Source organism: Pseudomonas sp. GW456-L13 (genome assembly GCF_017350115.1).
Lineage (GTDB): Bacteria > Pseudomonadota > Gammaproteobacteria > Pseudomonadales > Pseudomonadaceae > Aquipseudomonas > Aquipseudomonas jessenii.
Window position 1 is genome coordinate 2,532,501 of sequence record NZ_JACNAS010000001.1, and the last position, 115,343, is coordinate 2,647,843.

The window sequence follows — 115,343 nt, forward strand, 5'->3', positions numbered from 1 at the left end:
CCCAATGGGTCGGCCTTCTGCGCCCTTCTACTTACAAGCTAGGGAACGCGAATTGCGAAGCCTCGTGGCTCGCACGCTGTGGCCAGCGCTGGGTGATGGCCTTGCGACGGGTGTAGAAACGCACACCATCCGGGCCGTAGGCATGCAGGTCGCCGAACAGCGAACGCTTCCAGCCGCCAAAGCTGTGATAAGCCACCGGCACCGGCAGCGGTACGTTGACACCGACCATGCCGACTTCGATTTCGTCGCAGAACAACCGCGCGGCTTCGCCGTCACGGGTGAAGATGCAGGTGCCGTTGCCATATTCGTGATCGTTGATCAGTTGCATGGCTTCTTCCAGGCTGTTGACCCGAACAACGCACAGCACCGGCCCGAAGATCTCTTCTTTATAGATGCGCATTTCTGGCGTGACATTGTCGAACAGGCAACCACCCAGGAAGAAGCCTTCCTCGTGACCAGCGACGGTCAGGCCTCGGCCGTCCACCACCAGTGTCGCGCCGGCAGCTACGCCGTCTTCTACATAACCGCTGACCTTGTCGCGCGCCTGGCCAGTCACCAGTGGGCCCATGTCCAGGCCGCAGTTGGTACCGGCACCGATTTTCAGCGCCTTGATTTGCGGAACCAGTTTGGCCACCAGTGCATCGGCCACCTGCTCACCCACGCACACCGCTACCGAGATTGCCATGCAACGCTCGCCGCAAGAACCGTAAGCCGCGCCCATCAGTGCGCTGACGGCGTTGTCGAGGTCTGCATCCGGCATCAGCACCGCGTGGTTCTTCGCACCGCCCAGGGCCTGGACGCGTTTGCCACGCTTGGTGCCTTCGGAATAGATGTATTCGGCAATCGGCGTCGAACCCACGAAGCTCAGCGCTTTGACTTCCGGCGCTTCGATCAATGCGTCCACCGCAGTCTTGTCACCGTGGACCACGCTCAGCACGCCTTTGGGCAGGCCAGCCTCCAGCAGAAGCTGTGCAATCAGCAGCGTCGAGCTCGGGTCACGCTCGGAAGGCTTGAGGATAAAGCAGTTACCGCAGACGATCGCCAGCGGGTACATCCACAACGGCACCATGGCCGGGAAGTTGAACGGAGTGATACCGGCCACCACGCCCAGCGGCTGGAAGTCAGACCAGGCATCGATGTTCGGTCCGACGTTACGGCTGTACTCGCCCTTGAGGATTTCCGGAGCCGCGCAAGCGAACTCGACGTTCTCGATGCCGCGCTTCAATTCACCGGCAGCATCTTCCAGGGTCTTGCCGTGCTCTTCGCTGATCAGTTGGGCGATACGCGCTTCGTTCTGCTCCAGCAGTTGCTTGAAGCGGAACATCACTTGGGCACGCTTGGCCGGCGGCGTGTTGCGCCAGGCCGGGAATGCAGCCTTGGCCGCGTCGATGGCGCTCTGGATGGTTTCGCGGGTCGCCAGTGGCAACTTGTGAATAGCCTGGCCGGTAGACGGGTTGAACACATCAACCGCGCGACCGTTCTCGGTCACCAGTTCGCCATTGATCAAATGCGGAATAACGCTCATGGAAGCTCCTGAAAAGTTGTCCACAGGCGTCCGTTAAAGAGCGCCTGCTATATAGATGTTTTTTGTCGGAGCGAGCTTGCTCGCGAAGATGGTGAGGGCACTGCGTTCATCCAGGCAGCCCCCACTATCGTTTACGTCCATCGCGAGCAAGCTCGCTCCTACAGGTGTGTTGTCAAATCAGTCGATCTTGCTCAGCACTTCGCCGACCGCGTCGAACAGACGATCCAGGTCCTGCGGCTTGCTGTTGAAGGTTGGGCCGAACTGCAGGGTGTCGCCGCCGAAGCGTACGTAGAACCCGGCTTTCCACAGCGCCATGCCGGCTTCGAACGGACGCACGATCGCGTCGCCGTCACGTGGAGCGATCTGGATCGCGCCGGCCAGGCCGTAGTTGCGGATGTCGATGATGTTCTTGGTGCCTTTGAGGCCGTGCAGCGCATTTTCGAAATGCGGTGCGACTTCGGCCACGCTCTGTACCAGGTTTTCCTTTTGCAGCAGGTCGAGTGCTGCCAGGCCAGCGGCGCAAGCCACCGGGTGCGCGGAATAGGTGTAGCCATGGGGGAATTCAACCGCGTATTCAGGCGTCGGCTGATTCATGAAAGTCTGGTAGATCTCGGAGCTGGCAATCACCGCGCCCATCGGGATCGCACCGTTGGTGACTTGCTTGGCGATGCACATCAGGTCCGGTGTCACACCGAAGGTGGTAGCACCGAACATGGTGCCGGTACGGCCGAAACCGGTGATTACTTCATCAAACACCAGCAGGATGTTGTGCTGGTCGCAGATTTCACGCAGACGCTTGAGGTAACCCTGTGGCGGCACCAGCACGCCAGCGGAACCGGCCAATGGCTCGACGAATACCGCCGCGATGTTCGACGCATCGTGCAGTTCGATCAGCTTCAACAGCTCGTCAGCCAGGGCGATACCGCCCTGCTCCGGCATGCCACGGGAGTAAGCGTTGCTTGCCAGCAAAGTGTGCGGCAGGTGATCGACGTCCATCATCGCCTGACCGAACAGCTTGCGGTTGCCGTTCACGCCACCGAGGCTGGTGCCGGCGATGTTCACACCGTGGTAGCCACGGGCACGGCCGATCATTTTGGTCTTGGTCGACTGGCCCTTCAGGCGCCAGTAAGCACGGACCATTTTTACAGCGGTGTCAGCGCACTCGGAACCCGAGTCGGTGAAGAACACGTGGTTGAGGTTGCCCGGGGTCAGGTCGGTGATTTTTTCAGCCAGCTGGAAGGACAGCGGATGGCCGTACTGGAAGCCTGGCGAGTAATCGAGGGTACCCAGTTGCTTGGCGACCGCTTCCTGGATTTCCTTACGAGTGTGCCCGGCGCCACAGGTCCACAGACCGGACAGCGAGTCATATACCTTGCGGCCTTTGTCGTCGATCAGCCAACTGCCTTCGGCGCCAACGATCAGCCGTGGATCGCGCTGGAAGTTGCGGTTGGCGGTGTAAGGCATCCAGTGAGCATCGAGCTTGAGCTGGCTGGCCAGGGAAGTCGGTGCGTTTTCAGGCTGGTTCATGGGCGTAACCTCGCAAGGCAATAAGCGGCGTAAGGATTGAAAACCGTTGTTGCAGCTAAATTGCCACGGGGATAAAGTCGGTGAAATCCAACTTTTCTAATGTTCAGTCAGCCAACTACTAAACTTTGAGTAACCCGCATGAGTACTCGCCGTCCCGATCCGCTGGCCCAGGTCAGCGACTTTGATATTCGCCTGCTGAGGATTTTCCGCAGCGTGGTGGAATGCGGCGGCTTCTCCGCGGCGGAGACCGTGCTGGGCATCGGTCGCTCGGCGATCAGCCAACAGATGAGCGATCTGGAGCAACGCCTCGGCCTGCGCCTGTGCCAACGGGGACGTGCCGGGTTTTCCCTGACCGAAGAGGGCCGCGAGGTCTATCAATCGGCATTGCAGCTGTTAAGTGCGCTGGAAAGCTTCCGCACCGAGGTCAATGGCCTGCACCAGCACTTGCGCGGCGAATTGATCATCGGTTTGACGGACAACCTGGTCACCCTGCCCCACATGCGCATCACCCATGCCCTCGCGCAATTGAAAGAACGCGGCCCGGACGTGCAGATCCAGATCCGCATGATCGCGCCCAATGAAGTCGAACAAGGCGTGCTCGACGGTCGCCTGCACGTCGGCGTGGTACCGCAGGCCAGCGCATTGTCGGGGCTGGAGTATCAACCGCTGTATAGCGAGCGATCGCTGTTGTACTGCGCGGTCGGTCACCCGCTGTTTTATGTCGACGACAAACAACTGGACGACACGCGTCTGAATAGCCAGGACGCCATCGCCCCGACCTTTCGTTTGCCGGCGGAAATCCAGGCCCATTATCAGGCGCTCAATTGCACCGCCAGCGCCTCGGACCGCGAAGGCATGGCCTTCCTGATCCTGACCGGACGCTATATCGGTTACCTGCCAGATCACTACGCGAGTCTTTGGGTGCAGCAAGGCCGGTTGCGAGCGTTGAAAGCAAAAACACGCTTCTATGACCTCAGCCTGGCGTCGGTCACACGCAAGGGGCGCCGACCGCATCTGGTGCTGGAGAGTTTTCTCGAGAGCCTGGCCGCGACGCGTTGAACATTGTGGGAGCGGAGTAAGGTTTTATTGTGTGAGGTCTTGTCTGAAGCCGGTGGGTACGTTATCAACGCACTGGCCGTCCCACCCACCCGTTCGGAAGTGCTTATGACCTTTGAAGTCCCAGCCCACGGCGCAAAATCTGTCAGCCGCATTCGTCAAAAAAACGAAGAGACCATCATCAAGGCCGCCGAAGACGAGTTCGCCCGTCACGGGTACAAAGGCACGAGCATGAACACCATCGCCCAGAACGCCGGGTTGCCCAAGGCAAACCTGCATTACTACTTCACCAACAAGCTCGGTTTGTACGTGGCGGTGCTGAGCAACATCATCGAACTGTGGGACAGCACGTTCAACACCCTCACCGCCGAGGACGATCCGAGCGAAGCCTTGACCCGCTACATCCGCGCCAAAATGGAGTTCTCCCGGCGCCAGCCGCAAGCCTCGCGGATTTTCGCCATGGAAGTCATCAGCGGCGGCGAGTGCCTGACCGAGTATTTCAACCAGGACTATCGCGCCTGGTTCCAGGGTCGTGCGGGCGTGTTCCAGGCCTGGATCGACGCCGGTAAAATGGACCCGGTCGATCCGGTGCACCTGATCTTCCTGTTGTGGGGCAGCACCCAGCACTACGCCGACTTCGCCACGCAGATCTGCCGCGTCACCGGGCGCACCAAGTTGACCAAACAGGACATGGAAGACGCCGGGGATAACCTGATCCGCATCATTCTCAAGGGCTGCGGCCTGAAACCTGCCATCTAAGCACTTATGCCATTTACCCTCAGCGGTTTTTGCGAATACCGCGAAGAGATTCGCAAGAGCCGCTTCATTACCTTCGCCGCGCCGATCTCCAGCCCGGCCGAGGCCCAGGCGTTCATTGAACAGCACAGCGACTTGAATGCCTCGCACAACTGCTGGGCCTGGAAGCTCGGTGATCAGTACCGCAGCACCGATGATGGCGAGCCCGGCGGTACGGCCGGCCGGCCGATTCTGGCGGCGATCGAGGCACAGGATTGCGATCAGGTCGCGGTGCTGGTGATTCGCTGGTATGGCGGCATCCAACTGGGTACCGGCGGACTCGCCCGGGCCTATGGCGGTGGTGCGAACAAATGCCTGCAAGCGGCACCAAAGATTGAGCTGATCAGCCGAGTGCCGCTGAGTTGCGCTTGCGGATTTGCCGAGTTGGCCCTGGTCAAGCTGCGGGTGGCGGAGGCAGGTGGATTGGTTGTGGATGAAAGCTTCACCGCCAATGGTGTCGAGTTGCAGTTGGCCGTAGGCGATGCGCAAATCGACACCTTGCAGTCACAACTGGCCGATTTGAGTCGCGGGCGAATTTTGTTACGGCGCTAAAAGGCTTCAGCACCGGCTGCAATTTTTTGGGGCACGCCGTTTTTTCACTTATTCCATATTTGCCCACATCTGCTGTGCACCCGCCTGTGGATAACCTGAGCACATACCGCTGTAACCCTTTTGTCATGCGGCTTTGCGGACTTTGCTCAATTTTCGTCCAATCTGCCATCAAGCACGTCAAATTCAAATAAAAACAAATAGTTACAGCGGTTTATCGCCTTTAGAAGTAGCCACTCAGTGCTTATGCCCGTGCTGTGAGCTTGCACACAAATACTGTGGAGCAATCTGTGGATAACCCGTTCATGGCCGTCTCGGCGCCGTGTACGGTATGGCTTGTGGTCGATTGCTCATTTTTTGAACAAAACCGCACGAGCAAAATCGGGGCTTGATTTGCGCCATTGCCCCCATGTGGTGCCGGGCTGTGCGTGGCACATTTGAAAGCTGCGTACTGAACGCCTCTGGTCGCAGGACTTCGAGATTTTCCTGACCTAGTGGCCAGAAAATTGCTTTATCCACAGGCACAAGTCCAACAGCACTGAGCCTGTCATGCCCAATCACGCTCCAATCCCTGATCCAGTTCCGCGCCTGCAACTGCGTAGAATCACAAAACGCTACCCCGGCTGCCTGGCCAACGATGCCATCGACCTGACCATTGCCCCTGGCGAGATCCATGCCCTGCTCGGCGAAAACGGTGCGGGCAAAAGCACGCTGATGAAGATCATCTACGGCGTTACCCACGCCGATTCCGGCGAGGTGATCTGGCAAGGTCAGCGGGTGAGCCTGCGCAACCCGGCCCAGGCCCGGGGTTTGGGAATCGGCATGGTATTCCAGCATTTTTCGCTGTTCGAAACCCTGAGCGTGGCACAGAACATCGCCCTGGCCATGGGCGCGGCGGCAGGCACACCCAAACAGCTTGAGCCGAAAATTCGCGAAGTGTCCCGGCGCTACGGCATGACGCTGGAACCGGAGCGACTTGTCCACAGCCTGTCGATCGGTGAACGGCAGCGGGTGGAAATCATTCGCTGCCTGATGCAGGACATCCGCCTGTTGATTCTCGATGAACCGACTTCGGTGCTGACGCCGCAAGAGGCCGATGACTTGTTCGTTACCCTGCGCCGACTCGCCGCCGAAGGCTGCAGCATTTTGTTCATCAGCCACAAGCTCGGGGAAGTGCGTGCGTTGTGCCACAGCGCAACGGTTTTACGAGGCGGTCGGGTGGCCGGGCATTGCGTGCCGGCCGAGTGTTCGGACCAGCAACTGGCGCGCTTGATGGTCGGTGAAGCGGCGGAGTTGATCGCTGACTATCCGAAGGTTACCGGAGGTGATGCGTGCCTTGATGTCCGTGGATTGTCCTGGCACAACCCGGACCCATTCGGCTGCTCGCTTGCCAACATCGACCTTGAAGTGCGCCGCGGTGAAATTGTCGGCATCGCCGGTGTCGCCGGCAATGGCCAGGATGAGTTACTGGCCTTGCTCAGCGGCGAAGCACTGCTGCCCCGCAACGCCAGCGCGACGATCCGTTTTGGCAAGGAGCCAGTCGCCCATTTGCGTCCCGATGCTCGCCGCCAACTCGGCCTGGCGTTCGTCCCCGCCGAACGCCTGGGTCATGGTGCGGTACCGGAACTGAGCCTGGCGGACAACGCGCTGCTGACTGCTTTCCAGCACGGCTTGGTGAGTAACGGCCTGATCCAGCGCGGCAAAGTCGAAGCACTGGCCGAGGAAATCATCCGCCGTTTCGGAGTCAAGACACCCGATAGCCAGGCGCCTGCCCGCAGCCTGTCCGGCGGCAACTTGCAGAAATTCATCCTCGGTCGGGAAATCCTTCAGCAACCCAGACTGCTGGTCGCCGCACACCCGACCTGGGGCGTGGACGTCGGTGCCGCCGCCACCATTCACCGCGCCTTGATTGCCTTGCGCGATGCCGGCGCGGCGATCCTGGTGATCTCCGAAGACCTGGACGAACTGTTCCAGATCAGCGACCGGCTCGGCGCCTTGTGCGGCGGTCGGCTGTCGGCGCTTCACGCCACCGTCGACACCCGCCTGAGCGATGTCGGCGGCTGGATGGCCGGCCAGTTCGGCGCCCCCCAATCACTCGCATCCGCCACGCGTTAACGGAGTGTCACATGCTGCTTTCTCTTGAACCTCGCGGCCAGCAATCGCGCCTGATGCTGTGGTGCTCGCCGTTGCTGGCGGCTGCACTGACCCTGGGCTGTGGATCGTTGTTGTTTATCGCGCTCGGGCATGACCCGTTGCTGACCTTGCACACCTTGCTGATCGCACCGGTCAGCGACCTGTACGGCGTCTCCGAATTGCTGGTCAAAGCCCTGCCGATTCTGCTCTGCGCATTGGGCCTGGCCGTCGCCTATCAGGCGCGCATCTGGAACATCGGTGCCGAAGGTCAACTGCTGCTCGGTGCGCTGGCCGGCAGTGCGCTGGCGGTGAACATCATCGATATGCAAAGCCGCTGGGCGCTGGTGTTGATCCTGCTTACCGGCACCCTGGCGGGCGCTGCGTGGGCCGGGCTGACGGCGTGGTTGCGCACGCGCTTCAACGCCAATGAGATCCTGACCAGCATCATGCTCAACTACATCGCACTGAACCTGCTGCTGTTCTGCGTTCACGGCCCTTTGAAAGATCCCGCCGGGTTCAACTTCCCCGAGTCAGCGATGTTCGGTGACGCCAGCCGCCTGCCGCTGCTGATGGACGATGGTCGGGTCCACGCCGGGGTTTACTTCGCCCTGCTCGCGTTGGTGGCGGTGTGGGTGCTGTTGCAGAAAAGCTTTGTCGGGTTCCAGATCAAAGTGCTGGGGCTGGACAAGCGTGCCGCCGGCTTCGTCGGCTTTCGCGAGAAGCGCCTGATCTGGCTCGCGCTGTTGATCAGCGGCGGCCTGGCGGGGCTTGCCGGTGTGTGCGAAGTCACCGGTCCCATCGGCCAGCTGGTGCCACAGGTCTCGCCGGGCTACGGCTATGCGGCGATCACCGTGGCATTTCTCGGTCGTCTGAATCCTCTCGGCATCCTGTTTTCCAGCCTGTTGATGGCGCTGCTGTACATCGGTGGCGAAAGCGCACAAATGAGCCTGAACCTGCCGCAAGCGATCACCCAATTGTTCCAGGGCATGATGCTGTTTTTCCTGCTGGCCAGTGATGTGCTGATCCTCTACCGACCGCGTTTGAACCTGCGCTGGGCCCGCCGCGCGCAATCCACCGTCGTACAAACAGGAGCGATGTGATGGATATCGATCTGCTGAGCAATATTTTCTATGCCATGGTCCGCTGCGGTACGCCGTTGTTGCTGGTGGCGCTGGGGGAACTGATCTGCGAGAAAAGCGGCGTCCTCAACCTGGGCCAGGAAGGCATGATGCTGTTTGGTGCGGTGATCGGTTTCATCGTCGCGTTCAATACCGGTCACCTGTGGCTCGGCGTGTTGCTGGCAATGCTCGCCGGGATGCTGTTGTCGTCGCTGTTTGCCCTGGTGGCACTGGTGTTCAACGCCAATCAGGTGGCCACAGGTCTTGCCCTGACGATTTTCGGCGTGGGCCTGTCGACCTTCGTCGGTGCGGCGTGGGTCGGCAAGCCGCTGGCGGGATTCGAGCCGGTGGCGATTCCCTATCTGAGTGAAATCCCACTGATCGGGCGGATGCTGTTTGCCCAGGATCTGCTGGTGTATCTGTCGTTCGCGTTGTTTGCATTAGTGGCCTGGGTGATTCTGAAAAGCCGCGTCGGGCTGATCATTCAGGCGGTCGGGGAAAACCCGGATGCGGCCAGCGCCATGGGCTTGCCGGTGTTGGCCGTGCGGACCTTGGCGGTGTTGTTCGGCGGTGCGATGGCCGGATTGGCCGGGGCTTACCTGTCCCTGGCTTACACGCCGATGTGGGCGGAGAACATGAGCGCCGGGCGCGGCTGGATTGCCCTGGCGCTGGTGGTGTTCGCCAGTTGGCGGGTGTGGCGCCTGCTGCTCGGTGCGTACCTGTTCGGGCTCGCCAGCATCCTGCACCTGGTGGCGCAGGGACTGGGGCTGGCGATTCCGTCGAGTCTGCTGGCGATGTTGCCGTATGTCGCGACCATTGGGGTGCTGGTGCTGCTGTCCCGGGATGCGGTGCGCACACGGTTGTATGCGCCGGTGTCGCTGGGGCAGCCGTGGCAGGCCGGGCATTAGTGGTTGTCTGGTCTGGCCTCATCGCGAGCAAGCTCGCTCCCACATAACCGCATCTTGCGTAATTAATGTGTCTGGCGCAGACCCTGTGGGAGCGAGCTTGCTCGCGATGGCTGCCGAACAGGCAACACTTGAGCAATGCCCCACGCCAATTCAAACACCAGAAAAACCACCAGCAGCGAACTCGCGCCATGGATCAGGGCATAAGCCTGCCAGGCCGAGAACAGGAATCTGCCCACGGCGTCATACCGCCCATAAACCTGCTGCGGATCACGAATCCGCAACACCGCCCATACGCACACAATCGAGCCCAACAAATTCGCCATCAACATGTGCACCGGCTCGAACGGTGGCAGCTCACCGGGCAAACTCAACGCCTGACTCACCCACGTCAAAATCCCATGCAACGCCGCAAAACTCCACGGCGTGACAAACGCGACCATCACGATCAGGTCATACCAGGCACTACCTTGCACCAACCGGCGATATTGCGTTGTAGTCCACATCGACATTGCTCCATCAATTCAGGGAGCAACAAGGCTAAAGCCTGGAGTATGCTCCAGGGTCAAGCCCCCCTCGAGACGTCATGATGCGCATCGGTGAATTAGCCCAGGCCAGCGCCGTCAGCCGCGACACGCTGCGCTTTTACGAGCAGCGCGGATTGATTGCGGCGCAACGCAGCGCCAACGGGTATCGCGACTATCCGCCAGACATGGTGCAACTGGTGCAGTACATCAAGACCGCGCAACGGCTGGGCTTTACCCTCGGCGAGATCGGCAACAGCGTCGCTACAATCTGGCAATCGCCCGATCCGGACAGCGCCGTCACGCAACTGCTGCAAGACAAACTCAAACTGATCGAAGCCCGCATGGCCGAACTCGGCGCACTGCGCGAAGAGTTGCAACAACGGCTCGGGCAACAGTGTCCATTGAATCCACGACTCTGAATTTTCAAGGAAGCCACTCATGTCCAAGGCAAAAACCGCGCTCATCATCGGCGCCTCCCGGGGGCTTGGCCTCGGGCTGGTGAAAACCCTGTTGGCCGATGGCTGGCAAGTCACCGCCACCGTGCGCGATCCGCAAAAAGCCGAAGCCTTGCAGGCCCTGGGCAAGGTGCGGATCGAAACGCTCGACATGGACGATCAACACGCTGTGTCCGCCCTGAGCCAACAACTCAAGGGCGACGTGTTTGACCTGTTGTTCGTCAATGCCGGGGTCAAGGGGCCGGATGTCCAGACGCCGAACGGTGGCGCGACAATGGCCGAAGTCGGTCAGCTGTTTTTCACCAACGCCGTGGCGCCGATCAACCTGGCCCAGAGTTTTGTCGAGCAACTGCGACCGGACACCGGCGTGCTGGCGTTCATGAGTTCGGTGCTGGGCAGCGTGACCATGCCCGATGCGCCGGAACTGGCACTGTACAAGGCCAGCAAGGCGGCGCTGAACTCCATGACCAACAGCTTCGTCACTCAGTTGGGCGAAACCAGGCTCACCGTGCTGTCGCTGCACCCGGGCTGGGTGAAAACCGACATGGGTGGCGAAGGCGCGGACATCGACGTGGAAACCAGCACCCGTGGCCTGGTCGATCAGGTGAATGCGTATTTCGGCAAGGGTGGTCATCACTTCATCAATTACCGGGGCGAAACCATTCCCTGGTAATACCGCCGGGTTGCATCTGCCTGTCGGGTCGGGCTTGCCCGCCGGGCCGTTTTGATCGACACTTCGCACCTCGCCTCCCCGGCGAACCTGGATCAGCAGACAGGGCAACACTGAGCTGGCAACCCTGAACCCAACTTTCAGAGGAGCCGGCCAACATGCCTGCGACCCGTACCTGGTTAAAGAATCCCCTCGCCATTTTCACGTCCAATGGTCTCGATGCCCGTGGCGGTCTGGTGCTGCAAGACGGTTTGATCGTCGAAGTACTCGGCGCCGGTCAACAACCGTCCGCACCGTGCAATGAAGTGTTCGATGCCCGCGAGCATGTGATCCTGCCGGGCCTGATCAACACCCATCACCACTTCTATCAAACCCTGACCCGCGCCTGGGCGCCGGTGGTCAATCAGCCGCTGTTCCCGTGGCTGAAAACCCTGTACCCGGTCTGGGCACGACTGACCCCGGAAAAACTCGCCCTCGCCACCAAAGTCGCGTTGGCTGAATTGCTGCTGTCCGGTTGCACCACCGCCGCCGACCATCACTACCTGTTCCCGGAAGGTCTGGAAAACGCGATCGACGTGCAGGTCGAGAGCGTTCGTGAACTGGGCATGCGCGCCATGCTCACCCGTGGATCCATGAGCCTCGGTGAAAAGGACGGTGGCCTGCCGCCGCAACAGACCGTGCAGGAAGGCGAAGTGATCCTCGCCGACAGTCAGCGGTTGATCGCCGAGTACCATGAACGCGGTGACGGCGCGCAAATCCAGATCGCCCTGGCACCGTGCTCGCCGTTCTCGGTGACCCCGCAAATCATGTCGGCCAGCGCCGAACTGGCGAACAAACTCGACGTGCGCCTGCACACCCACCTGGCAGAAACCCTCGATGAAGAAGATTTCTGCCTGCAACGCTTCGGCCTGCGCACCGTGGACTATCTGGACAGTGTCGGCTGGCTCGGCCCCCGCACCTGGCTGGCCCATGGCATCCACTTCAACCCGGATGAAATCGCCCGCCTCGGCGCCGCCGGCACCGGTATTTGCCATTGCCCGAGTTCGAACATGCGCCTGGCCTCGGGCATCTGCCCGAGCATCGAGTTGACCGATGCTGGTGCCTTGCTTGGTTTGGGCGTGGACGGTTCGGCATCCAACGATGCCTCGAACATGATGCTCGAAGCGCGTCAGGCCCTGTACATCCAGCGCCTGCGCTACGGCGCCGAGAAGATCACCCCGGAGCGCGTGTTGGGCTGGGCGACCAAGGGTTCGGCGAGCCTGCTGGGTCGTACCGATATCGGCGAGTTGGCGGTGGGCAAACAGGCTGACCTGGCGATGTTCAAGCTCGATGAACTGCGTTTCTCCGGCAGTCATGATCCGGTGTCGGCGTTGCTGCTGTGTGGTGCTGATCGCGCGGATCGAGTGATGGTCGGCGGCAAGTGGCGGGTGATCGACGGGCAGGTCGAGGGGCTGGATCTGAAGGGGTTGATTGCTGATCACAGCCAGGCGGCACGGCAACTGATCGCCGGGACCTGATACAACACCGATTAAAACTGTGGGAGCGAGCCTGCTTGCGATGGCGGTATTTCAGTCACTGACGATGTCGACTGACACACCGCCTTCGCGAGCAAGCCCGCTCCCACATTGGTTTTGTGGATTGGCGCACCAGTGGGTGGCAGCTGTGCAAGGACACGCACTGTAATCGGACTTAAAGGACCTGTCGCGATCCTGCTCGCGATGGCATCACCGTGGATTCCAATTTTGTTGTCTTGTTGGTCAGCAACTTGCATTGCCCTGTGCAAGCCCGAGAGCCCAGCCAACCTCACAACAAAATGGAGTTTCAATTCATGCACAAACGCCCGTTGAAGAAGCTGCTTTGCGCCGTTGCGGCGGCCATTGGTTTGAGCGCCAGCCTGACCGCCGTAGCCGCCGATCCGCTGAAAGTCGGCTTCGTCTATATCGGTCCGATCGGTGACCACGGCTGGACGTATCAGCATGAACAGGGGCGCAAGGAACTCGCGGAAAAATTCGGCTCGCAGATCACCACCAACTACGTGGAAAACGTCGCCGAAGGCGCCGACGCCGAGCGGGTGATCCGCAACATGGCCAAGGACAAATACGACCTGATCTTCACCACCTCCTTCGGCTACATGAACCCGACGGTGAAAGTTGCCAAACAGTTTCCCAAGGTGACCTTCGAACACGCCACCGGCTACAAGCAGGACAAGAACCTCGGCACTTACCTGGCGCGCACTTACGAGGGCCGCTACGTCGGCGGCTTCCTCGCGGCGAAGATGACCAAGACCAAGAAGGTCGGCTACGTCGCCTCCTTCCCGATCCCGGAAGTGATCCGCGACATCAACGCCATCCAGTTGGCCCTGAACAAATACAATCCCGGCACCGAGATCAAGGTGGTGTGGGTCAACTCATGGTTCGATCCGGGCAAGGAAGCGGACGCCGCCAACGCGTTGATCGATCAGGGCGTGGACGTGGTGTTCCAGCATACCGACAGCCCCGCGCCGATCCAGGCCGCCGAACGTCGCGGCGTGTATGCCGTGGGCTACGCTTCGGACATGGCGCACTTCGGGCCGAAAGCGGTGCTGACCTCCATCGTCAATGACTGGGGGCCGCACTACGTTCAAGCAACCCAAAGCGTGCTCGACCATGACTGGAAATCCCGGGACTACTGGGGCGGTTTGAAGGAGGGCACCGTTGAGCTGCCGATCAGTGACCTGGTACCGGCGACGGTGAAGAGCGAAGCCGAGCAGCTCATCGCCGACATCAAGAGCGGTGCGCTGCAACTGTTCACCGGGCCGATCAAGGATCAGGCCGGGGTCGAGAAAATCCCGGCGGGCGAGAGTGCGACCACGGCGGAACTGGCGTCGATGAATTACTACGTGGAAGGCATGAAGGCCGAGATTCCGAAGTAATTCTCCAATGCTGAAACACCGTCCCTGTGGGAGCGAGCTTGCTCGCAATGGCGGACTTTCAGTCAGCAAAGATGTTTGTTGTGCTGGCCTCATCGCGAGCAAGCTCGCTCCCACAGGGTTCTTCAGTGTTTTCCAGTCTGCGTTTTTTCAGGACAATCCATGAACAGCCTCCCCATCATCGACATCACCCCGCTCTACAGCGACGATCCATCCGCCTGGCCAGCGGTGGCCGAACAAATCGACCTCGCCTGCCGCGAGTGGGGTTTCTTCTACATCAAGGGCCATCCGATCAGCACTGAGCGGATCGACGAACTACTCGACAGCGCCAAACGCTTCTTCGGCCAACCTACCGCCGAAAAGCTCAAGATCGACATCACCCAGACCCGTCACCATCGCGGTTACGGCGCCATTGCCACCGAGCAATTGGACCCGAGCAAACCCAGCGACCTCAAAGAAACCTTCGACATGGGCCTGCACCTACCGGCCGAGCACCCTGACGTACTGGCGGAAAAGCCCCTGCGCGGCCCCAATCGCCATCCGTCCATACCCGGCTGGGAAGCGCTGATGGAGCAGCACTACGTCGACATGCAAGACCTCGCGCAAACGCTGTTGCGGGCAATGACCATCGCGCTGGGGATTGAGCGTGATTTCTTCGACGCGCGCTTCAATGAGCCGGTCAGCGTGCTGCGGATGATCCATTACCCGCCGCGCCACACCGCCAGTTCCGAAGAGCAACAAGGTGCCGGCGCGCACACCGACTACGGCTGCATCACCCTGCTCTATCAGGACGCCGCCGGTGGCTTGCAAGTACGCAACGTCAAAGGCGAATGGATCGACGCGCCGCCGATCGAAGGTACGTTCGTGGTCAACCTCGGCGACATGATGGCGCGCTGGAGCAACGACCGTTACCTGTCGACGCCGCACCGGGTGATCAGCCCCCTGGGCGTGGATCGTTATTCGATGCCGTTCTTCGCCGAGCCGCACCCGGATACCCGCATCGAATGCCTGCCCGGATGTCAGGACACATTGCACCCGGCGAAATACCCGGCCACCACCTGCGCCGAGTTCCTGCTCTCGCGCTTCGCCGATACCTACGCTTATCGACGGGAACCGGAAGCGGTGTGATCAACCGCCTGGTCAGGTTTTACCAATTGTTGCGGCAACCCTCTGTAGAATGGCGACCATTGCACCTGATGAGAAAAGAATTATGTACGACTGGCTGAACGCCCTGCCCAAGGCAGAATTGCACCTGCACCTGGAAGGCTCGCTGGAGCCGGAGCTGTTGTTCGCCCTGGCCGAGCGCAACAAGATTGCCTTGCCATGGAACGACGTCGAAACCTTGCGCAAGGCGTATGCCTTCAACAACCTGCAGGAGTTCCTCGATCTGTATTACCGGGGTGCCGATGTGCTGCGCACGTCCCAGGACTTCTATGACCTGACCTGGGCGTACCTGCTGCGCTGCAAAGAGCAGAACGTGATTCACACCGAACCGTTCTTCGACCCGCAAACCCACACCGACCGTGGCATCCCGTTCGAAGTGGTGCTCAACGGCATCGCCGCCGCGCTCAAGGATGGTGAACAGCAACTGGGCATCACCAGTGGTTTGATCCTGAGCTTCCTGCGCCATCTGAGCGAAGACGAAGCCCAGAAAACCCTCGATCAGGCGCTGCCGTTCCGCGATGCGTTCGTCGCCGTGGGCCTGGACAGCTCCGAGATGGGCCACCCGCCGAGCAAGTTCCAGCGCGTGTTCGACCGTGCCCGCCACGAAGGCTTCCTGACCGTCGCCCACGCCGGTGAAGAAGGCCCGCCCGAGTACATCTGGGAAGCCATCGACCTGCTGAAAATCCAGCGCATCGACCATGGCGTGCGCGCCATCGAAGACGAGCGCCTGATGCAGCGAATCATCGACGAGCAGATCCCGCTGACCGTGTGCCCGTTGTCGAACACCAAGCTTTGCGTGTTCGATCACATGTCGCAGCACAACATTCTCGACATGCTGGAACGCGGCGTGAAAGTGACCGTGAACTCCGATGACCCGGCGTATTTCGGCGGTTATGTCACCGAGAACTTCCATGCGTTGCACACCCATCTGGGCATGACCCAGGATCAGGCCAAGCGCCTGGCGCAGAACAGTCTCGATGCGCGGTTGGTAAAACCCTAAAGGCAAACGCAAACCTTGCAGGAGCTGGCTTGCCAGCGATAAGGCCATCACCTCCAGTATTGATGCTGGATGAGAGGCCGCCATCGCCGGCAAGCCGGCTCCTACAACGCCATTTCCAGTTCGGACTCACTGGCAAAGCGATGAATTTCCCGTTGCCCGGAGGCCGTCACCTGCAAGGTTCGGGAATCGTTGGGCAGGCTCAACCACCCCGACTGCATGAACAGCTGCAACAATGCCGCGCCCAGCGAGCCGCCCATGTGCGGGCGCCTTTCGCTCCAGTCGGGGCAGGCGCAGGCAACCCTGCCGTTGTGATGGGCCAGCGCCTGGATGAACACTCCCCGTGCCGCCAACTCTGTCGCGCCCTTGAGCGTGACCGTGACCCGCTGATCAAAGTGTTCGATCCAGCCCGCCTCCAGCAGCCGCTGATACAGATCGGCCGACAGGGTGCCCCCCAAATGATCGTCGCACAGTCGGGCACTCAACAATGGTGACCGCACCACCCGGGGTTTGACCAGAGGTGCATTGCGCTTGAATACGTCCGGAATATCCTGGGGTGCGCTGGCGAAGGTCGCGCTGGCCAGTGCTTCGATTGCCGCTCCGACCTCGGGAGCGGCCAGGCGGAAGAAGCGTTTGCGGCCGCGGTTTTCAACCTTCAGCAGACCTCCGGCGGACAAACGGCCCAAGTGTGCACTGGCCGACGACGATGACAGGCCGGCCAGCAATGCCAACTCTTCGGTTGCTCGCGCCGAACCATCCATCAAGGCCCACATCATTGCGCTGCGCTTTGGGTCAGCCAGCAACGTGGCGATCTGGCTGATGCAAGGTGCATGTTCCATGTATTCACTCCCTGTTGAATCGTTTCGTCTACTGCCCAGAGAAATCTTGACCAGTAATATGTCGTCGGCCAATCCGTGGAAACTGCCATAAGCCCGGCAACGCCTTGCTCAACCATTTGCGCTGCCCGGCCGATGCTGCGAAGGCCAGAAGGATGACCGTGCAGCCGGGCCGACTCGAACGTGGACCCACCATTGGGGATCGACGCTACTTACATGATGAGGGCGCTAGTATATGCGGGTTGGTCGGCGGATCCTTTCCTCCACCCGGCGTAGGTGGTGATCGTTCCTGAGGGAAATTTCTCTTTTTTCGTGCGACTAATGATCGATTTCCGAAAAGCCTGGAAATTGACTGCTCAAAAGGGCGCATCGTCTGGCAAGCATTTCACGCAACAGGTTCACCGGCTTACTCAATTGTGCGCGATGGGCGCACAACAGATTCAACGGTGCGCGCTCACACAGCAGCTCCGGCATCAGCACCTTCAAGCGGCCGGCCAGTACATCGGCGGCCACATCGAGCCAGGATTTGTAAGCGATCCCGGCACCTGCCACGGCCCATAGGCGCACGACATCGGCATCGTCGCTGAAACGATCGCCGCTGACGGTCAGGCTGACTTCGCGTTTGCCGTCGTGAAAACTCCAGTGATCGTGGACCCGGCTGCCGAGCATGTACAACAGGCAATTGTGCTGTGCCAGTTGCTCCAGCTGCCGCGGCTCGCCATGCCGGGCCAGATAGCCGGGAGCGGCGCACAACACCCGTCGGTTCTGCGGGGCGATGGGCAGCGCCACCAGGCTGGAGTCCTCCGGTTCACCGTAGCGCAGGGCAATGTCTACCGGTTGGCGAAACAGGTCGGCAATGCGGTCCCCCAGCAGCAGGCGCACGGTGAGTTTCGGATGCTCGCGTTGAAACTCGTCGAGCCAGGGCAGCAGCAGGTTGCGGCCAAAGTCCGATGGCGCCGACAGTTGCAGCACCCCGCTGACCTGGTCCTGACCACTGGCCAGCAATCGCCGGCCCTCGTCGAGATTGCTCAGGGCCGCGCGGGCATATTCAAGAAAGCCCTCGCCTTCGGCGGTCAGGCGCAAGCTGCGGGTAGAACGGGCCAGTAAACGGGCGCCGAGTTGCTGTTCGATGCGCTTGAGCGCCGCACTGGCCACCGCCGCCGACATGTCCATGCCCCGCGCGGCGGCGGACAGGCTGCCCAGGTCCGCCGCCCGGACAAACAACTGCAAGTCATCGAAACGCAGCATCAAGAACACCGATTATCAAAAAAAAAATGAAAGAGACTGCTCTTTTAGCCGGTTTTATCTTCAGGAGAAATAGCCAATCATCTGTCCCATCGAATCCCTTCTTTATTAGTGTTCAGGAGTCGCCCATGAAAGCCATTGCCTACTACGCCTCGTTGCCGATCAGCGACAACAAGGCTCTGCAAGACATAGAGCTGCCAGAGCCGGTTGCCGGCCCCCGCGACTTGCTCGTGGAAGTCAAAGCCATCTCGGTCAACCCGGTGGACACCAAGGTGCGCCAGAACGTCCAGCCCGAAGGCGGCGCGGCCAAAGTGCTGGGTTGGGACGTGGCCGGTGTGGTCAAGGCCGTGGGCAGTGAGGTGACGCTGTTCTCGGTCGGCGACCAGGTGTTTTACGCCGGCTCCATCGCGCGGGCGGGCGGCAACAGCGAGTTGCATGTGGTGGACGAGCGCATCGTCGGCCACATGCCCAAGACCCTCGGATTCGCCGAAGCCGCTGCCCTGCCCCTCACCGCGATCACGGCATGGGAACTGTTGTTCGAGCGCCTGCAAGTGCGCGAAGGCAAAACCGATGAAGGCCAGAGCCTGTTGATCGTCGGCGCGGCAGGTGGCGTGGGCTCGATTCTTACGCAGCTCGCTCACCAACTGACGGCCCTGAAAGTCATCGGCACCGCTTCGCGTGCGCAAACCCAAAGCTGGGTGAAGGAGTTGGGCGCTGACCTGGTGATCGACCATGGCCAGCCACTGAGCGAAGCACTCAAGCGTGCCGGTGTGGACCAGGTTACTCACGTCGCCAGCCTGACCCAGACCGACCAGCATCTGGACCAATTGGTGGAGGCATTGGCGCCCCAAGGCAAACTGGCGCTGATCGATGACCCCAAGTCGCTGGACGTGACCAAGCTCAAGCGCAAGAGCCTGTCACTGCACTGGGAGTTCATGTACACCCGTTCACTGTTTGAAACCGCGGACATGATCGAACAGCACAACCTGCTCAATCGCGTCGCCTGGCTGATCGATGCCGGGACACTGAAAACCACGATGGGCGAACACTTCGGCACGATCAACGCGGCCAATCTGCGCCGTGCCCATGCCCTACTGGAAAGCGGCAAAGCCAAGGGCAAGATTGTATTGGAAGGGTTCTGAAGCGCTGAAAAAACCGCCACTGATTTCATCGCTTTCTGCTGTTTTCCGTCTGCGACCGGGACGCTCCGGTCGCGGACAACCTCTGTGGGCGCCCTCGAAAAGCCGTGTTTTTTTTAGTTACAAACCGTCAGTCAGACAGTTGATCCTTGTCACAATGGTGACCGTGTACGGGACTACAATCGAATCTCCTGCGAGGCATTCTTTTGCGTAACGTCTTTTACGAGAGGTGATCAGCTGTGAAGATCCTGATAAAAGAACTGGCAAAATCCCAGTGGCAAGTCCGTCTTGACCAACATGCTGTGACGTTCCGCAGCGAAGCAGAAGCTCGCGCTTTCACGCGTACCCTTGAAGCCCGCATCCAGGCCCCTCACCCGATTCCCGTCCTCCTCACGCAGCGCGCAGCCGGCTGACTCCGGCCTCAAACCCGGGCTTGCGCCAGCGCCCGGGCATTTTGCAAACGCCGGGTGAGCACCGCCGCGCTCACCACCAGAATTCCACACAGGCTGATGACCATGGCCATCGGCACGGCGCTGCCGTCGTGCAACACGCCCACCAGCGCAGAGGCGCCGGCAGCCACGCTGAATTGCAGGCAACCGAGCAGCGCCGACGCGCTGCCGGCCCGTGCGCCCTGCCCGCTCATCGCACAAGCCGCCGCGTTGGGGCTGATGCAACCGAGGCTGGCGATACAGATGAACAATGGAATCAGCAGCGGCCACAATTGTGCCGTGTGCAGAGAGCTGACAGCGAGCAGGGTCAAACCGGCCGCCAGATAAACCCACACCGCGCGCGCCAGCAAAAACATCGGGCCACGTTTGGCCAGTAACCGCGCGTTGACCTGCGCCACCAGAATGAAGCCTGCCGCATTGATGCCGAACAGCCAGCCGAAATGCTCGGCCGCAACGCCGTAGAGCTTGATGAAGATGAAGGGCGAACCGGCGATGTAGGCAAACATCCCGGCGATGGCGATGCCCCCGGTCAAGGCATGGCCAAGAAATATGGGGTCGGCCAGCAACCGACCGTACTGACGCAGCGCACCCGACAGCGGTTGACGCGGTATGTGGGCCGGCAAGCTTTCCGGCAAGCCCGTCGCAACCGCCAGCCCCGCCAGCGCACTGAAACCGGTCAAGGCCAGAAAAATCGACTGCCAGCCTGTCGTGTTGACCAACAACCCACCCAGCAATGGCGCAAGGATGGGAGCAAGTCCCATCACCAGCATCAGTTGCGAAAAGACTTTCGCCGACCCCACCGCATCACACTTGTCGCTGACCACCGCCCGGGAAATCACCATCCCCGCGCAACCGCCCAACGCCTGGATGAAACGCGCGCCGATCAGCCATTCCAGGTTCGGTGCATAGGCGCACGCCACGGAAGCAACGGTGAACAAACCGACACCGATGAGCAACGGAATGCGTCGCCCGAAACGATCCGCCACCGGACCATAGGCCAACTGACCGATGGACAAGCCGAGGAAGTAGGCCGCCAACGTCATCTGGACATGATTTTCGTCCGTGCCGAAAGCCAGGGCCATGGCCGGGAAGGCCGGCAGGTAGAAATCGATCGCCAGCGGACCGAAAGCGCTCAAGGCGCCGAGAATCAGAATGGTACGGAAGTTCATCAGGCATCCAGTGGGGCAGAAGTCGGCAGCCCGACAGTCTAGCCGCGCACGGACGCCTTGAACATTCCGGTAGCTCGCTAACTATCAAATTCAGGCCAGTTTGACGCCGTAACCCTCTTCGCTGATCGCCTCGATCACCTGCTCGGCGGTCAGCGCGCTTTCGACACCGACCTCCCTGGCAGCCAGATCGACTCGCACACTGGCTGCCGGATCTTTGGCCTGGAGCGCCTGGGTGATGGCTTTGACACAGTGACCACAAGACATGCCTTCGACGTTGAACACTTGCATGGGATGACTCCTTTTTCCGAGGGTTGAACCCAGTTTCGAGCTTGCCACCATGGCAAGGTCAAGTTCTGAAGTGATCTGCCGGGCTGGCAATCGGCGCGACGCTCGGCCAAGCTGCGTCCATCAATGACTCGAACTCAGGAGATTCAGCCATGCGCTGGTCAGTTTTCAGCCTGTTTGGCTTTCTCAGCCTTTTCGCCGCCGTGCCTTCGGCCAATGCTGCCAGTCAGGATTATGGCGTGCTGATCATTTCCCGCGAGCGCCTGGAGGTCGCGACCAGTTGCGAAATCGGCGTGTACATCCAGGATCAACTGGCAGCGCGGCTGTTTCAGGAACAGAGCACCTCGTTCAACCTGCCGCCGGGCATCGTCTCGCTACGCCTGAAACTGCTGCCGGGCCAGATGCCGGGTTGCAATCCGGGCATGCTCGCGCCGGGTTCGCAGGATATCCAGCTCAAGGCTGGCGATGTGCTCAAGTACCGGATCGCGATGACGCAGGAAGGGATGTACCTCAAGCGCGCCGGTCTCGGCTACTGACATCTATACCCCCTGTGGGAGCGAGCTTGCTCGCGATTAGGCCGTTACATTCAACAACTCTGTTGACCGGTACTCCGCCATCGCGAGCAAGCTCGCTCCCACAGGGGATCAGCGGCACGTTTAAGATTGGCGCTTGACCTTGCCAGCATGGCAAGGTTGATCCTGTGGTCATCTACTACAGGGAGTGCGACCGATGTCCGAATCCACCACGTTCGACCTGCCGATTGCCGGCATGACCTGCGCCAGTTGCGCCGGGCGGGTCGAGCGCGCCTTGAGCAAAGTCATTGGCGCCAGTGCCGTCAGCGTCAACCTCGCCACTGAGCAGGCGCGGGTTCAGGCACCCGGCAACAGCTTGCCGGCCTTGATAGATGCCGTGGCCAAGGCCGGCTACAGCGTGCCGCAACAGAGCCTGGAATTGAGCATCGACGGCATGACCTGCGCATCCTGCATCGGTCGCGTCGAGCGTGCGCTGGGCAAGGTGGCTGGAGTGAAAAGCGTCAGCGTCAACCTGGCCAACGAACGCGCCCACCTTGAACTGCTTGGCCAGATCGATCCGCAGACCTTGATCGCCGCTGTGACAAAGGCTGGCTACAGCGCCAGCGTCTGGGAAGCCGAACACCCGCCAACCGACAATCAGCAACAGCGCCTGCACCGCGAACGCCTGGCCTTGATCATCGCCATTGCCCTCGCCTTGCCGCTGGTATTGCCGATGCTGCTACAGCCATTCGGCGTGCACTGGATGCTCCCGGCCTGGGCGCAATTCGCCTTGGCCACGCCCGTGCAATTCATCTTCGGCGCACGGTTTTACGTCGCCGCCTGGAAAGCCGTGCGCGCGGGGGCCGGCAACATGGATTTGCTGGTCGCCCTGGGCACCAGCGCCGGGTATGGCTTGAGCCTGTACGAATGGGCCACCGCCGCCGGGCGCATGCCACATCTGTATTTCGAAGCCTCGGCGGTGGTGATCGCCCTGGTGCTGCTGGGCAAGTACCTGGAAAGCCGCGCCAAGCGCCAGACTGCCAGCGCCATTCGAGCCCTCGAAGCCTTGCGTCCGGAACGGGCGATTCGGGTGACCGATGGTCACGAGCAAGACGTCGCCATCAGCGCCCTGCGCCTCAATGACCTGGTGATGGTCAAACCCGGCGAACGCTTCCCGGTGGATGGCGAAGTGGTTGAAGGCCAGAGCCACGCCGACGAAGCCCTGATCAGCGGCGAGAGCCTGCCGGTGCCCAAGCAGCCCGGCGACAAAGTCACCGGCGGCGCGATCAACGGTGAAGGCCGGTTGCTGGTGCGTACCCAGGCCCTCGGTGCGGAAACCGTGCTGGCGCGGATCATCCGGCTGGTGGAAGACGCCCAGGCCGCAAAAGCGCCGATCCAGAAACTGGTGGATAAAGTCAGCCAGGTGTTCGTGCCCACCGTACTGCTGATTGCCCTGGCCACCCTGATCGGCTGGTGGCTGTATGGCGCGCCGATGGAAACCGCACTGATCAATGCCGTGGCGGTGCTGGTGATCGCCTGCCCATGCGCCTTGGGCCTGGCCACACCGACGGCGATCATGGCCGGCACCGGCGTGGCGGCACGTTACGGAATTCTGATCAAGGACGCCGAAGCACTGGAGCGAGCCCATGAGGTCAGCGCGGTGGTGTTCGACAAGACCGGCACCCTGACCTCCGGCGCCCCGCGCATTGCTCATCTGAGTGCCATCGACGGTAATGAGGCGAGCCTGCTGCAATTGGCCGGCGCCCTGCAACGCGGCAGTGAGCATCCGTTGGCCAAGGCTGTTCTGGATGCCTGTGCCGAGCGTGGACTGAAGGTGGCCGATGTCAGCGACAGCCAGTCCCTGACTGGTCGCGGCATCGCCGGCAACCTCGAAGGGCGTCGCCTGGCGCTGGGCAATCGGCGTCTGCTGGAAGACAGCGGCTTGAGTGCCGGGCCGTTGGCCGACTCGGCGATCGCGTGGGAAAAAGAAGGCCGGACCTTGTCCTGGCTGATCGAACAATCCCCCGAAACCCACGTGCTGGGCCTGTTCGCCTTTGGTGACACCCTCAAGCCCGGCGCACTGCAAGCGGTGCAACAACTGAGCGCACGAAACATCAGCAGCCATCTGCTGACCGGCGACAATCGTGGCAGCGCCAACGTGGTGGCCCAGGCCTTGGGCATCCACGATGTGCATGCCGAAGTGCTGCCGGCGGACAAAGCCGCCACGGTCGCCGCACTGAAACAGACCGGGGTGGTGGCGATGGTCGGTGACGGCATCAACGACGCCCCGGCACTGGCCGCCGCCGACATCGGCATCGCCATGGGTGGCGGCACCGACGTCGCCATGCACGCGGCCGGCATCACCCTGATGCGCGGCGATCCACGACTGGTGCCGGCCGCATTGGAGATCAGCCGCAAGACCTACGCCAAGATTCGGCAGAACCTGTTCTGGGCCTTCGTCTATAACCTGATCGGCATTCCGCTGGCCGTGTTTGGCGTGCTCAACCCGGTGTTGGCCGGTGCGGCCATGGCGTTGTCGAGCGTCAGCGTGGTGAGCAATGCGCTACTGTTGAAAACCTGGAAACCCAAGGACCTGGAGGACAACCGATGAACATCGGCCAAGCGGCCCGCCACAGCGGCCTGAGCGCAAAGATGATCCGTTATTACGAGTCCATCGGCCTGCTCAAGGCAGCCCATCGCACCGACAGCGGCTACCGGGTATACGGCGAAGACGACCTGCACACGCTGGCGTTCATCAAGCGCTCGCGGGACCTGGGGTTTTCCCTGGAAGAAGTCGGCAAATTGCTGACCCTCTGGCAAGACCGCCAGCGCGCCAGCGCCGATGTGAAAGCGTTGGCCCGCCAGCACATCGATGAGTTGAACCAGAAGATCCGTGAACTCGGCCAGTTGCGCGACACCTTGCAGGACCTGGTTGAGCACTGTCAGGGCGATCATCGGCCGGATTGCCCGATTCTCAAGAGTCTGGAGTCGGGGTGTTGTGTCACCCCGGCCCCATCGTGATTGCAGGTCACCGTAAAAACCTGTGGGAGCGAGCTTGCTCGCGATAGCGGTGTATCTGACACATCAATGTTGGATGTGCCGACGTCATCGCGAGCAGGCTCGCTCCTACAGGGGATTTGGGTGGCGCACAAAAAACCCGGCCGAAGCCGGGTTTTTCTTTAACCGATCACTGCATCCACGGTGGAGGCGGTTCTTCGGTCTTGCCCGGCGGCGCATCGTCCGCCGCGCGTACGGCTTGCCTGCGCTCTTCATCCAGGCGCGCGGCCTCGATCTCGCGCATGATTCCGCCCACGTCGGCCAGCTCTTCCGTGTCGGCGAACTCGCCGGTCAGGACACTGGTCGGGTGCAAGGTGCCAGCCTCGTACAAGGCCCACATTTCCTTGGCGTATTTGGTCTTCTTCAACTCCGGCGCAAACCGCCCGAAATAGGACGCCATGTTGCCCACGTCCCGCTCCAGCATGCTGAACGCGTGGTTGTTGCCAGCCGCATCCACCGCTTGCGGCAGGTCGATAATCACCGGGCCGGTCGGCGTCAGCAGCACGTTGAACTCCGACAGGTCGCCGTGCACCAGACCGGTACACAACATCAGCACGATCTGCGAAATCAGGAACGCGTGATACTCGCGCGCCTGGTCCGGTTCCAGCACCACATCGTTCAGGCGCGGCGCGGCATCGCCGTACTCGTCGGCCACCAGCTCCATGAGCAGCACGCCTTCGAGGAAGTCGAACGGCTTGGGCACCCGCACACCGGCACTGGCCAGACGGAACAGCGCCGCCACTTCGGCGTTCTGCCAGGCGTCCTCGGTTTCCTTGCGGCCAAACTTGGAGCCCTTGGCCATCGCACGGGCCTGACGGCTGTTGCGCACCTTGCGGCCTTCCTGGTACTCGGCCGCCTGACGGAAACTGCGTTTATTCGCCTCCTTGTAAACCTTCGCGCAACGCAACTCGTTGCCGCAGCGCACCACATAAACAGCTGCTTCTTTACCACTCATGAGTGGGCGCAGCACCTCGTCGACCAGACCGTCCTCGATCAGGGGTTCAATGCGTTTTGGAGTCTTCATCAGCTTTTATTGTGGGTCCTTTATTACCAAACACGCGAAAGTCATTCGTTATACGGCAATCCACTCACGGGGGGGAGGGGTTGCCGACTTATGAACATTGCAGATGCACACAATGTACCGTTCTCATCAGGTAAAACCGACGACCGCCATGGTCGTTCCAGATCATAGCCGAGCCTGCCTCACTTGTTGTGCAGAGGCATTGAGGGCAATTGCGACAGAAGCTGACACCACAGTTCATACCTTCCGTAGGATTTTTCCCAACAGGCCTCAATTTCCTCCGATAACAGCCGAAGTCCTAAGTGACAAAGTGATTTGTCCGACAATCGCTCCCCCCAATAATAGCGATGCCGCACTCAAGGACCCGGGTTGACCAAGAACGTTTACGGCTGCCAATAAAACCGCGAGTCATCTGCACTGCGTGGGCCTACAAGAAAATCTGGAGCGCGGATGAACATCAAACAGAAGTTGACCTGGGCGTTTGCAATCATCGCCTGCCTGCCCGTGGTGCTGGTCGCCACCCTCGTTGTGCTGAACCTGCGCAGTGATGCCAGGGACGAATTCGTCGACGGCAGTGCCCGCGAGATTCGTCAGGTCAGCAACGCCATGCAATTGTTCTTTGACGGCATCAGCCAGAACGTCGATTACCTGGCCAAGCAACCGCTGATCCGAAACTCCGACGACAGCCTCAAGACTTACATGGCCGCCAACGCCGAAAGCGTCCCTCAGGGGGAGGCTGACAAAAAAGTCTTCGCCCTGCTCCAGGATCTGGGCAACAGCCACCCGGCCTACGCCTATGCCATCCTCGGCACGGCGGCGGGCGGCTATGTGTCGTGGCCGGATGATCCTAAGCTGAATAACTACGACCCGCGCCAGCGCCCCTGGTACAAGGCCGCCCAAGCCAAACCGGGCAAGCCGTTTCGCACCGAGGCCTACTACTGGGCCCAGGATGACGCGACCTATGTCAGCACCGTGCGCACCATCGACAACAAGCTGGGCACCAACGGCGGCGTGGTCAGCATCGACGTGACGCTCAAGCAGCTCACCGAAATCGTCAAACAGATCAAGCTCGGTGAAACCGGCTACCTGATGCTGCTGGAAAACACCGGCATGGTCCTGGTGGACCCGAAACAACCGGAACACAACTTCAAACCGCTGAACAGTCTTGGCGACGGCTACGCGCAACTGGCCAAAGCCGGCAAGGGCCTGGTGGAAGTGGAGCTGAACGGCGAGCACTACATGGCCAACGTCTGGCCGTCCGAACAACTGGGCTGGACCTTCATCGGCCTGATCAAACAGGACGACGTGATGAGCTCCGCGACCCAGTTGACCTGGTTGATCGCCATCATCGCCGCCGTCCTGGCCGTCATCTTCGCCATCGTCGGCGCCAGTTTTGCCAGCCTCATCGTGCGCCCGATCCGCAGCGTGGCCAGCGGCCTGGAAGGTATCGCCCAGGGCGAAGGCGACCTGACCCAGAACCTGCAAATCCGTGGCAACGATGAAACCGCGCAACTGGCCAACTGGTTCAACCAGTTCCTGACGGCGATTCGCAACCTGATCCAGAACATCGGCGGCGCGGCGGGCAAAATCCTCGCCACGTCCAAGAGTTCGACTCAGGTCTCCAGCGACATGGCCGAAGCCGCCGGACGCCAGCGTGAAGCGGTGGACATGGTCTCCACGGCGTTCCACGAAATGGTCGCCACCGCCAACGAAGTCGCGCGCTCTTGCAGCCAGGCGGCGGAGTCTGCCGACAGTGGCCAGCGCCAGGCGCACGAAGGTCAGCAGCAGATCGATGCGGCGGTGAACAGCGTGGATCGCCTGAGCCAGGAAATCGAACAGTCGGCCCAGTCGATGCAACAGCTCGAACGCGACAGCAACGACATCCAGTCGATCCTGGGGACCATCCGCTCGATCGCAGAACAGACCAACCTGCTGGCGTTGAACGCCGCGATCGAAGCGGCCCGGGCCGGTGAACAGGGACGCGGCTTTGCCGTGGTGGCTGACGAAGTGCGGGCCCTGGCCAAGCGCACGGCCGACTCCACGGCGGAAATCGACGGGCTGCTGGGCAACCTGGCCAAACGCACCAGCCAGGTGACCCAACAGATGCACGCCAGCCTGGAAGTGTCCCAGCAATCGGTGACGCGCATCGGCGAGGCCCGCAACAGCTTCGGGCAGATCCGCGAATCGGTGGACGTGATCCGCGACATGAACACCCAGATCGCCACGGCGGCGGAACAACAGCATCAGGTGGCTGAAGACATCAACCGGCACATCAGCCAGATCCATGGCGATGCGCAGTTGGTGGCGGAACTGGCCAACTCGGCCCGCCTGGACTCCCAGAGCCTGGCCGGGTTGTCCAATGAACTGGACGGGTTGGTGCGCAGGTTCCGTACCTGATCAACCGGCACACCCCATTACCCTGCGGGAGCGAGCTTGCTCGCGAAAGCGGTATGGCAGTCAACATTGATGTTGAAGCTGATGGCCCCATCGCGAGCAAGCTCGCTCCCACAAGGTTTCAGTGTCGCTCACATAATCTGAGCCAGGCACAAAACCTGTGGGAGCGGGCTTGCTGGCGAAAGCGGTATGGCAGTCAACATTGATGTTGAAGCTGATGGCCCCATCGCGAGCAAGCTCGCTCCCACAAGGTTTCAGTGTCGCTCACATAATCTGAGCCAGGCACAAAACCTGTGGGAGCGAGCTTGCTCGCGATGGCGGTAGATCGGTCAACATGGATGTTGAAGCTGATGACCCCATCGCGAGCAGGCTCGCTCCTACAGTTGCGACTGTTCAACGCTCGATAATGGCGGTCACGCCCTGCCCGCCCGCCGCGCAAATCGAAATCAGCCCCCGCCCCTTGCCCGCCGCATCCAGCAACTTCGCCAGGTTGGCGACGATGCGCCCGCCCGTGGCGGCAAACGGATGCCCCGCCGCCAGTGAGCTGCCCTTGACGTTGAGCTTGCTGCGGTCGATCGAGCCCAGCGCCGTATCGAGCCCGAGACGGGTTTTGCAGTACTCCGGATCCTCCCAGGCCTTCAAGGTGCACAGCACTTGCGCGGCGAAGGCTTCGTGGATTTCGTAGTAGTCGAAGTCCTGCAAGGTCAGGCCATTGCGCGCGAGCAAGCGCGGTACGGCGTAGACCGGCGCCATCAACAACCCTTCGGCACCGTTGACGAAATCCACCGCCGCCGCCTCACCGTCACGCCAGTAGGCCAGAATCGGTAACCCGCGTGCCTTGGCCCATTCCTCGCTGCCCAGCAGCACCAGTGACGCGCCATCGGTCAGTGGCGTGGAGTTGCCGGCGGTCAGGGTGCCCTTGGCGCTTTTCTCATAGGCAGGCTTGAGCGCGGCGAGCTTTTCCAGCGTGGAGTCCGGGCGCAGGTTGTTGTCGCGGGTCAGGCCCAGGAACGGTGTCATCAGGTCGTTGTGCCAGCCCTCGGCGTAGGACGCCGCCAGTTTCTGATGGCTCTCAAGCGCCAATTGATCCTGTGCCTGTCGAGGGATGTTCCAGGTCTGGGCCATCAGCTCGCAATGCTGGCCCATGGACAACCCGGTACGCGGCTCGCCGTTGCGCGGGAATTCGGGGATCAGATGTTTGGGACGCAATTGCAGGAAGGTTTTCAGTTTGTCGCCGGTGGTTTTCGCGCGGTTGGCTTGCAGGAGGATTTTGCGCAGGCCCTCGCTGACACTGATCGGCGCATCCGAGGTGGTGTCCACGCCACCGGCGATGCCGCAATCGATCTGGCCCAGGGCAATCTTGTTCGCCACCAGCAGTGCCGCTTCCAGCCCGGTGCCGCACGCCTGCTGGATGTCATAGGCCGCAGTGGCGGGCGACAGTCGCGAACCCAGTACGCACTCGCGCGTGAGGTTCATGTCTCGCGACAACTTGAGCACCGCCCCGGCGACCACTTCACCAATGCGCTGGCCGTGCAGGTTGTAACGTTCGATCAGGCCTTCGAGGGCGGCGGTGAGCATCACCTGGTTACTGGCCGTGGCATAGGGGCCGTTGGAGCGGGCGAAGGGAATCCGGTTACCGCCGATGATCGCGACGCGGTGCAGTTGGGTCATGAAAAGCTCCTGATGAATGATCTGAACCGAACACAGCCCCCTGTGGGAGCGGGCTTGCTCGCGAAGGGGCCGGCACACTCAACATCGTTGTTGGCTGATACACCGCCATCGCGAGCAGGCTCGCTCCTACACTGTAACCAAGCGTAGGCCTTATCTCGTGGATCGAACGACTGATCGCCATTCATGGTCCACACTTTGATCCCCAGCTTTCGGAGCGTGTTCCATGTCTGACCGCTATATCGACTTCGCCAATTCGTCCATCGGCCATCGCCTGGTCGGCGCCCTGGGGTTGCCGACACCGACCAGACTGGAGCGCTGGCAAGCGGGCCGGTTGCGACCTGTAGAAGGCGCCCTGCTGATTGGAGGCGGGCCGTTGGCCGAACACGTCAGCGCTTTCGCCAACCGTCTGACCGACGCGATCTACAGCTACAGCACCGAGCCTTCGATGGCCACGGCCTGGATTCCCGGCCTTGGACCGAAACTCAAGGCCGTGGTGTTCGACGCCAGTGACCTGCTGCACACCGATCAGCTCAAGCAACTTCGCGAGTTTTTCCAGCCGCTGATGAAAAACCTCGACCACTGTGCGCACCTGGTGATTCTCGGGCGCGATCCGCAAACCTTGCGCGACCCGTTCGCCGCCAGTGCCCAGCGTGCCCTGGAAGGTTTCAGCCGTTCACTGGCCAAGGAGTTACGCAGCGGTGGCACCCTGCAATTGATCTACGTCGGTGAAGGTGCCGAGGGGCAACTGGAAGGCCCACTGCGGTTTTTCCTCTCACCGAAAAGCGCCTTCGTGTCCGGGCAGGTCATTCGCTTGAGTCCGTGTTTGACGCCCGTCACCGACTGGACACGCCCGCTCGCCGGGCGCAAGGCACTGGTCACCGGTGCGGCGCGCGGTATCGGTGCCGCCATTGCAGAAACCCTGGCCCGCGATGGTGCCGACGTCATCCTGCTCGACGTGCCGCCGACCAAAACCGATCTCGAAGCCCTCGCCGCACGCCTCGGCGGGCGCACCATCACCCTCGACATCTGCGCCGAAGACGCCGCCGCGCAGTTGATTGAACAACTGCCCGACGGTCTCGACATCGTGGTGCACAACGCCGGCATCACCCGGGATAAAACCCTGGCCAACATGACCCCGGAATACTGGGACGCGGTGCTGGCGGTCAACCTCAATGCGCCACAAATACTGACCAAAGCCCTGCTCGACAGCGGCGCCCTGCACGACAACGGCCGGGTGATCCTGCTGGCGTCCATCAGCGGCATCGCCGGCAATCGCGGGCAAACCAATTACGCGGCGAGCAAGGCCGGGTTGATCGGATTGGCGCAAGCCTGGGCGCCGCTACTCCACGAACGCAGCATCAGCATCAACGCCGTGGCACCGGGCTTCATCGAAACGCAGATGACCGCGCACATTCCCTTCGGCCTGCGCGAAGCCGGACGCCGCATGAGTTCGCTTGGCCAGGGCGGCCTGCCGCAGGACGTCGCCGAGGCCGTGGCCTGGCTCGCGCAACCGGGCACCGGCGCGTTTACCGGGCAAGCGTTGCGCGTATGCGGGCAAAGCGTTCTGGGGGCTTAAGGATGATCACCGACTGGCACACACTCAACCGCGAACCCGGCCTGCCGGGATTGTACGCACGAGCGGCGACACGGCGAAAAATCACGGGCACCACCCTACCCGATTCGGGTTTGCGTTGCTGGGTCGAAGCCGATCCCAAGCGCCTGGCGGCTTATCGCAAGGTCTGTGGTTTCGCCGACAACGGCCTGCTGCCACCGACCTACCCGCACATCCTCGGGTTTGCCTTGCAGATGCAACTGCTCACGACCAGGGACTTCCCGTTCCCGCTACTGGGTCTGATTCACCTGAGCAATCGCGTTCGTGTACTGCGTCCCATGGGTGGAGTGAATCGGGTGCACGTCAGCGTGCAAGTGCAGAACCTGCAACCCCACGCCAAAGGCGCAACATTCGATCTGCTGACCACCCTCGACGATCAATTGGGGCCGTTGTGGGAAGCAGAAAGCCGGATGCTCTGTCGCGGCGTCAAACTCGAGGGTGAACCGCTCGAAGAGAGCCTGGTATCCAGCCTGGCCCTGAGCGAAGTCGAGCACTGGAAAGCGCCTTCGGACATCGGCCGGCAATACGCCAAGGTGTCCGGCGACTACAACCCGATCCACCTCAGCGCGGCCAGCGCCCGACTCTTCGGCTTCCCGACCGCCATCGCCCATGGCCTGTGGAACAAGGCACGCACGTTGGCTGCGCTGGCCGGGCATCTGCCTGTAGCGAATGTCGAGATCGCGGTGCAGTTCAAGAAACCGGTACGGTTGCCCAGTGAGGTGACGTTACTGGCCAGTGCGCCAGGGCCGAGCGGGGATTTTCAGTTGGTGGGTGTCGGGGAGCTGGAGCATATGGTCGGGCATTGGCGGCCGGTTGCCTGAGAAAGCTGATACCTCGACGTGGCGAGGGCGCTGGCTCCTCGCCACAAAAGCTCCGCGGTTAGTTTTGCGGATCGAGATTATCCAACGCCCGGTTCACCGCCAGCTCACCCAGCATGATCACCTGCGCAATCCCCAGCAGGGTGTTGCGCTGCGAGCCCTCCAGAAAACCTGCGAAATCACTCGCCATCACACTCGCCGACGCCAGCGACTCACAGGCGTGGGCCAGCAGGGTCTCGGTATCGATGTCCGGGGCGATGACGAACAGAGTGCTGGGTTTGTGAACGGCAGGTGGCTTGGGCGGATTGAGGTAGTGATCGAGGGCGCGGTCGGCGGCTTCGTGGAATTTATTTGAGTGAGGGGATTGGTAGGGGGAAACGTCGTCGGTTTCGGGGGGATTCGGGGTGGGTTTGAACATGGTGAAGCTCCAAGTATGGGATGGAACTGCCACTGATTGCCGCGACAGCAATCAAGGGTGGCAGCTGTACGCGGGGTCGCGGACCGAGCTACTTGGAAACCCGGCATACCCGAAGGTATCCCGCGCACAGCCACCATTACATCAAACGACAAGCACCGAAGCGCTCCGGTTTAAGCCGGTGGATTATGCACCAAGTAGACTGAAAGGCCGCGACAGCCCGGTCACTGAATTTGCAGCGACCGACAAAGGCTAGAGATCGCACTTCCGACGGACAACCTGAAAAACGTGTCGGAGGTTTCCTCGGGACTTGAGGAAAACTACACAGGAATGTGTTGGCTGAAAGGGCGTCATCGCGAGCAAGCTCGCTCCCACAGTGGATTGGGTACACCTGCAAGATTTCGGTCGGCTGGCAGGCCGCCATCGCGAGCAAGCTCGCTCCCACAGCCAAAAGTGACCCGCTAAGAGCGGAACCATAAGTGGCCGTTGCCGAAGAAATGGATATGTACACAACCCAAACCTCCGTTTTGGCGGAATGATTCTATGCTGACATTACTCAGTGATGGTCAAGGTAGACGCACTCATGAAAGCCAGCCTCCCCCACAAACAAAAAAGTGCCGCCGCGAATGAGTTTGCCCTGGGATTGCTGACCGCCGCCATTCATCTGAACCTGCCGGGCATCGGACAGGTACCGAATCTGCCGGCGACCCTCACGACCAGTGCGAGCCTGCAATTTTGAGTGCCGGGGACAAACTCTTCGGGCGCCTGCTCCATCGCCATCCGCCGCCCCCGCCGGAACCGCAAGAGGCACCGCGGGTGCACAGTTTCGGGTTGCAGATGCAGCTCAATGCCGAGGGGCGTGTCGTTCAACTGAGCGGTCCGCTGCGGCACTTGCTGGCCCAGCACCCCCCCAGCGAGCAGGCACCGCATCTGTTCGACTTCCTGTTGCCCCACAGCAGCCTCGTCATCGAAGGCTCGCCGGCGGACTGGCAGGGGCAAACCCTGGACCTGGACTTCTACAGCCTCAACGGCCCCCCGCTGCATTTGCGCGGCTGGGTGCAGCCCTTGGCCGATACCTGGTTGTTGCAGATGCTGGACATCGGCGACCTGCTGCTTGAGCGCCTGCAATCGCGCAACCGCGAACAATGCCAGGTGCTGGCGCAGCAAATCGCCGAACAGTTGCGCCTGTGCAGCCTGACGCGCCTGCCCGAGGTGCTGACCGAGCAACTGCAAAGCCTGGCCCAGCGTTTTCAGATCCCCTGCATTGCCCTCGCCTTGCTCGATGAGCAGGAACATGGTTGGCAGATTCAACAGCACTACGCGGCCCCGGATGCACCGCAACTGTGGCAAAACGGTCAACGCCTGGGCACGGGGCTGGACAGTTTGAGCGGCTCGGCTCCGCAGCACCTGACCCCGCGCGAACACCCGCGCCTGCAAGGTACGTTCGGCAATACCGATGGCTTCGTCGTGCCCTATCATGATGCGCAAGGGGTGGTCGCCTGGTTGCTGTGCGGTTTCTTCACAGCGCAAAAACGCGCCCCCGATGTCACGGAACGCGACTGGCTACAAATCACCGCCGCGCTCGCCAGTCCCTTGCTCGGGCGCCTGCGCGAGCACCGTCATCACCTGCAACTGGAACGCCTGGAATCGCTGCAAGCCTTGCTGGGAACAGGCTGGTGGGAAGTTTTCAGCGACAGCGACGAGGTTCAGTTGGCACCTTCGCTGGCCACTACCCTGAACCTTGGAATGTCGCGTTTATCCATGCAGGACTGGCTCGATCAGGTGTATCCCGCCGACCGCGAAGAGCTGCGCATCTGCCTGCAAGACTTGCAGGAGACTGGCACTCCCCTGCTGCTGTGCGTGCGCCTGTATCGCCCCTACGGTGCGCCCGCACCCGCCTGGTATCGCCTGCAAGGCCAGGCTCTGGGCGCGGGAAAAAACCGTCGTCTGGTGGGGTTCATGCTCGACATCAGCGACATCAAGAACCAGGAACAGAGCGCCATCGCCGCCCATGCACGCCTGGACAATCTGATCGCCAGCTCTCCGGCGGTGATTTACGTACAGCGCTATGTCGACGGTACGTTGCACCCGGTGTTTTTCAGCGACAGCCTGTTGCCACTGCTCGGCTGGACCCTCGCCGACTGCGCACCCGGGGCGCTGGGGGAGCGGGTGCATCCCGACGACCGACTGCAGTATTTCGAGCGCACGCGGCTGTTGCTGCGTGAAGGCTCGGTGCGCGCCCGCTATCGGTTGCGTGACAGTCACGGCGACTATCACTGGCTGCTGGATGAAGCGAAGTTGTTGCGCAACGACCTCGGCCTGCCGGTGGAAGCCGTGGGTCTGTGGCTGGACATCACCGAAGCGACCCTGGCCACCGAACAGGTCAGGCAGAGTGAAGAACGCTACCGGATGTTGGTGGAAGACTCGCCGGCGATGATCTGCCGCTACCAGCCGGACTTGACCCTGACCTTCGGCAACCGCCCGCTGGCCACCTGTCTGGAGTTGGCGCCCGAACAATTGCCGGGGGTGAATCTGGGCGACTGGATGTCCGGGGAACAGCGCACTGCATTCATCCAGCGGCTGAACCGACTGAGCCCCGAGTTTCCGGTCAGCACCGCCGAGATCAACCTACAACTGCCCGGCCGCGAACACGCCTGGTGGATCTGGTCCGATCGTGGGGTGTTCGATGAACAGGGCCGGTTGCTCGAGGTCCAGGCCGTGGGGCGCGACAACACCGAGGTGCGGCGCGCGCAGCAGCAGCTCACACAAAGCGCGAAAATGGCCACCCTCGGAGAAATGGCCACCGGCCTGGCCCATGAGATCAACCAGCCGCTGAACGTGATGCGCATGGCTATCGTCAACGTACTCAAGCGCCTGAACAACGGCGACGTACAGGTCGATTACCTGATCGACAAGCTCACGCGCATCGACACGCAAGTGCAGCGCGCCGCACGGGTGGTGGACCACATGCGGGTGTTCGGCCGCCGCTCGGAAACCGAGCAGCAACCGTTCAACCCGGTCCAGGCCATCGAAGGCACGCTGTCACTGTTGTCCGAGGACCTACGCGACAAAGGCGTCGACCTGCGCATCAGCGAGACCGGTTTTGAAGTGCAGGTACGCGGCTACGTCGATCAGCTTGAACAGGTACTGATCAACCTGATGGTCAACGCTCGGGACGCGTTGCTCGGCAAGCGCGAAACCCTGCCCGGGTTCAAGCCGTGGATTTCGCTGTACACCGAACGGGATACACACTCGGTACGCCTGTGGGTCGAGGACAACGGCGGCGGTATCGACCCGCGTTTGCTGGAGCGGATCTTCGAGCCGTTCTTCACCACCAAACCGGTGGGCTTCGGCACCGGTCTGGGGCTTTCGGTGAGCTATGACATTGTCGAGAACATGGGCGGCAAGCTGAGCGTCAGGAACTCCACCGAGGGTGCGCGTTTCTGCATAGAACTGCCGATTGTGCTGCCGGATCAGATCACCAGGGATGGGCGTCCCGAGTGACAACCGAGGTTGGCACCCACCTCGACTTTGTTCAGGTCGATCCCCAGGCTTGCCAGTGCCAGGCATAAAAACCCCTGTAGGGCACAGGGGTTGAGAGACTGGCTGACTCTAGGATGCGTGCGGTGGGTAGTTGGCCAATATCCGCGTGACCGTTTCCCAGATGGCATCGCGACGATCCGTCGGGTTCGGCGTGCGGCTGAGTATCTGTTCGTCACTGCCACGCCACACCAGTTTGCCGTCCTTGCCATCGAGCAGGTCGATCTGGATGGTCGCCACTTTGTAGCTGACGTTGCGGGTTTCGTTATACATAGGGGCGCCGTAGTAGCCATACCACGGGTTACCCCAGCCGCCACCGTAATTGGTGGTCACCTGTTGTTGCCGCTCTTCGACAATCAGGTAGGTCTGCACATTCAAATCGCCCTTGGCGCCTGCGGCGGCCGGGCGCAGACCGCGCTGATCCAGTTGATCGGCAACCGCCTGACGGATGCGCTGCTCGGTCAGGTCGCTCTTGATCCGTGGATCGTCGGGACGGTATTGCAGGGCGGGTTCTTTCCAGGTCCAGCTGCGATAGGCAGCAAAGTCGCGGCTGGCGTCGAAGTCATGATTGACCTGGTTGGCGGCGCAGGCACTGAGCAGCGCGGCCACTGCCAGTAAAACAAAACGGCGGAACATGATGAGTCTCCGGTTGAAGGCATGATCCTGCGGAATGCTTCTTATCTACAAGAAGCTAACTAGGAGGATACGCCGACATTGCCTTTTTCACAGCCTCCCGTATGGCATCGGCCCGCTCGCTTTCGCTGCCCCGGTTGCCGGTTTCAGCGCTGGAGCTCCACACCGGCTGGCCGCTCCTGGCGTCAAACATATCCACCTGAACCACCACGACTTGCTCCTGATAGGTACGAACGACAGGTACGGTGGCGTACCCGCCATACCCAGGGCCGTAGCCGTTGTAGCCACCATAACCGCCGCCGTAATAGTCGTCCTGTACCTGGCGCAAACGGGTTTCCAGGCGCAGGTCGGCGCTGACAAACAGGTCGGCCGGGCGATTGTCGTGCAACGGGCGCAAGCCGCGTTGATCCAGCGCATTGCTGACCGCTTCGGCGATCTGTGCCGAGTCGGCCCAGGCGGTGCCCGGCGGCAGATGCCCGTCGAGCCAGGCCCAACTGCGGTAGCGCCCATAGTCACGGGGGGCTGCCGGGTAAGCGCTGCGGTCAAAGGTGTTGGCGGCCTGGGGCGGCGCCGGTGGCAATGGGTTGGACGTGGCGACATAGGGGTTGCTGCCCTGACAGGCAGCCAGCCCCAGGCAGAACACCAGTACACCTGAATGACTTTTCATTGCGTGCTCCGATCAGACAGGCCGACAGATCCAGTGCAAGTAACGTCCAAGCCCGGCAAAGCTCGGATGACGACGGTGGGCCAGTTCCATTTCCAGCAGGTCCGCCAGCTCGGCGCGGGCCTGGAATTCCACCGGCATGTAATCGTGGAAAACCCGCACGCCACTCATGGTTTCGACCTGCCACAGACCTTCAAGTTGCGCCGCCAGCTCACGCGGATCAAGGGGCTGTTGCGGGGTCAGGCTCTGCTTTTCGCCGGCCATGTCGTTCTTGCGCATCTTGCGGAAATGCCCCTTGAGCAAGTTGCGATATATCAGCGCGTCACGGTTGTAGAACGCCAGGGACAGCCAGCCGTCAGCCTTGGTCAGCTGATGCAGCACCGGCAGGATGGCGTGGGGTTCGGCCAGCCATTCCAGCACGGCGTGGCACAACACCAGGTCGTAGGGTTCGGTGAGTTGCCCGAGCAGCTCCTGCCAGGGTGCCTGAATGAACGTGGCGCTCTGCCCTGCTTCGGCAAAACGCTGGCGGGCGCCTTCGAGCATCGGCTCGGCAGGCTCGGCGAGGGTCACCTGATGGCCGCGCTGTGCCAGCCACAACGACATGTGGCCAAGCCCGGCGCCGATGTCCAGCACGCGCAGCGGCCGGTCGGGCAAGACTTCGGCCAGATCGGCCTGCAACACCGCCAGACGGATCGCGCCTTTGGCACCGCCGTAGATTTTTTCGGCGAAACGGGTCGCCAGTTGATCGAAATGACGGTCGCTCATCAGTTGAACCTCCGTTCGCTGTCCGCCAGTTTGTTGCGCACCACGGCGTCCATGTCCAGGCCCAGTTCGCTGCACAGCAGCAATAGATAAAGCACGATGTCACCGACTTCCTGCCCGGCGTGGGCGAGTTTGTCCGCCGGCAACTGGCGTGACTGGTCTTCGGTCAGCCACTGGAAAATTTCCACCAGCTCGGACATTTCCACGCTCGCGGCCATGGCCAGGTTTTTCGGGCTGTGAAATTGCCGCCAGTCATTGCGGTCACGGATGGCGTGCAGGCGTTCGGTCAGTTCAACAAGGTTCATCGGGCTCTCCTGAAGACGTATAGCTTCAGGGGGATCACAGGTGAAGGCAAGGGCAGAAGATGCATGTTCTCTGTGCAACCCTCTATGCTTGTGGGAACTCGGCAGCCTGATCGACAGCCCAAGACTCAATTCTCTTTAAACAGGACGTTCACTTCATGCAGGTAGAAGGTTTTTCCGAATGGCTCGGCCAGGTACTCGGCTCGATCATCCGCTTCATCGTTGATGGCCTCAGTGGTCTGTTCAATCTGTTGAGCAACGCCAGCAGCAATTTCATCGAAGGCCTGTCCCAGGCGCTGGGCATGGATACCTCGGTCATCAGCATCGTGACCTTGATCCTCGGCCTGATCCTGCTGTGGTCAGCGATCCGCGCCTTTCTCAATGCGTCGTTCATCATGGGTTTCATCTGGTTGGTGCTGGGGCTGTGGTTGCTCAGCTGGATCATCCATTGACCCCACCGAACACCTGTGGGAGCGAGCTTGCTCGCGATGGCGTCGGCACATCAAAAATTGATTCAACTGAAAGAGCGCTATCGCGAGCAAGCTCGCTCCCACATTGGATCTCTGGTCTTTTATGAATTGAGCTCACTTAGCTAATCCGTTTTCACCGCTACAATGCCCGCTCCTCCAAGGAGCCTGCATGTCCAACCTGACCGCCGACTGGCGCGACCGCCCTACCCATCGCCGGGTCTGGGCACTCGCCGCGCCGATGATTCTCTCGAACATTTCCGTACCGCTGGTGGCATTGGTCGACAGCACCGTCATCGGTCACCTGCCCCACGCCCATCAACTCGGCGCCGTCGCGGTTGGGGCCAGTCTGTACACCTTCCTTGCCTGGGCCATGGGCTTTCTGCGTATGGGCTCCACCGGGTTCGCCGCCCAGGCAGCGGGGCGTGGGGATGGTGCCGCCTTGCGGCAGATTCTGTTGCAGGGCCTGCTGCTCGCCATCGGCCTGGCCGTGGTCTTGGGTGCGGTGGGCGTGCCTTTGAGCGGGGTCGCGTTGCATTTCATGCAACCGTCGGCTGAGCTCGATCAGCTGACCCGCGAGTTCTTCCATACCCGCCTGTTCGGCCTGCCGGCGGCGCTCGCCAGTTATGCACTGGTCGGCTGGTTCCTCGGCACCCAGAATGCCCGGGCACCCCTGGCGATTTTGCTGAGTACCAACCTGGTCAACATTGCCCTGAACCTGTGGTTCGTCCTCGGCCTGGAATGGGGTGTGGTCGGTGCTGCCCGGGCCTCGGTGATTGCCGAATGGACCGGCGCACTGATCGGCTTGCTGATGACCCGCAAAGCCCTGCGCGCCTACCCCGGGCATATCGTCTGGGCGGCATTGGCGCTGTGGCAGAGTTGGCGGCCATTGCTGGCGGTCAACCGCGATATCTTCATCCGCAGCCTGGCACTGCAATCGGTGTTCTTCCTGATCACGGTGCAAGGCGCACGGCTGGGCGACGCCACGGTCGCGGCCAACGCTCTTTTGCTCAATGGCCTGCTGCTGACCGCCCACGCCCTCGATGGCCTGGCCCACGCTGTCGAAGCCCTGTGCGGACATGCTCTTGGCGCCCGTAACCGCGATGCCCTGCGCCGTTCATTGGTGGTGGCCGGTGGCTGGTCGTTGTTCGCAAGTCTGGGCTTTGCCGCGCTGTTTCTGTTCGCCGGGCATCTGTTCATCGAGATGCAGACCGACATTCAAAGTGTGCGCGACACCGCGTTCATCTACCTGCCCTACCTCGCCGTACTGCCGCTGATTGCCGTCTGGAGTTACCTGCTCGACGGCCTGTTCATCGGCGCCACCCGCGCCCGGGAGATGCGCAACGGCATGCTGTTGACCGTGGCGCTGGTGCTGCCTTTCGGCTGGGCACTGCAAGGCGGGGGCAACCATGGCCTGTGGATAACCTTTCTGTTGTTCATGCTGCTGCGCAGCCTGACCCTCGGCATGATCGCCTGGCGCCTGCGCCGTAACGATGGCTGGTTCGCCGGCGGTATTCACTGATCGGGCGTGGCCCCGACAATCAATTTCGACCTCATGGCCAGGGTGGATCGTTCTGCCACAGGTTTCGCAGGTGATCGAGGCGTTCCTGTTGAGTTCCGCCCGGCAACGGCTGCACGGGCGCCGCGTCGGGATACTGCAGGCGTAGCCATATCCAGCCATCGAGCACCGGGCGCTCGCTGAACCCCAGCGCGATCCCCTCCTGCACATGAGCCCACAGGCGGGGAAAATCGACACCGGTGGATCGGTTCCAGCGCCAGGCATGCTGCTCGAGCAGGCAGGTTTGCAATTTTCCCTGCTGTCCAACGCTGAGGCTTTCCTCGACTGCCAACGGGCTGACCGACAACCCCGGGCTGGACAAGCGCTGCCAGCCCTCACACCCCATCGCGCGGTCGGCCCAACTACCGCCGAACCAGCGTAACTGGTGGATAGGTCCTAGCCAGCGACTCAGTTCAACCGCATCGCAGGCATCGAAAAAATAACTGGCCGTGGTTGGGTTGTAGTAACTCAGAAGGGCCCGGTGCAGGCCAAGCGTGACCGTGAGCATGCGCCGCAAATGCGCCAGCAACGACGAAGCGCCCGCCTCGCTGACCACCAGCAATCCGGGCCAGCGTTTTCCGTCGACGATGCATAAATCGGCCAGTGCCGGGCAGGTGCGCAGATCGACCAGGACCGGCCCCTGTTCATGTAGCGCATGCCACTCTGTGCCTTCGAACAACCCGAACCATCGGGCCTGGGCAAACATTTGCCGAAGTGTGACACCCGCCTGCGGCGTGCCCGGCACATCCAGCAACAACCACTGCGGGGGTGCCTCGGGCGTACGTGTGGCAATCATGCTCCAGAGCTCTGGCCAAGCTGCGTCGCCAGACGACAGGTGCACAAAGCCTGTGCGCAATGGTTGAAGCTGCCGCCACCGGGTAGCAGGCACAACATCAGCAATGGCTCCCCCGAGCGCAACCATTGCTCCAGGCCCTCATCATGGGTGCAGCCGGGCTGGGGGGTGTCGGCGTCCGTCACCTCGACCGTTGCCGGCGCATGCAGCACCCCGGTTATCTGCGGTTGATCGGGATCGCCCTCGACAAAACCCACGACCACCTCGGTCCCTTCCCGTATCGGCGTGAACGTCGAACCCTGCAACTGCCTGGCCAGGGGCAGCCAGCAATGACTGGGTGTCGCCCCTTCGCCCTGATAAAGCCAGTCGAATTGCACCGGTACCGGCCTTTGCGGGTCAGGGCTTGGCTCATCGACCTCGACGACCCACGCCCGTTGCGGGCCATGCATCCTTGGTTCGATCGTCGCACAGGGCGGTTTGATGGGTGCCGGCCAGTGCAGGGCACGGGCCTGGTTGTGGTAAGGCGTCGTCGTATCCTGGCTGCCCCAATGCTCAACGCAGGTCAGCAGCCAGAGCCGATTGCAATCGGCAACCGGATGACCGGACAGCGGCATCAGTCGACCGCTGCGCAAGGTCGCCAGGTCCGTCCGGCATTCGACGCACTGCACAGCCGTCCCACCGCTACGCCGACGTTCGAACTGCCGCACCGCCGGTCGATCGCCCTCGCTGCGCAATACCACAGGTTCGCCGGTTGGAAAATGCTGCCGGTCATCACCAAACACCACACAGTGCCCGCGGGCCCGGTGTTCGAAGTGGTAGTGAAGCCCCTCCTGGGCGCACAGTCGCTGGAGAAATTGCAGGTCTGACTCTCGATATTGTGTGCAAAAATCCCGGGGCGGGTATTGGCCACTTAGCTCCAGACGTCGATCCTTGCCGGTAATGCCGTGCTCCTTGAGGACCTGGTCGAGGATTTGCGGCACTGATCGGGCACTGAAGATTCGCTGGCTGAAGCGCTGGGCCAGACAAGCCAGTTTTGGCCCCAGACGCACCTGGCAGAGTCGGGGTCCGCTGGCGTGGTCACGCTGGACGAGCTCATGCAATTGTCCATGCACGTAGCTTCCGGCTGGCCCGAAATGCAACGAGGCAGGGCGATACAGCAAACTGGCAAGCTCAAGCACCGGGTCTTCGATCAGCAGTTCCAGGTCGAACACGAACGGCTCGCTGATGGCTTCTCTGCCGGTAAAGACCAGGACCTCTAAGGAATCGGGCAGACCTGCTACATCCAGACGAAATGACGGTTCGCTGACTGGATTGAACATCGGCGTTTCTCTACAGGAGGGGCGGCCGGGGATTCTCGCTGAGAGACATGGCCGAGTAGAGTGCCGAAATACAAATTAGGAAATAACCTACGCGAAAAGAAGACCAAATGCATTGGGTCGTCGAAGATGCTGGAAATTTCGCCTGGAACAGAAGAATTGCCGCACCAGGTCATCTGAAATTTCCGCAGCGAACGGTAAATTTTCAGACGACCTGATGAGCGTGACGCTTACCTCAGGAAGACAGGTAAGACGAACGGGTCAGCCCCAGACGCAAGGCATCGAGGAACTGCGTGCGCTCGGTTGCGCTGATGCGGGCACTGGCGCACTTGTCGCGGTAGTGGGTCATCAGTTCTTCCGGCGACAAGTGCACGTAACGCAGCATGTCTTCGATGGTGTCGTGGGTTTCGATACCGGCGTGGTACACACTGCCATCGGCGTTCTGGTAGATGTTCACCGAATCCGTGTCACCGAACAGGTTGTGCATGTCGCCAAGAATTTCCTGGTAGGCACCGACCAGGAACACACCCAGCAAGTAGTCCTCACCTTCTTTCAACGCGTGCACCGGCAAGCTGGTCTCGATGCTCTGCTCGTCGACGTACTGGTTGATCTTGCCGTCGGAGTCACAGGTCAGGTCTTGCAGTACCGCACGACGCAGCGGCTCTTCGTCGAGACGGTGCAGCGGGATGATCGGCAGGACCTGGTCGATGGCCCAGGTGTCCGGCAGGCTCTGGAACACCGAGAAGTTGCAGATGTACTTGTCGGCCAGCTTGTCGTTGAGTTCGTCCAGCACCTGACGGTGGGAACGCTGGCGTGCCTTCAACGAGTTGTGCAGGCGACGGCACACGGCGAAGTAGCACTGCTCGGCCAGGGCTTTCTCGGCCAGGGTCAGCTTGCCGTCGGCGTACTGGGAGGCAACATCACTCATGTAGTGCGTGGCGCGCCAGTAGGTTTCGGTAACCATTTCGATGTCGGTCGGACCCAGCAGGTCCACCAGCCACTGCACGGTTTCCGGCAGCGCTTCCTTGTTCTCGATCTGCGGCACGTCGTCGTTGTGTTTCTCGACGTCGGTCACCTGAATCACCAGCATCGCGTGGTGCGCGGTCAGGGAACGGCCGCTTTCGGAGAAGATGTTCGGGTGCGGCAGGCTCTGCGCATCGCAGAATTCCTTGAGCATCCCGACCACGACACCAGCGTAGTCGTCCATGTCGTAGTTGATCGAACTGGCATTACGCGAGTGCGTGCCGTCGTAGTCCACGCCCAGGCCACCGCCGACGTCGATGTGATCCACCGGAAGGCCGAGGTTGCGCAATTCGCCGTAGTAACGGATCGCTTCCTTGAAACCGTGCTGGTAGTCCGCCAGGTTGGCGATCTGCGAGCCCATGTGGAAGTGCAGCAGGCGAATGCCCTGGTCCAGGCCCGCCGCGCGGAAACGCTCGACCACCGACAGCAGTTGCGCCGCCGACAGGCCGAACTTGGATTTTTCACCGCCGGTGTCCGCCCACTTGCTCGAGGCCAGGGACGACAGGCGCACGCGCAGGCCGACCTGAGGCTTGACCTTGAGCGAAGCCGCTTCCTCGATCACCAGGCCGACTTCGGATTCTTTCTCGATCACGATGAACACGTTGTGGCCGAGCTTCTGGCCCATCAGTGCCAGGCGAATGAACTCGCGGTCCTTGTAGCCGTTGCAGACGATGGTGCCGCCCTTCGGCGCCAGTGCCAGCACCGCCAGCAGTTCAGGCTTGGAGCCGGCCTCCAGGCCGATGGAAACGTTCTGGGTGGCGATGATGTTTTCGATCACCGCTTCCTGCTGGTTCACCTTGATCGGGTACAGCGCGGTGTACTTGCTCTGGTATTCCAGACGCTCGATGTTGGCGTCGAATGCGCCGGTCAGCTGACGCACGCGGTCTTGCAGGATGTCCGGGAAACGGACCAGCAATGGCAAGGACAGGCCGCTTTTGCGCAGCTGGTCGACTTGCTCGTACAGGTCGATAGGCGAGCTGCTCGGACCGTTCGGACGAACTTCGACGCGACCGGCGTCATTGATCGCGAAATACCCGGCCCCCCAATGGCGAATCCCGTAAACACTGCGGCTGTCCGCAACTGTCCATTGGCTGCCATCGTCTTTGCGTGTGCGTCGTACGGACATCGAAGTCCCCTATAAAGAAGTCATAGTGCGTCGCCTGGGTTCAGGCCGGCGCAGTCTAAAGAATGAAAATGACGGTTCGTCAACGAGGCAATAGACCCCGCCGACCGCAGTGAGTTTAGATACCGGTCATGAACAGGCTCTGTGAAAACCATGTAGACGATGCCGGACCTGAATGTCATCAGGACCGGATCAAGCCGAGGGTGGTTTTCACAGAGGCTGCTAGCCGCCGGACTTCTTCGCTTTGAAACCGAGCTTGATCAGTTCTGCCAAGAGTAGCTCGACATGATCGCCCTGGATTTCGATGACACCGTCTTTCAGCGCCCCACCGGTACCACAACGTTTCTTCAACGTCGTGGCCAGGTCCTTGAGCGCGTCTTCAGCCAACGGCACGCCGGTGATGGTGGTCACCGTCTTGCCGCCACGGCCCTTGCTTTCGCGACGCACGCGAGCGATGCCGTCGCCGGCCGGGATAACGGTCTGTCTGCAGATGCAGGCGTCCACCGGTTTACTGCATTCCGGGCAATGACGACCTGCGTCGGTGGAAAATACCAGGCCGCCCAAGGCGGCGAAGGATGCGGCTTTTTTGGCCACCGGCAATCCTCTTCGGAGGACAAAGACTGGTCGCAGCACTTGGGAAGGCTATCGACCGCGAAGCCCCACTCAGGCAGGGGCAGCGCTACTGATACGGTACGACATTCATTTCACTGTAGGAGCGAGCTCGCTCGCGATGAACTCAAAAGCGACGCGTTCATTCTGGATGCCCGCGTTATCGTTGACGTCCATCGCGAGCGAGCTCGCGCCTACAGCAACAACCAGCAATACCGGTTCAGTTTAAAAAGGTCGCGCAGTGTAACGGCAAAAACGCCGATTGCTAAGAGCCAATCGGCGCCAATTTATAGCTGTTTTGCGACGTCGATCCGGCGTGAACGCAAATAGCGCTTCAATGCGGCCAGAGAGTCCGGGCAATAAGGCTTTTGCTCGATTTCCAGCATGACCTGATCGATGGGGATAAAGCGCGCTTCGAGCACCTCTTCCGGTTGCAGGATCAACGGGCCGTCCCATACCGCCGAGAACGCCGAACACCACAGGCGATTGCCGGTGTCCTCAAAGTAAAAGTGGTCATGGGCGGTCAGTTCCACGCCACTCACGCCCAGTTCTTCCTCCAGCTCCCTTGCCGCCGACTCGGCATAAGTTTCACTGGCGAGCACCATGCCCCCCGCCGCCACGTCCCAGAAACCGGGATAGATTGCCTTGCTCAGGGTGCGGCGATGCACGCACAGCTCGCCAGCGGAGTTGAACAACATAATGTAGGTGCCGCGCCCGATCAGCCCGCGCTCGCGCAAATCGGAACGAACCAGGGCGCCGAGCAGGTTGTCCTGCTCGTCAACCCAGGCGATCTGTTCGGCATCGGAAGCCGCACGGTGCGCGGCCTCCCTGGCATTATCGACCATGACTCAGCCCTGATTGAGCAGTTGACGCAAATCGATCACCGCCGCGTTGGCCCGGGAAATGTAGTTGGCCATGACCAGCGAGTGGTTGGCCAGTACGCCGAAGCCACTGCCGTTGAGGATCATCGGGCTCCACACCGGCTCCTGCGACGCTTCCAGTTCACGAATGATCTGGCGCACGCTGACCGTGGCGTTCTTCTTGGCCAGCACATCGGCGAAGTCGACTTCAATGGCGCGCAGCAAATGCGAGAGAGCCCAGGCCTGGCCGCGAGCTTCGTAGAACACGTTGTCGATCTGCAGCCATGGGGTTTCGACGATTTCCTCATCGACTTGCGGCGCCACACCCGGCGTCACCACCTCGGTCTTCAGCGCAGTGTTGAGCTTGACCCGGCCCACACTGGCCGACAGTCGTTGCGACAGCGAACCCAGACGGGTGCCGACGTCGCCCAGCCAGTTGTTCAGGTTGTCGGCGCGGGCATAGAACAACGCGCTCTTCTGGTTAGGATCGGACAGTCGCGCCTGATAGCGGCTCAGGGAATTGATGCCCTCCTGGTACTCGGACTCACTGGACGGCAGCACCCAGCTCTTGTTGTCGAAGTTGAAACGCGGCTCGGCCTTGGCCAGGTCGGCGTCTTCGGCGGACTGCGACTGCGAACGGGCGAAGTCTTTACGCAGTGCCCGGCTCAGGTCGCGGACCTGCACCAGCACGCCATATTCCCAGCTCGGCATGTTGTCCATCCACAGGCCTGGCGGGAATCGGTCGTTGGAAATATAGCCGCCCTGCTTGGTCAGCAAGGTGCCGGCAACGGTCTTGAGGGTTTCCACCGTGGTGTAGCCGACGACCATCTGCTTGCCTTCTTTCTCGGCCGCCAGTTGAGCGGTTTGCTGGACCGGGAACAGCGCCGGCTCCTGGCTCCAGTACCAGCCCAGGACACTCGCCACCAACAGGTAGATGCCCAGCAGAGTGGCCAGCGCCCGGCTGAACAACAGACCACCCAGATAACTGCGGGTCTCCGACTTCGGTTCAGCGGCACGTTCAGGCGCACTGTCTGTGCGGTTCTTCCAGTCCAGCATGGCGATATCCTTTCAAGCTCTTGAGTTCAACGGTTCGACCACAACCATACAACAACGTGCCTTGGCCCGGCACCCGCCATCGCACCGATGCGGAAAATTACCGGGCTTGCGGATCAAAAGAACGTCTGTGCACCCGACGACGCTGCGACCCTCAAAATCCCCCCTAATGGTTTGGATTGCTACCCTAAGGGAATCCCCGACCCTCTAAAGCCCAAAAAAACGGGCCGATCAGCACTGGCAAAAAAATCATGAATGGCCGGCGTTCCGTCACTCGCCCATTTCCACCCCGCGCCCGCCAAGTGCCCTGATTCAGGTACTTCGCCCCTTAAAACCGCGACTTGAAAGGCTAGAACAAGACCGGCCAGTCACAAACTGAATAAAGACACATTGCAGATTATTGACGTACAGCACTCATGTAATGGAAAAGTGGTGCTAGCATAGAGCCACCACTCGACCTCAGCGTGCACCCTAACTAGTAGTCAGGATATGACCGAGCCAGAAGATCCCAGCCGCGAGCGCCTCAAGCACCACTTTGCCCAGCGGGTAATTCATCAGGCTCGTCAGATTCTTGAGATATGGCAGCGCCTGCAACGCAGTGAGTGGTCCACCGCCGACCTTTCGGAACTGAGCGAGGCCAATCTGCGCCTGCTGCGTTTCGCCGAGCGTTTCGAACAACCGGAACACTCGCAACTGGCACGCCACATCGGTCAGTCACTGGAAGCGGTCGACGCCAATCGCGGACGCCTGAGCAGTGGCCTGATCACCGATCTCAACCGCTTGATGCAGCGCCTGTCACGCACCGGCCTGCGCCATGGCGACCAACTCGATCAAACCTTCCTGCCGCCGCTGCGCAAGCCCATCTACGTGATGTTGCAGGATCACGACCGCGCCGAGCGCCTGGCCAAACAACTGGAATTCTTCGGCCTCAGCGCCCAGTCCCTGGACAGCGTAGACGCGTTTCGCTCATCGATGGTCGAGCGCATGCCGGCGGCGATTGTCATGGACGTGGACTTCAGTGGCACCGGTGTCGGCCTGAAACTGGCCGCCGAAGCCCAGGAAGGCCTCGATCATCAGCTGCCGCTGCTGTTCTTCAGCCTGCACGAAACCGACACCCCGACCCGCCTGGCCGCCGTGCGTGCGGGCGGCCAGGAATTCCTTACCGGCACCCTCGAAGCGTCGAGCCTGCTGGAGAAGATCGAAGTCCTGACCTGCGTTGCCCAGTACGAGCCTTATAAAGTGCTGATCATCGACGACTCCCGCGCCCAGGCCTTGCACACCGAGCGTCTGCTCAACAGCGCCGGGATCGTCACCCGCACGCTCATCGAGCCGATCCAGGCCATGGCCGAACTGGCGGACTTCCAGCCGGACCTGATCATCCTCGACATGTACATGCCGGCCTGCACCGGTACGGAACTGGCCAAGGTGATCCGCCATAACGACCGTTACGTCAGCGTGCCGATCATTTACCTGTCGGCCGAAGACGACCTGGACAAGCAGCTCGACGCCATGAGCGAGGGCGGCGACGACTTCCTGACCAAACCGATCAAGCCCCGGCACCTGATCACCACCGTGCGCAACCGCGCGGCCCGGGCACGCAACCTCAAGGCACGGATGGTCCGCGACAGTCTCACCGGGTTGTACAACCACACGCATATCCTGCAATTGCTCGAAGACTGTTCGTTCCGCGCCCGCCGCGAAAGCAAGCCGCTGAGCTTTGCCATGCTCGACATTGACCACTTCAAACGGGTCAATGACAGCCACGGCCACCCCATGGGCGACCGGGTGATCAAGAGCCTGGCGCTGTTTCTCAAGCAACGCCTGCGCAAAACCGATTTCATCGGCCGCTACGGTGGCGAAGAGTTCGCCATCGTCATGCCGGATACCGATATCGAAGCGGCCTACAACGTGCTCGATGAAATCCGTCAGCGCTTTGCCGAGATTCACTATCCCGCGCAACCCGAGGATCTGTGGTGCACCTTCAGTGCCGGAGTGGTTGAGCTTTGCGAAAGCTCCGACAGCCTGATGATGGCCAACCAGGCGGACGAAGCGCTGTATCGCGCCAAACACGGCGGACGCAATCGCGTACAGGGCGCACGCACATCAAAGCAAAGTGCCACTTTTTTATCGGAATCGACCGATACGGTCATAACCCTGTAACAGAAACGCAATAACTTCAGGCACTTACCATTTCTGCCGTTGGTAGTCCGTAATGCGCCTGAAGCTGCTGACCAATCTCAATACCCTCCTTCTGGTGGCCGTGTGCGTGGCCCTCGGCGCTACGCTGTGGTGGTCGCAGAAAGCCCTGGAGCGCCCATATCTATTAATGGAGCGCTACCTGGGCCTGTCGCAGCAATTTCAGAATGACGTCGCCCGCAGCATTGAGGATTACCTGGGCAGCGGCGATGCGCTGCGCCTGAGCAGTGCCGCCCAAGGCATCGACAGCCTGCAAAAAGAACTCGGCGAATTGCCACCGGCCTTGGCCGAGGCGTTGCGCCCCAGCCTGTCGACCCTTGAAGAATTCAGCAAGACCGACCTGCTGGCCGCCGGCAAACTGGCAGGCGATCCGCAGGCCTTGCTGCTGCAGGCCGAGCGGGAACTAGGCGCCAGTCTCGATCAACTCAGCCAGTACGCCAGTGGCAATGCGGCCTACCTCACGCCGCTGCTCACCGCATCGCAACACTTGGGAAAATTGTCCCTGACCCGGGACAAACTGGTCAGCAGCGGCCGTAGCGAACTGGCCGCCGATGTCGAACGCGAAGTGGCCAACATCCGTATCCAGGCAGAGAAACTCGACGCCCTGTCATTGCTGGGCGTGACCACCAGCAGCGAGTCGAACACCGATGATTTCGCCTCGATGATGGGCCTGGAGAACAAGGAAACAACCGTCGCCGAAGATGCCGGCGTCGGCCTCAAGCGCGAGCTCAACAGCCTGCTCATCCGCTATCCGGCCGAGCTCTCGCGCACTCGCGATCAAATCCGCAAACGCGCCGACCTCAGCGCGGCGACCCACCTGAAAATCGCCGACGTGCAACAGGCCATTGCAGGGATGGAACCGGTGGTGCGCGCCCAGCACGGGCAGATCCAGGGAGAAGTACGGCTGATGCAAGGCGTGATGATCGGCTTGATTCTGTTGATCGCATTGCTGATCGACACCCTGCAACGCAAACTCGCACGGACCCTGACCAACCTCGCCCCGGCCCTCTCGACTTGGGCCGAAGGCGACTTCAGCCGCGACATTCAACTGGGCAACACCAACCGCGAATTGCATGACATTGAAGCCTCCCTCAACCGCTTGCGCGCTTATCTGGTGGACCTGGTGGGGACCATTCGCCGCAACGCCGAACAGGTGGCCGGCAGCAGCCGCACCCTGGCCGACCTGAGCAACGACCTGCATGACGGTGCCGAGCATCAGGCTGGCGACACGGCACTGATCCGCGACTCCCTCAGCGAACTGGAAGCGACCATTCAACAAGTCGCCGGCGACGCCAGCCAGGCCGCCGAAGCCAGCCGCCACGCCGGCCTGGCCGTGGAGCATGGACAGAAAGTCATCGGCCTGAGCCTCACCGGCCTGCATGCGCTGGTGGATGAAGTGCAAGGCAATGCGCAAATGATCGAACACCTGGCCGAAGAGTCGGCCACCATCGGCGGCGTGTTGACGGTGATCCGCTCGATTGCCGACCAGACCAACCTGCTGGCCTTGAACGCCGCCATCGAGGCGGCCCGGGCCGGGGAAATGGGCCGAGGTTTTGCGGTGGTGGCCGAAGAGGTGCGCTCACTGGCGCAACGTACCGCCGGGGCTACCGCAGAAATCCAGACGCTGATCGCAGGGCTGCAAACCGCCGCGCGGCAATCGGTGGAGGGCATGCGAGCCCAGGTCGAACACGCCGAAGCCACGGCCAGCCAGGCCCAGGCCGCTGATGGCGCGCTGGATAAAATCGTCGGGGCGATCCAGACCATTTCCGACACGGCGGTACGCATCGCCGATGTCACCGCCCAGCAAAGCGGTGCTGTCAGCGAAATCCGTGACCACAGTGAGCGGATTCACCAGCTGGGCGGGGATAATTTGCTGCGCATTGGTGAAGGGCGTGAACAGGGAGAAAATCTTCTGGTGCTGGGTGGTCGATTGCATACAGCCGTTCAGGCCTTCCGCGTCTGATAGACCGCCATCGCGAGCAAGCTCGCTCCCACATTTGATTTGTGCACGACGCAAATCCCCTGTGGGAGCGAGCTTGCTCGCGATGGCGTCAGAACAAACACCTCAGACTCCCCTCCTGCATATCACGCCGCCGTCCGCTATCATCCCCCCAATTCCGATACGCGAGATCGTCATGCGCCGCTTGCTCTGCCTGTTGTTTTTAGTGTTCGTCCTGCCGGCCAGCGCCACTGGCTTGCTGGAGAACCGACCCAGCTCAAGCCTGGGCTCGATCAACAACAGCGCCGACTTCCTGCCGGTGCGCGAAGCTTTCCAGCTGAGCCTGGTAGACAGCACACCGCAATCGATCAAGTTGCGTTTCGTCGCCACCGAAGGTTACTACCTCTACCGCCACCGTTTTCAGTTTCGCGCCGACCCGGCCGATGTCCTCCTCGGCGCGGCGAAACTGCCCGACGGCCAGAAAAAGCACGATGAATACTTCGGCGATGTCGAGGTCTACCACGGCATTCTCGACATTGAGTTGCCGCGCACCGACCAACGTGCCTTCACCCTGGTCGTGACCTATCAGGGATGTGCCGACAAAGGCCTGTGCTATCCGCCGGAAACCGAGCGCCTGAGCATCGACGGCAGCGGCGCTCCGGCGACGGCTTATCAATGGAGCTGGCGCGAACTGGCGTTGTTTTTCCTCGCCGGCCTGGGCCTGACGTTCACGCCATGCGTGCTGCCCATGCTGCCGATCCTTTCCGGGGTGGTGCTGCGCGGTCAGGTCGGTGGCTGGCGCGGTTTCAATCTTTCACTGGCCTATGTGCTGCCGATGGCCGCTTGTTTTGCCCTGCTCGGCGCCCTGATGGGCCTGTTCGGCGCCCAGCTCAATCTACAGGCGCGACTGCAATCGGCCTGGGTGCTGGTGCCGTTCGCGATGTTTTTTGCAGTGTTTGCCTTGGCGATGTTCGGCGTCTTCGAACTCAAGCTGCCCCACTCCATCAGCAGTCGCCTGGACCGCATCGCCGGCCGCACCAAAAGCGGCTCACTGTTGGGCGCCGCAGTGTTGGGCGTGGTCTCCAGCCTGCTGGTTTCACCCTGCGTTTCGGCACCATTGGCCGGGGCGCTGCTGTACATCAGCGCCAGTGGCGATGCGCTGGGCGGCGGCTTGAAACTGTTCATGCTCGGCCTCGGCATGGGCGCGCCGCTGTTGCTGGTGGCCACCGGTGGCGCAGCCTGGCTGCCGAAGAGCGGTCCGTGGCTGGTCTACGTGAAAAACGCCATTGGTGTGTTGTTGCTCGGGTTGTCCGTCGGCCTGCTCAGCCGTGTCCTGCCAGGGCAGGTCACCTTGCTGCTGATCGGTTTGCTGGCCGGCGGTGTCGGCTTGTTCATGGGTGCGCTGGAGTTCGTCTATAAACCACCACGCAAACGCCTGGGGCAATTGTTCGGCATGTTCCTGCTGTTTTACGCACTGGCCTGCTGGTATGGCGCCTTCAGCGGCCAGACCGACCCGTTCAACCCGATCGGCCAGCCCCGTATCGCTGAAAACAACGGACCCGCGCAAAACACCAGCACCTGGCAAACCGTCAGCACTTCCGTCGATCTGGACCGCGTGCTCGCTGAGGCCCGGTCGTCCGGCACACCGCTGCTGCTCGACTGGTACGCCGACTGGTGCATCAGCTGCAAGGTCATCGAACGCGAGGTACTGGATGACCCTGTCGTCATCGAACGCCTCAAGGGTTACCGGCTGATCCGCTTCGACATCACCGCCAGCAACGCCGAGCAACGCGCCCTGCTCGATCGCTACCAGTTGTTCGGCCCCCCGGCCCTGATGTTTTTTGGCAAGGACGGTGTCGAACGCGCCGATGTGCGAGTGATCGGCGAGATCAACGCCAGGGACTTCACCGAACGTGTAATCAGGGCGAATGACCAATTTTAATCAAGCAGTCATATATTTCGCGCAAACATCGGTCATCGTGCTGGCTATTGCAGAGAACTGGACAGTCACAAAGGCTTTGCGGCATAGTCGCCGGGTTCTGACAATTGCTCACAGATAACATAGGAACCGCCGATGGCGACGTTACTCGTTCTGCACGGACCCAACCTGAACCTGCTCGGCACTCGCGAACCGGGCACCTACGGCGCCACGACGCTGGCGCAGATCAACCAGGACCTGGAACGCCGTGCCCGCGAAGCCGGTCACCATTTGCTGCACCTGCAAAGCAACGCCGAGTACGAATTGATCGACCGCATCCACGCTGCCCGCAGTGAAGGCGTGGACTTCATTCTGATCAACCCAGCAGCTTTTACACATACAAGTGTCGCATTACGTGACGCGCTGCTGGCGGTGAGCATCCCATTCATCGAAGTGCATTTGTCTAACGTGCACAAACGCGAACCTTTCCGCCATCACTCTTACTTCTCCGACGTAGCGGTGGGAGTGATCTGCGGCCTTGGCGCCAGCGGTTATCGACTGGCCCTGGAGGCCGCCCTGGAACAGCTTGAACAACAAGTTAACCGCCCCTGACCGACCCTTGGGAGTTGATGATTCATGGATATCCGTAAAGTTAAGAAACTGATCGAATTGCTGGAAGAGTCCGGCATCGACGAGCTCGAGATCAAGGAAGGCGAAGAGTCCGTACGCATCAGCCGTCATAGCAAGACCCCGGCTCAGCAGTACTACGCGCCAGCTCCAATGCATGCTCCGGCTGCCGCGCCTGTCGCTGCCGCCGCTCCGGTTGCCGCTGCCGCACCTGCTGCCGCCGCCGCGCCAGCACTGAACGGCACCGTTGCCCGTTCGCCGATGGTCGGTACGTTCTATCGCAAGTCTTCGCCAACCTCGCCGTCCTTCGTGGAAGTTGGCCAGACCGTGAAGAAAGGCGACACCCTGTGCATCGTTGAAGCCATGAAGATGATGAACCACATCGAAGCTGAAACCAGCGGTGTGATCGAATCCATCCTCGTCGAAGACGGCCAGCCGGTTGAGTACGACCAACCGCTGTTCACCATCGTTTGAACCGCGGAGAGCCTTTGATGACTGCGAAGTTGGAAAAAGTTCTGATCGCCAACCGCGGTGAGATCGCCCTGCGGATCCTGCGCGCCTGCAAAGAGATGGGCATCAAGACCGTCGCCGTTTACTCCAAGGCTGACAAGGAACTGATGCACCTGGGCCTGGCAGACGAATCCGTCTGCATCGGTCCGGCATCGGCCGCCCACTCCTACCTGCACATTCCGGCAATCATTGCCGCAGCCGAAGTGACTGGCGCCACCGCCATTCACCCGGGCTACGGTTTCCTTGCGGAAAACGCCGACTTCGCCGAGCAGGTCGAGAAATCCGGCTTTGCGTTCATTGGCCCAAAAGCCGAAACCATTCGCCTGATGGGCGACAAGGTATCGGCCAAGCACGCCATGATCGCTGCCGGCGTACCGACTGTTCCGGGTTCTGACGGCCCGCTGCCGGAAGACGAAGAAACCGCTCTGCGCATTGGTCGCGAAGTCGGTTACCCGGTGATCATCAAGGCCGCTGGCGGCGGTGGTGGTCGCGGCATGCGCGTTGTGCACAAGGAAGAAGACCTGATTGCCTCGGCGAAACTGACCCGCTCCGAAGCAGGCGCGGCGTTTGGCAACCCGATGGTCTATCTGGAAAAATTCCTGACCAACCCACGTCACGTGGAAGTCCAGGTCCTTTCCGATGGCCAGGGCCAGGCTATCCATCTGGGCGACCGCGACTGCTCGCTGCAACGTCGTCACCAGAAGGTTCTTGAAGAAGCGCCGGCACCGGGTATCGACGAAAACGCACGTGAGGAAGTACTCGCACGCTGCGTCAGGGCTTGCATCGATATCGGCTACCGTGGCGCAGGCACTTTCGAGTTCCTGTACGAAAACGGCCGCTTCTACTTCATCGAGATGAACACTCGTGTCCAGGTAGAGCACCCGGTTTCGGAAATGGTCACCGGCATCGATATCGTCAAGGAGATGCTCAGCATCGCCGCCGGCAACAAGCTGTCGTTCACCCAGGATGACGTGGTCATCCGCGGTCACGCGCTGGAATGCCGGATCAACGCCGAAGACCCGAAAACCTTCATGCCAAGCCCGGGCACGGTCAAGCATTTCCACGCTCCAGGCGGCAACGGCGTTCGCGTCGACTCGCACCTGTACAGTGGCTATGCGGTTCCGCCGAACTACGATTCGTTGATCGGCAAGCTGATCACCTACGGCGCAACCCGCGACGAAGCCATGGCGCGCATGCGCAATGCGCTGGACGAGATCGTGGTCGACGGGATCAAGACCAACATCCCGCTGCACCGCGACCTGACCCGCGATGAAGGCTTCTGCAAAGGGGGCGTGAACATTCACTACCTCGAGCACAAGCTGGCTGGCGAGAAGCACTAAGCTTCGACCCGATCAACAAAGCCGCCTTCGGGCGGCTTTGTTGTATCTGGACATTTCATCCGACTGCCCCCCCCTGTGGGAGCGAGCTTGCTCGCGATAGCGTCGGCAAATCCACTATCGATGTCGACTGATAGACCGCCATCGCGAGCAAGCTCGCTCCCACAGGGGTATGTGTCGATGTGCAGGGCAAGCCACTCCCACAAAACCTCCGCGCTCGCGTAAACTTGCGCGCTTCTCGCAGCCCGCTAGGCTGCAATCAATATTTTTCAAAGGTGCCCGCCATGCCTTGGCTGCAAGTCCGTCTCGCCATCAGCCCAGAACAAGCCGAAACCTATGAAGACGCTTTCCTTGAAGTGGGCGCCGTGTCGGTGACCTTCATGGACGCCGAAGATCAGCCGATCTTCGAGCCGGAACTCAACACCACGCCGCTGTGGTCCCACACGCACCTGCTGGCCCTGTTCGAAGGCGGCACGGAGCCAGGCCCGGTATTGGCCCATCTGGAGCTGCTGACCGGCAGCCCGTTGCCCGAGCACCACAGCGAAGTGATCGAAGACCAGGACTGGGAACGCAGCTGGATGGACGGATTCCAGCCAATGCGTTTCGGCCAGCGCCTGTGGATCGTGCCGAGCTGGCACGCCGCACCGGAGCCTGATGCAGTGAATTTGCTGCTGGACCCGGGCCTGGCATTCGGCACCGGCACCCACCCGACCACCGCACTGTGCCTGGAATGGCTCGACGGCCAGGACCTGAAAGGCTGCAACGTGCTGGACTTCGGCTGCGGCTCGGGGATTCTGGCGATTGCCGCCCTGCTGCTGGGCGCCAAGGAGGCCGTGGGTACCGACATCGACGTGCAGGCGCTGGAAGCGTCCCGCGACAACGCCGGGCGCAATAACATCGCTGATGAACTGTTCCCACTGTATCTGCCGGAAGATTTGCCGCAGGTTCAGGCCGATGTGCTGGTGGCCAACATTCTCGCCGGCCCGCTGGTTTCCCTGGCGCCGCAGCTGTCGGGCCTGGTCAAGTCGGGCGGACGCCTGGCGCTGTCGGGCATCCTCGCCGAACAGGGTGACGAAGTCGCTGCCGCCTACGCCAGGGACTTCGATCTGGACCCGATCGCCAATCGCGATGGCTGGGTGCGCATCACTGGCCGTCGGCGCTAGAATGACCGCCTGCATAATCCGGATCGCCGCATGACCGACAGCTTCGTCACCCAGTGCCCGCATTGCCAAACCAGCTTCCGCGTCAGCCATGCCCAGTTGAGCGTGGCTCGCGGGGTGGTTCGTTGCGGCTCCTGCTTGCAGGTGTTCAATGCCGCCAGGCAGTTGCTTGAGCAGGCCGGCAAGGAGGCACCGGTCGCGACGCCGCTCCCGCCTGTGCAGCCTGAGGAGCCCCTTGAGCCATCGCCACCGCGCGCCATCAGCCAAAAGCAATGGAGCGCGACCGAACTGGACCTGGACAGTCTCGACCTCGACGAAGAACTCGCCCGGCTCGAACAGCGGGAAATCCAGCCGACCACCGAACTCGGCCGCCATCGCGACGACTCGCTGAGCGCCCGTCGCGACAGCGCCGGGCAGGACGACGAGGAGCCGTGGTCCGACAGCCTGTTCAGTGCGTCGGCGGCCGATCGTGCGCCAGTCGACGAACCGCTCGACAGCCTTGAAACACCAGAGCCGACGGTCGAAACGAGCAAAACCTCACGCACCGAACCTTCGCTGTCCCTGGAACCGGTTGATCTCGACGACGAATCGCAACCACCCCATTTGCGATTGCACGACCCTCTTGATGCGCCGCTGAACCATGAACGCCTGTCGGCCGCCGACGAGAGCGAAATCGACGACAACCTGCCCTCGATAGAACCGCTGCGCAAGCGACGCGAACGCAGCGAACCGGGCGTGCGCGCCGAAGCGCTGCAAGACCTGACCGACGACCCGCTGCAACTGGACTGGCAAAAACGCCGCTCACCTTGGGGCCGACGGCTGTTGTGGTTGCTGCTGGTGCTGATTGCCGCAGGCGCCCTCGCTGGCCAGTACATCGCCTACCATTTCGACGAACTGGCGCGACAGGATCAATATCGCCCGTGGTTCCAGCAACTGTGCCCGCAAATCGGCTGCACCGTGCCCTCCAAAGTCGACATCGCGAAAATCAAAAGCAGCAATCTGGTGGTGCGCAGCCACCCCGAGTTCAATGGCGCCCTGGTGGTCGATGCGATCATCTATAACCGCGCGCCCTTCTCCCAGCCCTTCCCGCTGCTGGAACTGCGCTTCGCCGACCTCAATGGCCATCTGATCGCCAGTCGTCGCTTCAAGCCTGGCGAGTACCTCAATGGCGATCTCGAAGGCATGGCGGAGATGCCTCCGCAAACGCCGATCCACATCGCCCTGGACATTCTCGACCCAGGTGCCAAGGCCGTGAACTACAGTCTGAGCTTCCACTCTCCGGAGTGAAACGCTTCATTACTCCCGGATTAACGCCGGCTTTCTGACTGTTCCAGGCGAACCAAACCACGGGTAATAACAGAGTAACTGTTCAGAATTTGTTCAATTCAGCCTTTATCCAGTCATCGAGAGCGGGTATCATGCCAACCCTTTTTCGAACTCTCATGATCCGGCCCCACAACAGGGAAGTCCTATGTCGGCGGTACGCATCGGCCCATACACATTACATAACAGCTTGATTCTCGCCCCCATGGCGGGTGTCACCGACCAGCCCTTTCGTCAGCTGTGCAAGCGCTTGGGCGCGGGACTGGTCGTCTCGGAAATGGTCACCAGCGACATGAGTTTGTGGAACACCCGCAAGTCGCGCATGCGCATGATCCACGAAGGTGATCCCGAGCCACGCTCGGTACAGATCGCCGGTGGGGACGCGCAGATGCTGGCGGACGCCGCACGTGCCAACGTTGAAATGGGTGCGCAGATCATTGATATCAACATGGGCTGTCCGGCAAAAAAAGTCTGCAACAAGGCTGCCGGTTCCGCACTGTTGAAGGATGAACCCCTGGTAACCGAGATCCTGCAGGCCGTCGTGGCTGCGGTCGATGTGCCGGTTACCCTGAAGATCCGGACCGGCTGGGACCGGGACAACAAGAACGGCCTGACGGTGGCGAAGATCGCCGAACAGGCAGGCATTACGGCGCTGGCGGTGCATGGCCGCACCCGTGCCGACCTGTACACCGGTGAAGCCGAGTACGACACCATTGCCGCAATCAAGCAGGCGGTGTCGATTCCGGTCTTCGCCAATGGCGATATCGATTCGCCGGAAAAAGCCCGGTACGTGCTCGACGCGACCGGTGCCGATGGCCTGTTGATTGGCCGGGCTGCCCAGGGGCGGCCATGGATTTTTCGCGAGATCGACCATTTCCTGCGTACCGGCGAGAAACTCCCGGCGCTGGAACTGATCGAGGTGGAACGCATTCTGCTAGAGCATCTGGCTGCCCTGCACGCCTTCTATGGTGATGTCATGGGCGTGCGCATTGCTCGAAAGCATGTGGGCTGGTATCTCGCAACCCTGCCGGGCGCCAGGGAGTTTCGCGCCCACTTCAATCGTTTGGATGGTACGGATGCACAATGCGCCAACGTTCGGGCGTTTTTCGCCGAGCGTTACAAGAGCCTGACAGGGGACGGAGAGTGGGTGGCCGCATGACGATGATGACCGAGACTTTAGTGAGTGGAACAACACCCGTGAGCGACAACGTGAATTTGAAACAGCACCTCAATACGCCAAGCGAAGAAGGTCAGACCCTTCGCGGGAGTGTCGAGAAGGCGCTGCACAATTATTTCGCCCACCTTGAGGGCGCTGCCGTCACGGATGTGTACAACCTGGTGCTCTCCGAAGTCGAGGCTCCCCTGCTCGAGTGCGTGATGAACTACGTCAAGGGCAACCAGACCAAGGCCAGCGAGATGCTCGGGCTGAACCGGGGCACGCTGCGCAAGAAACTCAAGCAGTACGATTTGTTGTAAGCATTCAATCAAACCAGAAAGGCGCCCGCGTAAAACCGGTCGCCTTTTTTGCTGACTTCCTTTGCTTTTGATGGAAATTGAGATGACCGACCAGACTACCCGCCTGCCGATCCGCCGCGCCTTGATCAGCGTTTCCGACAAGACCGGGATCCTCGAATTCGCCAAGGAGCTTGAAGCCCTGGGCGTCGAGATCCTCTCCACCGGCGGGACGTTCAAGCTGCTGCAGGACAACGGCGTTGCCGCAGTGGAAGTCGCGGATTACACAGGCTTCGCGGAAATGATGGACGGCCGGGTGAAGACCCTGCACCCGAAAATCCACGGCGGGATCCTTGGTCGTCGCGGTATCGACGACGCCATCATGAACGAGCACGGCATCAAGCCGATCGACCTGGTAGCGGTCAACCTGTACCCGTTCGAAGCCACCATCAACAAGCCAGGCTGCGACCTGCCGACCGCCATCGAGAACATCGACATCGGCGGCCCGACCATGGTCCGTTCCGCCGCCAAGAACCACAAGGACGTGGCCATCGTGGTCAACGCCAGCGATTACGCCAGCGTCCTGGAAAACCTCAAGGCCGGTGGCCTGACCTACGCCCAGCGTTTCGACCTGATGCTCAAGGCGTTCGAGCACACCGCCGCCTACGACGGCATGATCGCCAACTACATGGGCACCGTGAACCAGTCTGCCGACACCCTGAGCACCGAAGGTCGCAGCGAGTTCCCGCGCACCTTCAACAGCCAGTTCATCAAGGCCCAGGAAATGCGCTACGGCGAGAACCCGCACCAGAGCGCGGCGTTCTATGTTGAAGCCAAGCCTGCCGAAGTCGGCATCGCCACCGCGACCCAGCTGCAAGGCAAGGAACTGTCGTACAACAACGTGGCCGACACCGACGCCGCGCTGGAATGCGTGAAGAGCTTCGTCAAGCCGGCTTGCGTGATCGTCAAGCACGCCAACCCGTGCGGCGTGGCTGTCAGCCCTGATGCCGAAGGCGGCATCCGCAAGGCCTACGACCTGGCCTACGCCACCGACACCGAATCCGCCTTCGGCGGCATCATCGCCTTCAACCGCGAACTGGACGCCGAGACTGCCAAGGCCATCGTCGAACGTCAGTTCGTCGAAGTGATCATCGCTCCGTCGGTCAGCGAAGAGGCCCGCGCCATCGTCGCTGCCAAAGCCAACGTACGCCTGCTGGCCTGCGGCGAGTGGTCGGCTGACCGCGCGGCGGCCTGGGACTACAAGCGCGTCAACGGTGGCCTGCTGGTACAAAGCCGCGACATCGGCATGATTGGCGCCGACGACCTGAAAGTGGTGACCAAGCGCGCACCGAGCGAGCAGGAAATCCATGACCTGATCTTCGCCTGGAAAGTTGCCAAGTACGTGAAGTCCAACGCCATCGTCTACGCCAAGAATCGCCAGACCATCGGTGTCGGCGCCGGCCAGATGAGCCGCGTGAACTCCGCGCGTATTGCTGCAATCAAGGCAGAACATGCCGGTTTGCAGGTTCAAGGTGCAGTCATGGCATCCGACGCATTCTTCCCGTTCCGCGACGGCATCGACAACGCGGCCAAGGTCGGTATCACTGCAGTGATCCAGCCAGGCGGCTCGATGCGTGACAACGAAGTGATTGCTGCAGCTGATGAAGCCGGCATCGCCATGGTGTTCACCGGCATGCGCCACTTCCGTCACTGACAGCACAGCATTCCCCTGTAGGAGCGAGCTTGCTCGCGAAGAACGACTAGACGCCACAGTGTTTCAGACACCCCGCGCTATCGTTAACCACCATCGCGAGCAAGCTCGCTCCTACAGTTCCCAGATTTGCGTCATCCGAGGTTTTTGAAATGAATGTTTTGATCATTGGCAGCGGTGGCCGTGAACACGCCCTGGCCTGGAAAGTGGCTCAGGATCCGCGCGTGCAGAAGGTGTTCGTGGCTCCGGGGAACGCCGGTACCGCCATCGAAGCCAAGTGCGAGAACGTCGCCATCGACGTACTGGCACTTGAGCAACTGGCAGACTTTGCCGAGAAAAACGTTTCCCTGACCATCGTTGGCCCTGAAGTGCCGCTGGTTGCCGGTGTTGTGGATCTGTTCCGCAGCCGTGGCCTGGATTGCTTCGGTCCGACCGCTGGCGCTGCGCAGCTGGAAGGCTCGAAAGCCTTCACCAAGGACTTCCTGGCTCGCCACAAGATCCCGACCGCCGATTACCAGAACTTCACCGAGATCGAGCTGGCCCTGGCTTACCTGCGTGAAAAAGGCGCTCCGATCGTGATCAAGGCCGATGGCCTGGCCGCCGGTAAAGGTGTGATCGTCGCCATGACCCTGGCCGAAGCCGAAGACGCCGTGCGCGACATGCTGGCGGGCAATGCCTTTGGCGATGCGGGTTCGCGCGTGGTCATCGAAGAGTTCCTGGACGGCGAAGAAGCCAGTTTCATCGTCATGGTCGACGGCAAGAACGTCCTGCCGATGGCCACCAGCCAGGACCACAAACGCGTCGGCGACGGCGACACCGGTCCAAACACCGGCGGCATGGGTGCTTACTCCCCGGCGCCAGTGGTCACCGCCGAAGTGCACAAGCGCGTCATGGACCTGGTGATCTGGCCGACCGTGCGCGGCATGGCCGAGGAAGGCAACGTCTACACTGGTTTCCTGTACGCTGGCCTGATGATCGACAAGGCTGGTAACCCAAAAGTCATCGAATTCAACTGCCGCTTCGGCGACCCTGAGACCCAACCGGTGATGCTGCGCCTGCAGTCGAGCCTGGTGCTGCTGGTCGAGGCTGCTCTGGCCCAGGCGCTGGACAAAGTAGAAGCGCAATGGGATCCACGCCCGAGCGTCGGAATCGTGCTTGCCGCTGGCGGCTATCCTGGTGACTACGCCAAAGGCGTGGCCATCAAGGGGCTGGATGCAGCCGCCGCACTGGAAGGCAAAGTCTTCCACGCCGGTACTGCGCTCAAGGACGGTCAAGTCGTAACGGCCGGCGGTCGGGTGCTTTGCGCAACGGCCATGGGCGCCAGCGTTGACGCTGCACAGCAGCAGGCCTACAAGCTCGCGGCTTCGATTGACTGGGAAGGCTGCTTCTATCGCAAGGACATTGGCTACCGCGCCATTGCCCGCGAGCGTGGCGAAAATCAGGAATAAGGTAAACACCGCGCCAGGCAATGAACACTGTTTATTGCCTGGCTATTCCGGCGCCGCGCATCGTTATATTCTGGCATCAACCTAACGAAGGGATTTCGCCGTGCGCTGGCTCAGGATTGCCATAAGCTTGACCGTCACTTTGCTGACCTTGCTCTGCATGCTACCGGCCCAGGCCGCGCAAGGCAGTGGCTGGGCGGTATTGCTCGACGAACAGGGCGACCTGCAACTGAGCGACATCCGCTCCGCACGTTACACCAATCAATTCAGCCCTATCGAACTCGACCACATTACCGCCGCCGAACCCGATGGCGCGTTATGGTTGCGATTCAGGCTTGCACCGGGCAAACATGAACAGTTGCTGCGCGTGTTCGCGCCTGACCTGCGCCAGTTCAACATGTACGTACTGGACGGCGACAAGCTGATCGATCAATCCAGCACGGGCAACGAACACCCCCAATCCGAGCGACCATTGCCCAGCAGCGACTTCATGCTGGCCCTGCCGCAAAGCGACACCCCCCTCGACGTATACCTGCGACTGGCCTCCGACCACCAGTTACGACCCTACATCACCCTGCAGTCAGCGATCAACTCGGCCGCCAACCAGAACCAGACGCTGATTTATGGCCTGCTGTTCGGTTGCATCGCCATGCTGATCCTGCACAACCTCATCCGCTACGCCTACACCCGCTCGCACAGCGCCCTCTGGTTGGCGACGTGCGAAGGGCTGTTGATGCTCAGTCTGCTGTTGTTGCTGAATCTCGCCGGCCCCTGGCTGCCGGACTGGCATGCACTGCAAACGCCGGGGGCTTACCTGGCATTATTAATGACTGCCCCCTGCGGCCTGATGCTTGCCTATCGCTTCTTCGCCCCGCTCGGGCCGCATCCGCTGAACCGGTTGCTGCTTGGCGAGGTCGTGCTGATCACCGCCTGCAGCCTGATGCTGCTGTTCGTCAATACCTTGCCGCTGAACTTCATCACCTACGGCCTGGTAGCCCTGGCTGGCCTGACCATGCTGTTCATCAGCGCCTATCACTGGCAAAAAGGTTATCGCCCGGCTCGCCTCTTCGTGGCGGCCATGGCGGTGTTCAACCTCGGGACACTGGTCATCCTGCCTGCTCTGTTGGGGCTGACCCTGATCGAACCCCATGGCCTGATCACCACATTGCTGGCGTTCATCTGCATCAGCGGCCTGTTGATGAGCATTGCACTGAGCGAGCGCCAGCGACGCATCACCGAAGACCGCTTCAGCATCAGTCGAGACCTGGCGGCCAGCAACGCCGAGATCAACGCCAAGGCCGAGTTCCTGGCGAAAATCAGCCATGAAATCCGCACCCCGATGAACGGCGTCCTCGGCATGACCGAACTGCTGCTGGGCACACCGCTATCGGTCAAGCAACGCGACTACGTACAGACAATCCACAGCGCCGGCAACGAACTGCTGACACTGATCAACGAAATTCTCGACATTTCCAAACTCGAGTCCGGACAGATTGAACTGGACGACGTGCAGTTCGACCTCAACGCGCTGATCGAAGACTGCCTGAGCATCTTCCGCGCCAAGGCCGAGCAGCAAAACGTCGAGTTGATCAGCTTCATCCAGCCGCAAGTGCCGCGGGTGATCAGCGGTGACCCGACACGCTTGCGCCAGACGCTGTTGAGCCTGCTTGAAAACGCTCTGAAAAAAACCGATGAAGGCGAAATCCTGATCGTCGTGGCGCTCGACGAGCGCAACACCAAACCACGCCTGCGTATCGCCGTGCAGGACAGCGGCGAGCCCATGGACGCCGAAGAGCGCGACGCCCTGATGCACGCCGAACTGCACAGCCGGCATTTTCTTTCGGCCACCCAGTTGGGCGGCAACCTGGGGCTGGTGATAGCCCGCCAGCTGATCCGCTTGATGCAGGGGGAATTCGGGATCAAGAGCGGCAACAACCAGGGCAGCACCCTGTGGCTGACCCTGCCGCTGGACCCGGATCGCCTCGAACACCCGACCTCCGACCTCGACGGCCCGCTGCAAGGCGCGCGGGTATTGGTGGTGGATGACAATGACACCTGTCGCAAGGTGCTGGTGCAGCAATGCAGCGCCTGGGGCCTGAACGTCAGCGCCGCATCTTCCGGCAAGGAGGCGCTGGCCCTGCTGCGCACCAAGGCTCATTTGCGCGATTACTTCGATATAGTCTTGCTGGACCAGAACATGCCCGGCATGACCGGCATGCAACTGGCGGCCAAGATCAAGGAAGACCCGAGCCTGAACCATGACATCCTGCTGATCATGCTCACCGGCATCAGCAACGCACCGAGCAAGATCATCGCGCGCAACTCCGGGATCAAGCGCATCCTGGCCAAGCCGGTTGCCGGCTACACCCTCAAGACCACTCTGGCCGACGAACTGACCCAGCGCAACAAAGGGCTCGTCGCGACCCAGCCCGTGCCAATCGGCCCGACGTTGCCGGTCAAGGTCCCCTGCGACTTCCGCATTCTGGTGGCTGAAGACAACAGCATCTCGACCAAGGTGATCCGCGGCATGCTGAGCAAGCTCAACCTGCAACCGGATACCGCCTGCAACGGCGAAGAAGCCCTGCAGGCGATGAAAGCCCAGCGTTACGACCTGGTGCTGATGGACTGCGAAATGCCGATCCTCGACGGCTTCTCGGCCACCCAGCAATTGCGTGCCTGGGAAGTCGGCAACCAGCGGGTTCGCACCCCTGTGGTGGCGTTGACCGCCCATATCCTTGCCGAACATAAAGAGCGTGCGCGCCAGGCTGGCATGGACGGACACATGGCCAAGCCGGTGGAACTGTCGCAGTTGCGCGAACTGATCGAACACTGGGTCGCCCAGCGTGATCAGCAGAAACGCACGACGACCCCAACGTCCTGAGCCGACAGACTTCGCAACCCCTGATAGACTCCCCCTCGTCTTCCCTCGCCAGTGAGCCCGGCACCATGCTCCATGTGTTGTTCAGCGTTTATCTGAAGATGCTGGTGCTCTACAGCCCATTCTTCGTGTTGTCCTGCTTCATCAGCCTGACCCGTGGTTATTCGCGCAAGGAACAGCGTCGGTTGGCCTGGAAAGTAGCGGTCGCCACCCTGGTCTCCAGCGTTCTGCTGTACTTGTTCGGCCGAGTGATTTTCAGTGTGTTCGGCATTACCGTGGACGCCTTTCGTATCGGTGCCGGCAGTGTGCTGTTCATCTCGGCGCTGGGCATGGCGCAAGGCAAATCGGCGGTACAGACCGACAATGTGCAGCAGGATGTCACCATCGTTCCATTGACCATCCCGCTGACAGTCGGCCCCGGCACCATCGGTGCCTTGCTGGTGATGGGCGTGAGCCAGCCGCACTGGGACGACAAGCTCACGGCCATTGTCGGCATTGCCCTGGCCAGTTTTACCGTGGGCGTGGTGCTGTTCTTGTCCAGCCGCATCGAACGGATTCTCGGCGACCAGGGGTTACAGATCGTCAGCCGATTAATGGGGTTGTTCGTGTGTGCACTGGCGGCACAGATCATCTTCACCGGGGTCAGGGGCTACCTGCTTCCTTAGCCCGTCATGTCTCTCACCGTTCTTGTTCTCGGTCTCCCCTTGAGCGGTGTCGGAAAACCGGCATCAATCAACGAGGAGACTGCACGGCGTGCTCGCTGACCTGGATGCACAGTGCCTGTCGTTGCGACCCTAACCACAGCACTGTGTCTTCTCTGAATGCCTTGTATTCGTCGACCGAAAACCGCGAATGAAGGAACGAAGTGCTCACACCTCCCACAACGCGACTCAAGGCAAAATCCTGCCTGATGAACTGGCGATCTATCGGCTGACCCGTTTCAAAAAACACCGAAGCCAACGTCAGGAAGCCATCAGCCTCGACAACGCCTGCCAGCACTCTCACGCGATGATGACGGTTGCCGGCGTAATGACCTGCCGTGCTCGCCGATTCAGTCTCGACAGTCATGATCGATTGCCCACGGAAAACACCGGCTGCCACCGACGTCTCCGGCAATTGCGCGACCCTGCGCAAAGCACTTGCCGTCAGCACGATCTGCTCAGCGGACAGACTTGATTGAAAGGCCGCATGGACAGCGTCCTGTATTGAGAAAACCGTAACACCTGCAACCGGGAACATTCCCGAAGTTCTCCCTTGATCGTGGAACTTCCAACCACAGGCAACCAGCGTATCCACAAATACATCGGTCCATTGAGCGTGGTTCCTGCCGCCTGGAAAGTCTTCCTCTGCCGCGAGTTGCGCAAATAAAATAGTGTCAAGGGCGTCCTGCCCGACTGCAGCCGACAACGACGTCGACAACAGTAAAACGCTGCCTGAATTTATCAATACGGAATACGCCATACGCTTTCCTTGTTTTCAAGAAGGCCAGAGACACAAAGCCTCTGGCCTTGCCCCTTCACTTGCGCCGGCTGAAACGCTTGACCAGAACTTCCTTTCGGTGAACGCCAAGATACTCTTCGATATCCGACTTGATTTCCGCATAACGGACGGGATTGAAAGTAATGAACGACTTTCCGTGAAAAATATCCAGAGAGGACGTCTTCCAATCAACAAACAGCAAACCGCCGTCCTTCCCCCCACCCTGATGATCAACCGCGCCTATCGCAATCAGGATAATTCCGTTTGCCATTTGTTCGCAGGGAATAGTGGACAAGCGCACGCCTTCGGCATTCTTCGACTCAAGATTCAACAGGTTGATCGCCTCAGGCTCTTTCTTCAATGCATCCAATGTAGAGCTGGTCACTGCACTGAGCACGGAGGCCCCTGGAATTGCAGCCTTTGCGGCTTCGACGGCCGCCTGAATAATATCGACCATGACATTATCCATCGTTACCTTAAGCGAAGTGGCGCTGTATTTTGAATAGCCTTTATCCGGCACGAAACATCCAAGTTCCTCCATGCACTTTGTAAACGCATGGTACCAAGCCTTGGGATCCTTACTATCAGAAACCTCGTAAGTTGCTTCCATCTTCGACATGGTGATCAAGTTTTCAATAATCGCCATGTTCTCGAGACTTATTTTGTCTCCGTACCCGACTAGACTGTTGCCAAGTACCACCGCGTTGAGCTCCTTTGTAGGGCTCGATGCAATCGACAAAGCCAAGGACCTTACACGCGGCCTGCCAGCCAAGGCAACTTTACGCTTCTGAATGCACTTTCTTACAAAGTCAACGCGTTGCGAAACACTTACCGCACTCTCAAAATTATCCACAAACAATACTCCTTTATATATTAATAAGCGCCCCATCCGGGAGCACCCTGAATCTAACCCGCCCTATCCAGACTATCAACAGCGACTAAATACAACATATGTACCTCAATCAATATTTACTAAGAGCACATACAACTCATACAAATAAAGCACGCAAGCCAACCGGACCGTCATTAACCTATGACGATCCGGTTTTATCCAATAAATAAAAAATACTGACTGTTATAGGGGGGTGAGCTTATCGCCATAGCTGCGCGGCGTGTAAACCCACGTACTGCCATCGAGGCGAGGAATCACGCGCGTTGTCGAAGAGCCGATGAGTACCATGGTCCGCATGTCCACCTGATCGACACTCAGTTGACCGAGTGTTGTCACCCGCAAGGTCTGACCCGGACGGCCGATGTCCCGCCCCAACACAACCGGAGTGGCCGGTTCACGATGCTGGCCAACAATCTCCAGCGCCCGCCCTAATTGCCACGGCCGCGAACGTGAGATCGGGTTGTAAAAGGCCAGAGCGAGATCGGCTTGAGCGGCCAGATCCAGGCGTTTTTCAATGATCGACCAAGGCTTGAGGTTGTCCGACAGCGACAGCACACAGAAGTCATGCCCCAAGGGCGCACCGGCCTGGGCAGCCGTTGCCAACGAAGCAGAGACACCCGGCAAAATCTCAAGATCGACGCTGTGCCAGATGGCATCGCTAGACTCGTGAAGCGCCTCAAGCACAGCGGCTGCCATGGCGAAGACACCCGGATCGCCAGACGACACCACCACCACCGACCGACCTTGGGCAGCCAGTTCAAAGGCGTGACGGGCGCGCTGCATTTCTTCACGGTTATCGGTGCAGTGCAGGATCTGATCAGCCCGGAACGGCCCGGCCATGCGCACGTAGGTCTCGTAGCCGAGAACATCGCTGGCACGAGCCAGTTCCGCCTTCACCGCCGGCACCATCAATTCGGCAGCGCCCGGCCCGAGACCAATCACCGCCAGGCGCCCGCGAGGGCGGCCGATCTGCAAGGGGTCCAGCGGCTGCTCGGCGACCGCAATGGCAATAGTGTCATCACCAACGATGGAGACAGGCTGCGCTATGGCATGCCGCAGCAGTTCACTGGCCGCACCTGCAGCACTGACAAAACGCAATGGCACACCCAGCTCAAGCGCAACTTCGCGCAGCGCGGAGCTGGCCATTTCGGTGTCGGCGGCCAACAGGCAAGCCATCGATTGCACGGCGATTCCGGCCTGATGCAAAGCCTCGCGAATGGTCCCCGACACATTGCTCGATTCGCCCGTGACGGCAACCAGCACGTTGCGTGGATAGATCAACAATTCGTTGGCGGCTGGCTCGCGCTCGGTATGGCCGACGTGAACGGTCAGCCGCGCCTGCTCATTCTCAGGCAACTGCACGTGTGCCAGCCACGGAGCCTCACCCTCAATGCGCACCGTTTCGCCGGCGAGCAAATCGGAAACGAAACGCTTGCCCAACTCCAGATCACCAAGGGCATAGCCACTGGGCGGGTTGAGCAGGCATGTGCCGAAACGCAACTCGCCGCTGGTGGTGATCGCCGCCGCGACTTCCAGCGCGGCGGCAATCTCCCGCGCCATCACATTTACCCCACCAAGACCACCCAACAGTGGAACCACGGCGCTACCGTCTTCGGCTACCGCCAATACCGGTGGTTCGGCGCCTTTTTCCAGCAACAAGGGCGCCAGCGTGCGGATCACGATCCCGGCCGCGCACAGAGCAATGATCGGCGTGCCCTGTTGATAGAGTTCGCGCAGGGTCGCACCGAACTCGTGATAGGCCCGATCCGCACCTTCGACCCGTTCGGCCAAGCCATGGATCAGGGCGTCGGGATACACCTGCTGAATACTACGCGCGGTGGCGAGGCTGCCATTGCCAAGAATGACAATCGCCGGAACTGGACGGGTCATCAGCCTTGCCACCTTTCACCAGGAACGATGATCAACGAGAAGTACGGCGAGGACATCGGCTCGACCTGATCCAGCGGCACGATCTTCTGATTGGCCATGGTCGCGCGCTCGACGTACAACGCGCGCTCGGCCAGGCCGAGTTCTTCCAGCACTTGGCGAACCTTGGGAAAGTTGCGCCCAAGCTTCATGATCACCGCCGCATCGGCATCGGCCAGGCGACGCTTGAGTTCGTCGTGCGGCAACACACCGGACAACACCGACAGACTCTGATTGCGATACACCAGCGGCGCACCGAGCACCGAGGCCCCGCCGAGCATCGAGCACACACCGGGCACGACTTCGGCCTGATAACGCTCGGCGAGCCGGTCGTGCAGGTACATGTAGGAGCCGTAGAAGAACGGATCGCCCTCGCAGATCACCGCCACGTCGCGACCGGCATCGAGATGCGTCGCCAGTGCGTCGGCTGCGTCATCGTAGAAGTCGCTGATCACTTGCTCGTAGGACAGCGGTGCCGGCAAGGCTTCGGTGGTCACCGGGTACACCAGCGGCAACAAATTCTGCGCTTCCTGCAGATGCGCCTCGATGATACCGAAGGCGTTGCCTTTCTTGCCCTTGGCCACGAAGTACGCCACCACTGGGGATTCGCGCAGCAAGCGCAGGGCCTTGACGGTAATCAGTTCCGGATCACCGGGACCGACGCCGAGGCCGATCAAACGTCCAGGTTGCTGCATCATTCGATCTCCGTGGCGAGGGCATTGACGGCGGCGGCGGCCATGGCGCTACCGCCCAGGCGACCCTGCATGATGACAAAAGGCACTCCACGGCTGTCAGCCGCCAGCGCGGCCTTGGATTCGGCGGCGCCGACGAAGCCCACCGGAAAACCGAGGATCAGCGCCGGTTTTGGCGCACCGGCGTCAAGCATTTCCAGCAAGTAAAACAGTGCCGTCGGAGCGTTGCCGATGACCACCACGCTACCCTCCAGATGCGGGCGCCACAGTTCCAGCGCAGCGGCTGAGCGGGTGTTACCCAAATCACGAGCCAGTTCCGGAACACTCTCGTCGCGCAAGGTGCAGATCACCGGATTGTTCGCCGGCAACCGCGCACGGGTCACGCCTTCGGAGACCATCCGCGCATCGCACAAAATCGGCGCGCCAGCCGCCAGCGCATCACGCCCGGCCTTGCCCGCACCTTCGGAAAACTGCAGGCCGTCGATGGCCTCGACCATGCCGCAGGCGTGAATGACACGGACCGCGAGTTTCTCCAGATCGTCCGGGATTCGGTCGAGGTTGGCCTCGGCGCGAATGATCGCGAAGGAGTTGCGATAGATCTCCTGACCGTCGCGGATGTAATCAAGCATCAAGGGGGCTCCGTGAGCGGGCGTCGAGCAGGGCCGCGACCGCTTCAATAGTAAGGTTGCGTGCGTGCAGCGCGCCGAAACCCGGCTGCGCTGCATCGCGAAAATAGAGGTCGTAGTGACCGTGGGCGACGGCCAGTAATGTGACGGGCGCCGTATGCGCGGCGGCGCAGGAGCGCGCGCACCCGCTCAAATGGACACTCGGCGTTTGTCCGTGACGTTGCAGCAATGTAGCCAGTTGCAAGGCATCACCCTTGGTCTCGGCCAGGCTTTTACCGCAGCCGTTTGAGCCGGTGCAGGCGATCAACCGGGACAATGGCAGATCGGCTTCGCACTGCAAGCCCAGACATTGCAATTGCCGAATGACCTCAGCGGCGTTTTCCGTGCGGACATTGGGCAACAGCAGGCTTTGCCAAGGCGTGAAGCGCAGACTGGAATCACCGAACTCCCGCGCCAGTTGTGCCACACCCCGCAGCATCGCCGGATCGAGTCGCCCCAGCGGCGGGACGGCTCCCACATAGACAACACCGGACTCGGCCTGGGGATGGGCACCCATGTGCAAATCACTGGCGCCCGAAACTCGTTGCCAACCGATAACGGCCTGCAGCGGCACTCGCTCAGCCAGTCGAAGCACAATGTCCCTGATCGGGTATTCGGCCAGCAAATGGCGCATTCGCGTCTGCTCGGGGCGCGCCAGTTCAAGGAACAACTCAAGGACCGCGACTACCAGCGCGTGCCCGTCAGCCAGTGCAACCGAACCGGCGGGGCTGTCTGTCGGGCATCCCGCCAGACCGAACGCCAGCCGTCGCTCGCCGTCTTGTTCAAACGCCGAGAGCCACAGGTCATGGGGATGCTCGAGCATCGTCAGGTCTTCACCGCCATCAAGCTGCACGGCGAACTTGGCACTGAGGTCGTGGAACGCTTCATGGTTTTGCAGTGTGGTGAGGATCTGCCCGGCCAGCGGGCGGGTGTCGAACAGCATGCGCCGATCGATCCCGGCACCGGGGCTGAGCATCAGGTTGCGCACATCGTCGCCAGCCGCCGTACGCGGCCCCAGATCGGCGGCCAGCAGGCTGTCGATCAACGCCGCTTGCTCGTTGCCAATGCCGCGGATCTGCAGGTTGGCCCGGTTGGTCGCCTCGATCGTTCCGCTGGCATATCGCTCGGCGGCATCGGCCACAGCGATTGCCTGGTGCGCACGGATGGCGCCACCGTCGAGTTTGATCCGGCAAATACCACCGTCCAATGCCTGGACGACACGCAACAACCCGGGACAGGCGGAAGGGCGCAAGCGGTTGGGTATCTGACGTGACTTCACAGGACGACCGGTACAAGACGAAGGACAGCATTATGCCTGCTTTGGGCGGTCTGATGAAAAGCCCAAGCGGCTTGACGACGAAATACTCTCGATCCAGACATAAAGTTGCTTCGCTTGCAAACAGCAAGAATCAACTTCACCCATCAATCTTATTCAAACCACACGGCCACTCTTGTACTTTTGCCCAACATACAAAACAAACAACACCGGAATATAGATATATTCAAGGAGTAGTACATGAACACGGAAACACCGGCTGGAGCATTGACCGCCCACAACCTCATTTCATGCATCGAGCAACTTTCGCTGCAAGATTACGATGACTTCACTCATTGCACTCAGATAGCCACCCAGTCCGCCGACATGGTCAGCAGTCGCTTCGCCGACTCGACAACGTGGCTGAATGAATACGTTGCGACGTTGCATTTTTTCGGCTGGTCTGTCTTTCAGGATGCCATCTTCACCCGCACTCAACACTCCGTTTCGAAAAGCATTGCCGAGTTTCTGGTCCAAAGCGCTCAAACCATGCCGGATAGCCGGCAAGGGAACGCTATGATTGACACACTCGACGCATTGAAACCCAACCAGCCGGCGCTTTATTCACTGGACCAACAAAGCTCCCTGGGAGAGCGCTTTCAAGTAATACCCACACGCTACGACTCAAAGGGGTTTCTTGAAATTGCAGTCTTTAATCTTGAGTTAGTTACCACGATCAAAAAAAGTGGTTTTCTATTTTGGAACATGGAAGATCACGCTGCAAAAATCATCCAGCAACGTGCTTATCTTAAACTGGACAAAAACATACTCGAAAGCAAAAGATCGCTCATCGAACGCAAGCGGCTCGAAATCAGAATGAAGAGATTCGACCTGAAAAAGAACCATTAACTGGATAAGCCCTGATCACGTTTACAGACACCAGCGACAGGCGAACTCAATCCACACCGCGCTATGATGCACCACCGCACAGGTCGACACAGACCGGCAGCGTGATGATTTGGCTTCGATTGATAGAAGAGGAACAGCATGACCCCCTGGCTGACAGTGGTAGGCATTGGAGAAGAAGGCTTCAAGGGGCTTGGCAAAAATGCCCGACACGCTCTGCTGAACGCTACGCGGATCATTGGCGGTCAACGGCAGCTGGATTTGTTGCCCGCTTGCATCCGCGGTGTACGGCAATTGTGGCCCAGTCCTTTCGCCCTTGAACCGGTTTTGACGAAACAGGGAGAGCCCGTTTGCGTCCTGGCCAGCGGCGATCCGATGTTTTTTGGGGTGGGTGCCAGTCTCTCCCGACATTTATCCAGCGATGAAATGCTTATTCTGCCCGCTCCCTCTTCCTGCTCGCTCGCCGCGGCGCGAATGGGTTGGCCCTTACAGGAAGTGGTCACGTTGTCGGTGGTTGCCCGCCCCGTCGCCGCACTCAACGCGCAATTGTCCAGTGGCGTGCGCTTGCTGGTGTTGAGTAACGACGGCCGCAGCCCCGCCGCCATCGCCGCACTGCTGCGTGAACGTGGTTTCGGCCCGAGCCGGATAACGGTGCTCGAACATTTGGGCGGGGAAGCCGAGCGACGTGTCGATGGCATCGCCAATGAATGGACCGAACCTGTGATCGCCGACCTGAACCTGATCGCTATCGAGTGCATCGCCGAGCCGGACACGCTACGCCTGTCGCGACTGGCCGGCCTGCCGGACTCCGCCTTCAGGCACGACGGCCAACTGACCAAGCGCGATGTGCGCGCCATCACCCTCGCGCGCCTGGCCCCGATCCCCGGCGAACTGTTGTGGGATGTCGGCGCCGGCAGTGGCTCGATCGGCATCGAATGGATGCGCGCCCACCCCGGTTGCCGCGCACTGGCCATCGAGGCAGATGCGGGCCGACAAGCGTTGATCGAACACAACCGCGATGCCCTCGGCGTTCCCGGCCTGCAACTGGTTCGCGGCAGCGCGCCGCAGGCACTGACCGGGCTGGAGCGGCCGGATGCGATTTTCATCGGCGGCGGCGTCACCCGCGAGGGCGTGCTCGATACCTGCTGGGCCGAACTCAAACCCGGTGGCCGGTTGATTGCCAACGCAGTCACACTGCAAAGTGAAATGACCCTGATGGCCTGGCGCGAGCAACACGGCGGGGAGCTGACGCGAATTCATATCGCCCAGGCCCAACCGCTGGGCGACTTCGACACCTGGCGCCAGGCCTTGCCGATTACCTTGCTGGACGTGACGAAACCCTTCGATGCGTGACGAAACCGCCGAACACCCCGCCCCTCTGCGCAGCGGCCTGACCACCGGCAGTTGCGCCACGGCCACCAGCCTCGCCGCCGCGCGTCTGCTGCTGGCTGGCACATCGGCCGATGCGGTGGAAATCGTGTTGCCCAAGGGCAAACAGGTGCAGATGCGCCTGGAGTTCTGCCGCCTCACCGAGGACGGCGCCGAATCGGGAACCCTCAAGGACGCCGGGGACGATCCGGACGTGACCCACGGTGCCCTGCTCTACTCCCAGGTGCGCCTGAGCAGCGAACCGGGGACGCGCTTCAAGGCCGGTCGCGGCGTCGGCACCGTGACCCGGCCCGGGCTGGTGCTGGGAGTCGGCGAGCCCGCGATCAACCCGGTGCCGCGCAAAATGATCAGCGAACACCTGGCCCGACTGGCTGACGAGCTCGACTACATCGGCGGTTTCGAGGTCACGGTCAATGTCGAGAATGGCGAGGCACTGGCACTGAAAACCATGAATCCACGCCTGGGCATTCTTGGCGGTCTGTCGATCCTCGGCACCAGTGGTATCGTCCGACCGTTTTCCTGTGCGGCCTACATCGCCTCGATCCACCAGGGTATCGACGTGGCGAAAACCAACGGTTACCTGCACATCGCCGCCTGCACTGGCAACGCCAGCGAAGACACCATGCGCCGGGTCTACAACCTGCCGGAAATCGCCCTGATCGAAATGGGCGACTTCGTTGGCGCCGTGCTCAAGCACCTGCGCAAAGTACCTGTGGATAAACTCAGCCTGTGCGGTGGTTTCGGCAAGATCAGCAAACTGGCGGCCGGGCACATGGATTTGCACAGTCGCCATTCGAGCATTGACCTGCCGCAACTGGCGTTATGGGCGGCGCAGGTCGGCGCCGATGCGGCGTTGCAGCAGAGCATCCGCGAGGCCAACACCAGCCAGCAGGCACTGGCCATGGCCGCCACAGCCGGGGTCGCCCTGGGCGATGCCGTCTGTCAGCACGCCCTGGATTTTGCCCGCAGCGTGGTGCCGGCGCAGGTTCAGGTGGAAGTCTTCGCCATCGATCGCCAGGGCGGGATCGTTGGCCATGCGGGAGCCTTTCAATGAAGCGCATCCTGTTGCTCGGCGGCGTGACCGAAGCCATGGCCATTGCCCGCACGCTGGGACCGCAGCATATCTACAGCCTGGCCGGTGTCGGTCGGATTCCGACGGATCTGCAATGCCAGGTGCGCGTCGGCGGCTACGGTGGTGCCGAGGGTCTGGCGCAATTTATTCGCGATGAAGGCATCGATCTGCTGCTCGACGCCACTCACCCCTACGCCGCCCGGATCAGCCAGAACTCCGCGACCGCCGCGCGCTTGAGCGGCATTCCCTGCTGGGCGCTACGGCGTCCGGCCTGGCAAGCCCAAGCGGGTGATGACTGGCGGGAAGTCAGCGATTGGGCCGGACTGATCGACGCCCTGAAGCCCTTCCGTCGACCGCTGTTCACCCTCGGTCGCGAGCCCCTGCAACACCTGGACGAAATTCCAGCGGAACAATTCTGGACCCTGCGCGCACTGGATGTGTATCCGGGCAACGAGCGCTGCGAAGTGATTGGCGCACGTGGGCCCTTCCTGATCGACGATGAACGTGAGTTGTTCGAACGGCGAAACATCGACGTGCTGATCAGCAAGAACAGCGGCAGCACGGCGACCGAACCGAAACTGGAAGTGGCGCGTGAGCGGGGGGTGCCGGTGATCGTCTTGAAGCGGCCGGTGTTGCCGGGGGTTGATCGAGAGTTCCTGACGCCTGAGGAAATACTTGGCGCGTTGTCGGTCTTCGTTCATTAGGTCAGGATCATTGGCTTGCATGATAAGTAACCTATTTGTTACCGTCAGGGCCACCTGTGATCACACTCGAAGAATACGTACAGGACAACGAAACCAGCCCCTTCAGTCACTGGTTTTCCAACTTGAATGCGCAGGCAGCGCTCAAGGTATCCACCGCACTGCTGCGCCTTGAGTTAGGAAATACATCAAACATCAAGTGGTTCGACGGGCTCGGCGAGTACCGGATAAATTGGGGCCCGGGCTATAGAATCTATCTCGTTCAAGAAGGGAAACACCTGATCATCCTTTTTGGTGGCGGTGACAAGTCCACACAAAAAACTGACATCAAACAAGCGAAAGTACTGATAGCCGAGTTTCGATCCCGAAAAAAGACTGAACGGCACCGGAGATAACGTCATGGCGCTCACCCGAAGTTACAAACACACCATTGCCGAGCGTGCCCAACGTGATCCCGAGTTCGCCCAGGCACTGTTGGATGAGGCTGCTACTCTGTTTCTTAACGGCGAACCCGAAATGGCCCGGATCATCCTGCGCGATCTCATCAACGCCACCGTTGGTTTTGAAGAACTGGCAAAGGAAACGGCAAAGCCCAGCAAAAGCCTCCATCGAATGTTGTCCGCCAAAGGCAACCCAAGCATGGACAACCTGGCTGCAATATTCGCCGTAATTCGCGCTACGCTTGGAGTAGAAATACAAGTACATGCGGTACGTGCGCACTGAGCTGACGTCTTTTTGCTGCGACACCACACCGCACGCCGCCTTTTTACTTATCGGCCCTGATCAGGCTAAATAGCCCGCGCCTGATCGCCCACCCAAACGGATTTTGTCCCATGTCCCGACAACGGCTCGCAATTGCCTGGATAGCCTGCTTCGCAGTGCTGTTCAACATGCTCGCCATGCCGATGTCCGGAGCGATGGCGCAAACGGCGAAGTCATCCGCCGAACAGTTGTTGTGGGGCAGCTTCTGCAGCTCCAGTGGCACCAGGATGGTGGCGATTTCCATCGGCGACCTTGAACAGAAAGCCCCGCAAAGCGACGATCATTCCAACATGCAGCATTGCTGGTGCTGCTCGGGTTCCGCGCCATTGGTGGCGTTGCCGGGGCATACGCCACAACTGTATTTCGCGCACTTCGAGTCCAACCGAAGCCTGCCTGCCACCTCTCTGGAAAGCCCGTCACCGCGCCAGCAATGGCCGAGTCTCAACCCCCGCGCGTCCCCTCTGGTGTGATTTTTTCTCGCAATTGACTGCGTTTTAAATCGTTCCGGAGAATTGCCATGTTGAACAAACTCATCGTTCTGGCTGCGTTGCTGCTGCCTGCCTGCTTTGCCAATGCCCACGAATACAAGGTCGGCACACTGGAAATCGCTCATCCGTGGTCCCAGGAGTTGCCGCCCAATGCGCCCACCGTTGCGGCGTATTTCGTGATCAACAATCAAGGCAAGACCGCCGACCGCCTGCTCAGCGTCGACACCCCCATTGCGGGCGAAGCGCAATTGCATGAGCACGTGATGCAAGGCGACATGATGAAAATGCAGCACGTACCGAGCGTGGAAGTGCCCGCCGGTGGCGAGGTCACTTTCGCACCCATGGCCTATCACGTGATGTTGCTGGGCCTCAAGGACCGCAGCCTGCTCACTGACGGCAAGCGCTTCCCCATGACGCTGCACTTCGAAAAGTCCGGTGACGTGACGGTCGAAGTCGCGGTGCAGAAGCAGGCGCCGGACGCCATGCAAGAACACAAGCACGCGCAATAACCACCCGCGCTGAATCCGCCATGCGCCCGCTTAGCGCCAGGTCATCCGGGTCACGCAATCAGGCATTGAGCCTGACACGTGGCAGCTGGATCAGCCTGTTCGCCATGCTGATGATCTTTATCGGTCCGCTGATTTCTCAGTCGATGCCGATGGATTCGCGCGCCATGTCGATGAACATGCCTACGGGTATGAGCATGGACATGTCGGCGATGGAGCATGCCGACCATGCCACGCAAGCCACGCAAGCCACCACCGAGCATTGCCCGCCAGCCCCCGGGCACCATGTGCTGTGGGAAAAGTGTGGCTATTGCAGCCTGCTGTTCAATTGCCCGGCGCTGACCGGTGGCGTGTCTTTCGCCAACTTCGTCATCCCGCCCATCAATACCTTCACCACACCCTCTGCGCGCCAGGGCCATGCCCGGCCAACCTTCTTCCCCGGCGCCCGCACCCGCGCCCCACCCGTCGTCGCGTAAACACTCACTTCTGATTTCACACGGTCCGCAAGACAGCCAAAGCAACCTGTGGGAGCGAGCTTGCTCGCGAAGAGGAAGTATCAGTCAACGTTGATGTCGTCTGGCACACCGCTTTCGCGAGCAAGCCCGCTCCCACAGGGACAGCTTCAGGCTGCCGGCCGTGTCGTTTACGACTGTTCGATGGAAATTGTCATGTCCAGGTTTTCCGCTGTCCCGTGCTTGAGCCCTGCCCAAGCCTCTTATGCCCTGAACGAATCCGGCGTTCGTTTCAGACACGCCACCGCTATCCTGTGCGGTGCATTGCTGGCGCCTTCTGTGCTGGCCGATGACCATGCCGGTCACACCGAAGAACTGAGCCCGACGGTGATTACCGCCGTTGCGCCCAGCTCGCCCCTGACCATCGTCACCAACCCCAAGGACCCGCGACAACCGGTGCCCGCCAGCGATGGCGCCGATTACCTGAAGACCATCCCCGGCTTTGCCATGGTGCGCAATGGCGGCACCAATGGTGACCCGGTGCTACGCGGCATGTTCGGCTCGCGGCTGAACATCCTCACCAACGGCAGCATGATGCTCGGTGCCTGCCCGGGCCGGATGGACGCCCCGACCTCATACATCTCGCCGGAAACCTACGACAAGCTCACCGTGATCAAAGGCCCGCAAACCGTGCTGTGGGGACCGGGTTCCTCGGCTGGCACTATCCTGTTCGACCGCGAGCCGGAGCACTTCGGCGCACTCGGCACCCGGGTCAACGCCAGCGTGCTGGCCGGTTCCAACGGCCGCTTCGACAAACTGGTGGACGCTGCCGCCGGTGGACAATCGGGTTATGTGCGGGTCATCGGCAACACCGCACACTCCGACGACTACCAGGACGGCAACAACGACACCGTGGCGTCGCGCTATGACAAATGGAACGGCGACGTGGCCGTCGGCTGGACGCCGAACACCGACACCTTGCTGGAGCTGACCGCCGGCCGTGGCGATGGTGAAGCCCGCTACGCCGGGCGCGGCATGGACGGCTCGCAGTTCCTGCGCGAAAGCCTTGGCCTGCGCTTCGAGCAATCCAACATCGGCGAGGTACTGGATAAGGTCGAGGCGCAGGTCTACTACAACTACGCCGATCACGTGATGGACAACTACACCCTGCGCACGCCCTCCGGCACCGGGATGATGGCCGGCCCCATGGCATCCAACGTCGACCGCCGCACCCTCGGCGCCCGGGTCAAGGCCACCTGGCGCTGGACTGATGTGCAACTGATCGGCGGCATCGACGCGCAGACCAACGAACATCGCCAGCGCGGCGCCATGGGCGTCGACACCTACAAGGACCTGCCGTACACCAAGGATGCCGACTTCCATAACTACGGAGTCTTCGGCGAATTGACCTGGTACGCCGCCGACCGTGACCGCCTGATGAGCGGCGCACGCCTGGACCGCGCCTCGGCCAAGGACTATCGGCAGACCACCGGCTCGGGAATGATGACCCGCCCGAACCCGACCGCCGACGACACCCGCGCCGATACCCTGCCGAGCGGTTTCATCCGCTACGAGCACGACCTGGCCGACAGCCCGACCACCCTGTATGCCGGCCTCGGTCACTCCCAGCGGTTCCCGGATTACTGGGAGCTTTTTTCTCCCAAGTCCGGCCCCGCCGGTTCGGTGAATGCCTTCGACTCGATCAAACCGGAAAAAACCACCCAGCTCGATTTCGGCCTGCAATACAAGACCGAAGACCTCGAAGCCTGGGCCTCGGCTTACGTCGGGCAGGTGCGCGATTACATCCTGTTCAACTACACCCCGACAATGATGGGTACGACCTCGCAAGCCGAAAACATCGACGCGCGAATCATGGGCGGCGAACTGGGCGCCGCTTACAACTTCACCGACAACTGGAAAGCCGACGCGACCCTGGCCTACGCCTGGGGCAAGAACAGCAGCGATGGCAGTGCATTGCCGCAGATGCCGCCGCTGGATGCCCGTTTCGGCCTGACCTACAGCGAAGACAACTGGAGCGCCGGCGCACTGTGGAGAGTGGTTGCCGCACAAAACCGCATCGACCAGAACAAGGGCAACGTGGTCGGCAAGGACTTCGACAAGACGCCGGGCTTCGGCGTGTTCTCCCTCAACGGTGCCTATCGGATCAACAGCAACTGGAAGGTCAGCAGCGGCGTCGACAACCTGTTCGGCAAGGCTTACGCCGAGCACTTGAACCTGGCCGGCAACGCCGGTTTCGGCTACCCGGCCAATAACCCGCAAGCCATCAAGGAACCGGGGCGAACGCTCTGGACCAAGGTGGACATGAGTTTCTAAAAACTTCGCGAGCAAGCTCGCCCCTACAGGGGAGCGAGCCTGCTCGCGATCGGTTGCGCAGCAACCGCAAAAACAAACAACTAAAAGATCCAGCCAAGCGGAGCACACGTGATGAAACAGCCCAAAGTGAATTTCTACAACCTGGCCTGGCGCTGGCATTTCTATGCCGGATTGTTCGTTGCGCCATTCATGGTGATGCTGGCGTTGACCGGCACCGTCTACCTGTTCAAACCGCAGCTCGACTCGCTGATGTACAGCAGCCTGCTCAACGTCCCGGCCGGTCATCACACCGTCCCGGCCGACGACCTGCTGACACGGGTGAAAACGGCTTATCCACAAGGTCAGGTCACCCAGTACCTGCCACCGGTCAATGCCGAGCGCAGCGCGCAGTTTGTCGTGCTCAACGATGAAAAGGAGCTGAACGTTTTCGTTGATCCGTACCACGGTGACATCCTCGGTGAACAAGATGCCAAGAAGAACCTGCAAGCCATCGCCCGGTCGATTCACGGCGAGCTGATGATCGGCACCGTTGGCGATCGGCTGATCGAACTGGCCGCCGGGTGGGGCGTGGTGCTGGTGGTGTCCGGCATTTTCCTGTGGTGGCCGCGCGGTCAGGCGGCAGGCATTTTGTGGCCACGCCTGAACAGTCGAGGTCGCGTATTGTGGCGCGACCTGCACGCGGTCACCGGGTTCTGGGGCGCGTCCCTGCTGCTGGTGATGCTGCTCAGCGGCATGACCTGGACCGGTTTCTGGGGCAAGCAATACGCCGAAGTGTGGAACGTGTTCCCGGCGGCCATGTGGGATGACGTGCCGAAGTCCGACGTCGAGGCACGCAGCCTCAACACCGCCACCCGCCAGACCGTGCCGTGGGCCATGGAAAACACCCCGATGCCGATGTCCGGCGACCATGCCGAGCACATGGCCCACGACGGCGCAGCGGCCGGTCCGGCATCGCCGACCATCCGCCTGCAGGACGTACAAAACATCGCCAGAGAGCGCAAGGTCGAACCGGGCTACAGCATCACCCTGCCGACCACCGCGACCGGCGTGTTCACCATCGCCGTATTCGCCGACGACCCGCGCAATGACGCCACGCTGCACATCGATCAGTACACCGGCAAAGTCCTGGCCGATGTACGCTTCGAGCAGTACGGCACCGTCGCCCGCGCCACGGAAATCGGCGTGATGCTGCACGAGGGCAAGATGTTCGGCGTGTTCAACCAGATCGTCGTATTGCTGATCTGCCTGATGATTTTGCTCAGCGCGGTCAGCGGCGTGGTGATCTGGTGGAAGCGCCGTCCGCAAGGAAAACTCGGCGTGCCGCCGCTGCGCCATGACCTGCCAAAATGGAAAACCGCGATGGTGATCATGTTCGCCCTGGCAGTGGCCTTCCCGTTGGTGGGTGCTTCTCTGGTGGCGGTGTGGGTGCTCGATCGCGTGCTGCTGTCGCGCTTTACCCGGCAAACTGAGTCGGCTTCATCTTCATCTTGAAACAGGCGAGATGCGCCGGGAGAAAGGCACTGTAAACTCCCCGCGCATCACCTCAGCCCCATCGCGAGCAAGCTCGCTCCCACAGGGATTGCGTAAGACCTGTGGGAGCGAGCTTGCCCGCGAAGGGGCCATCAGCATCACCTCAAGAGTCACTGCATGACCTCGCTGAATCTGACAAACCTTACCTGGTCCCCACTGGGTCACGGCCATTGCCACCACCAATTCCAGCTGCGTGACGCCTCGCTACACGTGGCCGCCGGTGAGTTCGTCGGGCTGATCGGCCCCAACGGCAGTGGCAAGACCAGCCTGTTGCGGTGTGCCTGGCGCTTCAATCAACCGGAAAGCGGCGAGGTCAGACTCGATCACCAGAACGTCTGGAAGCACTCCTCGCGCTGGTGCGCGCAACGCATCGCCGTGGTGTTGCAGGAGTTCCCTGATGCCTTCGGCCTGACCGTCGAGGAGGTGGTCGCCATGGGCCGCACGCCGCACAAAGGCTTGTTCGATGGCGACACCCTTGAAGACCGCGACCTGGTCAATCAGGCCCTGGAATCCGTCGGCCTCAAGGGCTTCGAAGACCACGGGTTCGCCACTCTCTCCGGTGGTGAAAAACAGCGGGTCATCCTCGCCCGCGCTCTGGCCCAGCAACCACAACTGCTGATCCTTGACGAGCCGACCAACCACCTCGACCCGCGTTATCAGCTTGAGCTTTTGAAGTTGGTCAAGCGCTTGAATATCGGCACCCTGGCGAGCATCCACGACCTCAATCTGGCGGCGGCTTTTTGTGATCGACTGTACGTGATCAACCATGGTCGTATCGTCGCCAGCGGCACGCCGAAAGAAGTCCTGACCGCTGCGCTGCTGCGCAATGTGTTCGGCGTCCAAGCACTGATCGATGAACATCCACTGCACGGCTACCCACGAATCACCTGGATAACCCAACCATGACTTTGCGTTCCCTGCTGCGCTCCTGCCTCTCTCTCGTGATGCTGCTGGGCAGCGTCCAGGCATTGGCCGAAGCCACCCGTTACCCGCTGACAATCAAAAGCTGCAACCGCGAAGTGACCTTCAAGCAGGCACCAAAACACGCGCTCAGCCACGACATCAACATGACCCAGATGATGCTCGCCCTCGGCCTCAAACCACGGATGGCCGGTTACAGCGGCATCAGTGGCTGGAAGGCCGTGACGCCCGAGATGCAGGGCATTCTCGAAGGCCTGCCGGAACTGGCGGCCAAGTACCCGTCGGTGGAAACCCTGCTCAATGCCAACGTCGATTTCTTCTTCGCCGGCTGGGACTACGGCATGCGTATCGGCGGCGATCTCACGCCGCAAACCCTGCAACCGCTGGGCATCAATGTGTATGAGTTGAGCGAGTCCTGCGCCTTCGTGATGAAGCGCCCGCCGGCCAGCCTCGAAGACACCTACAACGACCTGCGCAACCTCGGCAGAATCTTTGACGTGCAGGACCGCGCCAATGCCCTGATCACCCACATGCAGGCGCAAGTGGCAGACATTGGCAAAGACCTGCCCGCGGAAAAACCGCGGGTCTTCCTGTACGACAGCGGCGAAGATCGCGCCATGACCTCAGGAAGCCAGGGTATGCCGCAAGCGCTGATCGACGCCGCTGGCGGGCGCAATGTTCTGGAGGATGTCGACGCAAGCTGGACCCGGGTCAATTGGGAAACCGTGGTCGAGCGCAACCCGCAGGTGATCGTGATCGTCGACTACAGCGAAGTCACTGCCGATCAGAAGATTCAATTCCTGCTGAGCAACAAGGCCCTGCAATCGGTGGACGCGATCAGGCACCAGCGCTTCATCGTCATCCCTTACGTGCAGGCCACGCCGGGGATCGATAACGTGCTGGCGGTCGCAACCCTGGCCAAGGGTTTCCACGGCGAATGACCAACCGTCGCTACGCCCTGATGCTGATCGCACTTGGTGCCCTGTTGCTAGTGTCGTGCGTGGTGTCCCTGGGTTTCGGCCCGGCGCGGGTGCCGCTGGATGTGGTGTGGCGCATCCTGTTGCATAAACTGTTCGGTTTCGGTGTGACGGACTGGAACCCCGGACAGGAACATATCGTCTGGCTGATCCGCGTCCCGCGCATGCTGCTCGGCGCGCTGGTGGGCGCGGGCCTGGCGTTGATCGGCGCGGTGCTGCAAGCAGTCACGCGCAACCCGTTGGCTGACCCGCACCTGCTCGGCGTGACTTCCGGTGCCACACTTGGCGCGGTGATCGTGGTGCTGCATGTCGGTGAAATCGTTGGCCTGCTGACCTTGCCGATCGCGGCATTCATCGGGGCATTGCTGAGCATGCTGGTGGTGCTGATGATTGCAAGTCGTCATGGGCGCCTGGACAGTGACCGCTTGCTGCTGTGCGGCGTGGCGGTGTCGTTCGTGATGATGGCGATTGCCAATTTGCTGCTGTTCATGGGCGACCATCGAGCCAGTTCGGCGGTGATGTTCTGGATGCTCGGCGGGCTCGGGTTGGCACGCTGGGAATTGCTGGCGGTACCGACAGCCAGTGTGTTGTTCGGGCTGATATTGCTGCTGGGTATGGCGCGACCGCTGAATGCACTGATGGCCGGTGAGCAGACAGCGGTGACCCTGGGCCTGAATGCACGCACCGTGCGCCTGCGGGTGTTTTTGATTGCCTCGTTGATGACCGGAGTGCTGGTGTCGATCAGCGGCTCGATTGGTTTTGTCGGGTTGATGGTGCCGCATATTGCGCGGCGCCTGGTCGGGGCTGAACACCGACGGTTGCTGCCGGTGTGCGTGCTGCTTGGCAGCGTGTTTCTGGTTTGGGTGGATGTTGCCGCCCGAACCATGATCGCCCCGGAAGATCTTCCCATCGGCGTCGCAACCGCCGCGATTGGCGGACTGTTCTTCATCGGCCTGATGCGCCGTCGCTGATCCCTGTGGGAGCGAGCTTGCTCGCGATGGCGGCGGCACATCCAACATAACGGTGTCTGACCCACCGCTATCGTGAGCAAGCTCGCTCCCACAGTTGATTGAGGTTGCCCACAAGATCTGCGCTCCAATCTGGCGCACCTCTTCGCACCAACACGCCTGTCGCGATCCTTCATGGTGCGCCATCAAACCGCACGACCGCTCTAAACCGACATTTCCCTGCCTTTGCCGACCGGGCACAGCCCTTGCAAAACACACCTTCAGTAGTCCGCATCTGCCAACCAAGAAAACTCATAAGTTCATGGAGATCGCACAATGAAGCGTCGCAGTTTGATCAAGGCTTTCACACTCTCGGCATCCATTGCCGCGATGGGCATGACCTGGACTGTCCAGGCCGCCGAGACCATCAAGGTCGGTATTCTGCATTCGTTGTCCGGAACCATGGCGATCTCCGAAACGTCGTTGAAAGACATGGCGCTGATGACCATCGACGAGATCAACGCCAAGGGCGGCGTGAACGGCAAGATGCTCGAGCCGGTAGTGGTCGACCCCGCCTCGAACTGGCCGCTGTTCGCCGAGAAGGGTCGTCAATTGCTGACCCAGGACAAGGTCGCCGTGGTGTTTGGTTGCTGGACTTCCGTATCGCGTAAATCGGTACTGCCGGTGTTCGAAGAACTCAACGGCTTGCTGTTCTACCCGGTGCAATACGAAGGCGAAGAGATGTCGCCGAACGTCTTCTACACCGGCGCTGCGCCGAACCAGCAGGCGATCCCTGCCGTTGAATACCTGATGAGCGAAGAAGGCGGCAGCGCCAAGCGCTACTTCCTGCTCGGCACCGACTACGTCTACCCGCGAACCACCAACAAGATCCTGCGTTCGTTCCTGCACTCCAAAGGCGTGGCCGACAAGGACATCGAAGAGGTCTACACCCCGTTCGGTCACAGCGACTACCAGACCATCGTCGCCAACATCAAGAAGTTCTCGGCAGGCGGCAAGACGGCGGTCATCTCCACCGTCAACGGCGACTCCAACGTGCCGTTCTATAAAGAACTGGCCAACCAGGGCCTGAAGGCTACCGACGTGCCGGTCGTGGCGTTCTCGGTGGGCGAAGAAGAACTACGTGGCATCGACACCAAGCCATTGGTGGGCAACCTCGCGGCGTGGAACTACTTCGAGTCGGTTGAGAACCCGGCGAACAAGAAATTCGTCGCCGACTGGAAAGCCTACGCGAAGAAACACAACCTGCCGGGCGCCGACAAAGCGGTGACCAACGATCCGATGGAAGCCACCTACGTCGGCATCCACATGTGGGCGCAAGCGGCTGAAAAAGCCAAGTCCACCGACGTCGACAAAGTTCGCGAAGCCCTGGGCGGCCAGACCTTTGCCGCGCCGTCCGGATACACCCTGACCATGGACAAGACCAACCACCACCTGCACAAGCCGGTGATGATCGGCGAGATCCAGGCCGACGGTCAGTTCAATGTGGTGTGGCAGACCGAAGGCCCGATCCGCGCCCAGCCGTGGAGCCCGTTCATTCCGGGTAACGACAAGAAACCGGACTACGCGATGAAGAGCAACTAAGCCACTGGATGTCGGCGCCAGGCTCAGTGCCTGAGGCCGACACAACTCCCTGTGGGAGCGAGCTTGCTCGCGATGAGGTCGGCACATTCGACATCTCTTTGACTGGGCCACTGCTATCGCGAGCAAACCCGCTCCCACAATGTCCCCGTCAAGGCGACTCTCTATGCCCACCGCCCTTTACCGCATCATTTTCGCCATTGCACTCTTGCTGCCGATGGCCACTTTCGCCGGCGACGCCGAAGACTTCGTCGCCGCCAATCCCGTGCAGCAAGCCAGGCTGCTGGAAGCCTGGGCCGCGCAGCCCGATCCGGCCCGCATCGAATTGATCAACGCCCTGCAACAAGGCGAACTGACCGTCGACGGCCAGCCGAAAACCTTGCGCCTGAACAATCGCTTGCGGGGCTTGATCGACACCGCCCTGGCCAGCCACCAACTACTCGCCGCCGACGCCAAACTGCGTCTGGCCGCTGCGCAGCAACTACAGAAAAGTGCCAAACCGGCGCAGTTGAAATTCCTCGACCAGCAGCTGGCGGGCGAAAAGGACGAAGGCGTCCACAGTGCCCTGAGTCTCGCCCTGGCCAACCTGCAATTGGTCGACAGCGACCCGTCCGTGCGCCTCGCAGCCGTCCGCCTGCTCGGTGAAACCGGTGACCCGCTGGCCCGCACCCGTCTCGAAGGCTTGCTCGAGCCTGGCGTTGAAGCCGATGCCACCGTACGCACTGCGGCCGAAACCAGCCTCGCTCAAGTCAAACGCAAACTGCTGGTCGGCGAGATGCTCGGCCAGGCATTCAGCGGCATGTCCCTGGGCTCGATTCTGCTGCTCGCGGCCCTGGGACTTGCGATCACCTTCGGCCTGCTCGGCGTGATCAACATGGCCCACGGCGAGATGCTGATGCTCGGCGCCTACTCGACCTACGTCGTGCAACTGATGTTCCAGCGCTTCGCCCCGCAGGCCATCGAGTTCTATCCGCTGATCGCGCTACCGGTGGCGTTTTTCGTCACCGCGGCCATCGGCATGGCGCTGGAGCGCACAGTGATTCGCCACCTCTATGGCCGCCCACTGGAAACCCTGCTCGCCACCTGGGGCATCAGCCTCATGCTGATTCAACTGGTTCGTCTGGTGTTCGGCGCGCAGAACGTCGAAGTGGCCAACCCCGCGTGGCTGTCGGGCGGTATTCAAGTGCTGCCGAACCTGGTGCTGCCGTACAACCGCATCGTCATCATTGCCTTTGCGCTGTTTGTGGTGGTGCTGACCTGGCTGCTGCTGAACAAGACTCGCCTGGGCCTGAACGTGCGCGCCGTCACCCAGAACCGCAACATGGCTGCCTGCTGCGGCGTGCCCACCGGACGCGTGGACATGCTCGCCTTCGGCCTCGGCTCGGGCATCGCCGGCCTTGGCGGTGTGGCGTTGAGCCAGATCGGCAACGTCGGCCCGGACCTCGGCCAAAGCTACATCATCGACTCGTTCCTGGTGGTGGTGCTCGGCGGTGTCGGTCAGTTGGCCGGTAGCGTGCTGGCGGCGTTTGGCCTGGGGATCGCCAACAAGATTCTCGAACCGCAGATCGGTGCCGTACTCGGCAAGATCCTCATCCTCGCGCTGATCATTCTGTTCATCCAGAAACGTCCGCAAGGCCTCTTCGCACTCAAAGGACGGGTGATCGACTGATGAACCAGCCCCTGCTCGTTACCGCGACCCAAAAAGCCGGCCCTAAAGCCTCGATTGCCGTCGGTGCCGTGATCCTCGCTCTACTGTTGGCGCTGCCGCTCCTGTCGTTGTTACCGGTGGACAGCACACTGCATGTTTCAGCCTATACGCTGACCCTGGTGGGCAAGATTCTTTGCTACGCCATCGTCGCACTGGCGCTGGACCTGGTGTGGGGTTACGCCGGCCTGCTGTCCTTGGGGCACGGCCTGTTCTTCGCCCTCGGCGGCTATGCCATGGGCATGTACCTGATGCGCCAGGCCTCGGGCGATGGCTTGCCGGCCTTCATGACGTTCCTGTCGTGGACCGAAATGCCGTGGTTCTGGACCGGTACCAGCAGCTTCCTCTGGACCCTGTGCCTGGTGGTTTTGGCGCCGGGGTTGCTGGCCTTGGTGTTCGGCTTCTTTGCCTTCCGCTCGCGGATCAAGGGCGTGTATTTCTCGATCATGACCCAGGCCCTGACCTTCGCCGGGATGCTGCTGTTTTTCCGCAACGAAACCGGCTTCGGCGGCAACAACGGCTTCACCAACTTCCGCACGATTCTCGGCTTCGGCATCACCGAGCCGGGCACCCGCGCGGTGCTGTTTTTCGCCACGGTGCTGTTGCTGGTGGCGAGCCTGTTTATCGGCTGGCGCCTGGCGCAAAGCAAATTCGGACGAGTACTGACTGCGCTGCGCGATGCAGAAAACCGCCTGATGTTCTGCGGCTACGATCCGCGCGGGTTCAAGTTGTTTGTCTGGGTATTGAGCGCGGTGTTGTGTGGCCTGGCCGGTGCGCTGTACGTGCCGCAAGTGGGGATCATCAACCCGAGTGAGATGTCGCCGACCAACTCTATCGAAGCCGCGGTATGGGTGGCCCTTGGCGGTCGCGGCACCTTGATCGGTCCGTTGCTCGGTGCCGGTGTGGTCAACGGCATGAAGAGCTGGTTCACCGTGGCATTCCCCGAATACTGGCTGTTCTTCCTTGGTGCACTGTTCATCGTCGTGACCCTGTACCTGCCCAAGGGCGTGATCGGTCTGTTGAAGAAAAGAGGTGAGCAATGAGAGTCACTGCAACCGCTGAATTCATGCTCGAACCGGCGTTCTTTCCGCCACTGGAACCCAACCGCGACGCCGGCAGCAGCCGCGATGCCATCGGCCTCGGCCAACGTGCCGGCAAAGGCCTGAACACGCGCCACGGCACCATCCTGACCCTGGAAGACATCAGCGTCAGCTTCGATGGCTTCCGCGCGTTGAACAATCTGAACCTGTACATCGGCGTCGGCGAACTGCGTTGCATCATCGGCCCCAACGGTGCGGGCAAGACCACGCTGATGGACGTGATCACCGGCAAGACCCGCCCCAGTCACGGCAAGGCCTGGTTCGGCGAAACCCTGGACCTGACGCAAATGAGCGAAGTGCAGATCGCCCAGGCCGGTATCGGCCGCAAGTTCCAGAAGCCCACGGTGTTCGAAGCCTTGAGCGTGTTTGAAAACCTTGAGCTGGCGCAGAAAACCGACAAATCCGTTTGGGCCAGCCTGCGGGCGCGCTTGAGCGGCGAGCAGAAAGACCGCATCGCCCAAGTACTGGATACCATTCGCCTGACCTCGTCGGTCAATCGCCCGGCCGGCCTGTTGTCCCACGGCCAGAAACAATTCCTGGAGATCGGCATGCTGCTGATGCAGGACCCGCAATTGCTGCTGCTCGACGAACCGGTCGCGGGCATGACCGACGCCGAAACCGAATTCACCGCCGAGCTGTTCAAGAGCCTGGCCGGCAAGCACTCGCTGATGGTGGTGGAACACGACATGGGCTTCGTCGGCTCGATTGCCGACCACGTCACGGTGTTGCATCAGGGCAGCGTGCTGGCCGAAGGGTCGCTGGAGCAGGTGCAGGACAACGAGCGGGTGATCGAGGTGTATCTCGGTCGCTAAACCTGCAAACACCTATCCAACTGTGGGAGCGAGCTTGCTCGCGATAGCGGTGTATCAGTCAACAACAATATTGAGTGTGCCGACGCCATCGCGAGCAAGCTCGCTCCCACAGGGGATCTGAGGAGAATCTGGAAATGCTGCAAGTCGAAAAGCTGCACCAGTACTACGGCGGAAGCCACATCCTGCGCGGCCTGACGTTTGACGTGAAGGTCGGTGAAGTCACCTGCCTGCTCGGGCGTAACGGAGTGGGTAAGACCACCTTGCTCAAATGCCTGATGGGTCTGCTGCCGGCCAAAGAAGGCGCGGTCAATTGGGAAGGCAAACCAATCACCGCCTTCAAGCCGCACCAACGCGTGCACGCCGGAATCGCCTATGTGCCGCAAGGCCGGGAAATCTTCGGCCGCCTCACCGTGGAAGAAAACCTGCTGATGGGCCTGTCGCGGTTTCCCGGCAGCGAAGCGAAGGAAGTGCCGGCGTTCATCTACGAGCTGTTCCCGGTACTGCTGCAAATGAAGCAACGCCGAGGGGGTGATCTGTCCGGTGGCCAGCAACAACAACTGGCCATCGGCCGTGCACTGGCCAGCCGCCCTCGCCTGCTGATCCTCGATGAGCCCACCGAAGGCATCCAACCCTCGGTGATCAAGGAGATCGGTGCCGTAATCAAAAAACTCGCGGCCCGTGGCGATATGGCCATTCTGCTGGTGGAGCAGTTCTACGATTTCGCCGCCGAACTGGCCGATCAATACCTGGTGATGTCCCGGGGCGAAATCGTGCAACAGGGTCGCGGCGAGAATATGGAAGCTGAAGGGGTGCGCGGGCTGGTCACGATCTGAGCTTCTGTCCACAGCGGGCTCGAAGCACCATTTTGTCGCACCATCTTCCACGCCGCGCCCTCAACTGGTGCGCGGCGACGTTCAACAGCGCTCTCCTTCCAGTGATGCCCTGCGGCACAGCCTTTGCAACCCTCCTGAGGACCTCTCGATAAGCACTGACCATGACTCTTCCTGCATCCGGCGTTTTGTTTACCCCCAGTTGGCATGCCGAACTGGAACTGGGCTACGCCCGATTCGACAACACCACCCGCCCGGTCCAGCGCCGTCACAAAGGTCCGTTGCGGGTGCAAAAGCACCTGTATGCAGAGGGGCCAGAGGTCTGCCAGCACATCATCGTCCACCCTCCCGGCGGAATAGCCGGCGGTGATCGGCTGGACATTTCGGCCAGCGTCGAGCGTGATGCCTGGGCACAAATCACCAGCCCCGGCGCGGCCAAGTGGTATCGCGCCGCTGGCCCCGCCTATCAGCAGCTGAAGTTGAAGGTGGCGGCCGGTGCGACACTGGAATGGTTGCCCCAGGAGACGATCATTTTCAGTGCGGCGCAGGCTGAACTCAGCACCGGGATTGAGCTTGAAGGCGATGCCCGTTTGTTCTACTGGGACGTCGTGGCCCTGGGCCGTCCGGCCAGTGGCGAACGCTTCGACCTCGGGCATTTTCAGGCACAACTGGATATCCGCCGCGACGGCCAGTTGCTCTGGCACGAACGCCAGCGCATTGTCGGGGCGGACGGTTTGCTCGATTCGCCGATTGGGCTGGATGGGCAACCGGTGTTTGCGACATTGCTGGTGACGGGTGAAATTGATAGCGAACTGCTGGAGCGCTGCCGCTCGCTGAGCCATGACGTGCGCGGGGATCTGACGCAGTTGCCGGGGTTGTTGGTTGCCCGATGCCTGGCCAGTGAGGCGCTGTTGGCGCGAGGGTGGTTGATTGAACTCTGGAAGTTGTTGCGTCCAGTCTTGCTTGGCCGTGAAGCCTTGCCACCCAGAATATGGAACACCTGAATTGCTTTTCTGTAGGAGCGAGCCTGCTCGCGATAGCGGTGTATCAGGCGCCATTTATGTTGAATGTGCCGACGCCATCGCGAGCAGGCTCGCTCCTACAGGGGTTCTGTGCAAGCAGATCCCACTCTTTTTAATCTGCCCGGATGGATGTCTACGATGGACCTGACCCCACGCGAAAAAGACAAGTTGCTGATCTTCACCGCCGGCCTGGTGGCCGAGCGGCGTTTGGCTCGCGGCGTGAAACTCAATTACCCGGAGGCCATGGCTTACATTTCCGCCGCGCTGCTTGAAGGCGCCCGCGATGGCCAGACCGTGGCCGACCTGATGCACCTGGGCACCACCCTGCTGAGCCGCGAACAAGTGATGGAAGGCATCCCGGAAATGATCCCGGAAATCCAGGTCGAGGCCACGTTCCCCGACGGCACCAAACTGGTCACCGTCCACCAACCCATCGCCTGAGGCCGCGCCATGACCTACCACATCCGCGATGCCGTGCATGCCGACCTGCCAGCCATCCGTGACATTTACAACGACGCGGTACTCAACACCACGGCGATCTGGAACGAGCAGGCGGTCGACCTCGGCAACCGCCAGGCCTGGTTCAGCGCCCGGCAATCCCAGGCCTATCCGATTCTGGTGATTGTCGATGCCGACGACACAGTGCTCGGGTACGCCTCGTTCGGCGACTGGCGCCCGTTCGACGGCTTCCGCCACACCGTCGAGCATTCGGTCTACGTGCGCAGCGATCAACGCGGCAATGGCCTCGGTCCAAAGCTGATGGACGTGCTGATCGAGCGCGCCAGAGACTGTGGCAAACACGTCATGGTCGCGGCCATCGAAAGTGGCAACGCCGCCTCGATTCGCCTGCATGAGCGCATCGGTTTTATTACCACCGGGCAGATGCCACAGGTGGGCACCAAGTTCGGTCGCTGGCTGGACCTGACCTTCATGCAACTGACCCTCAATCCTGGCGCACAGCCACCTGCCGCCAACAAGGAGTGATTGCCCATGAACCCCGCCCAACTGCGACGCGTCAATGTAGAAAGTTTCGCGCACTACCGTCAGGGCCTGATTGATCTGCTACTCGACGCCGTCGGCTATGACGCCAGCGTTGGCTTCATGGCCGATCTCGATGCGACGCAGGCACACGCCTATTTCGATGAGGTTCAGGACAATCTGATCAAGGGCAATGTGTTGCTGTGGGTGGTGGTCAAGGACGAACAGGTGCAAGCCAGCGTGCAATTGGGGTTGTGCCGCAAAGCCAACGGTTTGAACCGCGCCGAAGTGCAGAAACTGCTGGTGCGCGAGCATGCCCGGCGGCGTGGTCTAGGCCAACAGTTGATGAGTGCGCTGGAACAGGCCGCCCTGCAACACAAGCGCGGCATGCTCTTCCTCGATACTGAAGCAGGCTCGCCCGCCGAAGATTTCTACAAAGCCCTGGGTTACACCCGGGCCGGGGAAATTCCCGATTACGCCTGCGACCCGAGCGGCCGCTACAAGCCCACTGCCTTCTTCTACAAGATTCTCCAAGGAGCCCATTGATGATTCCCGGTGAATACCAGATCCAGCCCGGCGACATCGAACTTAACGTCGGCCGCCGCACGATCAGCCTGACGGTGGCCAACAGCGGTGACCGGCCGATCCAGGTCGGTTCGCATTACCACTTTTTCGAAACCAATGACGCCCTGAACTTCGACCGTGCCGCCAGCCGCGGCATGCGCCTGAACATCCCCGCCGGCACCGCCGTGCGTTTCGAGCCGGGGCAGAGTCGCCAGGTCGAACTGGTCGATCTGGCGGGGCATCGTCGGGTGTTCGGGTTTGCCGGGCGGATCATGGGCGATCTCTGATTAATGCGTTGTCAGTACCGCCCCCATCGCGAACAAGCTCGCTCCCACAGGGGAACGCGATCAACTGTGGGAGCGAGCTTGCTCGCGATGTGAGCGCAGCGAACGGTTTCAAATTCAATTGAATCTCAAGGCGAACACATGAAGATTTCCCGTCAAGCCTACGCCGACATGTTCGGTCCCACCGTCGGCGACAAGGTGCGCCTGGCCGACACCGAGTTGTGGATCGAAGTGGAACAGGACTTCACCACCTACGGCGAAGAAGTGAAATTTGGCGGCGGCAAAGTCATCCGCGACGGCCAGGGCCAAAGCCAGCTGCTCGCCGCCGAAGTGGTCGACACGGTGATTACCAACGCACTGATCATCGATCACTGGGGCATCGTCAAAGCTGACGTCGGCCTCAAGGACGGACGGGTCGCCGGCATAGGCAAGGCGGGCAATCCGGACGTGCAACCGAACGTGACCATCGCCATCGGCGCCAGCACCGAAGTCATCGCTGGCGAAGGCATGATCCTCACCGCCGGCGGCATCGACACCCATATCCACTTCATTTGCCCGCAGCAGATCGAAGAGGCATTGATGAGCGGCGTCACCACCATGATCGGTGGCGGCACCGGACCGGCCACCGGCACCAATGCGACCACATGCACCTCCGGACCGTGGCACCTGGCGCGCATGCTCCAGGCCGCCGATGCCTTCCCGATGAACATCGGCCTCACCGGCAAAGGTAACGCCAGCCTGCCCGAACCGTTAATCGAACAGGTCAACGCCGGCGCCATCGGCCTCAAGTTGCATGAGGACTGGGGCACCACGCCGGCGAGTATCGACAACTGCCTGAGCGTGGCCGACCGGTTCGACGTGCAGGTGGCGATCCACACCGACACCCTCAACGAATCCGGCTTCGTCGAGACCACCATTGCCGCCTTCAAGGGCCGCACCATTCACACCTATCACACCGAAGGTGCCGGTGGCGGTCACGCGCCGGACATCATCAAGGCCTGCGGTCTTGCCAACGTGCTGCCAAGCTCCACCAACCCGACCCGGCCGTTCACCCGCAACACCATTGATGAACACCTGGACATGCTGATGGTCTGCCATCACCTTGACCCGAGCATTGCCGAGGATGTGGCCTTCGCCGAAAGCCGAATCCGCCGCGAGACGATTGCCGCCGAAGACATCCTCCACGACCTCGGTGCGTTCTCGATGATCAGCTCAGACAGCCAGGCCATGGGGCGGGTCGGCGAAGTCATCACCCGCACCTGGCAGACTGCCGACAAGATGAAAAGACAACGCGGGCCGCTACCCGGCGATGGTGCAGGCAACGACAACTTCCGAGCCAAACGCTACATCGCCAAGTACACCATCAACCCGGCGATCACCCACGGCATCAGCCATGAAGTGGGCTCGGTCGAAGTGGGTAAATGGGCCGACCTGGTGCTCTGGCGCCCGGCGTTTTTTGGCGTGAAACCGACGCTGATTCTCAAGGGCGGCGCCATCGCGGCCAGCCTGATGGGCGACGCCAATGCCTCGATCCCGACGCCACAACCGGTGCACTACCGCCCGATGTTCGCCAGCTACGGAGGTTCGCTGCACGCCACCAGCCTGACCTTCATCAGCCAGGCGGCGCAGGATGCAGGCTTGCCCGAAGCCCTGGGTTTGAAAAAGAAAATCGCGGTGGTCAAAGGTTGTCGCGACGTGCAGAAAACCGACCTGATCCACAACGACTACCTGCCGAACATCGACGTCGATTCGCAGACCTATCAGGTCAAGGCCGACGGTGTGTTGCTGTGGTGTGAGCCAGCGCAAACCTTGCCGATGGCCCAGCGTTACTTCCTGTTCTGAGCCGTTTGTTGCACCCCACACAAAGGCCTCGCACCCTGGGTGTCGAGGCCTTTGTTTTTTCCGTGACTATTGATCGGCCCCAATCCGCAGCCGGTCCAGCCTGGCCCGCGTCATCGCTTCTTGGGTCAGGTTTTTCAGCTGCTGCGTGATCTGTCGGTCGATGTCATTCAAGGCTTGACCATACGCCTCTTCAGTCATCAGCCGGCCATCCGCAAAGTCAGTTTCAGGTTTGTCCAATTCGCTGCACAGCCCCTTGATTTCCAACTCCACTGCAGCCTTTTCCTCGGTGGTGAGCCGCGTACCTTCAGCCCTGCGCTGCAACGCGTCCTGCAAATCGGTGGTGGCGTCGATCCGGCGTTTCAAGCCATTCAATTCCTCGCGGTAAGTCGACTCCAGCCAGGACTTCCAGAGCGGTTGCTCAAAGACCCGGTCGATCAGCAGATCACCCTCCTCCAGCGCCTTGATCCGCTGGAGCGCTGCCTCGATCATCTCTTTGCTGACCTCGGCGATGCTGCGAAACTGCATGCCCCGTGCCTGCCACGGCAAATCCAGGCGCTGCGCCAGATCGGTCATGTAGGCCAGGTGTACTTCCACTTCATCGATAGTGCCGGTCACTTCGCCATCGGCACCGGTCCGACGGAACTGTTCTCCCTTCGCCAATCGCTCAGACACCCGGTGACGGGCGATGGCGCCGAGTTCATCGAGCCGGGATTTCCCCAGGGCCAGCTCAAGCAATTGCGTCTCGATCAGATCCGCGCGCACGAGGGCGTAGGCCTCGTGAACCATCACCTGCACGCCCATGGCATTGAACAGTTGCGTCCCGCCATCCACGCATTCGGTGGGGGTTGCGGCTTCGTTGAACAACTTGATGCGCAGTTCAGTGTCGCTGGCCATGGCCTCAAGCATGCGCCAGACCTTGGCCGTCAGTTCCGACTGATAGGTATCGCCGGCCTTGAAGTCGGCGGATTGGGTGAGTTTGCGGACTTCGTTGAAAAACGGCACCGAATCGAATTCATCCTCGACGGCGTTCCAGACTTCCTGTTTTTCCTGCCATTGCCGCTCGGTCATGCCCGCCGCCCATTCCGAACTGTCGAGCACACCGCGAGGTGGATAAGGACGCTCCGGATCCATGCCGACCGACTCGATGTAAGACTTGAGGATGTCGAGGTTTTCCGGCGAGATCCAGTGCGGCCCCCGGCTGATCACCGTGCGCGCCAGCAACTCGGCGCGAAACGATCCGGGTGCGACTTCCGGTATCCGGTTGATCGGATTGCGGCTCAGATCAATGAAAATACTGCGAGGCCGCGATTGGGAAAACAGTCCGACAGGCCAACTGTCCAGACCGGCGTCACTCAGTATCAGCACCTGCAAATGCGGCATCCGGCTGACATCAGGAATGAGCTTCAGCGGGTTGCCGCGCAGCCCCAACGACCTCAAGCGTGTCAGATTCTTCAGGCGATCCACCGCCAGCACATCCATCTCAATGCGGTTGTCGTTGAGGAACAGGTCGGTGAGATGACGCATGTCCTTCAGCCCTTGCGGAATGGCCGTCAGCAGATTGTCTTGCAGATTGAGGTAGCGCACCTGATGGAACGAGTCGAGGAACGACATGTTCCCGGAACGCAACTGCCCACCGCGTAGGCTCAGGCTGGTGACATGATCGAAGTTGGCCTCGAGCCTCGGCAGGGTTTCAAGCAGCTGGCTCAACTTGGGAATGTTGTCCAGTTTCAACGCTTGGGGCCGCATGATACCGGAAGCCTCGATGCCCTCCGGCCCGGTGCGCTGCCAGCATTGCCTGAGCGCTTTGTAGATGTTGTTTCGCGCATGCCACTGCGCCACGCCCGCCGGGCTAAAACGAAAGGACTCGGTCGGCGAGTTCATCCAGCGTTGCATGGCGCGGTTCAACTGATTGAGCTCGGCCTCCAGCGCGGCCAGGCCTTCATGGACCGAACCACCGTTCTGGCTGAACCCGGTCAACAGCGTTTCGATTTCCTCCGGGGTGAAGGCCGGATACAGCGAGCGAGCCCGCCGGCGCAACCCCATGCCGCGCGGGACCTGTTGCGCATAACCCGGCATGCCGCCGCGCAAGCGCATGACGGTCGGGTCGTAGGACGGTTTGAGCACCGGGTTGTCGCGCAGGATCGGCTCGAGCACAGCTCGATCCAGTGGCTTTGTCTTTACTGCCTGCTCAAGGCCTGCCGCGTCATGAATTTCAAAACCCAGGGCGACACGCTGGGAGTCGGGCAATGCGTGCAGCACGGCGGCATACAGATTGTCCAACCCGTGCAGGTGTTGATCGCCCGCGTCCCGTGCTTCATATCGGAGATCCGAACTCTGGATCAACACTCTGCGGATGGGCGCGTCCTGCGGGCCGAGGCTGTCTAGCAGCGTCCCTGAAAAAGAACGTTCACGGATTTCCAGGCGCAGGTCCGAGGGCCAGCCCGGCAGGGCTGCCAGTGAGTGCAGCTCCAGACGCTCGGTGTCGGTGTTGTGCAGTTCGCCGAGGTACAGGCCTTCATACGCTCGCGCCACTCGCAGCTGGTCCGCCGCTTCGAAGGCCTGTTGGGACAACCTCAAGGGCACGCGCTGTTTCTCGGCCCAATGTTGCAGGTCCGAGGGGTGTGCGTGTTCCACAAGCGCTTGCGCCACACTGGTCGAAAGCGACGACTCGTGCCCCTTGAGCAAGCTCACACGGGGATCGTCTGCACGCTCCCGACGCTCGTACAACTTGTCGAACAAACGCCTTTTGCTGCCCCGCGCCTGCTCGGCCAGGCGATCGCGCAAGGCCTTGGTGCGCGCCGTTTTGTCTCCGGAAAACCACTGCCCCAGCATCTCGCGAAGGGCCTGTTCATCCAGGAACCCGACCACACGTGCAGGCAGCGCACCGGCGAGCAAATCCTGCCAGGTCATCTGCAAGGTATCGGCGGGCAACGCGCCGGCATAGCCTTCCTTGAACGCCGCCCCCGACAGGCCCGGCCCCTGGAACACTTCGATGGCCTTGCCCTCGGGCCAGCCCGGCAACTCAGTCATGAAGCGCACGGCAAGATCGGCCCACTCCTGGCCGACCCGGTCGGCCAGGATCTGCTCTGCGCAAGCTTCGGCGTCGGCGTACGCCTTGAAGCGCTTGAGGGTATCGGTCAGCAGCGCGGGTGGGGTTTCGTGCTCCACGTGGAGCCGGCGCAACGCATTTTCGTTAACGCCACTGACGGTCAGGATCTGCTCCAGTGTTTCATCGCTGAACCCATCCACCGAGGCGCCCAGACGCTGGAGCAATTGACGCCGATCCCATTCCAGCGGTTGATCGAGTTCAGTTTTCCACAGGCCGGTGCCGTTGTGCTCCAGCAAGGGCTGATAGGCATCGGCTCGCGAGGGGTGTTGCAGGCGATGCTGGCCAGTGTTCGGGTCCTGTTTGACTTCGTAGCATTTGTCGTCGAGATGCAGCAGGTCCTGATCCTGGTGCCGGTACAAGCCTTTTTCACCGACGACGCCATCCCTGGGCAAGGTGACCGATTGTTGATATGACGTCAGGTCCGGATTCCACAAACGCTGCTTGCCGGCGACCTCCACAGGCTTGAGCCCTTCGACAAAGGGCGAGACCTTGATCGGCGTCAGCTGGCCGCCTGGCAACCCGTGACCGGCGCCCATGAGCGCCAACTGCGCAAAGTTGATCAGCACGCCATTGAAATAGGCAGAGGCCTCTTCCTTGTCGCCTTTGCTCCAGTCTTCGATGCCTTCGGCAACCTCGGCGAGCATCTGCGCAATCATGATGCCCAGCATCGCTTCGCCCAGACCGGGCACCAGCATCGCGGCGAAATTGAACAGGTTCCAGCCAATGTTCAGGTAACTGGTCAGGCGCTTGAAGCGGGCGCTGGCGTCCTCGTCGCCGGTCGGCACCGCGATGCGTCGGGCATCGACGATGGCCTTGTCGCGGCGTTCAACGAACAATGTCACCCACAGGTCGCCCGTGATCTGATTGGTAACGGGTTCTGCATCGGGATTCTCGACCGCCGTTTCACGCCACCATGGCCCCATGTCCAATGGCTCGCGTTGCTGCCAGGTAAACGTCTTCAGACGTTCGTTGACCCGGCTGAAAAACAGCCCCTTGTCCTTTTGCGCCACGAACCGGCTGAAAAACGCCTGGTATTGCGTGTCTCGCAACTGACCGATCAGGGTTTTCATGAACGCGGCCAGCGAAGGGTATTCCTTGAGCGGATGTTGCGGATCATCCGGTACATAGGCGATCACGTGGCCGGACAAACGACTCTGATGGTAGATGTCGTCGCGGCGCAAAAGCTCATCGTTGAGCCCCTGCGGCCCATTGGCGAAAAACGCCTGCAGTAATTTGAACCGCTCGTACTCCGCACCAGGCAATATCGAGAGGCGCTGCGACCATTCGCTCCAGAATTTCACTGAGTCGGGGGTCAAGGCATCGATCGCCTGCTTGATCTGCGACGGATCGCTGACGGCACTGAACAGCACGATGCCCGTCAAGCGAAAGCCCATCAGCGACAATCGATGACCATGCAGCGGCCGGTCGTACAGCGTGGTATCGGCCTGGCTCTCGCGTATCTGCCCGAGTTTGCCGTAGGCATGGTCGCTGATATCGCCTTTCAATCGGGCGACCAGTGACGCCACCTGGAAAGCGGCTTTTTCACTGGCCACCGACTCGTCCTGCAAGGCGCGTCGTGCTTCAGCTGTCGTCGGCAGCAGGATGGATTTGATATGCCGCTGGTACTGTCCGCCAATGTCGAGGCTGCGGCACATCGATGCAAACCTGGGCAAGGAAATCGCGGGCTCAAGCGCAAGGCTGCCGCGCTCATCCTTGCGATAGATACCGGAGCTGCTGCGCCAGGCGTCTTCAGTAGTTTCTGCCTCCTCGAAATTGTGCAACGCCGCTTCCAGCAACGTGGACTGTCGAACGCGACTGGCCCCGGTATCAATGACAAAGGCAATTTTATTGGGTACTTCAAGTTGCACGCTGAGTGCGTCGAAGTTCTCCACAGTATTGAAGTTCGCCTGCATCGACGCACTGAGCAGCGGTTTGGCGAAGGCATTGATGTCGTGTTGCAAGTTGCCCAGGGTCTTGTCCAGAGTGCCTTGCAAGCGTCCCTGCTCTTCAATCAACTCCTTCAGGTATTGACGGTCGATTTCCCGTGCAGCGCTGTACCACTCGGGGATCTCGGGCCTTAGTGTTTCGAGGGTTTTCATTCTCGACATCGACGCCTTTTTTATCGCGTCGGGTATGGCGCCCAGTACACGCTCGTAATGAACGCCGTTGTTTGGGGCGGGCGTTTCCAGCGAGTTGCTTCCATGCAAATCAGACACTGTTTTTTCACCTTGATGGCTGGGTTGGAGCTAACAGACTTATCCACCCGCGCCTGAAACAAAAGTCCAAATTACTGTTGGGCCAAGGCTGAAAAAAGGCCCGCAAGGTTCGAAAATCAAGGAGCCATCGATAGATATGTACCACCAGAAATGCCTGCGGTTATGCCGCTGCATGAGCGGTCGTGTTTTTTCCGGCAAAGGGACTACTATTCGAATCGCTGTCCCCGATTTGCTCAGGTAACCGCCATGCGTCTTTCCGAATTCATCGTGTTACATGTTGATCGCATCGTCGATGAGTGGGAGCAGTTCGCCATGACCATCACCCCGGCCGCCGAAACCATGGACAGCGCTGCCTTGCGCGACCATGCCCGGTCGATCCTGCTGGCCTCGGCGCGGGACATGTGCAAGCCCCAGACACCTGCCGAACAGGCGGCCAAGTCGCGCGGCGAAGGACCGGAGAAAACCCCCAGCCTCGACGTGGCCGGTGCCAGCCACGGCGAACTGCGCCATACCGTGGGTTTTGATCTGGTGCAAATGACCAGTGAGTTCCGTCACTTGCGCGCCTGTGTCATCCGCCTGTGGGTCAACAGCCTGCAATCGCCTGACCTGGCCTACTTCCAGGACATGATCCGCTTCAACGAAGCCATCGACGAAGCCCTGGCGGAGTCCACGGCCACTTATGCCGAGCAGGTCAATCGCTCTCGGGACATTTTTCTGGCGATCCTCGGCCACGACCTGCGCGCGCCCCTGCAGGCGGTGAGCATGTCCACCGAACTACTGCTGCGCAAAGCCGTGCTCGAAGGTGATGCGCTCAAGTGCGCGGTCAATATCCAGCGCAGTACCGGGCACCTGGCGGTGATGGTCGGGGACTTGCTTGAACTGGTGCGCAGCCGCCTGGGCAAGCGTCTGCCGATCGAGCCGGCGCCCATGGACCTGGCCGAAGCGGCGCGCGAAGCGATTGCCCGGGCCAGTGCCGGTCAACCGGAATGCGAACCGACCCTGGATGTACAGGGTGACACACGTGGCACCTGGGACCAGCGCCGGCTCGATCAGATGCTGCAGAACCTGATCGGCAATGCCTTGCAGCATGGTTCAAGCAAACGCGAGGTGAAGTTGACTCTCAAGGGGGAGATCGACAGTGTCCGACTGACAGTGCACAACGACGGAGCCCCGATCCCCTCCGATGCGATCCCGACCATTTTCGACCCGCTGGTGCGCAGCGCCAGTGAAGGGCTCGGCGAGCCTACTACCAGCCTTGGGTTGGGGTTGTTTATCGTCAAGGAAGTGGTCGACGCCCATGAGGGGACAATTGAAGTCAGCTCCCATGAGCTTGATGGCACGACGTTTACCGTGGAGTTGCCCAGAAAGGTCTGATGCTTTTGTGCTTGTTGGAAATCATTCGACCACCAAGCGCCCCAATCGCTGCTTGAGCATGCGGTTCTCGGCCCGCAATTGCTGGACTTCTTCAAGCAGGTCCAACGCCAGGGCGACGCCTTCCCATTCCAGGTCCAGATCGCGCCGCAGCTTGGCGGCGCGCTTGGCCAGGGTCAGCTCGTAGTCGTTGAAAACCCAGTCCTTGGGCTGAGCACCCTGAGGTTCGAGGATGCCGTGCTCGACGATTTCGATCACGTAGACGTCCGACAACTCGGTCGCCTCACAGAATTCGGCCATGTCCAGTTGAACGATCAGGGGACTGCTCATAGTCAGTGACTCCTCGGTTCCAAGGGATCAGAAATGCTCTCGCGGGTCGAACGCGGCTTTTTTCGCCAGCTCCTGCCACAGGGCCTTGATGTCATCGTCGGATTTCTTCGGCATCACAGCCTTCAACTGCACGAACAGGTAACCGCGCTCACCGGCCTTGTTCATCAGACCATGGCCCTTGGCGCGCATGCGCTGACCGTTCTGGCTGCCGGCCGGGACCTTGAGGTTGATCTTGCCGGTCAGGGTCGGCACGGCGACTTCGGCGCCCAGCGCCAGCTCCCACGGTGCCAGTGGCAAGGTGATGATCAGGTTCTCGCCTTCGACGTCGAACTTCGGGTGCGGCGCAAAACGGATCGTCAGGTACAGGTCGCCATTGGCCCCGCCACCCACGCCCGGAGCACCCTGCCCCTTGAGGCGAATGCGCTCACCGTCGCTCACACCGGCCGGAATCTTCACGTTCAGGCTTTTGCTGGTGTTGCTCACATGCTGGCCGGCCGCGTTGTACTGAGGTACCTGGAAGGTCACCTTCTTCGACTCGGTCGACAGCGTTTCTTCGAGAAAGACCCCAAGCTCCATTTCCACGTCCTGCCCTCGACGTCCGGTGCTGCGACGCGACTGTCCACCACCACCAAAACCTGGCCCACGGTTACCGAAGATCGAACTGAAGAAGTCCGAGAAATCGCCCGTGTCCTGGCCACCGCCACCGAAGCCACCACGGCTCTGCCAGCCCGGAGGTCCCTGGAACGGTTGGCCGTGCTGGCCATAGCGACGCAAGTCATCATATTCGGCACGTTTGTCGGCGCTTTTCAGCGCTTCATAGGCTTCCGAGGCATCCTTGAACCTGGACTCGGCATCCTTTTCCTTGCTGACGTCGGGGTGGTATTTGCGCGCCAGCTTGCGATAGGCGGCCTTGATCGCCTTGTCGTCTGCGGTCGGCTCCACACCGAGAATCTTGTAATAGTCTTTGAAGTCCATCGAGGGAATCACCATCCGTTATCAGAATCGCGCCACAGGCCACAGCATGCGCTTGTTTGCAGCCATTGGTTTGACCGATCTCAAGTTTGTGACCGGGTGGCGCAGCAGAAGTTTATCGGCAGCAGGCGGGGCTTCTTGCGAGCACTCCCGCGGCTGTCCGGTTGATGCAGGGTAGTTTGGGGGGGATGCCCCATCTTTCAAGGCATTGTCTGCGAAGAATTAGCAGATAACCGGCCTTCGAATCTGGCGCGCTCTGACATACACTGCGCGGCCGTTTTTTAACCGGAACCTGAAAGACATGAACAACGCATCTCCAGCCCGTGCCTTGGGTATCGACTTTGGCACGTCCAACTCCACTGTCGGCTGGCTGCGCCCCGGCGTGGAAACGCTGATCGCGCTGGAGGACGACAAGATCACCCTGCCGTCGGTGGTCTTCTTCAACATCGAAGAACGTCGCCCGGTGTACGGCCGGCTGGCGCTGCACGAGTACCTGGAAGGCTACGAAGGCCGCCTGATGCGCTCGCTCAAGAGCCTGCTGGGTTCCAAGCTGATCAAGCACGACACCAGCGTCCTGGGCACGGCGATGCCGTTCAAGGACCTGCTCGGGCTGTTCATCGGTCAACTCAAGAGCCGCGCCGAAGCCGCCGCTGGTCGGGAATTCGAAGAGGTGGTACTGGGTCGGCCAGTGTTCTTCGTCGACGATGACCCGATGGCCGACAAGGAAGCCGAAGACACCCTGGTAGACGTGGCGCGCAAGATCGGCTTCAAGGAAGTCTCGTTCCAGTACGAACCGATTGCCGCCGCGTTCGACTACGAGTCGACCATCGAGAAAGAAGAGCTTGTCCTGATTGTGGACATCGGCGGTGGTACATCAGACTTCTCGCTGGTGCGCCTGTCGCCGGAGCGTCGGGGTGTGGATAACCGCCACGAGGACATCCTCGCCACCGGCGGTGTGCACATCGGCGGAACCGACTTCGACAAACAGCTGAGCCTGCAAGGCCTGATGCCGCTGTTCGGCTACGGCAGCCGCATGAAGAGCGGCGCCTACATGCCGACCAGTCACCACATGAACCTGGCGACCTGGCACACCATCAACTCGGTGTACTCGCAAAAGTCGCAACTGGCCCTGGGCAGCATGCGCTATGACATCGAGGACACCGGCGGCATCGATCGCCTGTTCAAGTTGATCGAACAGCGCGCCGGACACTGGCTGGCCATGGAAGTGGAAGAAACCAAGATCCAGCTGACCCACGCCGACAATCGCCACGTGCCGCTGGATCGCATTGAAGCGGGCTTGAGCGTGGACCTGAGCCGTGCGCTGTTCGAGTCAGCCATCGAGAGCTTGCTGGAGCGGGTGCGCAACAGCGTCACCCAACTGCTGGCAGACGCCGATGTGCGGGTCGATCAGGTCGATACGGTGTTTTTCACCGGCGGCTCGAGCGGGATTCCGGCGCTGCGCAACAGTGTTTCGGCGATGTTGCCGAATGCACGGCATGTGGAAGGGAACATCTTTGGCAGTATCGGTAGCGGTCTGGCGATTGAAGCGGCCAAGCGTTACGGCTCTATGGACTGATCCAGAACCGAGGTGCCTCTATCGCGAGCAAGCTCGCTCCCACATTAGTCCTGCGAGCACAGGTCCATTGTGGGAGCGAGCTTGCTCGCGATGGGGCCAGATCAGCCAACAAAGATCCAGCGGATCAAACCATCCCCACCTGCTTCAACTCACTCTTGAGATACGCGTAGTAAATCGGCCCCGCCACCACCCCCGGCAGGCCGAACGCGGCCTCGAACACCAGCATCGCCAGCAGCAACTCCCACGACTTGGCACTGATCTGCCCGCCGACAATGCGCGCGTTGAGGAAGTATTCGAGCTTGTGGATAACAATCAGGTAACCCAGCGCCGCCACAGCGACCCAGATCGACAACGACAAACCGACGATAGTGATCAGGGTGTTCGACATCAGGTTGCCGATCACCGGCAGCAGGCCGAGCAGGAACGTCAGCACGATCAGGGTTTTGGTCAGCGGCAGCTTGATACCGAACATCGGCAAGATCACCGCCAGGAAAATCCCGGTGAAGACGGTGTTGAGCAGGGAAATCTTGATTTGAGCGAACACGATGTTGCGAAACGCCTGGACCAGCAGGTGCAGACGTTCGAACAACGCCGCGGCCAGCGGTTTGCGCTTGGTCAGGTCCGGCACGCGCTGCAAGGCAATGATCGCCCCCAGCACCATGCCGATCAGCAAGGTCACGAACATGTGTGCCGCGTCCTTGCCCACCAGTTGCAAATCACTGAGGTGTTTGCTGACCCATTCGCCAATCGCCACGCGGAACTCCGCGGCACTGGCCGGCAGATAGGCGTCGATGAACGGCGGCAATTGCCCGCGCGCACGGTCGACCACTCCCATGAACTTGTCGAGGGACGCGCCGGGGTTTTCCGCCTCGTGCAGCAGGAAGCTGAAGGCACCGGCAAAGATCAGCGACAGCACGCTGACAATCAGAGTCCCCAGCAACGCCACCGCCAGCCAGCGCGCACGCCGGCCTTCGATCAGCCGTTGCAGTTGCGGGGTGAGCATGTTGACCAGTTCGAACACGAGCAACCCGGCGAGCAGGCTGGGCAGCAACCGCAGCGGCAGGACCAGCAGCAGTCCGCCAAAAATGATGACCCAGCTGATGACCAGCAAGACTTGACGCTGAGAAAACGTTGGCATACAGCCTCAAAAACGAACGGCGTAAAAAGGATTGGCAGTCTGCCAGCGATCCGGTGCGAGCACTAGGGATTGTGTGGGGCGACCTTAGTGGTGGTTCAGGATTTCTTGCAGCGCCTTCTGCGGCCCCATCGTCGGAGCGCCGCCCGGAGCAAGCTCGCTCCCACAGTGGAACTGAGTACACCGGACAAATGTGGGAGCGAGCCTGCTCGCGATGGAGCCAGCACAGCCACCACTGTCCTTGAGCCGATCTTATTTCTTCTTCAGGCAATCACTCATGAATGCCTTGCGCTCGTCACCCTTGAGGGCTTTGGTGGCGGCGTCGGCGTTACAGGTCTTCATCTTCTCTTGCTGTGGGGTCAAGGCTTTGCCGGCACCGTTGGCCGCCGGGGTGGCCTTGAGGCAATTGCTCATGAAGGCTTTGCGCTCATCGCCCTTGAGGGTTTTTGCAGTCGCCTCGGCGTTGCAGGTGGTCATCTTGTTCTGTTGGTCTGTGGCGGCGAAGCTTTGGGAACAGAGCAGCAAACCGATCATCAACAAAGGGGCACGCATTATCTTCATGGAGTTTTCTCCGTGTCGCCGCATCGAGAGATGCGGCCTCCACGAGGAGTGTAGTCAAGCCTTGTTACACCTTCCTCCAGCCACAGATGATCATTCGCCCGGTGAGGTACCAGCGGACTGTTGCTCCAGCAGGTTCCTGAAGGCGTGTTGATAGTCTCGCCAGGCTGACAGGCGCTTTTCGATCACGGAAACCGGCAACCGCTCGAACGACACCCAGGCTTCCCCAGGCAAACTGTATCGTGTCGCCAACGTCTTCAATGACGTGAATTGAGCATAAGCCCCCGACTTGTACAGCTTGTTTACGGTTATCTGCCTGATGGTGTTATCGCGGGAAACCTCCGGCAGCGCCGTCGGGCCTGCCGGCACATCGTTGATAAAGGCAAAATCCGCGCTGGCCGGACCAGGCTCAAGGGTTGCAATGGGCGGCAGTTCAAACTTGAACTGACCATTATCCGCCGTATGGGCGGCAGGGAACTCCGGCCACGAATCGGCAACCACCAGTTGCTTGAGATCGGTCAAGTCATCGCCAATGACCACGTACTGATGATCGAATGCGGTGGCTTTGACGAGGTGGATCCGCGAGGTTCTCGGTTGGCTGGCCAGCAGCGCGAAGGTCACCTTGGAGTTTTCCGAACAATTGCCACCCTTGATTTCAATGGCTTTACGCGCGTGTTCGGCGAGAGACAGCTGTGCGGTGAATTGGCCTTGCTGCAGATCCAGCCCTCGCAACCCCTTGATTTTCGCGATCGCTGAACCGCCGTTTTCCCAGATGCTCGGCAACTGGTTGCCCGACAGAGGCAACAGTTCTTTGGCTCGATGGATGGCACGCTGTGCCTGTCGCAGATTGGCCATGACCTGGGGTGTCACTTCAATTGGCTGCGCGGCCGTCGTGACGTCGCTTTCAAGGTCAGCGGCATACTTCTGCAACGGCACCCATCGGTCGCTGGACACCGGGAGGTTTTCCCGCACGGCGCGTTGCAGTGCCTGATAGTCATCGAGCCGCCCGGTTTGCTCGAGATCGCGCGCGCGGGCGCCCAGATTGCGCTCGGACTCCGTGAGCTCTACCAGACCGTGTTTGGTGAACAACCGTTCGACCAATGCCTTGAACTGCTCAGGCGGCATCAGCTTTTGCAGATCGGGCAGTACTTCAATACTTTGTACCGTTCGCAGATTGGAGCCATCGGCATTCGCCTTGTTGAGTCCATCCCAGAGTAATTTGAAACAATCGTCGGGCAAGCTTTCTTCCATCAACTTGAGCCCGCGCAGATAGTTGTATCGTTCGAACGAGGGGACGCTCGGATGGAACGCACCATCGACAAAAACCACGCCGCGTCGCTCGACGTCCTGCAGTTGCGCAATCTCACCGGTCACGGTGGGAGCACCTCCGCGCAGGCGCATGATTGCCGGATCGAATGTCGGAATTTTCAGCTCCGGCAAACCGGAAAGAACACTTAACAGCCTGTAGGGTTTCAGGGCATGGTCGCGCAATGCAGCCTTCAGGACCGGGCCCTGACCGATATGAATCCGCAACGCATCACGCTCGACATCGGGTAATGCCTGCAGGATTGAGGTAAACATATCACCGCCCGAATGCAGGGCATTGCCTTGCTCGTCGCAAGCCTGGAACACCCCGTTTTCGCTTAAGACGAGCGTACGCCGGATGGCGGCATCCTCGGGGCCGATGCTGTCCAGTTGTTGGCCATCGAAACGGTAGTGACGCAGCTCGATCCTAACATTGGCATTCCAGCCCGGCAGGTTTTCCAGGGAATGCAACGCCAGGGCGTCGAAGTCCGGATTGTCGACCGACTCCAGATAAAAACCCTCGTACGCACGGCTGATCCGCACGTCCCTGAGCGCCCAATCGGCGCACCCTTGCAGTCGCTCGGGAAGCCTGCGCAGCTTGAGCTCCTGCAACTCCTCCGGGCGCGCCAGCGCGACCAGCTCTTGTGCAACGACACCGGGAATTCCTGGCACCTCACCCTGGATGAACCTTGCCTCGGCACTGGCGGCTTGCCCGACATCCCGGTAACGTTTGTCGAACAACGAGGCCTTGCGCCGATCTGCCAATTGCGCGAGTTGCCCCCTCAAACGCGTGGCATTTTGTGTGCGGCTGCCGACAGGTGCATCTGGCTCATCACCCAGCAGTTGCCGGGTCTCGGCATCATCGAGAAACAACAGCAAGGTGTCGATCAGGTCGGTATCCGCCAGTTGGTTCACAGAGAAAGAGACAGGTTCGTCATCGACCCCGATGGCGTACAGCACTCGTCCATCGGCCCCCTTGAGCTCAATCGCTCTGCCGGGCCACAAGCCGTCCAGCAATTGAAACTGCCAGAGCGGGTCGGCCTGCAAATAATCCTGTGCACGGGCGCTGCCGATGTTTTGGATGAAGGTGTGGATATCCCGGTCGATCCGGAACCGGGTAACCGTATCGCTGAGCAAAGGGATCGCCCGCTCGTTATCGGCGTACATGCGTACCAGCGCACCGACATCGGCACGGCTGACAGTGCGAATGTCGCCGAACTTGTCGGTCAACCCCTCCACCGACGGACCGAGTCGCTTGATCAGCGCATCGGCATCCCAGGTGTGAGGTGTTTCACCCTCGATTACAAAAGCGCCAGTACCGTTACTCTCCGCCACCGGCTGATAGGCCTCGGGACGGGTCGGATGCTGAACCCGGTGCTTGCCGGTTTGCGAATCGAACCTGAGTTCGAAATGATCATCGTCCAAAGACAGAATCTTCCGGCCCTGATGCTGATGCAGACCGTAAAGGTCAGGTTTGGAATCCGTCGCCAGACGCAGGTTTTGTTGCAGGTACGGCTGCAGATTTTTCCCCCATAGCCGCTGCTCACCGTTTCGGAGCGTGACTTGACGGGCGCCTTCGAGGAAGGACGACAACCTGGGCTTCACCACTTGAGTGGCGATAGCACCGCCCACGGCAAACGTGCCCAACTGAACCAGGTTTTCAGCGACGCCGACCAGATGCTCCGCCGCTTCAACGTACTCGCCCTGGGTGAGTTCAACGACACCTTCCACGACCCCGTCTACTAGTTGATAGGCGATATACCCCAGCATGAGCTCCCCGAGCACCGGGACAAAGGGGGTCGCGACGAGCAAGGCAACCTGCATGATGTCGGAGAGCATTTTTTCCAGGTTTTCGATCCACGCCCAACGTGCGGCACTGTCCGCATCGGCGGTGGTCACGGCCAGCGCGCGCCCGTCGGCAAAAATCTTGTCAACTTGCTGCTGATAGAGATAAACCCACGGATCGCCGTTATAACGGCTGACGGTATCGTTTTCGAACGATACCGCGGCTATCCGCAAATCGGGGCGATCTACTTGAGTTTCGCGCCAGGCAGGCAGATTGGAGCCCGGTTGTGTGCCGTGGTAAGTGATTTCCCACAGTTTCGCGTTGAGCGCGGCGAAGAAATGACCACGCTGGTAATGATCCACGAACCGACTGAAAAACGCCTGATAGCTGCGCCGGGAAGCGCCGGATGCCTGATCGTTGCCCCGTAGCTGGTGAGTCAGTTCGAGCGCGAACTCGGCCGTCGAGGCATACTCTTTCAGCGGATGCTCGGGATCGTGCGGTACGTAGGCAATGACGCGCCGGACATTCGCACCGGGGGTATCGAGATCGGCGGCGATCAGTACAATCCCGGTCAGACGGGTGTCGAGCATGCTCAAGTGGTAGAAACGCACGGGACCGCCATCCCACACCAGTCCCTTTTTACCCAGGACCATGTTCAACACGGTCAGGTAGGCCGCTGCCCCGATGTCCTTCTTCATCAATGCCAGATGTGCTGCAGCTTTCATGGCGCTTTTCTGACTGGCGACGATGCGGTGCTGCACCGCCTCCCGGACCATGGCACCTTCGGGAGCCAGATAACTTTCCAGATACTTTTTATATTGGGACCCAATATCCAGAGTTCGGCACAGCGTCTTGAACTGTTCGATCGTTATTCCCAACTTCTTTATTTCAAACCGCCCGATGTCGTCGGGCCTGGTGATAAATGCAGAGTCGCTGGTAAATACTTCGCCCTCGGCAAAATTTTGCAGAGACGCGTTAAGTAACGAGACAGTTCGACTGCCGACACCGCCGGTGACATTGAATGCCCAAGCGGATGTTTTAGCCGAAAAATACAACCGCAGAAAAATTTCACGAACATCGACCACTACACCGAATTGCTTCTTGAGGGCATTGGTCAGCAGTGGCTGGGCAAAGGATTCGGCATCTTGCAGCTTCCCGAGCATCCGGTCGACCTGGTTCTGCGCCTGCCAACTGACCTTTGTGGCTTCTTTCGCTGCCACATGTTCCGTATGGGACGCCGCTTTGCTCCAGGCGGGAATAACTTTGGGTGTGTTGCGTAAATCACCCACCCGCTGAAGCGAAGAATCGACAATCCAGTCGGGAATGGCGCTTTTGATAAAGTTGTAGTGAGTACTGTGCTCTTGGTTTATATCGAAATAATCTTGGCTACTCGCAGACTTCAACAAAAAATTTTTCACAATCATTACTCGCAAACTTAGAGAGAGGATCGAAGCCTACAGCGCCCCAATTCTGTTCCCATGAAGTTTGTTTCGGATAATGCTGTATGAAAATTCTTAACGAGTGCGTTAAAACTTCTTGTTGCGTCGATAGTAGTCGGGCGTGCACCCGGCCTGACGCTGGAACATCGCGATAAACGCCGAACCGGTGCTGTAGCCCATGTCGAAGGCGATTTCCTGAATGCTGCGATGGCTGTCCAGTGCTTCAATCGCGGCCAGGAATCGCAGACGCTGACGCCACTCACCAAAACTCATGCCCAACTCGCGGACAAACTGCCGCGCCAGGGTCCGTTCACTGACGTGAACCTGCGCCGCCCAATGCGCCAAGGGCCGGTTGTCACCGGGTTCGGCTTGCAGGGCCTCGCATATGCCCAGCAGTCCCGGTGTGCTGGCATAGGGCAGGTAACACTCATGCACCGGCGCCTGTTGCAACTGATCCACCAGAACCTGAGCCAGGCGTTTATCCGCGGCCTGCTCGGGAATCTTGACGTCACGGACGGCGAAGTCCTTGAGGATCGCCTTGAGGATGTCACTGATGGCGAGCGTGCAGGCCTGTTGTGGCAGATCCTCGCAGACCGCCGGCGCCAGGCAAACGGCACGGTAGTTGATCGGCTGGTGGCTGTAGAAACTGTGCTCGATTTCGGGGGGCACCCACACCGCGTATTGCGGCGGCGAGAGGAAACGGCTGCCGTCGACATCCATGTGCAACACCCCGTGGGCCGCATACTCCAGAGTGCCCCACGGATGACGGTGCGCAGCGGCGAATTCGTGGGTATTGAAATCGGCGTAGCGGAAGTACACCGCCGAAGGCAATTCGCTGAAATCCAGCAGATCGATGTGTTTACTGCGCATGCTGTCCGTCATCAGGGGCCGGTTGTCTGGATCGAAGTATAGGCTTGCATCCAGACAAGCGGATAATTGCCCTTCATTAACGTTCTGGTTTTTCCCGATGCAATACGCTTATCCCCTGCTGGCCATTTTTATCTGGGCCGGCAACACCGTGATCACCAAAATGTCGGCCGGGGCGATCTTCCCCGCCGAGATCGGCTTCTACCGCTGGCTGCTGGCCGGGTTGCTGTTCACGCCCTTCATGCTCAAACCGGTGCTCGCCCATTGGTCGCAGATCCGCCCGAAACTGGGCAAGATCTTTGTCCTCGGTGTGCTCGGCATGGCGGTCTATCAAAGCCTGGCGTACTTCGCCGCGAGCCTGACCTCGGCCACCAACATGGGCATCATCCTGTCGCTGATGCCACTGATGTCGCTCGCCATGGCGATCATCAGCCTCGGCCAGCGCCTGACCATGGGTGCCCTGGCCGGTGCGGTGCTGTCGTTTGCAGGTGTACTGGTGGTGGTGTCGTCCGGCAGCCTTGGCACATTGCTCGAACACGGGGTCAACCTGGGCGATGCGATGATGCTGATCGCCACCCTGGCCTACGCGGTCTACAGCACCCTGTTGAAAAAGTGGCAACTGAAACTGCCGCCGCTGGTGCTTCTGTATCTGCAGGTGCTGGTGGCCGTGGTGGTGCTGTTCCCGCTGTTCATCGCCTCACCGAAAGTCGGCCCGACCCTGCAGAACATTCCACTGGTGCTGTACGCCTGCCTGCTGGCTTCGATGGTCGCGCCGCTGGCGTGGATGCAGGCCGTGGTGCGTTTGGGACCGAGCCGGACCACGCAGTTTTTCAATTTGCTGCCGCTGATTACCGCATTGATTGCGGCGGTGGTGCTGCATGAGCAACTGGCGATGTATCACCTGGTGGGCGGGGTGTTGACCTTGGGCGGGGTGATCGTTTCCGAGCGTTGGACGACGGTGTTGGGGCGCAAGGTCAGTGTTGCCTGATCTGACGCCATCGCGAGCAAGCTCGCTCCCACAGGTGTTGTGTCGAACCCGTCTGTTGCGAACGACCGAAAACCTGTGGGAGCGGGCTTGCCCGCGATGAACGATAACTCGGTCTAAAGCCCCGCCGCATTCAACCGCGCCGCATGCTCGACAAATAACCGGATCGGCTCAGCCCCCTTGCCCACCAGCCCCAGCGACTGGTTGACGATATCGAAGTGATCCAGCGGATACTCATCGCCAATCACCGTGCCCAAGTGCGAGCTGTAGCGCCCGACCATGCCGTCGCAATGCCCGGCTTCGCGGACGAAGGTTTTAGCGAACAGCCGGCAACTGCGGTTGGTGCCGTCCAGCAGGTTGCGCCCGCGATCGGTAATGCCCGGTTGCAAGGTGCCGGACCAGGAGTAATAGCGCACGCCGTTGACCTCCTCCGGCCCATGACCGCCCCAGGTGTCGGGCAGCCCCTGTGGATAACGCTGGTTGAACAGCGCGACGCCAGCGCTGGTGAGGGAGTGATGGGACGCATGGATATCCACCGGCAGCTTCGGCCCACGGTAACCGGTATCCAACCACCCCATCAGCGCGCCGACGATCCGCAGCAAAAAGCACAGCAGACGACCACGGACGCTCTCGTGGGGATAATGTTCGTGCAGGTAATCGGCGAGCTCCGAACCATGGTTCGGCCCCGCCACCGAGGTCACCGATGCCACCAGGTCCGGGCGCTTGGCCGCTGCATAACGGGCGGTCAGCGAGCCCTGGCTATGACCGATCAGGTTGACCTTGTCGGCCCCGGTTTCCCGCAGGATTTCTTCGACACGCGCCAGTAATTGCTCGCCCCGCACTTCGTTCGAGTTAAGCGGCGAGACCTGCACCGCGAACACCACCGCACCGCCATGGCGCAACGCCTCGACGA

Annotated in this window: 99 protein-coding genes and 1 pseudogene (1 of these 100 only partly in view); 66 read left to right on the top strand and 34 right to left on the bottom strand. The window is 60.8% G+C overall.

Features of this window, described 5'->3' with window-relative positions:
* Positions 1–31: 31 nt before the first annotated feature.
* Both J4D25_RS11485 and J4D25_RS11490 read right to left on the bottom strand, forming a co-directional pair.
* Positions 32–1,525: a CoA-acylating methylmalonate-semialdehyde dehydrogenase gene (locus tag J4D25_RS11485; RefSeq protein WP_057712119.1), complete on the bottom strand. Its 1,494-nt coding sequence runs from the start codon at positions 1,523–1,525 to the stop codon at positions 32–34.
* Positions 1,526–1,702: 177 nt separating this feature from the next.
* Positions 1,703–3,052, bottom strand: a complete 1,350-nt coding sequence (locus tag J4D25_RS11490; protein WP_057712120.1) for an aspartate aminotransferase family protein — start codon at positions 3,050–3,052, stop codon at positions 1,703–1,705.
* Between the two features lie 138 nt (positions 3,053–3,190).
* Here J4D25_RS11490 and J4D25_RS11495 point away from each other — a divergent pair, with 138 nt between their 5' ends.
* The 6 genes from J4D25_RS11495 to J4D25_RS11520 all read left to right on the top strand — a co-directional run bounded on the left by J4D25_RS11495 (position 3,191) and on the right by J4D25_RS11520 (position 9,611).
* The gene (locus J4D25_RS11495) at positions 3,191–4,111 is read left to right on the top strand and encodes a LysR family transcriptional regulator (RefSeq protein WP_057712121.1); all 921 of its coding nucleotides are present in this window, start codon (positions 3,191–3,193) and stop codon (positions 4,109–4,111) included.
* A gap of 105 nt (positions 4,112–4,216) precedes the next feature.
* A complete protein-coding gene (locus J4D25_RS11500; RefSeq protein WP_057712122.1) occupies positions 4,217–4,867 on the top strand; it encodes a TetR/AcrR family transcriptional regulator in 651 nt (216 codons plus the stop codon).
* 6 nt (positions 4,868–4,873) lie between these two features.
* A complete protein-coding gene (locus J4D25_RS11505) occupies positions 4,874–5,455 on the top strand; it encodes a YigZ family protein (protein ID WP_057712123.1) in 582 nt (193 codons plus the stop codon).
* Positions 5,456–6,001: 546 nt separating this feature from the next.
* Positions 6,002–7,567, top strand: a complete 1,566-nt coding sequence (locus J4D25_RS11510) for an ABC transporter ATP-binding protein (RefSeq protein ID WP_057712124.1) — start codon at positions 6,002–6,004, stop codon at positions 7,565–7,567.
* A gap of 11 nt (positions 7,568–7,578) precedes the next feature.
* Positions 7,579–8,685 carry an ABC transporter permease gene (locus J4D25_RS11515; RefSeq protein ID WP_057712125.1) on the top strand — a complete coding sequence of 369 codons (1,107 nt, stop codon included), beginning with the start codon at positions 7,579–7,581 and terminating at the stop codon, positions 8,683–8,685.
* Positions 8,685–9,611, top strand: a complete 927-nt coding sequence (locus tag J4D25_RS11520) for an ABC transporter permease (RefSeq protein ID WP_057712126.1) — start codon at positions 8,685–8,687, stop codon at positions 9,609–9,611. Before J4D25_RS11515 ends, J4D25_RS11520 begins: the two co-directional genes overlap by 1 nt.
* A 62-nt stretch (positions 9,612–9,673) precedes the next feature.
* Here J4D25_RS11520 and J4D25_RS11525 read toward each other — a convergent pair whose 3' ends face one another.
* A complete protein-coding gene (locus J4D25_RS11525; RefSeq protein ID WP_057712127.1) occupies positions 9,674–10,114 on the bottom strand; it encodes a hypothetical protein in 441 nt (146 codons plus the stop codon).
* Positions 10,115–10,197: 83 nt separating this feature from the next.
* On the opposite strand from J4D25_RS11525, the gene J4D25_RS11530 reads away from it, so the two are divergent.
* From J4D25_RS11530 to J4D25_RS11555, 6 genes are all read left to right on the top strand, one after another.
* Complete coding sequence (locus J4D25_RS11530; RefSeq protein ID WP_046043778.1) at positions 10,198–10,554, top strand: MerR family transcriptional regulator; 357 nt, start codon at positions 10,198–10,200, stop codon at positions 10,552–10,554.
* Between the two features lie 19 nt (positions 10,555–10,573).
* Complete coding sequence (locus J4D25_RS11535; protein WP_057712128.1) at positions 10,574–11,263, top strand: SDR family oxidoreductase; 690 nt, start codon at positions 10,574–10,576, stop codon at positions 11,261–11,263.
* 155 nt (positions 11,264–11,418) lie between these two features.
* Complete coding sequence (locus tag J4D25_RS11540; RefSeq protein ID WP_057712129.1) at positions 11,419–12,777, top strand: 8-oxoguanine deaminase; 1,359 nt, start codon at positions 11,419–11,421, stop codon at positions 12,775–12,777.
* Positions 12,778–13,088: 311 nt separating this feature from the next.
* Entirely contained in the window at positions 13,089–14,171 is a 1,083-nt protein-coding gene (locus tag J4D25_RS11545) for a BMP family ABC transporter substrate-binding protein (RefSeq protein ID WP_057712130.1), read from the top strand.
* 159 nt (positions 14,172–14,330) lie between these two features.
* Complete coding sequence (locus tag J4D25_RS11550) at positions 14,331–15,296, top strand: isopenicillin N synthase family oxygenase (protein WP_057712131.1); 966 nt, start codon at positions 14,331–14,333, stop codon at positions 15,294–15,296.
* Between the two features lie 82 nt (positions 15,297–15,378).
* A complete protein-coding gene (locus tag J4D25_RS11555) occupies positions 15,379–16,332 on the top strand; it encodes an adenosine deaminase (RefSeq protein ID WP_007996475.1) in 954 nt (317 codons plus the stop codon).
* A 101-nt stretch (positions 16,333–16,433) separates the two neighbouring features.
* On the opposite strand, the gene J4D25_RS11560 is transcribed toward J4D25_RS11555, so the two are convergent.
* Positions 16,434–17,168, bottom strand: a complete 735-nt coding sequence (locus J4D25_RS11560; RefSeq protein ID WP_057712132.1) for a helix-turn-helix domain-containing protein — start codon at positions 17,166–17,168, stop codon at positions 16,434–16,436.
* Between the two features lie 315 nt (positions 17,169–17,483).
* The gene (locus J4D25_RS11565; protein WP_057716524.1) at positions 17,484–18,413 is read right to left on the bottom strand and encodes a LysR family transcriptional regulator; all 930 of its coding nucleotides are present in this window, start codon (positions 18,411–18,413) and stop codon (positions 17,484–17,486) included.
* Positions 18,414–18,538: 125 nt separating this feature from the next.
* Here J4D25_RS11565 and J4D25_RS11570 point away from each other — a divergent pair, with 125 nt between their 5' ends.
* Positions 18,539–19,552 (top strand): zinc-binding alcohol dehydrogenase family protein, encoded by a 1,014-nt coding sequence (locus J4D25_RS11570; RefSeq protein WP_057712133.1) that lies wholly within the window; start codon positions 18,539–18,541, stop codon positions 19,550–19,552.
* A gap of 418 nt (positions 19,553–19,970) precedes the next feature.
* Here J4D25_RS11570 and J4D25_RS11575 read toward each other — a convergent pair whose 3' ends face one another.
* Together J4D25_RS11575 and J4D25_RS11580 are read right to left on the bottom strand one after the other, a co-directional pair.
* Complete coding sequence (locus tag J4D25_RS11575) at positions 19,971–21,167, bottom strand: multidrug effflux MFS transporter (RefSeq protein ID WP_057712134.1); 1,197 nt, start codon at positions 21,165–21,167, stop codon at positions 19,971–19,973.
* 90 nt (positions 21,168–21,257) lie between these two features.
* On the bottom strand, positions 21,258–21,455 hold the full coding sequence (locus J4D25_RS11580) for a heavy-metal-associated domain-containing protein (protein ID WP_057712135.1): 198 nt from the start codon (positions 21,453–21,455) through the stop codon (positions 21,258–21,260).
* Between the two features lie 149 nt (positions 21,456–21,604).
* Here J4D25_RS11580 and J4D25_RS11585 point away from each other — a divergent pair, with 149 nt between their 5' ends.
* The 3 genes from J4D25_RS11585 to cueR all read left to right on the top strand — a co-directional run bounded on the left by J4D25_RS11585 (position 21,605) and on the right by cueR (position 24,985).
* The gene (locus J4D25_RS11585) at positions 21,605–21,988 is read left to right on the top strand and encodes a hypothetical protein (protein ID WP_057712136.1); all 384 of its coding nucleotides are present in this window, start codon (positions 21,605–21,607) and stop codon (positions 21,986–21,988) included.
* A 193-nt stretch (positions 21,989–22,181) separates the two neighbouring features.
* On the top strand, positions 22,182–24,575 hold the full coding sequence (locus J4D25_RS11590; RefSeq protein ID WP_057712137.1) for a heavy metal translocating P-type ATPase: 2,394 nt from the start codon (positions 22,182–22,184) through the stop codon (positions 24,573–24,575).
* Positions 24,572–24,985, top strand: coding sequence for a Cu(I)-responsive transcriptional regulator (cueR, locus tag J4D25_RS11595; RefSeq protein ID WP_057712138.1), 414 nt, complete (start codon positions 24,572–24,574; stop codon positions 24,983–24,985). Before J4D25_RS11590 ends, cueR begins: the two co-directional genes overlap by 4 nt.
* A gap of 166 nt (positions 24,986–25,151) precedes the next feature.
* Here cueR and J4D25_RS11600 read toward each other — a convergent pair whose 3' ends face one another.
* Entirely contained in the window at positions 25,152–26,045 is an 894-nt protein-coding gene (locus J4D25_RS11600) for a PA4780 family RIO1-like protein kinase (protein WP_057712139.1), read from the bottom strand.
* 447 nt (positions 26,046–26,492) lie between these two features.
* Between J4D25_RS11600 and J4D25_RS27270 the strand changes: the two are divergent.
* Both J4D25_RS27270 and J4D25_RS27275 read left to right on the top strand, forming a co-directional pair.
* Positions 26,493–27,581, top strand: a pseudogene (locus tag J4D25_RS27270) (cache domain-containing protein); the annotation flags it as partial.
* 129 nt (positions 27,582–27,710) lie between these two features.
* Complete coding sequence (locus J4D25_RS27275; RefSeq protein ID WP_373423037.1) at positions 27,711–28,439, top strand: methyl-accepting chemotaxis protein; 729 nt, start codon at positions 27,711–27,713, stop codon at positions 28,437–28,439.
* A 390-nt stretch (positions 28,440–28,829) separates the two neighbouring features.
* On the opposite strand, the gene J4D25_RS11610 is transcribed toward J4D25_RS27275, so the two are convergent.
* Positions 28,830–30,107 (bottom strand): acetyl-CoA C-acetyltransferase, encoded by a 1,278-nt coding sequence (locus J4D25_RS11610; protein WP_057712141.1) that lies wholly within the window; start codon positions 30,105–30,107, stop codon positions 28,830–28,832.
* A gap of 223 nt (positions 30,108–30,330) precedes the next feature.
* Here J4D25_RS11610 and J4D25_RS11615 point away from each other — a divergent pair, with 223 nt between their 5' ends.
* Both J4D25_RS11615 and J4D25_RS11620 read left to right on the top strand, forming a co-directional pair.
* Positions 30,331–31,683 (top strand): 3-oxoacyl-ACP reductase, encoded by a 1,353-nt coding sequence (locus tag J4D25_RS11615; RefSeq protein WP_057712142.1) that lies wholly within the window; start codon positions 30,331–30,333, stop codon positions 31,681–31,683.
* Between the two features lie 2 nt (positions 31,684–31,685).
* The gene (locus tag J4D25_RS11620) at positions 31,686–32,540 is read left to right on the top strand and encodes a MaoC/PaaZ C-terminal domain-containing protein (RefSeq protein WP_057712143.1); all 855 of its coding nucleotides are present in this window, start codon (positions 31,686–31,688) and stop codon (positions 32,538–32,540) included.
* Positions 32,541–32,598: 58 nt separating this feature from the next.
* Here J4D25_RS11620 and J4D25_RS11625 read toward each other — a convergent pair whose 3' ends face one another.
* Positions 32,599–32,955, bottom strand: coding sequence for a DUF6124 family protein (locus tag J4D25_RS11625; RefSeq protein ID WP_057712144.1), 357 nt, complete (start codon positions 32,953–32,955; stop codon positions 32,599–32,601).
* A 580-nt stretch (positions 32,956–33,535) separates the two neighbouring features.
* On the opposite strand from J4D25_RS11625, the gene J4D25_RS11630 reads away from it, so the two are divergent.
* Positions 33,536–33,691, top strand: a complete 156-nt coding sequence (locus J4D25_RS11630; protein WP_198530222.1) for a hypothetical protein — start codon at positions 33,536–33,538, stop codon at positions 33,689–33,691.
* Positions 33,688–36,456 (top strand): ATP-binding protein, encoded by a 2,769-nt coding sequence (locus tag J4D25_RS11635; protein ID WP_057712145.1) that lies wholly within the window; start codon positions 33,688–33,690, stop codon positions 36,454–36,456. The genes J4D25_RS11630 and J4D25_RS11635 overlap by 4 nt, the downstream gene beginning before the upstream one ends.
* A 108-nt stretch (positions 36,457–36,564) precedes the next feature.
* On the opposite strand, the gene J4D25_RS11640 is transcribed toward J4D25_RS11635, so the two are convergent.
* The 4 genes from J4D25_RS11640 to J4D25_RS11655 are packed head-to-tail and all read right to left on the bottom strand — an operon-like array spanning position 36,565 to position 38,856.
* Entirely contained in the window at positions 36,565–37,128 is a 564-nt protein-coding gene (locus J4D25_RS11640; protein WP_057712146.1) for a DUF4136 domain-containing protein, read from the bottom strand.
* Positions 37,129–37,183: 55 nt separating this feature from the next.
* Complete coding sequence (locus J4D25_RS11645) at positions 37,184–37,792, bottom strand: DUF4136 domain-containing protein (protein WP_057712147.1); 609 nt, start codon at positions 37,790–37,792, stop codon at positions 37,184–37,186.
* Positions 37,793–37,804: 12 nt separating this feature from the next.
* Complete coding sequence (locus J4D25_RS11650) at positions 37,805–38,554, bottom strand: methyltransferase domain-containing protein (protein WP_057712148.1); 750 nt, start codon at positions 38,552–38,554, stop codon at positions 37,805–37,807.
* Positions 38,554–38,856, bottom strand: a complete 303-nt coding sequence (locus J4D25_RS11655) for a MazG-like family protein (protein ID WP_057712149.1) — start codon at positions 38,854–38,856, stop codon at positions 38,554–38,556. Before J4D25_RS11655 ends, J4D25_RS11650 begins: the two co-directional genes overlap by 1 nt.
* 155 nt (positions 38,857–39,011) lie before the next feature.
* Between J4D25_RS11655 and J4D25_RS11660 the strand changes: the two genes are divergently transcribed.
* Together J4D25_RS11660 and J4D25_RS11665 are read left to right on the top strand one after the other, a co-directional pair.
* A complete protein-coding gene (locus tag J4D25_RS11660) occupies positions 39,012–39,305 on the top strand; it encodes a hypothetical protein (protein WP_057712150.1) in 294 nt (97 codons plus the stop codon).
* Positions 39,306–39,492: 187 nt separating this feature from the next.
* Positions 39,493–40,842, top strand: a complete 1,350-nt coding sequence (locus tag J4D25_RS11665; protein WP_057712151.1) for an MATE family efflux transporter — start codon at positions 39,493–39,495, stop codon at positions 40,840–40,842.
* 31 nt (positions 40,843–40,873) lie between these two features.
* On the opposite strand, the gene J4D25_RS11670 is transcribed toward J4D25_RS11665, so the two are convergent.
* The 6 genes from J4D25_RS11670 to J4D25_RS11695 all read right to left on the bottom strand — a co-directional run bounded on the left by J4D25_RS11670 (position 40,874) and on the right by J4D25_RS11695 (position 47,658).
* Positions 40,874–41,674 (bottom strand): DUF4123 domain-containing protein, encoded by an 801-nt coding sequence (locus J4D25_RS11670; RefSeq protein ID WP_057712152.1) that lies wholly within the window; start codon positions 41,672–41,674, stop codon positions 40,874–40,876.
* Positions 41,671–42,990: a type VI secretion system Vgr family protein gene (locus tag J4D25_RS11675; protein WP_057712153.1), complete on the bottom strand. Its 1,320-nt coding sequence runs from the start codon at positions 42,988–42,990 to the stop codon at positions 41,671–41,673. Before J4D25_RS11675 ends, J4D25_RS11670 begins: the two co-directional genes overlap by 4 nt.
* Positions 42,991–43,222: 232 nt before the next feature.
* Positions 43,223–45,136, bottom strand: a complete 1,914-nt coding sequence (gene speA, locus J4D25_RS11680; RefSeq protein ID WP_057712154.1) for an arginine decarboxylase — start codon at positions 45,134–45,136, stop codon at positions 43,223–43,225.
* Between the two features lie 219 nt (positions 45,137–45,355).
* Positions 45,356–45,727, bottom strand: coding sequence for a translation initiation factor Sui1 (locus tag J4D25_RS11685; RefSeq protein ID WP_057712155.1), 372 nt, complete (start codon positions 45,725–45,727; stop codon positions 45,356–45,358).
* A 302-nt stretch (positions 45,728–46,029) separates the two neighbouring features.
* A complete protein-coding gene (locus tag J4D25_RS11690; RefSeq protein ID WP_057712156.1) occupies positions 46,030–46,587 on the bottom strand; it encodes an NUDIX hydrolase in 558 nt (185 codons plus the stop codon).
* Positions 46,588–46,590: 3 nt separating this feature from the next.
* On the bottom strand, positions 46,591–47,658 hold the full coding sequence (locus J4D25_RS11695) for a DUF2333 family protein (protein WP_057712157.1): 1,068 nt from the start codon (positions 47,656–47,658) through the stop codon (positions 46,591–46,593).
* Between the two features lie 486 nt (positions 47,659–48,144).
* Here J4D25_RS11695 and gcbA point away from each other — a divergent pair, with 486 nt between their 5' ends.
* The 14 genes from gcbA to J4D25_RS11765 all read left to right on the top strand — a co-directional run bounded on the left by gcbA (position 48,145) and on the right by J4D25_RS11765 (position 66,816).
* Positions 48,145–49,815 (top strand): diguanylate cyclase GcbA, encoded by a 1,671-nt coding sequence (gene gcbA, locus J4D25_RS11700; protein ID WP_057712158.1) that lies wholly within the window; start codon positions 48,145–48,147, stop codon positions 49,813–49,815.
* Between the two features lie 1,450 nt (positions 49,816–51,265).
* Positions 51,266–51,814 (top strand): methyl-accepting chemotaxis protein, encoded by a 549-nt coding sequence (locus J4D25_RS27280; RefSeq protein WP_371318459.1) that lies wholly within the window; start codon positions 51,266–51,268, stop codon positions 51,812–51,814.
* 172 nt (positions 51,815–51,986) lie between these two features.
* Positions 51,987–53,732, top strand: a complete 1,746-nt coding sequence (locus J4D25_RS11710) for a protein-disulfide reductase DsbD (RefSeq protein ID WP_057712160.1) — start codon at positions 51,987–51,989, stop codon at positions 53,730–53,732.
* A 132-nt stretch (positions 53,733–53,864) separates the two neighbouring features.
* Entirely contained in the window at positions 53,865–54,320 is a 456-nt protein-coding gene (aroQ, locus tag J4D25_RS11715) for a type II 3-dehydroquinate dehydratase (protein WP_007971361.1), read from the top strand.
* Positions 54,321–54,344: 24 nt separating this feature from the next.
* On the top strand, positions 54,345–54,809 hold the full coding sequence (accB, locus tag J4D25_RS11720; protein ID WP_008053948.1) for an acetyl-CoA carboxylase biotin carboxyl carrier protein: 465 nt from the start codon (positions 54,345–54,347) through the stop codon (positions 54,807–54,809).
* Positions 54,810–54,826: 17 nt separating this feature from the next.
* Entirely contained in the window at positions 54,827–56,185 is a 1,359-nt protein-coding gene (accC, locus tag J4D25_RS11725) for an acetyl-CoA carboxylase biotin carboxylase subunit (RefSeq protein ID WP_057712161.1), read from the top strand.
* A 281-nt stretch (positions 56,186–56,466) separates the two neighbouring features.
* Complete coding sequence (prmA, locus tag J4D25_RS11730) at positions 56,467–57,345, top strand: 50S ribosomal protein L11 methyltransferase (RefSeq protein ID WP_008053952.1); 879 nt, start codon at positions 56,467–56,469, stop codon at positions 57,343–57,345.
* Between the two features lie 30 nt (positions 57,346–57,375).
* Entirely contained in the window at positions 57,376–58,629 is a 1,254-nt protein-coding gene (locus J4D25_RS11735) for a DUF3426 domain-containing protein (RefSeq protein ID WP_057712162.1), read from the top strand.
* 184 nt (positions 58,630–58,813) lie between these two features.
* Positions 58,814–59,824: a tRNA dihydrouridine synthase DusB gene (gene dusB, locus J4D25_RS11740; protein ID WP_057712163.1), complete on the top strand. Its 1,011-nt coding sequence runs from the start codon at positions 58,814–58,816 to the stop codon at positions 59,822–59,824.
* A complete protein-coding gene (fis, locus tag J4D25_RS11745; protein WP_015093301.1) occupies positions 59,821–60,141 on the top strand; it encodes a DNA-binding transcriptional regulator Fis in 321 nt (106 codons plus the stop codon). The genes dusB and fis overlap by 4 nt, the downstream gene beginning before the upstream one ends.
* An 82-nt stretch (positions 60,142–60,223) precedes the next feature.
* Positions 60,224–61,831 carry a bifunctional phosphoribosylaminoimidazolecarboxamide formyltransferase/IMP cyclohydrolase gene (gene purH / locus J4D25_RS11750; protein WP_057712164.1) on the top strand — a complete coding sequence of 536 codons (1,608 nt, stop codon included), beginning with the start codon at positions 60,224–60,226 and terminating at the stop codon, positions 61,829–61,831.
* A 149-nt stretch (positions 61,832–61,980) separates the two neighbouring features.
* Positions 61,981–63,276, top strand: coding sequence for a phosphoribosylamine--glycine ligase (purD, locus tag J4D25_RS11755; RefSeq protein ID WP_057712165.1), 1,296 nt, complete (start codon positions 61,981–61,983; stop codon positions 63,274–63,276).
* Positions 63,277–63,376: 100 nt separating this feature from the next.
* Positions 63,377–66,154, top strand: a complete 2,778-nt coding sequence (locus tag J4D25_RS11760) for a hybrid sensor histidine kinase/response regulator (protein ID WP_057712166.1) — start codon at positions 63,377–63,379, stop codon at positions 66,152–66,154.
* Positions 66,155–66,219: 65 nt separating this feature from the next.
* The gene (locus J4D25_RS11765) at positions 66,220–66,816 is read left to right on the top strand and encodes a MarC family protein (RefSeq protein ID WP_057712167.1); all 597 of its coding nucleotides are present in this window, start codon (positions 66,220–66,222) and stop codon (positions 66,814–66,816) included.
* A gap of 67 nt (positions 66,817–66,883) precedes the next feature.
* Here the strand turns inward: J4D25_RS11765 and J4D25_RS11770 are convergent, their stop codons facing one another.
* From J4D25_RS11770 to cobG, 6 genes are all read right to left on the bottom strand, one after another.
* Positions 66,884–67,612: a hypothetical protein gene (locus tag J4D25_RS11770; protein ID WP_057712168.1), complete on the bottom strand. Its 729-nt coding sequence runs from the start codon at positions 67,610–67,612 to the stop codon at positions 66,884–66,886.
* A 55-nt stretch (positions 67,613–67,667) separates the two neighbouring features.
* Positions 67,668–68,483: a hypothetical protein gene (locus J4D25_RS11775; protein ID WP_057712169.1), complete on the bottom strand. Its 816-nt coding sequence runs from the start codon at positions 68,481–68,483 to the stop codon at positions 67,668–67,670.
* Positions 68,484–68,705: 222 nt separating this feature from the next.
* Complete coding sequence (gene cobJ / locus J4D25_RS11780; protein WP_057712170.1) at positions 68,706–70,412, bottom strand: precorrin-3B C(17)-methyltransferase; 1,707 nt, start codon at positions 70,410–70,412, stop codon at positions 68,706–68,708.
* Positions 70,412–71,143 (bottom strand): precorrin-2 C(20)-methyltransferase, encoded by a 732-nt coding sequence (locus J4D25_RS11785; protein ID WP_057716525.1) that lies wholly within the window; start codon positions 71,141–71,143, stop codon positions 70,412–70,414. Before J4D25_RS11785 ends, cobJ begins: the two co-directional genes overlap by 1 nt.
* A complete protein-coding gene (locus tag J4D25_RS11790) occupies positions 71,143–71,769 on the bottom strand; it encodes a precorrin-8X methylmutase (protein WP_057712171.1) in 627 nt (208 codons plus the stop codon). Before J4D25_RS11790 ends, J4D25_RS11785 begins: the two co-directional genes overlap by 1 nt.
* The gene (gene cobG / locus J4D25_RS11795; protein WP_109790609.1) at positions 71,762–73,069 is read right to left on the bottom strand and encodes a precorrin-3B synthase; all 1,308 of its coding nucleotides are present in this window, start codon (positions 73,067–73,069) and stop codon (positions 71,762–71,764) included. The genes J4D25_RS11790 and cobG overlap by 8 nt, the downstream gene beginning before the upstream one ends.
* 252 nt (positions 73,070–73,321) lie before the next feature.
* Between cobG and J4D25_RS11800 the strand changes: the two genes are divergently transcribed.
* The 25 genes from J4D25_RS11800 to ureC all read left to right on the top strand — a co-directional run bounded on the left by J4D25_RS11800 (position 73,322) and on the right by ureC (position 96,781).
* On the top strand, positions 73,322–73,969 hold the full coding sequence (locus J4D25_RS11800) for a hypothetical protein (RefSeq protein ID WP_057712173.1): 648 nt from the start codon (positions 73,322–73,324) through the stop codon (positions 73,967–73,969).
* A 138-nt stretch (positions 73,970–74,107) separates the two neighbouring features.
* Positions 74,108–75,319: a bifunctional cobalt-precorrin-7 (C(5))-methyltransferase/cobalt-precorrin-6B (C(15))-methyltransferase gene (locus tag J4D25_RS11805; protein WP_057712174.1), complete on the top strand. Its 1,212-nt coding sequence runs from the start codon at positions 74,108–74,110 to the stop codon at positions 75,317–75,319.
* Entirely contained in the window at positions 75,312–76,409 is a 1,098-nt protein-coding gene (locus tag J4D25_RS11810) for a cobalt-precorrin-5B (C(1))-methyltransferase (protein WP_057712175.1), read from the top strand. The genes J4D25_RS11805 and J4D25_RS11810 overlap by 8 nt, the downstream gene beginning before the upstream one ends.
* Positions 76,406–77,131: a cobalt-precorrin-6A reductase gene (locus J4D25_RS11815; protein WP_057712176.1), complete on the top strand. Its 726-nt coding sequence runs from the start codon at positions 76,406–76,408 to the stop codon at positions 77,129–77,131. Before J4D25_RS11810 ends, J4D25_RS11815 begins: the two co-directional genes overlap by 4 nt.
* A 56-nt stretch (positions 77,132–77,187) precedes the next feature.
* Positions 77,188–77,523, top strand: coding sequence for a type II toxin-antitoxin system RelE/ParE family toxin (locus J4D25_RS11820; RefSeq protein WP_057712177.1), 336 nt, complete (start codon positions 77,188–77,190; stop codon positions 77,521–77,523).
* Between the two features lie 4 nt (positions 77,524–77,527).
* Positions 77,528–77,851, top strand: coding sequence for a DNA-binding protein (locus J4D25_RS11825; protein WP_008016808.1), 324 nt, complete (start codon positions 77,528–77,530; stop codon positions 77,849–77,851).
* Between the two features lie 110 nt (positions 77,852–77,961).
* Positions 77,962–78,360 carry a DUF2946 domain-containing protein gene (locus tag J4D25_RS11830; protein WP_079246679.1) on the top strand — a complete coding sequence of 133 codons (399 nt, stop codon included), beginning with the start codon at positions 77,962–77,964 and terminating at the stop codon, positions 78,358–78,360.
* A 47-nt stretch (positions 78,361–78,407) separates the two neighbouring features.
* Positions 78,408–78,887, top strand: a complete 480-nt coding sequence (locus J4D25_RS11835) for a copper chaperone PCu(A)C (RefSeq protein ID WP_057712179.1) — start codon at positions 78,408–78,410, stop codon at positions 78,885–78,887.
* A gap of 20 nt (positions 78,888–78,907) precedes the next feature.
* The gene (locus J4D25_RS11840; protein WP_057712180.1) at positions 78,908–79,360 is read left to right on the top strand and encodes a DUF2946 domain-containing protein; all 453 of its coding nucleotides are present in this window, start codon (positions 78,908–78,910) and stop codon (positions 79,358–79,360) included.
* Positions 79,361–79,552: 192 nt separating this feature from the next.
* Positions 79,553–81,670: a TonB-dependent copper receptor gene (locus J4D25_RS11845; protein WP_057712181.1), complete on the top strand. Its 2,118-nt coding sequence runs from the start codon at positions 79,553–79,555 to the stop codon at positions 81,668–81,670.
* 111 nt (positions 81,671–81,781) lie between these two features.
* Positions 81,782–83,161 (top strand): PepSY domain-containing protein, encoded by a 1,380-nt coding sequence (locus J4D25_RS11850; protein WP_057712182.1) that lies wholly within the window; start codon positions 81,782–81,784, stop codon positions 83,159–83,161.
* A 156-nt stretch (positions 83,162–83,317) separates the two neighbouring features.
* A complete protein-coding gene (locus J4D25_RS11855) occupies positions 83,318–84,106 on the top strand; it encodes an ABC transporter ATP-binding protein (protein WP_057712183.1) in 789 nt (262 codons plus the stop codon).
* The gene (locus J4D25_RS11860; RefSeq protein WP_057712184.1) at positions 84,103–85,062 is read left to right on the top strand and encodes an ABC transporter substrate-binding protein; all 960 of its coding nucleotides are present in this window, start codon (positions 84,103–84,105) and stop codon (positions 85,060–85,062) included. The genes J4D25_RS11855 and J4D25_RS11860 overlap by 4 nt, the downstream gene beginning before the upstream one ends.
* Positions 85,059–86,069: an iron ABC transporter permease gene (locus J4D25_RS11865; RefSeq protein WP_057712185.1), complete on the top strand. Its 1,011-nt coding sequence runs from the start codon at positions 85,059–85,061 to the stop codon at positions 86,067–86,069. The genes J4D25_RS11860 and J4D25_RS11865 overlap by 4 nt, the downstream gene beginning before the upstream one ends.
* Before the next feature lie 312 nt (positions 86,070–86,381).
* Positions 86,382–87,647 (top strand): urea ABC transporter substrate-binding protein, encoded by a 1,266-nt coding sequence (gene urtA, locus J4D25_RS11870; protein WP_057712186.1) that lies wholly within the window; start codon positions 86,382–86,384, stop codon positions 87,645–87,647.
* A 163-nt stretch (positions 87,648–87,810) separates the two neighbouring features.
* Positions 87,811–89,313 carry an urea ABC transporter permease subunit UrtB gene (gene urtB, locus J4D25_RS11875; protein WP_057712187.1) on the top strand — a complete coding sequence of 501 codons (1,503 nt, stop codon included), beginning with the start codon at positions 87,811–87,813 and terminating at the stop codon, positions 89,311–89,313.
* On the top strand, positions 89,313–90,392 hold the full coding sequence (urtC, locus tag J4D25_RS11880) for an urea ABC transporter permease subunit UrtC (RefSeq protein WP_057712188.1): 1,080 nt from the start codon (positions 89,313–89,315) through the stop codon (positions 90,390–90,392). Before urtB ends, urtC begins: the two co-directional genes overlap by 1 nt.
* Positions 90,389–91,261: an urea ABC transporter ATP-binding protein UrtD gene (gene urtD, locus J4D25_RS11885; protein ID WP_057712189.1), complete on the top strand. Its 873-nt coding sequence runs from the start codon at positions 90,389–90,391 to the stop codon at positions 91,259–91,261. The genes urtC and urtD overlap by 4 nt, the downstream gene beginning before the upstream one ends.
* A 134-nt stretch (positions 91,262–91,395) precedes the next feature.
* A complete protein-coding gene (urtE, locus tag J4D25_RS11890; protein ID WP_057712190.1) occupies positions 91,396–92,094 on the top strand; it encodes an urea ABC transporter ATP-binding subunit UrtE in 699 nt (232 codons plus the stop codon).
* Positions 92,095–92,255: 161 nt separating this feature from the next.
* Positions 92,256–93,095 (top strand): urease accessory protein UreD, encoded by an 840-nt coding sequence (locus tag J4D25_RS11895; RefSeq protein WP_057712191.1) that lies wholly within the window; start codon positions 92,256–92,258, stop codon positions 93,093–93,095.
* A gap of 156 nt (positions 93,096–93,251) precedes the next feature.
* Positions 93,252–93,554, top strand: coding sequence for an urease subunit gamma (locus tag J4D25_RS11900; protein ID WP_057712192.1), 303 nt, complete (start codon positions 93,252–93,254; stop codon positions 93,552–93,554).
* A 9-nt stretch (positions 93,555–93,563) separates the two neighbouring features.
* Positions 93,564–94,097: a GNAT family N-acetyltransferase gene (locus J4D25_RS11905; protein WP_057712193.1), complete on the top strand. Its 534-nt coding sequence runs from the start codon at positions 93,564–93,566 to the stop codon at positions 94,095–94,097.
* Positions 94,098–94,103: 6 nt separating this feature from the next.
* Positions 94,104–94,637: a GNAT family N-acetyltransferase gene (locus tag J4D25_RS11910; protein WP_057712194.1), complete on the top strand. Its 534-nt coding sequence runs from the start codon at positions 94,104–94,106 to the stop codon at positions 94,635–94,637.
* Positions 94,637–94,942, top strand: coding sequence for an urease subunit beta (locus tag J4D25_RS11915; protein ID WP_057712195.1), 306 nt, complete (start codon positions 94,637–94,639; stop codon positions 94,940–94,942). Before J4D25_RS11910 ends, J4D25_RS11915 begins: the two co-directional genes overlap by 1 nt.
* Before the next feature lie 138 nt (positions 94,943–95,080).
* Positions 95,081–96,781 carry an urease subunit alpha gene (ureC, locus tag J4D25_RS11920; protein ID WP_057712196.1) on the top strand — a complete coding sequence of 567 codons (1,701 nt, stop codon included), beginning with the start codon at positions 95,081–95,083 and terminating at the stop codon, positions 96,779–96,781.
* A 66-nt stretch (positions 96,782–96,847) separates the two neighbouring features.
* Here the strand turns inward: ureC and J4D25_RS11925 are convergent, their stop codons facing one another.
* Positions 96,848–102,106: an NEL-type E3 ubiquitin ligase domain-containing protein gene (locus tag J4D25_RS11925; protein ID WP_057712197.1), complete on the bottom strand. Its 5,259-nt coding sequence runs from the start codon at positions 102,104–102,106 to the stop codon at positions 96,848–96,850.
* Between the two features lie 246 nt (positions 102,107–102,352).
* Here J4D25_RS11925 and J4D25_RS11930 point away from each other — a divergent pair, with 246 nt between their 5' ends.
* Positions 102,353–103,480, top strand: coding sequence for a sensor histidine kinase KdpD (locus J4D25_RS11930; protein ID WP_057712198.1), 1,128 nt, complete (start codon positions 102,353–102,355; stop codon positions 103,478–103,480).
* Positions 103,481–103,501: 21 nt separating this feature from the next.
* On the opposite strand, the gene J4D25_RS11935 is transcribed toward J4D25_RS11930, so the two are convergent.
* A complete protein-coding gene (locus J4D25_RS11935) occupies positions 103,502–103,807 on the bottom strand; it encodes a chaperone modulator CbpM (RefSeq protein ID WP_057712199.1) in 306 nt (101 codons plus the stop codon).
* A 27-nt stretch (positions 103,808–103,834) separates the two neighbouring features.
* Entirely contained in the window at positions 103,835–104,782 is a 948-nt protein-coding gene (locus J4D25_RS11940; protein WP_057712200.1) for a DnaJ C-terminal domain-containing protein, read from the bottom strand.
* A gap of 298 nt (positions 104,783–105,080) precedes the next feature.
* Here J4D25_RS11940 and J4D25_RS11945 point away from each other — a divergent pair, with 298 nt between their 5' ends.
* A complete protein-coding gene (locus J4D25_RS11945) occupies positions 105,081–106,355 on the top strand; it encodes an Hsp70 family protein (RefSeq protein WP_057712201.1) in 1,275 nt (424 codons plus the stop codon).
* A 124-nt stretch (positions 106,356–106,479) separates the two neighbouring features.
* Here J4D25_RS11945 and J4D25_RS11950 read toward each other — a convergent pair whose 3' ends face one another.
* The 4 genes from J4D25_RS11950 to J4D25_RS11965 all read right to left on the bottom strand — a co-directional run bounded on the left by J4D25_RS11950 (position 106,480) and on the right by J4D25_RS11965 (position 113,448).
* Positions 106,480–107,493: an AI-2E family transporter gene (locus J4D25_RS11950; RefSeq protein ID WP_056725372.1), complete on the bottom strand. Its 1,014-nt coding sequence runs from the start codon at positions 107,491–107,493 to the stop codon at positions 106,480–106,482.
* Positions 107,494–107,742: 249 nt separating this feature from the next.
* Positions 107,743–108,051: a PsiF family protein gene (locus J4D25_RS11955; RefSeq protein WP_057712202.1), complete on the bottom strand. Its 309-nt coding sequence runs from the start codon at positions 108,049–108,051 to the stop codon at positions 107,743–107,745.
* A 90-nt stretch (positions 108,052–108,141) separates the two neighbouring features.
* On the bottom strand, positions 108,142–112,563 hold the full coding sequence (locus tag J4D25_RS11960; protein ID WP_079246680.1) for a dermonecrotic toxin domain-containing protein: 4,422 nt from the start codon (positions 112,561–112,563) through the stop codon (positions 108,142–108,144).
* Between the two features lie 102 nt (positions 112,564–112,665).
* Complete coding sequence (locus tag J4D25_RS11965) at positions 112,666–113,448, bottom strand: helix-turn-helix transcriptional regulator (RefSeq protein WP_057712203.1); 783 nt, start codon at positions 113,446–113,448, stop codon at positions 112,666–112,668.
* Positions 113,449–113,545: 97 nt separating this feature from the next.
* On the opposite strand from J4D25_RS11965, the gene J4D25_RS11970 reads away from it, so the two are divergent.
* Positions 113,546–114,433 (top strand): DMT family transporter, encoded by an 888-nt coding sequence (locus tag J4D25_RS11970; RefSeq protein ID WP_057712204.1) that lies wholly within the window; start codon positions 113,546–113,548, stop codon positions 114,431–114,433.
* Positions 114,434–114,546: 113 nt separating this feature from the next.
* On the opposite strand, the gene J4D25_RS11975 is transcribed toward J4D25_RS11970, so the two are convergent.
* Positions 114,547–115,343, bottom strand: partial view of a triacylglycerol lipase gene (locus tag J4D25_RS11975; RefSeq protein WP_057712205.1) — the 3' portion only. The gene runs 94 nt beyond the window's last position; 797 of the gene's 891 nt are visible here — the last part of the coding sequence; its start codon lies off the right edge, out of view — the gene reads right to left on this strand; it ends in the stop codon at positions 114,547–114,549.

What these genes read in the sequence shown, in the direction of transcription:
- fis (WP_015093301.1), top strand. Translation starts at nt 59,821, where the DNA reads ATGACGATGATGACCGAGACTTTAGTGAGTGGAACAACACCCGTGAGC.
- J4D25_RS11690 (WP_057712156.1), bottom strand. Translation starts at nt 46,587, where the DNA reads ATGGTCGATAATGCCAGGGAGGCCGCGCACCGTGCGGCTTCCGATGCC.
- gcbA (WP_057712158.1), top strand. Translation starts at nt 48,145, where the DNA reads ATGACCGAGCCAGAAGATCCCAGCCGCGAGCGCCTCAAGCACCACTTT.
- J4D25_RS11830 (WP_079246679.1), top strand. Translation starts at nt 77,962, where the DNA reads ATGTCCCGACAACGGCTCGCAATTGCCTGGATAGCCTGCTTCGCAGTG.
- J4D25_RS11955 (WP_057712202.1), bottom strand. Translation starts at nt 108,051, where the DNA reads ATGAAGATAATGCGTGCCCCTTTGTTGATGATCGGTTTGCTGCTCTGT.
- J4D25_RS11560 (WP_057712132.1), bottom strand. Translation starts at nt 17,168, where the DNA reads ATGGAACATGCACCTTGCATCAGCCAGATCGCCACGTTGCTGGCTGAC.
- J4D25_RS11915 (WP_057712195.1), top strand. Translation starts at nt 94,637, where the DNA reads ATGATTCCCGGTGAATACCAGATCCAGCCCGGCGACATCGAACTTAAC.
- J4D25_RS11970 (WP_057712204.1), top strand. Translation starts at nt 113,546, where the DNA reads ATGCAATACGCTTATCCCCTGCTGGCCATTTTTATCTGGGCCGGCAAC.
- J4D25_RS11585 (WP_057712136.1), top strand. Translation starts at nt 21,605, where the DNA reads ATGCGCTGGTCAGTTTTCAGCCTGTTTGGCTTTCTCAGCCTTTTCGCC.
- J4D25_RS11835 (WP_057712179.1), top strand. Translation starts at nt 78,408, where the DNA reads ATGTTGAACAAACTCATCGTTCTGGCTGCGTTGCTGCTGCCTGCCTGC.
- J4D25_RS11815 (WP_057712176.1), top strand. Translation starts at nt 76,406, where the DNA reads ATGAAGCGCATCCTGTTGCTCGGCGGCGTGACCGAAGCCATGGCCATT.
- J4D25_RS11545 (WP_057712130.1), top strand. Translation starts at nt 13,089, where the DNA reads ATGCACAAACGCCCGTTGAAGAAGCTGCTTTGCGCCGTTGCGGCGGCC.
- J4D25_RS11735 (WP_057712162.1), top strand. Translation starts at nt 57,376, where the DNA reads ATGACCGACAGCTTCGTCACCCAGTGCCCGCATTGCCAAACCAGCTTC.
- J4D25_RS11515 (WP_057712125.1), top strand. Translation starts at nt 7,579, where the DNA reads ATGCTGCTTTCTCTTGAACCTCGCGGCCAGCAATCGCGCCTGATGCTG.
- J4D25_RS11910 (WP_057712194.1), top strand. Translation starts at nt 94,104, where the DNA reads ATGAACCCCGCCCAACTGCGACGCGTCAATGTAGAAAGTTTCGCGCAC.
- J4D25_RS11510 (WP_057712124.1), top strand. Translation starts at nt 6,002, where the DNA reads ATGCCCAATCACGCTCCAATCCCTGATCCAGTTCCGCGCCTGCAACTG.
- J4D25_RS11655 (WP_057712149.1), bottom strand. Translation starts at nt 38,856, where the DNA reads ATGAACCTTGTTGAACTGACCGAACGCCTGCACGCCATCCGTGACCGC.
- J4D25_RS11765 (WP_057712167.1), top strand. Translation starts at nt 66,220, where the DNA reads ATGCTCCATGTGTTGTTCAGCGTTTATCTGAAGATGCTGGTGCTCTAC.
- J4D25_RS11525 (WP_057712127.1), bottom strand. Translation starts at nt 10,114, where the DNA reads ATGTGGACTACAACGCAATATCGCCGGTTGGTGCAAGGTAGTGCCTGG.
- J4D25_RS11640 (WP_057712146.1), bottom strand. Translation starts at nt 37,128, where the DNA reads ATGTTCCGCCGTTTTGTTTTACTGGCAGTGGCCGCGCTGCTCAGTGCC.
- J4D25_RS11615 (WP_057712142.1), top strand. Translation starts at nt 30,331, where the DNA reads ATGTCTGACCGCTATATCGACTTCGCCAATTCGTCCATCGGCCATCGC.
- J4D25_RS11860 (WP_057712184.1), top strand. Translation starts at nt 84,103, where the DNA reads ATGACTTTGCGTTCCCTGCTGCGCTCCTGCCTCTCTCTCGTGATGCTG.
- J4D25_RS11710 (WP_057712160.1), top strand. Translation starts at nt 51,987, where the DNA reads ATGCGCCGCTTGCTCTGCCTGTTGTTTTTAGTGTTCGTCCTGCCGGCC.
- J4D25_RS11895 (WP_057712191.1), top strand. Translation starts at nt 92,256, where the DNA reads ATGACTCTTCCTGCATCCGGCGTTTTGTTTACCCCCAGTTGGCATGCC.
- J4D25_RS11490 (WP_057712120.1), bottom strand. Translation starts at nt 3,052, where the DNA reads ATGAACCAGCCTGAAAACGCACCGACTTCCCTGGCCAGCCAGCTCAAG.
- J4D25_RS11555 (WP_007996475.1), top strand. Translation starts at nt 15,379, where the DNA reads ATGTACGACTGGCTGAACGCCCTGCCCAAGGCAGAATTGCACCTGCAC.
- aroQ (WP_007971361.1), top strand. Translation starts at nt 53,865, where the DNA reads ATGGCGACGTTACTCGTTCTGCACGGACCCAACCTGAACCTGCTCGGC.
- prmA (WP_008053952.1), top strand. Translation starts at nt 56,467, where the DNA reads ATGCCTTGGCTGCAAGTCCGTCTCGCCATCAGCCCAGAACAAGCCGAA.
- urtC (WP_057712188.1), top strand. Translation starts at nt 89,313, where the DNA reads ATGAACCAGCCCCTGCTCGTTACCGCGACCCAAAAAGCCGGCCCTAAA.
- J4D25_RS11485 (WP_057712119.1), bottom strand. Translation starts at nt 1,525, where the DNA reads ATGAGCGTTATTCCGCATTTGATCAATGGCGAACTGGTGACCGAGAAC.
- J4D25_RS11805 (WP_057712174.1), top strand. Translation starts at nt 74,108, where the DNA reads ATGACCCCCTGGCTGACAGTGGTAGGCATTGGAGAAGAAGGCTTCAAG.
- cueR (WP_057712138.1), top strand. Translation starts at nt 24,572, where the DNA reads ATGAACATCGGCCAAGCGGCCCGCCACAGCGGCCTGAGCGCAAAGATG.
- J4D25_RS11520 (WP_057712126.1), top strand. Translation starts at nt 8,685, where the DNA reads ATGGATATCGATCTGCTGAGCAATATTTTCTATGCCATGGTCCGCTGC.
- J4D25_RS11675 (WP_057712153.1), bottom strand. Translation starts at nt 42,990, where the DNA reads ATGTTCAATCCAGTCAGCGAACCGTCATTTCGTCTGGATGTAGCAGGT.
- J4D25_RS11500 (WP_057712122.1), top strand. Translation starts at nt 4,217, where the DNA reads ATGACCTTTGAAGTCCCAGCCCACGGCGCAAAATCTGTCAGCCGCATT.
- J4D25_RS11530 (WP_046043778.1), top strand. Translation starts at nt 10,198, where the DNA reads ATGCGCATCGGTGAATTAGCCCAGGCCAGCGCCGTCAGCCGCGACACG.
- cobJ (WP_057712170.1), bottom strand. Translation starts at nt 70,412, where the DNA reads ATGACCCGTCCAGTTCCGGCGATTGTCATTCTTGGCAATGGCAGCCTC.
- J4D25_RS11550 (WP_057712131.1), top strand. Translation starts at nt 14,331, where the DNA reads ATGAACAGCCTCCCCATCATCGACATCACCCCGCTCTACAGCGACGAT.
- J4D25_RS11505 (WP_057712123.1), top strand. Translation starts at nt 4,874, where the DNA reads ATGCCATTTACCCTCAGCGGTTTTTGCGAATACCGCGAAGAGATTCGC.
- J4D25_RS11620 (WP_057712143.1), top strand. Translation starts at nt 31,686, where the DNA reads ATGATCACCGACTGGCACACACTCAACCGCGAACCCGGCCTGCCGGGA.
- J4D25_RS11800 (WP_057712173.1), top strand. Translation starts at nt 73,322, where the DNA reads ATGAACACGGAAACACCGGCTGGAGCATTGACCGCCCACAACCTCATT.
- J4D25_RS11840 (WP_057712180.1), top strand. Translation starts at nt 78,908, where the DNA reads ATGCGCCCGCTTAGCGCCAGGTCATCCGGGTCACGCAATCAGGCATTG.
- J4D25_RS11950 (WP_056725372.1), bottom strand. Translation starts at nt 107,493, where the DNA reads ATGCCAACGTTTTCTCAGCGTCAAGTCTTGCTGGTCATCAGCTGGGTC.
- urtA (WP_057712186.1), top strand. Translation starts at nt 86,382, where the DNA reads ATGAAGCGTCGCAGTTTGATCAAGGCTTTCACACTCTCGGCATCCATT.
- J4D25_RS11935 (WP_057712199.1), bottom strand. Translation starts at nt 103,807, where the DNA reads ATGAGCAGTCCCCTGATCGTTCAACTGGACATGGCCGAATTCTGTGAG.
- J4D25_RS11630 (WP_198530222.1), top strand. Translation starts at nt 33,536, where the DNA reads ATGAAAGCCAGCCTCCCCCACAAACAAAAAAGTGCCGCCGCGAATGAG.
- J4D25_RS11940 (WP_057712200.1), bottom strand. Translation starts at nt 104,782, where the DNA reads ATGGACTTCAAAGACTATTACAAGATTCTCGGTGTGGAGCCGACCGCA.
- J4D25_RS27275 (WP_373423037.1), top strand. Translation starts at nt 27,711, where the DNA reads ATGGTCTCCACGGCGTTCCACGAAATGGTCGCCACCGCCAACGAAGTC.
- J4D25_RS11810 (WP_057712175.1), top strand. Translation starts at nt 75,312, where the DNA reads ATGCGTGACGAAACCGCCGAACACCCCGCCCCTCTGCGCAGCGGCCTG.
- J4D25_RS11570 (WP_057712133.1), top strand. Translation starts at nt 18,539, where the DNA reads ATGAAAGCCATTGCCTACTACGCCTCGTTGCCGATCAGCGACAACAAG.
- J4D25_RS27280 (WP_371318459.1), top strand. Translation starts at nt 51,266, where the DNA reads ATGATCGAACACCTGGCCGAAGAGTCGGCCACCATCGGCGGCGTGTTG.
- urtE (WP_057712190.1), top strand. Translation starts at nt 91,396, where the DNA reads ATGCTGCAAGTCGAAAAGCTGCACCAGTACTACGGCGGAAGCCACATC.
- J4D25_RS11900 (WP_057712192.1), top strand. Translation starts at nt 93,252, where the DNA reads ATGGACCTGACCCCACGCGAAAAAGACAAGTTGCTGATCTTCACCGCC.
- J4D25_RS11785 (WP_057716525.1), bottom strand. Translation starts at nt 71,143, where the DNA reads ATGCAGCAACCTGGACGTTTGATCGGCCTCGGCGTCGGTCCCGGTGAT.
- J4D25_RS11610 (WP_057712141.1), bottom strand. Translation starts at nt 30,107, where the DNA reads ATGACCCAACTGCACCGCGTCGCGATCATCGGCGGTAACCGGATTCCC.
- J4D25_RS11695 (WP_057712157.1), bottom strand. Translation starts at nt 47,658, where the DNA reads ATGCTGGACTGGAAGAACCGCACAGACAGTGCGCCTGAACGTGCCGCT.
- J4D25_RS11645 (WP_057712147.1), bottom strand. Translation starts at nt 37,792, where the DNA reads ATGAAAAGTCATTCAGGTGTACTGGTGTTCTGCCTGGGGCTGGCTGCC.
- J4D25_RS11865 (WP_057712185.1), top strand. Translation starts at nt 85,059, where the DNA reads ATGACCAACCGTCGCTACGCCCTGATGCTGATCGCACTTGGTGCCCTG.
- J4D25_RS11580 (WP_057712135.1), bottom strand. Translation starts at nt 21,455, where the DNA reads ATGCAAGTGTTCAACGTCGAAGGCATGTCTTGTGGTCACTGTGTCAAA.
- J4D25_RS11540 (WP_057712129.1), top strand. Translation starts at nt 11,419, where the DNA reads ATGCCTGCGACCCGTACCTGGTTAAAGAATCCCCTCGCCATTTTCACG.
- J4D25_RS11590 (WP_057712137.1), top strand. Translation starts at nt 22,182, where the DNA reads ATGTCCGAATCCACCACGTTCGACCTGCCGATTGCCGGCATGACCTGC.
- J4D25_RS11855 (WP_057712183.1), top strand. Translation starts at nt 83,318, where the DNA reads ATGACCTCGCTGAATCTGACAAACCTTACCTGGTCCCCACTGGGTCAC.
- ureC (WP_057712196.1), top strand. Translation starts at nt 95,081, where the DNA reads ATGAAGATTTCCCGTCAAGCCTACGCCGACATGTTCGGTCCCACCGTC.
- J4D25_RS11660 (WP_057712150.1), top strand. Translation starts at nt 39,012, where the DNA reads ATGCAGGTAGAAGGTTTTTCCGAATGGCTCGGCCAGGTACTCGGCTCG.
- J4D25_RS11600 (WP_057712139.1), bottom strand. Translation starts at nt 26,045, where the DNA reads ATGAAGACTCCAAAACGCATTGAACCCCTGATCGAGGACGGTCTGGTC.
- J4D25_RS11565 (WP_057716524.1), bottom strand. Translation starts at nt 18,413, where the DNA reads ATGCTGCGTTTCGATGACTTGCAGTTGTTTGTCCGGGCGGCGGACCTG.
- purH (WP_057712164.1), top strand. Translation starts at nt 60,224, where the DNA reads ATGACCGACCAGACTACCCGCCTGCCGATCCGCCGCGCCTTGATCAGC.
- J4D25_RS11495 (WP_057712121.1), top strand. Translation starts at nt 3,191, where the DNA reads ATGAGTACTCGCCGTCCCGATCCGCTGGCCCAGGTCAGCGACTTTGAT.
- J4D25_RS11535 (WP_057712128.1), top strand. Translation starts at nt 10,574, where the DNA reads ATGTCCAAGGCAAAAACCGCGCTCATCATCGGCGCCTCCCGGGGGCTT.
- J4D25_RS11845 (WP_057712181.1), top strand. Translation starts at nt 79,553, where the DNA reads ATGTCCAGGTTTTCCGCTGTCCCGTGCTTGAGCCCTGCCCAAGCCTCT.
- purD (WP_057712165.1), top strand. Translation starts at nt 61,981, where the DNA reads ATGAATGTTTTGATCATTGGCAGCGGTGGCCGTGAACACGCCCTGGCC.
- urtB (WP_057712187.1), top strand. Translation starts at nt 87,811, where the DNA reads ATGCCCACCGCCCTTTACCGCATCATTTTCGCCATTGCACTCTTGCTG.
- J4D25_RS11965 (WP_057712203.1), bottom strand. Translation starts at nt 113,448, where the DNA reads ATGCGCAGTAAACACATCGATCTGCTGGATTTCAGCGAATTGCCTTCG.
- J4D25_RS11790 (WP_057712171.1), bottom strand. Translation starts at nt 71,769, where the DNA reads ATGCTTGATTACATCCGCGACGGTCAGGAGATCTATCGCAACTCCTTC.
- J4D25_RS11770 (WP_057712168.1), bottom strand. Translation starts at nt 67,612, where the DNA reads ATGGCGTATTCCGTATTGATAAATTCAGGCAGCGTTTTACTGTTGTCG.
- dusB (WP_057712163.1), top strand. Translation starts at nt 58,814, where the DNA reads ATGTCGGCGGTACGCATCGGCCCATACACATTACATAACAGCTTGATT.
- J4D25_RS11625 (WP_057712144.1), bottom strand. Translation starts at nt 32,955, where the DNA reads ATGTTCAAACCCACCCCGAATCCCCCCGAAACCGACGACGTTTCCCCC.
- J4D25_RS11665 (WP_057712151.1), top strand. Translation starts at nt 39,493, where the DNA reads ATGTCCAACCTGACCGCCGACTGGCGCGACCGCCCTACCCATCGCCGG.
- J4D25_RS11930 (WP_057712198.1), top strand. Translation starts at nt 102,353, where the DNA reads ATGCGTCTTTCCGAATTCATCGTGTTACATGTTGATCGCATCGTCGAT.
- J4D25_RS11945 (WP_057712201.1), top strand. Translation starts at nt 105,081, where the DNA reads ATGAACAACGCATCTCCAGCCCGTGCCTTGGGTATCGACTTTGGCACG.
- J4D25_RS11670 (WP_057712152.1), bottom strand. Translation starts at nt 41,674, where the DNA reads ATGATTGCCACACGTACGCCCGAGGCACCCCCGCAGTGGTTGTTGCTG.
- accC (WP_057712161.1), top strand. Translation starts at nt 54,827, where the DNA reads ATGACTGCGAAGTTGGAAAAAGTTCTGATCGCCAACCGCGGTGAGATC.
- accB (WP_008053948.1), top strand. Translation starts at nt 54,345, where the DNA reads ATGGATATCCGTAAAGTTAAGAAACTGATCGAATTGCTGGAAGAGTCC.
- J4D25_RS11960 (WP_079246680.1), bottom strand. Translation starts at nt 112,563, where the DNA reads ATGATTGTGAAAAATTTTTTGTTGAAGTCTGCGAGTAGCCAAGATTAT.
- J4D25_RS11825 (WP_008016808.1), top strand. Translation starts at nt 77,528, where the DNA reads ATGGCGCTCACCCGAAGTTACAAACACACCATTGCCGAGCGTGCCCAA.
- J4D25_RS11850 (WP_057712182.1), top strand. Translation starts at nt 81,782, where the DNA reads ATGAAACAGCCCAAAGTGAATTTCTACAACCTGGCCTGGCGCTGGCAT.
- J4D25_RS11905 (WP_057712193.1), top strand. Translation starts at nt 93,564, where the DNA reads ATGACCTACCACATCCGCGATGCCGTGCATGCCGACCTGCCAGCCATC.
- J4D25_RS11575 (WP_057712134.1), bottom strand. Translation starts at nt 21,167, where the DNA reads ATGAACTTCCGTACCATTCTGATTCTCGGCGCCTTGAGCGCTTTCGGT.
- speA (WP_057712154.1), bottom strand. Translation starts at nt 45,136, where the DNA reads ATGTCCGTACGACGCACACGCAAAGACGATGGCAGCCAATGGACAGTT.
- J4D25_RS11650 (WP_057712148.1), bottom strand. Translation starts at nt 38,554, where the DNA reads ATGAGCGACCGTCATTTCGATCAACTGGCGACCCGTTTCGCCGAAAAA.
- urtD (WP_057712189.1), top strand. Translation starts at nt 90,389, where the DNA reads ATGAGAGTCACTGCAACCGCTGAATTCATGCTCGAACCGGCGTTCTTT.